Raw genomic sequence first — 115,343 nt, forward strand, 5'->3', positions numbered from 1 at the left:
TTCATATTGAGTTTTACAAGGCTGTTATAGCGTTTGACAAGACGCTGATCCAGACCAGAGATGTGAAATTGAAGAGCATGCTCTTCAATTTAACGCAAAGCTCGGAAATTGTGTAGATACCTATGCCCTTTGGGAGAGGGTCGGGGTGAGGGAAATTTGTTATAATCATCAAAAAAATAAAAACAAAATTTCTATGAATAAGAAACTTGACCCTCAACTTTTGCTCTTCGCCAAATCTATGCGCCACACAGCCACCGATGCTGAATACCTCATGTGGCAACTTTTACGTACCAAGCGTTTTATGAATCTCAAATTTCGTCGTCAGCATGTGATTGCGCCATACATTTTGGATTTTTACTGTCATGAAATTGGTTTGGTGATTGAGTTGGATGGCAGTCAGCATGGTACTGATGATGGAAGGGAATATGACGCTGAGCGAACTAAGTTTTTAGAGGCTTTGGATTTAACGATTGTACGTTATTGGAATTATGATGTGTTGGGAAGGACGGATGTGGTGTTGGAGGATTTGTGGTGGAAATGTACTGAACTAAAAAATACCTCTCCCTAACCCTCTCCTTAGAGGAGAGGGAACTTCAATACAAAATTCACGTAGGTATTAAATCAAATGACGCTCCCTCTCCCTGTGGAAGAGGGTTGGGGTGAGGGTAATTAAAAAATAGAGTGATAGACTTTTTTAAAAATGATATAAAACAGATAATTAATAATTTAACTAGGGGTATAGGTTGAATTCTAAAGTTGAAATCAAAACTAAAGAAGATCATGGGTCGTGGTATGACAATAATATTGATCCTTACAAAGGATTAGCGGAAATTATTGCGGTAACCCTAAAAAATGCATTAATTTCACAAAAAATTAGTTTTGTGGATGTGCCATATCGCTCTAAGACGAAAAAAAGCTTTCTCAAAAAAATTAAAGATAAACTTTCAGAGAAAGATTACAGCCCAACTTCAATGACTGATTTGGCTGGTATTCGAGTTATTACATTAATTGAAGCAGATGTTCAAAAGGTGTGTAATCTTATTTCATCAATGTTTAATGTACATACTGAAGACAGTATTAATAAATCTGAAAAATTAGGCGAAGAAAAAGTAGGATATCGTTCAGTACATTTCGTATGTGATGTAGGCAAAGAGCGAGAGAAATTACCCGAATTTTCAGCTTATAAAGGATTATGTTTTGAGATTCAGGTTAGAACAGCATTGGAACATGCATGGGCTGAAATAGAACATGATCGTGGGTATAAACTTATCGGTAAATTGCCTTCTTATTTAAATCGAAGATTTAAACTTTTATCTGGGTTACTAGAATCTGCTGATATGGAATTTAATAGATTAACAGTAGAAATTGAAGATTATAAAAATAATTTAAATAATGATATTGAAGAAAATAAATTAGATTATGAATTGACTACTGTCGGAATTAATCAACTTATTAATAATAAATATAAAGAATATTTGTCTTTATCATCATCTTTAAATATTGAGAGCGAGAAAAAGTTGATTCAAGAATTGGAGAGTTTCGGGATTGAGACTTTAAATGATTTAGATAAACTAATTAATCGTGTTATTCAAAATTATAAAATACTTAAAAATAATACCATCCTTGGTTTATGTCGTGATGTAATGATGTTGGATGATATCAATAAATATTTTCAATTATCTTTTTTAGGGGCGACTAATTCATGGGGGGTTACTAACCCAGAAACTTATACTATGTTAAAACAAAAATATGAAGAGCATGAAATTGATTCTATTTTCAGTACAAATGAAATTGATATTATTGAAGAAGGCGAAGAATAAAAAATCCCCTCATTTGAGGGGATTTTTTGAATCAAACTACAGCATTAAAGCGCCGCAATTTGCTCCATATTCGCTTTAATCTTCGCTAACTGGTCAGCAAACTCAGCAAGTTTCACTTTTTCGCCTTCAACCACAGCAGCAGGTGCTTTTGCCACAAAACCTTCGTTAGAAAGTTTATTGGCAATTTGGTCATGTTGCTTTTGAACCTTGTCTAAGTCTTTTTGTAGACGACCCAATTCCGCTTTAGGATCAATCAAGCCCTTCATTGGAACGTATACAGATACATGACCTACAACAGAAGATGATGACAAAGGTGGTTGTTCGCCATCAGCCAAGAAGGTGATGCTTTCAACTTTCGCCAGTGCTTTGAACAGCGCTTCAATACGAGTGATCTGTGCTTTTTCAGCTTCAGTGGTATTTTGCAGAAGAACAGGCAACAAACGTGCATTACCTAAGCCCATCTCACCACGGATGTTACGAACCGCACCAATCAAACCTTGTAGCCATTGCATATCTGCTTCAGCCTGGTCATTCATCAACGACTCATCCGCAGTCGGGTACTGCGCAAGCATAATCGTTTCGCCAGTGATGCCAAGTTTAGGTGCAAGCGTTTGCCAAATTTCTTCAGTCAGGTAAGGCATTAATGGATGTGCAAGACGTAAAGATGCTTCCATCACCGCAAGCAATACACGACGAACTTCCGCTTTACGCTCTTCAGATACATTTTCATCGTTCAGAACAGGTTTAGTCAGTTCTACATACCAGTCACAGTATTCATTCCAGATGAACTCGTAAATCGCTTGTGCAGCTAAGTCTAAACGATAGGTTGCAAATGCAGTTTGTACCGCAGCAGTCGCTTTTTGCAGACGGCTGATGATCCACTGTTCAGGCAATTCCCAAAGATCAGGACGAGCCGTTTGACCTACCGTTTGACCTTCCACGTTCATCATAACGAAACGCGTACCGTTCCAGATTTTGTTGGCAAAGTTACGGTAACCTTCAACACGTTTCATGTCGAACTTGATGTCACGACCGGTGTTGGCCAGTGCGCAGAAGGTGAAACGAACCGCATCCGTACCATACGCCTGAATACCTTCAGGGAACTCTTTACGGGTTGATTTTTCAATCTTCGAAGCCTGTTTCGGGTTCATCAAACCAGTGGTACGTTTTTGTACTAGAGTTTCTAGATCAACACCATCAATCAAATCTAATGGGTCAAGCACGTTCCCCTTAGATTTAGACATCTTCTGGCCTTCGCCATCACGTACCAGACCGTGTACATACACAGTTTTGAACGGCACTTGTGGCGTACCATCTTCATTCTTCATGAAGTGCATGGTCATCATGATCATGCGGGCTACCCAGAAGAAGATGATGTCAAAGCCAGTCACCAATACATCAGTCGGGTGGAACGTATTTAAGAAGTAGTTTTCTGCATCTTTCTTGGCATCGCCAGTCCAACCTAAGGTTGAGAATGTCCAAAGACCTGAAGAGAACCATGTATCCAATACATCTTCGTCTTGGTTCAATTCAACATCGGCAGGAATGTTGTTTTTCGAACGAACTTCAGCTTCGTCACGACCAACATATACATTACCTTCTGCATCGTACCAAGCCGGGATACGATGACCCCACCACAATTGACGAGAGATACACCAGTCTTGGATATTGTTCATCCATGCCATGTACATGTTGCTGTACTGTTCAGGTACGAACTTAATACGACCGTCTTGAACCGCTTCAATCGCAGGTTTCGCAAGCGGCGCAATCTTCACATACCATTGGTCTGTCAATAGAGGCTCAACGATCACGCCCGAACGGTCACCACGAGGTGGTTTAAGCGTATATGGTTGGATTTGGTCTAACCAGCCTTCCGCTTCAGCTTGTTCTACTAACTTTTTACGTGCTTCAAAACGTTCTAAACCAATGTAGTCCGCAGGGGCAGGAATGGTTTTAGAAATTTGCTTACCCGCTTTCGCGATGTATTCAAATTCAGCCAATACTTCAGCATTTTTGTTGAAGATGTTGATGATTGGCAATTCGCAGCGTTTACCCACTTCATAGTCATTGAAGTCATGTGCAGGGGTGATTTTCACACAGCCGGTTCCGAATTCTTTGTCTACATATTCATCTTTAACGATTGGAACTGCACGACCTGTAATTGGCAGGATGATGTTCTTGCCAACAAGCGCTGCATAACGCTCATCATCCAGCGCAACTGCAACTGCTGTATCACCCAGCAAGGTTTCAGGACGAGTCGTTGCTACTACGATGTAATCTTTACCATCATGCGTGCGCAGGGATTTGTCTTCAAAGAAATATTTGAAGTGCCACAATGAACCTGCTTCTTCTTTATCTGATTCTACTTCCAGATCAGACAGTGCAGTTTGCAGTTTTGGATCCCAGTTAACTAAGCGTTTACCACGGTAGATCAAACCTTCTTCATGCAGTTTGACAAACACTTCTTTCACTGCATTGGATAAACCTTCATCCATGGTGAAGCGTTCACGTGACCAGTCAACCGAAGAACCTAAACGACGGATTTGGCGGGTAATGTTACCGCCAGACTGTTCTTTCCATTCCCAGACTTTTTCGATGAACTTTTCACGGCCCAGGTCATGACGGCTGATGCCTTCTGCACCCAACTGACGCTCTACCACCATTTGCGTTGCAATACCGGCATGGTCCGTACCCGGTTGCCATAAGGTATTTTTGCCTGACATACGGTTAAAACGGGTCAGTGCATCCATGATGGCATTGTTAAAACCATGACCCATGTGCAAGCTACCGGTGACGTTTGGTGGCGGAATCATGATACAGAATGATTCGCCTTTTTCAGACGGCTTGAAGTAACCGCGCTCTTCCCAAGTTTGGTACCATTTTTTCTCGATCTCGGTAGGATCGTAGGTCGTAGCAATATTTTGCGCAGAATCAGTCATAGTGAAAACAGATCAAAAGTGAATAAAAAATTGCAGTTATTGTAGCAAAAAAAATGACAGATGAGACAGCTAAAGAAAATGCAAAAATTAAGCATTTGGCACATACATAATTCGGTTCTATGATGAGAGTATTATAAAAACAGCGCAGATGATCGCAGAACAATACTAAAAAGGAGATGATCACCATGAATTATATGATTTCTTTAAAATTAAAATCAGAAACACATCAACGGTTCCAGCAGATTCACCAGCAACTCAATCAGGGAAAAAGCGAAAGTCTGGCGAAACCGCTGGGTGAAGTCTTGGCGGATATCTCCTGTGAAATTGTTGATCAGGTGTTTGGTGAAATTGCCCGTTTATCTACCTCCAGTGACCGGGAATCTGAAAAAGTGGTGCAACAGATTTTAGATACGGTACGTAAATATATGCCGTGGTCGGTGTCATTTTTTGGTAATGACCGCCTCACTCCAATGGTCAATTATTTGATTGAAATGGCACATGAAAAAAATGATCAATACTACATTTCCTATCAGGTTGATCATGTGCTGGTGGTGGAACTGTTAGGTTGTGTGGAACAAGTCAAGAGTGGAAATAGCCAATATGTTTCACCTGCCTTGAAAGCTTTTACCGAAATGGTCGATCAAGGCGTGACCTATTTGTTACGTGAGCCTAAAAAAATGTTGAAATTCAATTTAGTGGTTGATAAAACCCTGAATGGTGTGATTCATTTGACCACGCAAATGGGCTATAAACGTTTGGAAAAAATTGGAACTTATTATGATGCTCAAGATACTCATCGTTATCTTGATCATTTTCTGATGTTTTTGAACCCAGAGCCCAAAAATGATAGATCAAACCATTCTGAAATGTAATTTAAAACAGGAAGCATAACATGGCGCAGCAGGACAGTTTAAACAACAAAGTGGTATGGATTACCGGTGCATCTTCAGGTTTAGGCAAGGCTCTTGCTCAGGAGTGTGCTTTGCAGGGTGCACAGGTGGTACTGACTGCACGCCGTATCGATGAACTGGAAAACGTCCGTTTAAGCTTACCTCATCCTGATCAGCATATTTGTGTCGCTGCCGATATTACTGATGAAAATCAGGTTCGTCATGCTTATGAGCAAGTGCTGAACCAGAAAGGGAGTATTGACTGGTTAATTAATAATGCCGGCCTAAGCCAGCGAGCCTTAATTGCCGACACCACCATGCAAACTGAACGTGCCATTATGGAAGTGGATTATTTTTCGCAAGTTTTTCTGACCAAAACTGTTTTGCCGACCTTCCTGCAACAAAATTCGGGACGGATTATCTTTGTTTCTAGCGTGGCGGGTTTATTGGGTACCCAGTACCGTGCTTCATATTCAGCGGCAAAAGCGGCCATCCACATGTGGGCCAATAGCTTGCGCGCAGAGGTGGCACAAGAGGGTGTTCATGTCAGTGTGGTGTTTCCGGGTTTTGTCAAAACCAATGTGTCTTTCAACGCCTTAAATGGAGAAGGCAAACCGCAGGGGCATCAGGATGAAGCGATTGAAAATGGTCTGGAGCCAGAAGCGTTTGCCAAAACCGTGCTGAGTGCTTTGCTGAACGGTGAAGAATACATTGTGGTGGGTGGAACCAAAGAAAAACTGGGGGTATGGATGTCACGCTTATCGCCAAGTACCCTGTATAAAATGATCCGCAAGGCTAAGGTAAAATAATTAAAGCTCTTTCTATTTTAAAAGAAGAAGCTTTAAAGTCCCCCTTTGCAAAAGGGGGACTTAGGGGGATTCTAAATAGTAAAATGTTAGTCACGATATAATCCCTCCCTTGAGCACTTGAAATATATTTCGAATCTGCAACCGGAGATTTATCAATAATCTCCCTAAATCCCTCTTTAATAAAGAGGGACTTTGCTTTTATCGGGGGAGGATTAGGCTTATAGTTGAATCGCCGTTCCATAGGCAAACACTTCCACCATTCCGCCTTGCATGCCCATCTCTGTGGTACTGAGGCGTAAGCCCATAATCTGGGTTGCACCGATTTTCTCGGCTTCCAGTTTCAAGCGGACAATCGCTTCACGTCGGGCACGTTCCACCACACTTTCATAACTGGTCAGACGACCACCGAAAAAGTTCTGGATATTGGCAATCACATATTTAAAGTAATCATGCGAAATTACTACATTGCTGCTCACCAGTTGCCCCGGATATGAAGATATTTTAAAACGGCTATTATCCAGGGTGATATAAGCCAAACGCTGTTCATTTTCCGCCAGTGAATCCAGGTGCTTGCGTTCATTGTATCTGCCGAAACCAAAACCGAGTGCAAATAAAATGGCAAAAACAACTATCTGGAGAATTAACCCATCCATCACTTAGACCTGCGCTTGAAATGGATCGGGAAGTTTAGGAATGTTTGGCTCCACCACAACTGCTGTGCCATACACAAAAAGTTCCGAAGCACCTTGGGCAATATTGGAGGTTGAAAAACGGATGCCAACCACGGCATTGGCGCCCATTAATCTGGCCTTTTCAATCATGCGGTTCATGGCTTCCTGCCGCGACTCTTCCAGCAGTTCAGTATAGGCCGTCAGTTCACCACCAACAATATTTTTTAAGCCTGCCAGCAGGTCACGTCCTACATGTTTACTACGCACAGTGCTGCCATAGACCACATCAATTTGTCGGCTAATGGTATGACCTGGAACGGTTTCTAAATTACTCAGCAGCATTTTTTTGATATTCAAATGAAATGGGATCTATTGAAGATAGGAAATCATGTTTAAAAAAGCAATAAAAAAGCCTGCATGGCGCAGGCTTTTTTATCATATTTGAACATTACTGAGCGCTGTTTGCCGCTTTGCGTTCAGCCGAAGAAGGTGCCTGTTGAACGGCATCACCGGTGTTGGCTTTCAGACCGCCACCCAGAGTCTTATACAATTCAACCTGGTTATTCATGTTGGCTTGTTCAAGCAACAATAGACCCTGTTCAGCAGCATAAGAGGCACGTTGTGCATCCAGTACAGTCAGGTAGCTGTCAATACCGGCACGGAAGCGGGCATTCGACAACCGGTAAGTGGTATTGGTTGCATCCACCAGACGGCGCTGCGCTGCCAGACGGTCACCAATATTTTGACGCATGGCCAAGGCATCATTCACTTCGCGGAAAGCGGACTGAATGGATTTTTCATAATCAGATAAGGCAATTTGCTGGTCTGTTTCTGAAATCTTGATGTTAGCTTTACGTGTGCCCCAATCGAAGATTGGCAGGTCGATACTTGGACCAATTGACCAGACAAATCCACCCGATTTAAACAGGTCGCTCAAGCTGGTTGAGGCATAGCCTGCGTTGCCGGTCAGACTGATGGTCGGGAACATGCGTGCTTTGGCTGCACCAATATTGGCACCTGCTGCAGAAAGTTTATATTCAGCAGCACGGACATCAGGACGGTTATTTAACAAGTCACTTGCTAAGCCTGCAGTTAAAGCATTGCTGCTGGTAATACGCGTGACACGTTGATTTGGCAAGAGGTTTGCAGGAACCGCCTGACCAACCAGCAAATTGAGCAGGTTTTGTGCCTGGGCAATCTGGGTCTTGTAATTGGCAACATCGTTACGGGCCGTTTCTACAGAAATTTGTGCCTGACGCACAGGAACTTCACTGTCGATACCGACATCGAAACGTTTTTTATTGAGGTTATAAGACTCAAGCTGGGCTTTCAGCGTTTGCTCGGCAAGTTTTAAATTGGCATTGGCAAACGAATAATTTAACCAGGCTTGTGCAACCTGACCTATCAATGCAATTTGAGTCGCATCACGCGCACTTGAAGTCGCTAAATACGTATCTAAAGCATTATCTTTCAAGCTGCGCACGCGGCCCCAGAAATCCAGCTCATAGGCAGTCACACCTAAGCCGACATTGTAGCTGGTCATCGCACCCTTGGTGTTCATTGTGTCCTGACGCAGCACACTGCCACTGGCACCAATGGTTGGCAGCTGGTTGTTCTGGGTAATCTGGTACTGCTGCTGTGCATGCTGAATATTCAACGTTGAAGTACGCAAATCACGGTTATTAGCCAATGCCAGATCAAGCACTTGAAGCAAGCGTGGATCGGCAAAAAAGTCTTTATAACCTTGTTCAGCAATTGAAGGTCCAGAACTTGCGGTTAAATAACCCTGTTCCGGAATATTTGCTTGAGCTACGGGCTCTGGGCCACGCATGCTTTGACAGGCTGTCAAAGCAAGCGCAAGTGCAGATACCGCAATGCTACGACCTGAAATAGACCATACCTTTTGCATCACGATGCTTGCTCCTGATTATTTTGGTTTTTAGGTTTGTATTTAAAGATACTTCGAATCCAGACGTAGAACACCGGAATAAAGAAGATACCCAATAAAGTCGAACTGATTACGCCACCCAGTACACCATATCCGACCGAGTGCTGGCTACCTGCACCTGCACCTGCAGCCAGGGCAAGCGGAAGTACACCAAAACCGAAGGCCAGGGTGGTCATAATAATTGGACGTAAACGCATTTTCGCTGCATGAAGCGTCGCTTCAAGTAGAGGCTCGCCTTTATCTTCCTGCAGCTCCTTGGCGAATTCTACAATCAGGATCGCATTCTTCGCAGCCAAACCAATGACGGCAATAATCGCGACCTGGAAGTAAATGTTATTCGACAAGTTTGGATCTTTCAGTACGATCATGCCGAGGAAGGTCAAGCCAATTGCACCGACAATACCTAAAGGAATCACCAACAGTACCGAGAATGGAATAGACCAGCTTTCATACAATGCAGCAAGACACAGGAACACGATTAGCATAGAAAGCCCGTATAGACCCGCAGTTTGCGAACCTGCTTCACGTTCTTCTAAAGATAAACCTGTCCATTCATAGTCAAAACCGCTCATGCCCATTTGTGGCAGTTTAGCAATGATTTCTTCCATGGCGAGCATTGCATCACCAGAGCTGACGCCCGGTGCAGGAGTACCCTGAATATTCACCGATGCAATACCGTTATAACGTTCAAGACGTGGCGAACCATAGGTCCATTCACCGGTTGCAAAGGCAGAGAACGGCACCATTTGTCCCAGGTTGTTACGTACGTACCACTTGTTTAAATCTTCTGGCATCATACGCGCATCGGGTACCGCCTGAACATAGACTTTTTTCACGCGACCGCGGTCAATAAAGTCATTAATGTATGAACCACCCCAGGCAATACTCATGGTACTGTTGATTTCAGAAATACTGACGCCCATAGCGCTGGCTTTTTCATTATCAACATAAATTTTGTATTGCGGCGTATCTTCCTGGCCGTTCGGACGCACACCGACAAGACGTTTATCTTGTGCTGCCATACCCAGAATCATGTTACGGGCAGTAATCAGTTTTTCGTGACCACTACCTGCAGCATCTTTCAACTGCAAGTTAAAGCCGGCAGAAACACCCAGTTCCGGCATTGCAGGAAGCTGCAACGGCATCACGTAAGAGGCATCTTTGGCAATCACGTTCAGGGCCATACCACGCTGGATGATGGCACCGATTTGAGATTCAGGTGTTGTACGCTCACTCCAGTCTTTTAACTTAATGAAGGCTAAACCGGCATTCTGACCGATACCCGTGAATGAGAAGCCCGCAACGCTGAAGATAGAATCGACATTGGCCTTTTCACCTTCCATAAAGAAACCATTCATTTGATCAATCACTTTTTCGGTACGATCAAGTGTGGCATTCGGTGGAAGCTGAACTAGCGTCATTACTACACCCTGGTCTTCATTTGGCAGGAATGAACTTGGCAGGTTCTTAAACATGAACAGCAAACCAGCGATGACCACAGCATAAATGGCACCCGCAATGATTTTATGAATTAGCAGTTTGCCTACCCATTTCTGGTAACCGACTGATAAGCGGTCAAAGCCATGGTTAAACCAGCGGAAAAAGCGAGCGAACACACCATTGCTTTCCGGCTTGTCTTTATCATGCTGTTTCAGCAAGGTTGCACAAAGTGCAGGAGTGAAGGTCAGGGCAATGGCCAGGGATAAAATCATCGCGGTCACAAGTGTGATCGAGAACTGGCGATAAATTACACCGGTCGTACCACTGAAGAATGCCATCGGTACGAATACTGCGGTTAATACTGTCGTAATACCGATCAGGGCACCCGAAATCTGTTGCATCGACTTTTCAGTCGCCGTAACCGGATCGAGATGTTCTTCCTGCATTACCCGTTCCACGTTTTCGACCACAACAATCGCATCATCCACCAGCAAACCAATTGCAAGGACCATGGCAAACATGGTGAGGGTGTTAATCGAGAAGCCAAACAGGTTGATGATGGCAAAAGTACCCAACACCACTACAGGCACGGCCATGGTTGGAATCAGCGTTGCTCGCCAGTTCTGCAAGAACAGGAACATCACCAGGAATACCAGCACAATCGCTTCAATTAAGGTGTGAACCACACTTTCAATCGAAAGTTTGATAAACGGCGTGGTATCAAATGCCAACTGGTCTTTCAAACCGCTTGGATAGTTTTTGCGCAGTTGTTGCAAGCGCTCTTCTACTGCAGTTGCCGTGTCGAGTGCATTTGCACCGGTAGCCAGTTTAATTGCTACACCGCCAGCAGGCTTGCCGTTGAATTTAGACCGGAACTGATAGGTGTCAGAGCCTAATTCAACTTTAGCTACATCACCCACAGTCACTTTTGCACCGGAACCGGCATTTTTCAAGAAAATGGCACGGAACTGTTCAGGTGTTTGCAACAGGCTTTGTGCATTTACAGTGGCATTTAGTACCTGGCCTTCAACAGCAGGTGCACCACCGAGTTGACCTACCGCAACCTGTGCGTTCTGGGTGCGCAGTGCAGTCACAACATCACTTGGAGTCAGCTGGTAACTGCTGAGTTTTGCTGGGTCGAGCCAGATACGCATGGCATAAGAACCACCAAAGACCTGAACTTCACCTACACCAGCTACACGGCTTAGCGGTTCAGAAATATTCGAGTTGACGTAGTCTTTGATGTCGGCATCAGAGAGTGAACCATCTGGCGAGTAGAATGCAACTACCTGCAGGAAGCTGGCACCCGATTTGGTCACCTTGAGGCCCTGACGCTGTACATCTTCAGGCAGAAGGGCAGTTGCGGACTGTAATTTGTTTTGCACCTGAACTTGTGCAATATCAGGATCAATGCCTTGTTCAAAGTTCAATGCAATAGATGCCTGACCATTACCAGCACTGTTGGACGAAATATAGCGTAAGCCATCCAGACCGTTCATTTGCTGTTCAATAATTTGGGTCACTGTATTTTCTACAGTTTCAGCAGATGCACCTGGATAGGTCGCAGCAATGGTTACCGTTGGCGGTGCAATGGTCGGATATTGTGCAATGGGCATTTTGCTGAGGGTTAAAATACCCGCCAGCATAATCACCAATGCAATCACCCAGGCAAAAATCGGGCGATGAATAAAAAAGTGAGCCATTCAGTCTACCCCTTATGCATTTGAAGTAGCTTTTTGTTCAGTTTTAGGTTGTGCTTGGCCAGCAGGTTGGCCTGCTTTATTTGCATCTGCCGCAGGCTGACCTGCACCCTGAGGTGCTGCAGCTTGAGGCTGGTAAGGTTTGGCAACCACGGTTGCGCCTTCTTTCACCTTGGCAATACCATCAACAATGACTTTTTCACCCGTTTGCAAGCCTTTGGTCACAATCCAGTCTTTGCCTTGCACACCGGCAGTTTCAACCGGACGTGTTTCAACCACACCTTTGGCATTCACGATCATGGCAATCGCCTGACCTGTTGGGGTACGGGTAATCGCTGCCTGAGGAATCAGCATGGCATTCGGAATAACCCCTTGCACGATTTGAGCAGTTGCATACATGCCTGGAAGCAGTAAATGGTTCGGGTTCTGGAACACAGCACGCAGCGTTACCGTACCGGTTTCCGGATTCACACTGGCATCGGAAAATGCAAGACGACCTTCAATTGGGTAATAACTGCCATCTTCAAGCTTAAGCTTCACTTTAGTATTGTTGCTGCTACCCAAATTGCCTTGGCTCAACTGTTGACGTAAACGCAGCAGCTCGGCACTCGACTGGTTAATGTCGACATAAATCGGATCCAAGCGTTGCACTGTCACTAAAGGTGCTTCCTGGCTTGCGGTAACCAGGGCACCTACAGTGACGCTTGAACGGTTGGTTTGACCTGAAATAGGTGAACGAACGGTAGAATAACCGAGGTTGATTTCTGCATTTTTAAGTTCGGCCTGGGTTGCCGCGACATCCGCTTCAGCCAGTTTTACTTGTGCAGCAATATCATCATATTCTTGTTTTGAAATGGCATTGGTGCCGACAAGTTGACGGTAACGTCCTTCTTTCACGCGTAATAGGTTTAAGTTGGCCTGCTGACGGTTGAGCGCAGCACGTGCACTGGCGACAGTTTCACGGTTGGTTCGCGAGTCAATTTCATACAGTGCCTGTCCTTGACGGACATAACTTCCTTCAGTAAACAGACGTTTAAGAATGACACCACTGGTTTGTGGACGGACTTCAGAAATTTCAAATGCCGTCATACGACCAGAAAGTTCTACCGATTGCTCTACGCTTTGGGGTTGAGCAACAATGACACCGACTTCAGCCGGTGGCATTTTTTGGGCTGCTGCAGCTTGCTGCGCATCCTTGGGATCTTTGCTACAACCAACAAGTGCAATACTTGTTGCTAATGCGCAAGCGGTAAGGGCGGGTGCCCATAGCTTTGCAGACATCATTGTTCCACCTCGATTAGATTCTTCTCTAAAACTAATTTCTTTTTTCTCTACTTAATTTGGCATACAGCAGATAAAGTAGTGTGATCCAAATAAAACTTATGCTCCAACCCGCCAAGACATCAGAGGGGAAATGCACGCCCAGATAAACCCTGGAAATTCCCATAACAAACAGCCAGATAAAAGCACATATACAAACCAGTATGTGCTGGGGATGTTTTTGACTGAGATAAATTGCAAGACAACCCAAAGTTGCGGCATAAAGGCTATGCGCACTGGGAAATGCAGCACCATAGCTTGCAACCAGATGATACATTTCGGGTGGGCGAGGTCTTGAAATTACATATTTAAGTAGCCAAACCGTGGCAGTACTTCCGATCAGCCCCATGCCAATAAAAACAACATTTGTAAATTTTTTATACCATGCCTGCTGTAAACACCAGACTGTGGTTAAAAATAACACAAATGGCATACCGCCTATAGTCGAAAGTGTGATGAATATTCTATTTAGTGGCACGCTACGATGCTGGCTCAACCATTCAATCATCACCCAGTCGAAGTGATTCAAGAATGGCGTAACCAACATTAATATGCTGAAAATAAATAAGAAAAATCCTACACCAAGCAACAGATAAGGCATGTAAGCAACCTTTGTTATCTTAGTCGATTGAAGCATGACTAATGAATGGTTAAAGTGTACTCATCAGTACACTTTATTTCAAGTATGTGTAAATTATGCTTTTCTTTTTACCGATTTTTTAACATGAAGTAAAACAAAAATAGCAAATTACTTGAGTGCCGATTTTTGCGGTGTTGAAAATTCATCTACTTCTAATGGAGTTTTTGGCGGCCAAAAAAAGTCACTGGGGCGAGTCAGGAAGTGGGTGAGTACCAGTTTGGCCAATGGCTTCCATTGTTCAAAGCGAACGCGGCGAGCACGTAACGCGACAATAATCGTTAAAGTAAAACTCACAAACAGGTTGGTCAAACCAATTAACAATACACCTAAAAATGACACAATAATCAAGCCAATTTCAGGGCTGCCATTAATACAAATCAAACCCTGAATAAAGTTGGCTGAAGCAAAGGCAATGTGGCGAATATCCAGAGGTAGCCCTAAAATAAAACCGATGGTGCCCATACTGCCAAGCATGATTCCGAACAGGAAGTTCCCCGCTAATGCGCCTAAATTGCGTTCGATATAGGCGGCAAATTTATTCAGGCGTTCTTGCCCCAATAACTGTTTTAAGTTTGCATGGGCCTGTAAACGTGGACCCACCTTACGGTACACCGCCATGTTGTCAAAATAGCCGGCAATCAGTCCTGAAAAGAATAGACACACCCCGGCAATCGCTGCATGAGGAATGGCCAGTGAGGTAAATGGATTGAGGGAATGTAAGGTTTTGGTGGCTTTGACATGAGTTAAAAGCGGTTCATCCATGCCGTACTGCCAGAGCAGGGTGATGACGGCCGCAGTAGGAATGGCAATGGAAATATTACCTAGAATGGCAATGAACTGGGTGCGGATGATGTTAATGATCAGTGCGGCAAGTTCAGCAATCTGTGTGGTTTTAGAGCCTTTGGTCTGTTGTACCGTTGCTGCAAGTGCTGCGGCAGTCATGGCGGGCTGTTTGGTGGCAACGGTAAAATGCAAGACATGAATCAGCATAAACCCGAACGAATAATTCATGCTAAAGACTAAGGCCTGCATGATGGGTGCCATGGCCATTCGCGCAGCCAATATTTTTAAGCTGGCCATCGTGGCAATAATGACACCGGCACCTGCAGCCGATTTATACATCGACCAGAAACCTTGCTTGTCGGTACTTACATAGTGTTCACCGGTTTTACTGGCATTCTCGGTGACCTGTAATGCAATCAGTTCGCTATTGGAGGCTAAAAGTGACCGGACACTGCGCTCGCTATAAATGGCATGGGTGATATCGACCAGCAACAAGCCTAAAGATTCATAGCGAAGCTGGTCTTCATCCATAATCAGATTAAGTAACAGTTCAATACGGTCCAGACATTGTTCCAGTAATGACAGTAGATAGGTCAGGCTTAAACTCACACCAATTCTTTTGGTGGCACGACGAATTTTTAATACCACATCCCGACATTGCTCAATCATGACCAAAGCTTGAGATGCGTCTGGAGGAACAATTAAGGCCATCGGATCGGTGTTTTGATGCAGTGCCTTGTAATGCTGGATAAATTCATTGATTTCCCGGTTTTGTACCAAGAACGGCGATTCATATTCGGTAAGTTCCGGATGGGCGTTAATAAATTCCGGATACAGCCCAATGCCACTAATCCGGTAAGATAAAATGGTAATGGCCTTGATCAGCTCACTTTTAATTTTAAGCTTGTCTTGCTGATTGCTGTGACCCTGATTGATCAAAGCAAAGAGTTTTTGCCAGTCTGCATCGACAATGCTATCCAGCCAGTATTTGTCACTACGCTGATAAAAAACACGCCGTACCAAATCTTGCAGTTGGCTTTGATCATTAATCAGGGGAAGAAAATGCGCCCCCAGGCGCTGAGCGAGCTGATTCCAGAAACCATCCAAAGACAAAATGCCAGTATCGGCATATAAACTGGTTTGCTTGTATTGGTTAATAAGTTTTAAGATAAAATTCTGAAAGGTAGTAACTGCATGGGGTGTAAGCAGCAGTGCCTGGATAAAAGCCTGGAATTTATGGTTAATTTCGTCAAGATTGGTCGAGTCATCTGGGCGAATCCGGTTCACCAGCTCAATCAGCAGTGAATCATCAAGAACAGCCTGACTGGATTCAAGCTGCTCCTGCATTTTTAAAAATAGATCATTAAAATTTATATGCATAGGCGAGGGTTAAAACTATATTTTTCAAATCCCGTTATTGAATCCGGTTGAGGGCAAGCTGCGCCAAATTAATCAGTGCCTGGCGATATTCACTCTCAGGAAGTGCATCTAATGCGTTCAGTGCAAATTGTGTTTCTTCAGTGGCACGTTGGCGGCAATAATCCAGAGCACCACAGCTTTGCACAATCTCGATTACCCGTTCCAACTGGTTAAGACCGCCGGTGGCAATACTACGACGAACAATTTCATGTTCTTCATCGGTGGTTTTTTGCAAGGCAGAGATTAATGGCAAAGTCGGTTTACCTTCCATTAAATCATCACCAATATTTTTACCTAATGTTTCCGCATCGGAAGTATAGTCTAAAATATCATCAATAATCTGAAAGGCATTGCCAAAGTGACCGGCAAAGACGCGCAGGGGTTCACGGTATTGTGGCGTGCCCGATAAAATGGCAGCACCTTCAGTGGCCAGTTCAAATAGGCGCGAAGTTTTACCATGAATAATGTCGAGATACGTCTTTTCGGTGGTTTCAGGCTGATGCTGTGCTTGCAGTTGCAACACCTCACCTTCGGCAATTTCACAGGTACCGGTAGAAAAGTCCTTTAGCAGGGTCATGTCATTCAGGTCGACCAGTAAATCGAAAGCACGGGAAATCAGAAAGTCACCGACCAGAACCGCAGTTTGGTTGTTCCATGTAGCATTGGCTGTAGGACGACCGCGGCGCAAGCCTGATTCATCCACTACATCATCATGGACCAGCGTTGCGGTATGCAGCATTTCAATAATCGCTGCCAGTTTACGCTGGCGTTCGATATCTTCTGCGCCGCAGGCTTTGGCTGCCAATAGGCACATGATTGGGCGCATACGTTTGCCGCCTGCTTCAACCACGTGTTTACTTACCGCCATCACCAAGGCAACTTTTGAAGTGATTCCTTCATTGATAAATGTGTCCATCGCAGCAAAGTCTGAAGCAACAGGAGCGAGAATGTCTTGCTTAAAATCGATGGCCATATGAAGAGAAACCTCTAAAAATTGAATTGCTTATTTATAGTTTAACAACTATAGCTGATATAAGGCGAAGATCTTAATATAGTTGTTTAAAACCTGACTAGGCAAATGGTTTTAAATTTAACCGCATTATTATTATCCAGCCAGATGTGTGATGGAACTGGCACTCGGGTTTTTATACTAGCGAATTGAGTTTAAAAATCTATTACATTGACAAAACGTCAGCTCTACATACATAGCTAAAGGGTCATTTTTAATACGCTTTGATCGTTTATAAAATAAACTGCGGACAAAGTGCAAAAAAACGCTTAAATGGCTTGTTGTTTGATTTATTATCACTTAATATGTTTGCCCTTATATATCCCCCCAGTGGCGTTCGTATTAAGATCGATATATTCCTTTATCGGCACGACGACACGGGCATGTTTGGAGTACATTATGTACGCAGTAATCCAAAGCGGTGGTAAACAACACCGTGTGGTTGAGGGTGAAACCCTTAAAGTAGAATTGTTGAAAGCTGAAACTGGTACAACTATTACGTTTGATGACGTATTAATGCTTGTAAACGGCGAAAGCATTCAAATTGGTGCTCCAGTTGTTGCTGGTGCGACAGTAACTGCTGAAGTAGTTAGCCACGGTCGTCACGACAAAATCCGTATTGTTAAAATGCGTCGTCGTAAACATTACCGTAAACAACAAGGTCACCGTCAATGGTTTACCGAGTTGAAAATTACTGCTATTTCAGGCTAATTACGAGGATTATGAAACATGGCTACTAAAAAGGCTGGTGGATCGACACGTAACGGTCGTGACTCGAACCCTAAAATGCTAGGTGTTAAAATGTACGGTGGTCAATCTGTGACTGCGGGTAACATTATCGTTCGTCAACGTGGTACAGAATTCCACGCTGGTGCAAACGTAGGTATGGGCCGTGACCATACTTTATTTGCTACCGCTGATGGCGTGATCAAATTCGAAGTGAAAGGTCAATTTGGCCGTCGCTATGTATCTGTTGAAACTGCATAAGTTTTAATGGTACGAAAAACCCACATTTGATGTGGGTTTTTTTATGTCTGTAAATCGGTGAAATAATGGTTGCCATCTTCATCATGATGTAGAAATGGCTACATTGGCTATTAATAACAATACAAAACTTCTTATTTTCTCAATTATTAGGATTAAAAATTGGTTTAAGATGGACGCATTGAACAAATTGCGATACTGCAAATAAAAAAAGGTGATGATATGAAAATGCTTCGTAAAACTCTGTGTGCGATGACCTTGGGTGCTGTAACGCTTGCACCGGTAATGAGTACAACTGTTTTTGCTGCCCCTGTAGCAGCATCGGAGCAGCAAGCAACCAACAATCTGGTCAAGCAGTTAAGTAATATTCGCACATTGTCTGCTAACTTTGAACAAACCACAAAAGCGACTTCTGCTGGTAAAGCCCCGCAGAAAAAAGGCTTGACCGGACAACACATGAATCAAACCTTTAAAGGGGTGATGAAAGTGGCTCGTCCTGGCAAGTTCTTCTGGGAAACTACCAGTCCAGCCAAACAGACCATTGTGACTTCCGGTAAAACCGTATGGATTTATGATCCCGATTTACAGCAAGCCGTCCGTCAAAGTCTGGATGAACAGGTGGCAAATACGCCTGCGTTATTATTGTCGGGGAATACCAGTCAGATTATGAAGTCTTATCGTGTCACTCAACCAGATAAAGGCAAGACCTATTACACCTTGTACCCTAAAGTGAAAGACAGTGCATTCCAAAGCCTGACCATTAGTTTTGGCGCGAACAAGGCCCCAAGTTTGATGATTTTGCAGGATTCATTGGGGCAAACCACCTATGTGCGCTTTAATAATGTGAAATTGAATCCATCGATTGCTTCTTCAACCTTCAATTTTACACCACCAAAAGGTACCGATATTATTGATCAATAATATATTGATTTATAATATTTAATTATGAGTTCGTCATAAATTGAAAAGCAGTCCTGTGTGGCTGCTTTTTTATTGGATATGCTGTTAAAAATGAGGGAAATTTTTATTCACCCAGCACCACCCTACAAGAATATGTTCAAGCTCGAACCTAAACATCATAATGCACAATATTTCAAAATCAGCGGATGTGCAGAGGGCTAGGGCTATCTGTTATCTTATCTCTATCATATCCATACAGAATCTTCCAAAGTAGTGATTCTCAAGGTGTAAGATTTAACACTTCAGTCTCAGGCAGGAATTATCCTGGGTGTGCATGTGCCCTTGAGTTTTCACGATAACTGGGTTGAGCTATCTTAAAATCAGGCAATTTTTTATACAAATGCCTCATTATTCAGCTAAACAGGGTTAAAGATACATATTTTAAATGTTATTCAGGGATCTGGCTTTGTATAGTGAAGCCGCATGATCAAAGGCACTAGGTTGTTAAGATAAGATGAAAATACGCACGAATCAACAATGGCTCTGGGCTGTTCCGGTTTCTTTGGCAGCACTCGTTATGGCAGGTTGTCAGGAGCGACCTGCACCGCAAAAGGAACAGGTTAAGGTAGAAAAACAGGAAGCTTCTTCTACAATTCCATTAATTCAAGCCAAGGTTGTTCCTGTGAAATTAAGCAAACCGGAAGTCTGTGATGCGGAAGGTTGTACCCAGTATGAGATTCAGACGGTAAAGAGCAACTTGAAATGGGTGGATGACTATTTTATCGATCGGGTGAAAAAAGCCGATCCGATTGCATTTTCTACCACGCCCAATGAAAAGATCAATGCTGCCGAAGGAGCGAGTCCCAATTTAAGTCAAAGCTCGACCTATATCCGTTTTGTCAGTCAGCAGTATGACCGGGCAACCTTTGCCATTCAAACTTATACCTATTCATCCGGTGCTGCGCATGGCATGTATCATCAGGAATTTGTCAATTTTGACTTGAAAAACAAAAAGCGTCTGGCACTGCAAGATATTATGGTCAAAGGTGCAGAACAGCAATTATTGAATACTTTATATGATTCAAACAGCATCTGGCTGGAACAGCACAGTATAGATAGAGAAAAACTGAAATTAAGTGATAATTTTTACTATGGTGCCAATGGTATTGTCTTTGTTTATCCCTTGTATGAGCTGGCTTCCTATGCAGAAGGCATGACTGAACTGACCTTGCCTTATTCTGCACTCACTAAACTGATTAAAGCTGAATATCTGCCAAGTTTGCCCAAGTATCCATCGTCTTAATTTTTCAACTTAAATCGGATAAATTTGCTCTAATAAGCCACAGCTGTCCGCTCGATCACTGTCTTTTTTAGTGTTTAGCGCTTACACTATAGCCAGTTTTTTTCTTTGCAAAAGATTGGCTATGATCGACCCGAAATTAATCCGAAATAATATTGAGGCTGTAAATTTAGCCTTGGCAAAACGTGGTGTACAGCTGAATGTAGAAGAGTGGGCTTCACTTGAAGCTCGCCGTAAAGAGCTTCAATCGAAAACTGAAGCTTTACAAGCAGAACGTAATTCGGGTGCTAAACAAGTTGGCCAAATTAAAAAATCTGGTGGCGATGCATCTGAAATCATGGCACGTATGGCTGCCATTGGTGATGAAATTAAAGCTGCTGAAGTTGCACTTGCTGAATTGCAAACTGAAATTGAAACCAAGTCTTTGAGTATTCCCAACATGCCGCATGAATCTGTACCTGAGGGTAAAGATGAAGACGACAACGTTGAAATTTTAAAATGGGGCACACCGCGTCAATTTGATTTTGAAATCAAAGATCATACTGACCTGGGTGAATGGATGGGCGGTTTGGAGTTTGAAACGGCAACCAAATTGACCGGTACACGTTTTAGTGTTCTGAAAGGCCCATTGGCGCGTTTACAACGTGCGCTAACCCAATTCATGCTGGATACCCATACCCTAAAAAATGGTTATACTGAAGCCTATGTGCCTTATCTGGTCAATGCAGATTCATTGCGCGGTACAGGTCAATTGCCTAAATTTGAAGAAGATTTATTCAAATTGCAGGGTGAAAAAGAATATTACCTGATCCCGACTGCGGAAGTACCGGTCACTAACTTTGTACGTGACGAAATTATTGATCCTGAACGTTTGCCATTGAAATATGCCGCACATACGCCATGTTTCCGCAGCGAAGCAGGCTCATATGGTCGCGATACCCGTGGCTTGATTCGTCAACACCAGTTCGACAAAGTTGAGATGGTGCAAATTGTAAAACCTGAAGATTCGATGCAGGCTTTGGAAGAACTGACCGGGCATGCTGAAGGTATTTTGCAGGCACTTGGTCTGCCATACCGTAAAATTATTCTGTGTGGTGGTGATATGGGATTTGGTTCAACCAAGACCTATGATCTTGAAGTTTGGGTGCCGAGCCAAAATACCTACCGTGAAATCTCTTCATGTTCAAATATGGGCGATTTCCAGGCCCGCCGTATGAAAGCACGTTACCGTGTCGACCAGAAGAAAACCGAATTTGTGCATACTCTGAACGGTTCTGGTTTGGCTGTTGGCCGTACCTTGCTTGCGGTGATGGAAAACTACCAGCGTGCAGACGGTTCAATTGAAATTCCTGAAGCACTTCGTCCATATATGGGTGGTGCGGAATTTATTGATTGATCTTCGGATTGATCAATAAATTTATGAACAGCACAATTTTGTGCATGAAAATTGCTTAAGACAGTCAGATTTAAAATATTGAGGTAGTGTGTGGATATCTTTCCAATCTCTTTAAAGTTGCAACAGCAACCTTGTCTGATTGTCGGTGGTGGGCGTATTGCCTATCGTAAGGCCGTACTTTTGGCAAAAGCAGGGGCAGTCATTGATGTGATTGCACCTGAAATCGAAACTGATTTACTAGAGATTGTTCGTGCCAGCCAAGGGCAATATGTCCAAGCATCTTTTAGTCCAGATATTCCATTACGTCCTTACCGGTTGGTGATTGCGGCTACCAATGACAAAGCGACCAACATACAGGTTTTTGAAGCTTGCGAAGCTGAAAAAATTCTGGTGAATAGTGTGGATGATCTACCGCATTGCCGTTTTATGGTGCCTGCTATTATCGACCGTTCTCCTTTGGTGGTTTCGATTGCCACCAATGGCAAATCACCAGTTTTATCCCGTCAAATTCGTACCCAACTGGAAGCCAGTATTCCGCATGGCATGGGCAAGCTGGCAGAGTTTTCTGGAAAATGGCGTGCCGCAGTAAAAGCCAAAATTGAAAATCCAGATGAACGCCGTATTTTTTGGGAAGACCTGTATGCCAGTCCACTCAAAGAACAGGTGTTTAATGACAATATCGCTGAAGCGGACCGTTTAATTGAACAAGCCTTAATGGAATGGAAAGCGCCAAAAGGTGAAGTCTACCTGGTGGGCGCAGGACCGGGTGATCCTGAACTGTTGACCTTAAAAGCATTGCGTTTGATGCAGCAGGCAGATGTGGTTATTTACGATCGTTTAGTGTCGCCTGCGATTATGGACTTGTGCCGCCGTGATGCGGAAAAGGTTTATGTGGGTAAAGCCCGCTCCAATCATAGTGTGCCGCAAGAAGGCATTAATGCACTCTTGGTGGAATATGCTGCAAAAGGTAAACGTGTCTGCCGTTTAAAAGGCGGTGATCCGTTTATTTTTGGTCGTGGTGGTGAAGAGATTCAGGAACTGTTTGCTGCAGGTGTAGCTTTTCAGGTAGTGCCTGGGATTACCGCGGCTTCAGGTTGTTCAGCCTATGCCGGTATTCCTTTAACCCATCGTGACTATGCACAAAGTGTGCGCTTCCTGACTGGACATTTAAAAGAAGGTTCACCAGAGTTACCTTGGAGTGAGCTGGTGTATGAAAATCAGACCTTGGTATTGTATATGGGGTTGGTAGGTCTGGAAAAAATCTGTGCCCAGCTGATTGCCCATGGCCAACGTCCAGACATGCCGGTTGCACTCATTTCCAAAGGGACTACCCCTGACCAGAAAGTGGTGGTTGGAACCTTGGCCGATATTGCTTCAAAAGTGTCAGAACATCAAATTCAAGCGCCAACCCTGACCATTATTGGGGAAGTGGTAAAATTGCGCGAACAATTACAGTGGCAAGGCTAATTCGAGTCTTGTTACATTGAAAGAGTAGAGAAATCCTGTGATCCACGTTGTTTTATACGAGCCTGAAATTCCTGCCAATACCGGGAATATCATCCGTTTATGTGCCAATACCGGTGCGCAGTTGCATCTGGTTAAACCGCTGGGTTTTGAGCTGGATGATAAAAAGCTGAGACGTGCAGGTCTGGACTATCATGAGTGGGCGCATATGAAAGTGTGGGAAAACTTTGCAGAATGTATAGCGCATTTAAAAGAACAGGGAATTGAGAATGATGCCATCTATCCCTTAACCACCAAAGGTTCTGAAACTCCGCATACCTCAAATTTAAACCGCCCGGTGGCGTTGTTGATGGGACCTGAAACACGCGGTCTGCCTGAAAATGTGCGTATGATGTTTCCGGAAAAACACTGGATTCGTTTACCCATGGCTGCTAATTCACGTAGTTTAAATTTGTCTAATGCTACAGCAGTTATTCTATACGAAGCATGGCGTCAGCAAGGTTTTAAAGAACTGGTTTAATTTTAGAGCATAAAAAAGACGCATTGAGCGTCTTTTTTTATGCATGAAATCAAAATATTAATGCGTATCATCAAACTCGTTGTGCTGCGGAGCGGGGTGTTTGAAGCCTTTGGTTTTATAACCCAGATACAAAATACCGAACATTGCCCACCATAAACCAAACTTTAATGCGGTATCTTCAATCTCTAGCCACATCGCAAAAATGCTCAGGAAGCCGAGTAAAGGAATGACCACAAAGCTGAGAATGTCTTTGATGTTTTTGGTACGTCCATCCCGTAAAGCATAACGTGAAATAACAGACAGATTTACAAAGGTAAAGGCAGTGAGGGCACCAAAACTGATCATTGAAATCACGATGTCCAAGTCCATGAAACCAGCAGTTAAGGCCACGCCACCAACAATCAGGATGTTGTAAACAGGTGTGTAGCTTTTTGGGCTAATATGACCAAAAATTTTCTTATTGATCACGCCATCACGACCCATCACATACATTAAGCGTGAAACACCTGCATGTGCAGAAATACCGGATGCCATTACCGTAACGATTGCAAAGTAAAGCACCACAGTTTTGAACGCTACTCCCCCAACGGCTTGAAGAATGTCCGGCTGAGTTGCAGCAACATCTTCAAAATATGTCTTTGGATCGTTCGGGAAGTAAATTTGCATGAAATAGGTACTGATAATGAAGATAATACCTGCGATGAGTGCCGTAAGGAAAATCGCTTTAGGTAGAGTCTTTTCAGTCTCTTTGGTTTCTTCTGCCAGTGAGCTGAGTGAGTCAAAACCAGTAAAAGAGAAACAAAGCAATGTTGCACCGGTAATTAACGGACCCAAAGCCGTCATTTCATTCCAGAACGGTTCCAGACTCCATAACTGGTATTTGGCATTCGCTAATGTACCATCGGCATTGATCCCACCTGCGAGTAGAGAGTAAACCATCCAGGTGAAGTATGCGATGACAGCCAGCTGAATCAATACAATCAAGCCGTTGAAGTTGGCAACAAATCTGGCACCACGCAAGTTTACGCCAGTCATAAATGCGGTCAGTACAACAACCCAAACCCAATGGTTAACCTCAGGGAATAGGGCTTCCAGATAAATGACTGCCAAAATGATGTTGACCATGGGTGACAGTAGATAATCCAGCCATGATGACCAGCCCACCATAAAACCGACATTAGGGTGAATCGATTTTTGTGCATAAGTATATGCCGACCCTGATGATGGATAACGACGGATCATGTGTCCATAACTAATAGATGTAAATAGTATTGCAATCAGGGCAATAATGTACGAAGTTGGCACGTGGTAATGGCTTTCTTCAGCAACCAGACCGAAGGTATCAAATAATGTCATTGGCTGAATATAAGCTAAACCAATAATAATGATGTGCCAGAGTCCAAGCGTTTTTTGCAGTTTAGCTGTCGATTGAGTCCCAGAGATAGTTGTCAACGGCGTTATCCTCTTATCGTTGATCAAGGATCAGTCATGTTTACAAGGATCGTTTGAGACGAACGATCCCCCCTAAATGAATAAAACAAAAGTGCGCCAATCTACTCTAGTTTGGTACGTTTTGCCAATATCTTTGTGAGTTTTTAATGCAGAAAATATGCCACTTGATATAAAAAACTAACTTTAATTTTCTATAAAGTAAAAGCTTGATGCTTAAAAAAACATCAGGCTAATTTTTAGCTATATTCGCTTAATTTTCAATGTTTACCAAGCTTTTTCTAAAATCGCTTTTAAATCATTCAAGGTGGCTTCTTTCGGATTGTAAATAATGGAACCATCATTTAATGCTTTGTCTGCGACTTCATCCAATTGTGCTTCTGAAATCTTGTCGGTTTCACGTAAAGTACGTGGCAATTTCGTCAGTGCATACAAGCGATCACGCATGGTCAGAATCGTAGCAATGGTTTTATCGGCACGTAAATGGGCAGGGGTTTGCGCATAAATGTCTGGACCTGCTAAAGGTAGCAATAATTCTGCAAGCTTGTCGCCATTCACCTCTTTATTGTACTCAAGCACATAAGGCAGGAACAGGTTCATGCACAGGCCATGTGGCAAATGTGCAACTGCACCTAAAGCATGTCCAAGGGAATGCACCAGGCCTACCATGGAGTTGGAGAACGCAATTCCGGCCATGGTGGACGCTTGTGCCAGTTCCAGACGGCCAAACTCATCAGCTGGATTATCTAACACATTGAACAGGCTGTTGCTCACTTTTTTGATGGCAGCTGTCGCATAAGCATCACTGATCGGATTGGCAGCCATGCAAGTATAGGCTTCAACTGCATGGGTTAGTGCATCCATGGCTGTCATGGCAGTTAAATGTGGTGGCAAAGTCTGGGTCATGCGCGGATCCAGAATTGCCGCATGCGGCATCAGATAATAGGATGCAAAGGGCATTTTGACATTTTTTTCAAGATCGGATACCACAGCCACCATGGTCACTTCTGAACCCGTACCCGATGTGGTAGGAATCACAAAAAATGGTTTTAACGGTTTTGGCAGGTTATGTGCACCTGAATATTTAAGCAGGTCATCGCCACCTTCGGTCACCAGAATATTGGTTGCCTTGGAAGTATCAATCACTGAACCGCCACCGACAGCAATAATCGCATCACAACCATTATCACGATAAGCTTTCGCTGCATTTCGGACGGTTTGTACGCTTGAATCAGGTGGAACATCATCAAAAATATAACCAATGACTGCATCGGTAGATTCAAAAGCTGCTTCAATTGGTGCAAGCAGATTGTTGCTGCGTACACCTTTGTCAGTAATGATCAGAGGACGTTTGGCACCTAAAGTAGCAAGTTCAAACGGAATATGTTCTAAGGCAGCATGACCTGCAATGACTTTGACCGGACAGAAAAATTCGTAATAAGGCTTAGCCATGTTATGCACTCCGTTTAAAATAGGATTGAGCTACTTTCAAATAAATATTTGCAGCTCCAGTCAGTTTTTCTTTTAGGCTTAATTCGGTCGGATATTGTTTTACAGCAAGCTCCGCAAGGAGTTTAGGTAAAATAAGCGCTTCCATTTTGTTTAAGCAGCGGACCAGACGAATGGCAAATGCAATATCTCCATCGGCTATCATACGGTCATGGGCAAAGGCCTGTGCGGTACTTTCCTGAAAGGAAAATACTAAAAAGGCATGGCTTAAGTGCTTAAAAGTAATGGTGAGGTCAGGTTTGCTGTCTACAGATTGCAGTAATTGTAATTGATGGTCTTGCGTGACTTTTGCAATAAAAGCCGGGCCATGGGGAAATACTTTCATTGATAGAACGAAACCCACCGGGAATTTTGCAACTTCCTGTTTGACTTCGGCGTCGACTTGACTCGCCATTACCAGACCTCTGCCAATCACATCCATCATGAGTTTGACATAGGTCAGTTGTAAAGCGGGCTTAACGGATTTGGTTGAAATCACTTGTGTATCCCTTATCTAAAGAATATTTTATTAGTTTAGAGTAAATACTCTAATTTATTTTTATGTCAAAAGCAAAATTATTGTTGCATGATTTGAACTTCACTAAAGTAACCGCTGTTGTTTAAAGTTTCAATGATATCGAAGCATAAGTTCTCGAATTTTGGATAATCTTGAACTAAATCCTGAATGCGTACCATCTCCAGGCCAGCATAACCACAGGGGTTAATGGTGTGGAAACCAGACAGGTCACAATCAATATTTAGAGCCAGTCCGTGATAGCTGCGTCCTTTGCGGATTTTAAAACCCAGCGAACCAATCTTGCGCTCATTGACATAAACGCCCGGCGCATCCGGTTTGGCATAGGCTTCAATGCCATATTTGTTCAGCAGTCCAATCATTAAATTTTCAGCATAAGATACCAGCGTGCGTACATTCCAGCCCAAGCGGTTTAGGTCAAACATAAAGTAGGCTACCAGTTGGCCTGGGCCATGCCAGGTGACTTGTCCACCGCGATCCGTTTGTACCACCGGAATATTGCTGGGTATCAGAATATGTTCCGGTTTGCCAGCTTGACCTTGGGTCAGCACATCATGATGCTGCAAAATCCACAGTTCATCTGGCGTATTCTCATTGCGGTTTTCAGTCAGCTGTTTCATATCCTGAAAACGGTCGAGATAAGGTGTGAGCTGGTTAAATTGACGAATAATCAGTTTGGGTTTTAGAACAGCATCAGTCATGTGAAGTGCGTCCTTAAAAATTTTCAACAGGATGCAAGGATTATAATGAAATCATGCCAAGATAGGGGATGATCACTGCACGATTTAGAGTTTTTCGTAGTATTGATAATATTTTTATTGGCTTATAAATAAAAAAACACGCATGACGCGTGTTTTTTGCTCTTAAAGTGCAGTTTTAATCAATGGGCAGGCTGCCAAGTCAGCATATAAAGCATGTACCTGTTCCAGTTCGACAAAAACGATTTGGGCAGTTAAAGAGTGATATTTTCCAGTACGTGAAGGTTGTACCTTGATGCTGTTACCATCAAATTCCGGAAAATGTTTTACCAAAATATCTACAACAGCAATATGTAATTCTTCACAGGCTTCACCAATCAGTTTGATCGGATAATCCATAGGGAAAACCCATAGATGTTCCTGAAGTTCGCGAGATGGTGTACGGTCTAACATGGTCATAGTAGGTCCCACTTATATATCAAACGCCTGCATAGAGGCAGGCGTTATGTGTTGCTGAATACTAGATGGGGGTGTTGGATAATTTTTCAATCCCCATCCGTATCACTATGTCTTAGTCATTTTCCAGGAATGAACGTAAGTGTTCAGAACGGGAAGGATGACGTAATTTGCGTAGTGCTTTGGCTTCAATCTGACGGATACGTTCACGGGTAACGTCAAACTGTTTACCGACTTCTTCCAGAGTGTGGTCAGTCGGCATGTCGATACCAAAACGCATTTTCAAGACTTTCGCTTCACGTTCAGTCAGGTTTTCCAGTACTTCACGGGTTGCTTCTTTCAGGCCTTCTGAAGTTGCCGCATCAATTGGAGAAGTGATGTTGCCATCTTCAATGAAGTCACCCAAATGTGAATCTTCATCATCACCAATTGGCGTTTCCATGGAAATCGGCTCTTTGGCAATTTTAAGTACTTTACGGACTTTAACTTCATCCATTTCCAGACGTTCGCCCAATTCTTCCGGGGTTGGTTCACGGCCCATTTCCTGAAGTAATTGACGAGATACACGGTTGATCTTGTTGATGGTTTCAATCATGTGTACCGGGATACGAATGGTACGTGCCTGATCGGCAATCGAACGGGTAATTGCCTGACGAATCCACCAGGTGGCATAAGTCGAGAATTTATAACCGCGACGGTATTCAAACTTGTCTACCGCTTTCATCAAGCCGATGTTCCCTTCTTGAATCAGGTCAAGGAATTGTAAACCACGGTTGGTATATTTTTTCGCAATTGAAATTACCAGACGCAAGTTGGCTTCGACCATTTCCTTTTTCGCACGACGGGCTTTTGCTTCACCTACTGCCATACGTTTAGAAATATCTTTGATTTCCTTAACATTCAAACCCAATTCTTTTTCGATGTCGGCAATTTTTTGCTGGAATGCCAGTACATCGGGACGTACTTTTTCTAAATAAGTTTTTTGTTCAGCTGGCGCTTTGGCAATTTGCTCATCTAACCAGGCTGGATTTGATTCCTGCCCCGGGAAAGACGTACGGAATTGAGTACGGTCCATACGGCCACGGCGGACTGCATAACGCATTACTTCACGTTCAGACGTGCGGATCTGTTCATGGGTGCCACGAATCATTTCAGAAATGATGTCAAATAGACGCGGAGTGAATTTGAACATCATAAACACGGTTGCCAGTGCTTGAAGCGCTTCATCTGCCTGTTTGCTGTTACGACCGTATTTTTCAATGGTCGCTTTGGTTACTTTCCAGGCTTCTTCCAGTTCAGCAAAACGCACACGTGCAATTTCTGGATCAGGACCGGATTCACCTTCAGAATCATCCTCAGTTTCAGCTTCTTCTTCTTCGTCATCGTCCAGTTTTACATCTTTGGTCGATTTAGATGTTGATTCTTCATCCTCATCGATATCCGCTTCATCTTCTAAAACTTCTGGGATTTCTTCATCAGATTCCGGGTCTAAATAGCCCGATAAAATATCAGCAAGACGACGTTCACCTTCAGTAACATCGTTATATTCTTTTAATACAACTTCAACGGCATTTGGCCAGTAGGCAATCGAGTGCAGAACGTCACGGATACCTTCTTCAATGCGTTTAGCAATGCTAATTTCGCCTTCACGTGTTAAGAGTTCAACCGTTCCCATTTCACGCATGTACATACGTACGGGATCTGTGGTGCGACCAGGTTCGTTTTCAACAGAAGCAAGTACGGCTGCCGCTTCTTCTTCGGCAACTTCATCGGTCGCTTCTGCACTAGTGCCATCGAACATGGTGTCATCAGATTCAGGCGCACGTTCATGAACAGGAATACCGACATCCTGAAGCATCTGAATGATGTCTTCAATCTGTTCGCTTTCCGTGATCGAGTCTGGGAGATGATCGTTAACCTCAGCGTAAGTTAAGTAACCTTGCTCTTTGCCTCGGCTAATCAGAGCCGCTACTTGCGAAGTAGGGGAAGTCATATCGCTCATCTTTGCTTACTCTTCGTTGAATCTGTGGCAGTGAAAAACCGTGCATGATAGCACAATTTGCTTAAAATTGTTTTGAATATTGATTGCTCAAGTTTCATTTAAAAATATAAATTTGATTTAACAGCTGTTTTCAATATTGGGCTGAAACTTTTTTTTTCAAGTCCATAGGGTGGATCACTCAAATTATGTTGAGTTTTTATTGGTCCATGCTGGAAATTCCAGGAACTAATAAATACACAATTTTTAGGGAGAAAAACAAGATTAAACCCGGTTTGCGGGAGAAAAAAATAAAAATACTTGACAAGAGTGCGTAAGCAGGATAAATAGCGCCTAGACCCATTCACTTTTTTCACCTTGAGGTAGTTTTAGTGTCTTCTACAGATTTTGAACTAGATGATAGCTACAGTGATGATGATGTTAGTTTTGATGAAGTATCAAGCAAAATTAGTGCTAAAGAGTCGTTAGAAAAACGTCGTCTGATTGATGACCTTCTTGCACAGCGTCGTTTAGAGCGTGAGCTGAAAGATTTTGATTATGATCTGGATGATGACGACGATTTTGATGATGAAGAAGACTAAAATAGGATTCTGCATAGCAGGCTAAAATGCTATGCTATGTCGCAGTTATTTTACAAACCTGGATTTTAAATGAGTGCTTTAGATTTAGACCTTTTGAGCGAATATCTAGATGGCGACCAGAATGAATATGGTCTAGATTTTCCGGCTACTCATGGCTTTTTATGTGCAATTGCGGTTGGTCCGAAATTCGATAAATGGCTGGACGAACTTTTTGATAACAATCATAAGAAAGTGCCTGCTGAAATCATTGCTCAAGTAAAAGCCTGGTTAGAATCAATTCGTCAAAGCCTGGCGAATGAAGAAGGAATCGAGTTTCCTTTTGAAATTGAAGAAGCAGAAGTGGATTCAAGTTTAGGTGACTGGAGTGTCGGCTTTGTCGATGCCATGTTCTTAAACGAAGATGCCTGGTTCACTCCTGAACATGAAGAACAATTAGTTGATTTAACTTTGCCAATGATGGTCTTTAGTGGTGTGGATGAAGAAGATCCGCAAATGGAATCTTTCCGTCGCAATGGCCAGTTGATGGATGAAATTGCTGAAGAAATTCCGGATAATTTAAATGAATTATATTTGATGTACCATACGCCAGCATGATGGTACGCCTTGCGCTGCTATAATCGCCGCGCATAGATCACACACCAGCGTGATGTGACATCTTGTGCTGTTCTAATCGCAGCTTATGTATATATTTAGCTCAGATTAATTTGTTAATAAAAAAGCACCATAAGGTGCTTTTTTAATTGTTCAATTGGCTATTTTCTGGATTTTAATTTCAAGAAGAGCGGACTCATCCACTGATAGGCAATAAAGAATAAAGCAAAATGTATTGCAACGATGAGCAACATAAATACGGCATAACCTGCTAAACCCATTTTTTCAGCAGATTGAATAATTTGTTCTGCATTCGGGTTCATCATGACCAAAAAGAATATAATAAAACACTCCAAAGTAATGGCAATCGCAGTATTTCCCCAGACCAAGATATTGCGTTCTTGTACAGTCGGCAAGCGTTGTTCTTTTTGCAGGAATTTAACCACATGACGAATCATGGTAACCAAAAAAATAGCGACGAAGAGCATCAAGCCAAGATTGGTAACAAACAATAAAAACAAAACGCTGAGAATTAAAACCACGCCATAATCGATAGCAAAACTTTTTAGATATTGTTGCATTTAAGCCCCTGATAAAATCAATTAGTTCTTCATTTTGCGTAGTTGTCTACGGTATAGGAGGATGGCGATAATCACCAGGATAATGAGGATAATACCATGGCTGACTTGGCTAAATATTTGCTGCATGAGCTGTTGGTTTTCACCAAAGTAAAAACCGACACAAGCCAGAAATGTAGTCCAGATGATAGTCCCTAAGCCACTGTAAAACATAAACTTCCAAAAAGGCATGTGGCTCATGCCAGCGGGAATACTAATCAGCGAGCGAACTGCCGGAATCATACGACCAAAGAATACGATGCGATGTCCATAATGCTCAAACCAGTCCAGAGACTTTTTAACATCACTAGATTTGATAAACATATATCTGCCATAACGGTCAACGAAACGGAAAATACTGTCATGGTTAAACTTATAGCCAATCCAATACAGTAAAGCAGCTGCAAGCAATGAACCGAAACAACCGGCAATGATGACGCCAAATAAAGTCAGCTGGCCTTGTGATGCAGAATAGCCAGCCGAGGGCATGATGATTTCAGAAGGAATAGGCGGGAATACGTTGTCAAGAAACATCAGTAGGGCAATACCGAGATAGCCCAATTGTTCCATGATGGAGATAATCCATTCTGTCAGATTCATAAAGTGATAAAAATAATCGTGATATTTACACCATCCTAAAGTTTATTAGATTTAGGGTAAAGTGTAGCCAGGTAATCAGTCTGGATTATTCCTGGCTATGAATCAGAGTATGGATATAAACTTTTCTCAAACTATAGGCAAGTGCAAATGGAATTACACCGAGCAAGGCATATTCTATAAAATTAGGTGTAAGGTGATATGCAATAAATATGGAAAAAATGCTGCCAATAATAGCACCCATCATCACAATAAAAAGATGGGATTCCTGCTCTAGAGTTTGTTTAATGTGTTTGACTTTTTGTAGATTTCTTTCGCGTGCAAGGTAAAAGCGTCGAGTATAATTGGCGGAACGACTAATTGCTCTTGACATAATTTAACTCCTTTTTCACGTTACTTTTTAATGTTATATATTAAATATTTCACGTTAAAAATTAATGGGTTATAGATTTATTATAATTTTTATCCCAGATTACCATATTATTTGTGACTTGATATACATTAATGGTGAAAATTGGTGATATTTTTTTATTTATTGTTAATTTTAGGTAAATAAAAAGCCCTCGAGTGAGGGCTTTTTTGAGGGAGATTAATTACAGGCGTTTACGCTTGGCAGCTGCAATTTGTGACTGACGCATACGGAAACCGGCTTTTTGCTTCTCGCTGGTTTTGTCGATGCAGTATTTACATGATACGCCATGTTCATAGCTTGGAAGTTCTACTTCTCCAGGAAGCAAAGGCCAGCCACAAGCATGACACTTGGTGTTCTGGCCTTCTTCTACACCATGAGTAACAGCTGTACGGCCATCAAACACGAAACATTCACCTTCCCACATACTTTCATCAGCAGGAGTTTCTTCCAGGTATTTTAAAATACCGCCTTTCAAATGATAGACCTCATTAAAGCCTTCTTGCAGCAATAATGATGTTGATTTTTCACAGCGAATACCACCCGTACAGAACATGGCAATTTTCTTGTCTTTATGCTGTTCCAGCTGTTTTTTTACATATTCCGGGAATTCACGGAAGGTTTCAGTTTTAGGATCAATTGCGCCTTTAAATGTACCGGCTTTATATTCATAGTCGTTACGGGTATCAATCAAGATCACGTCATCACGTGCAATCAGTTCATTCCATTCTTTTGGATCAAGATAGTGACCGACTAAATCGCGCGGTTTGACTTCAACGCCTAAAGTCACAATTTCTTTTTTTAGTTTAATTTTCATTTTACGGAATGGCTTGTCAGAGCTGTGTGACTCTTTATATTCCATTGCGTTAAAACCTTCATCCAGAAGAAACTGGTGGATGGTATCAATTGCTGCACGGTCACCTGCTACAGTACCGTTAATGCCTTCTCCTGCAACAATAAGAGTTCCACAAAGATTGATGGTTTTTACCAAATCAAGAAGACGTTGCTGCAGATCGGCAGGATTTTGAACTTCTTTAAATTGATATAGTGCCGCAACAACCCAGTCAGTGGTCGCTTGCTGTTCTACAGGTGCAAGCTGTTCTACAGTAGCGTTCATGGAAAACTCCAAATGTATTAAGGTAAGACAAAATTTAAGCCGCATATTCTAACGTGAATTGGCGCAATTAGCGATAAAACCTAGTATGAAATATGGTTTTTCATTTGCTGTTGGGGGATGTATGATGCCTGTGCTGATGGTTTATCAAATCAGAAAAGCGGTCTGAATTTTCCAGATGTGAACATTGTTGAATTTCGGAGTTTATTTTGAATACTGATCGTCGAATTGCTTCTTTGACCCCATGTGCAGGGCGTTGCTCTACGGTGTTTGGTGATTCGGTCTGTCGGGGGTGCCGTCGTTTTAATCATGAAGTGATTAAATGGAATACCTATACAGCAGAGCAGCATACAGCCATTTGGCGTCGATTAGATTCGCAACTTGATCAGATTTTGATTCCAATGTTGCCTATGGCGGATATCACCCATGTTGAAGGTTTTGTTTTATCCAAGCGTGTGCGGTTGCGTCCGGATGCGAGCAAAGGGCGCAAGCTATACCATGCATTAAAATTATGTGAGAAAAATCGTCATTTTACTGATGATAGTGGGTTAGGTATTCACTATAAAGATGTTCGTCCTTTGTGGGATGAATTTGAGCGACGAGTATTGGCACTTGCCACAGCCAGTTATGATTTGGCCTTTTTACGCGCTGATGGCATCAGTATGCATTTGTTGCAAAGTCTGGAAGAAGAGGATTAAATCCTCTTTTTTAACTTAAAATTTATAAAAAAATTTCTTATTCTCGTGTGCACTGAAATCATTTTGCATTAAAAAATCATCAGGCTTAATCAGGAAGCCTGATGATTTTAATTTTTTTGTGGCAAGTTTTGTTGTCTCGTTTAAAGATTATGCTGCAAACGGTACTGTACAATTTCTTCAATGGTAATCACGGTTAAATGATGAGTCTGTGCATAAGACAGAACCTGAATACCAGATGCCATCGTACCGTCAGGATTGGTCAGTTCACATAATACACCAGCGGGTTTCAAGCCAGCCAAACGTGCCAGATCAATGGTGCCTTCAGTATGGCCACGACGCGTCAGTACCCCACCTTCGCGCGCGCGTAAAGGGAAGACATGACCTGGTCGGTTGAGATCACTTGCCACAGCACCATCTTTAATTGCCGCTTTTACTGTGGTGGTACGGTCTTTTGCCGAAACGCCTGTAGTGACACCTTCTGCTGCTTCAATGGTCACGGTAAAAGCTGTTTTAAAATGGCTGGAGTTATCTGTCACCATTGGGGGAAGTTCCAGATGGTTAGCGAGTTCATCAGTCAAACAAAGACAGACAATGCCTGAGCCATCGCGAATCATACGGGCCATAGTGTCTACAGTTAAGGTTTCTGCAGCCACGATCAGGTCGGCTTCATTTTCACGGTCAAAGTCATCCATGACTAAAACGGGTTTGCCTTGGCGGATATCTTCTAAAGCTTTCTGGATGCGTTGTTTAGCAGGAGGAAGGGCAGAAAAGAAAATTTCGGGTTGAATCAAACTAGACATTGAAACGCTCTCGTAAAATAAACATACGGTTGAACATTTCAGGACTGATGCAGAAATGGGGTCGCAGCGATATATCACATATCAATATCGGTTACGTCGTCTTCTTTCATCCGGACTATACCGTCGGCTTTGGTTTTTCACCAAATCTGCGAGTAAACTTTAACCAGTTTACAGGCTCGTGGGCTGATTAAATCCTACAAGAATGTAGTTTTAATTTACCACCGGTGGGGAATTGCACCCCGCCCTGAAGCGATGTGTCATAAGTATAGTCCTGTTTTTAACAGTGGGTACAAATTTCTATAGATGAATCAGTCATATCCATAGTCAAACCAAGAATAACTTTAGAATAAGCTTATAATTATGAATATGTAGGGTATAAAAAAGCCCGCAGAAGCGAGCTTTTTGAATGTTTTGATCTGAACTGATCAGTTTAGGCAACCTGTACAGGAATACAGTTGGCGGTATGGTTCACTGTATTGTCCGGATTGGCATATACCAGACGAGGTTTATGGGCATTCGCTTCAGCTTCGGTGAAATCGCCAAATGTGGCGATAATCATTAAATCGCCCACATCAGCCTGCAGGGCAGCACCACCATTGACTGAAATAATGCCAGAATTTTCTTCACCACGGATGGCATAAGTGGTAAAACGCTTACCATTAGTCACGTTCCACATATGAATTTCTTCATATTCACGGATACCGGCTAAATCCATTAACACGCCGTCAATTGCACAAGAACCTTCATAATGTAATTCTGCTTGTGTCACGACACAACGGTGGATTTTAGCTTTTAATAAACGAGAAAGCATGGCTAGCGTCTCCTTAGTCGACCTAAGATTTTATCTTAGTTAAATCAAATCACTTCTTACTGGATCAGTAATCCGCAGAAAGCGCATTTTGCTCCGAAAAAAGCAACATGGCAAGAAGGAAAATTCAATTATTTGTAGAATGATCAGTTCGGTTTATACGCGTTAATTTGATTCATGGCTGTCTGAATGTCACCGTTTACCAGCAATTTAATGCGAGATAAAGCATGTGCAATGGCATCATCCATTAAACCTTGTTCGCTGCTTGGAGCTTTGCTCAGGACATGACCCGATACGCGTTCTTTGGAACCTGGGTGACCGATACCGATACGTAAGCGATGGAAATTGGGACCTGTATGCGGAACGATATCACGTAAACCGTTATGCCCACCATGACCACCACCTGTTTTCAGGCGAATGACACCGGGATTCATATCCAGTTCGTCATGTGCGATGAGCATGGCTTCAGGAGCAACTTGATAGAATTTGGCGAAGGGTACAACGCTTTTGCCAGAGGCATTCATAAAGGTTGTGGGTAACAGCAGACGAACGTCTTGACCTTCGATGTTACCTCGACCACTGATTCCGTGGAATTTAGGATCGGCTTTGAGAGAGATGCCATATTGTTCTGCAAGGCGTTCAACGAACCAGAAGCCTGCATTATGGCGGGTTTGGGCATATTCCTTACCAGGATTGCCCAAACCAACAATTAGCGAAAGTTTTGACACTAATTTACACCGTTAACACTTATGCGCGTTTAAAGTCAGCGTGCATTGGAGTGTTTTTAGCTGGGTGACGTTGTAAAGCTTGGATTTTAACGCTTTCAACTTTGTCACCAACTTTGATTTCAACAACTTCTTCAAAGAAAGCGTTGTCTTCAAGTGCTTTAACAAGTTCACGAAGTTCTAAAGTAACCGCTACAGGTTCAGCAGCACCACCGTAGATGATTGCTGGTACTTTGCTTTGAAGACGAAGGCGGCGGCTCGAACCTTTCCCTTGTACTGCTTCTTCACGTGCTGCTGCGTTTAATACGAAGTTTGCCATGATAGACATTCCTAATTTAAGTTTAATTAAGCTGAGTTTTCGACCAGCTCAGCGATAGAAAACCCTGCTAAAGGCAGGGTTTTGAAAATTTAGCGCTATATTATAGATAAGAATCAAACATTGCGCTAATAGATTCTTCGTTGTTAATACGACGAATTGTTTCAGCAACCATGCTGGCGACTGAAACTTGGCGAATCTTACCAAGTTCTTGAGCTTCTTGAGAAAGAGGAATGGTATCCGTAACAACGAGCTCGTCGATTACAGAGTTTTTCAAGTTCTCAATTGCTTTACCAGAAAGTACTGGGTGAGTTGCATAGGCAACTACACGGCGCGCACCAAACTGTTTCAGTGCATCAGCAGCTTTACATAAAGTACCTGCTGTATCCACCATGTCATCCACGATGACGCAGTCACGATCTTTTACATCACCAATCAAATGCATCACTTGTGATTCATTGGCTTTTTGACGACGTTTATCGATGATTGCAAGATCGATATCACCCATTTGTTTCGCTACAGCACGTGCACGAACTACACCACCAACGTCTGGAGAAACAACCATTAGGTTATGGTGTTGCTGTTGACGAAGATCAGCAAGTAATGCAGGAGTACCGTAGATGTTGTCTACAGGGATATCGAAGAAACCTTGAATCTGGTCAGCATGAAGGTCGATCATTACTACGCGGTCAATACCAACAGTTGTCAGCATGTCTGCGACAACTTTTGCGGTGATTGGCACACGGCTTGAACGAGGACGACGGTCTTGACGAGCATATCCGAAGTAAGGGATGACAGCAGTAATACGACCTGCACTTGCACGACGCAAAGCATCAGCCATAACAAGGACTTCCATCAGGTTGTCATTCGTTGGGGCGCAAGTAGGCTGTACTAGGAATACGTCTTTACCACGAACATTTTCAGTAATTTCGACAGCGATTTCACCGTCAGAAAATTGACCTACAGATGCTGCACCTAAAGGGATGTGCAGATGGCTTACGACTTTTTGGGCGAATTGTGGATGTGCAGTTCCACTAAAAACGACAAGATTGGGCATGAAGCACCCTTGGCGGTTGGAATGTTTGAAAATAGATGGCAGGGGCGGCTGGATTCGAACCAACGGATGCCGAGATCAAAACCCGGTGCCTTACCACTTGGCGACGCCCCTAATGCGGCAGAACTTTAATATTTTTGCGGTTCTGTGTCAAGGTGAATTAACAAATGAACATGCAAATTCTGTTCTGTCTTTTTTGAGAAAATGGCAGGGGCGGCTGGATTCGAACCAACGGATGCCGAGATCAAAACCCGGTGCCTTACCACTTGGCGACGCCCCTAAATTTGATTGCTGTATTGTGATTTAAACCATAAGTTTAAATGGCAGGGGCGGCTGGATTCGAACCAACGGATGCCGAGATCAAAACCCGGTGCCTTACCACTTGGCGACGCCCCTAATACAGTAATCTACAGATGAATATGATGGCAGGGGCGGCTGGATTCGAACCAACGGATGCCGAGATCAAAACCCGGTGCCTTACCACTTGGCGACGCCCCTATCATATAACCTTGAAATGACGTAATGGTGATTCATTTAAACTATTGACCAAGTAAGCTTTACAAGGCAAATGAGCTAAAATCTCATCAATATTCATGTCAGCGGTTACTTCAGTAAAAACACAAGCACCTGTACCTGTAAGTTTTGCAACACCGAACTGGTCTAAATACTGCATCGCTTCATTTACCTCAGGATATAGGCTTTTTGCCAAAGGCTCAAAGTTATTTCCAAAGTTAAATGGCTTTAACTGATAGGCGCAAAATTTAGTAGGCTTCGTGTCTCTTGTCAACGTTTTTTGTGAAAAAAGCAATTGAGTGCTGATAAAACAATCAGGTTTTAACACAATGTATTGTTTTTGATCTAAGTCTATGAATGTTAAGTGTTCACCAATACCTTCCGCCCAGGCATTCCGACCATGGACAAAAACTGGAACATCGGCACCTAATTTGAGTCCCAGTTCGGCTAACTGCTCAATACTTAAGCCACATTGCCATAACTGATTGACCACAATGAGGGTGGTGGCCGCATTGGATGACCCCCCGCCAAGTCCAGCACCCATAGGAATATTTTTTTCAATGCGGATATTTAAGCCTGAATATGCTGTTGCATACGGCTTTAAAATCTGTGTTGCCTTGAAAATCAGGTTCTGTTCCAAATCAACGCTGTTTAGTCCATCAATACTAATTTCAGGACTTGCTGTTTGGCTAAATTCCAGCCAGTCATACAGGTCAATGAGCTGAAAAATGCTTTGCAATTCATGGTAGCCGTCGTCACGACGGCCGGTGATATGCAAAAAAAGATTAAGCTTGGCAGGAGAGGGAACACGAATCATAGAATTTTAAACTTTTGAATAGGCTTAACGGTTTTGAATGAGCATTGTAATACGGTTTTCCTGACCGGATTCAAGCAGATGTTTTAAAACTAGCTTGTTCGGTAACTGGGCTTGCTCGTTATAACTGAGATCTACTATCCAGCCATCTTCCAAGAACTGGATGGGGCGGTTTTGCTCATCTTTACTGATTTTTGCCAGCATAGTTGCCGGTTTGGCCTGAACCCAATCGACTAAATGAGTAATCGGGGCTTGCCAGCCTGTGGCACGCTCCAGTAACTCTTCCGGAGTATCCGCTGTAATCAACCCGGTTTTTGCACTATTGAGGGTGACATTACCCGGTTGACCGGAAATCTGGGTTTTACCCACGCCCAAAATTCCGCTTAATTCGATGTCGAATGCATCCTGCTGTTGTACCCAGGTAAAAAAGGCACTGCCAGATTGTCCCGGAGTTCTTACCCCAATTTTACCTTGCAGATTAAAATTCTTCGCAGCTTCTGGAATTTGAGCCACATTCGGTGCTTGAGGCTGGGTGTATTGTTGGCAACCGCTCAGGATTAGCGTGCTTGCTGCAATCAGGCTTAAACTGAATTTTGAAAAAATGTGCATACAGATAGTTAACTCTTTTTCATTTGTTGCGGTAACAGTAACGATTTCAATTGCTCTAATTGCGGATCATTCGGATGATTTTTTTGTAATTGTTGTAACACTTTACTAAATTTTGTCAGCTCACCTTGCATGTATAAAGATTTTGCATAACGTACACCAATTTTCACATTTTGACTTAATTGGTAGGCTTGCTCTAATACTTGAGCTGAAGTTTTAAAGTCATTTTGTAAATAAGTGATATAGCCTAAAGTATCTAAAATAGAGGCCTGTTCCGGAGCAAATTCCAGAGCATGTTCAACATACTTGCGGGCTTCATCTAAACGCCGGTTTTGCAGGGCAAGCGTATAGGCATAGGCATTGAGGTAAGTCGGGCTATTGGGTTCTATTTCCAGTAATTTTTTCAATAATTTATCCAGTTTATCTTTGTCTTGAAAAGCATCAAGTAATAACACTTCGGAGTAAATTAGTTCCGGGTCATCCGGGACGTTTTTAATGGCTTCATCCAGCAGGCGCATGGCTGCTTTTTTATTGTCCATGCGTTTTAAAATATCAGCCTGAGCCTGGTACAGGAAACTGGCATATTGCGGATAATTGACCCGTTCCTGAGTCAGGAAGCGCAGGGCATCAGTGGGCTGGTTCTGGGCAGTAAAAATATTAACCATGTTGCGGCGCGAAACTGTGTACAGGCTGCCATCCACCAGACGGTAATAGGCTTTTGCGGTTTCAAAATGCTGCTTTCGTTCGGCATTGACTGCCAGATAATAATAGGCCTCATTTTGATATTGCGTGGAATATCGCAGCTCAACTAAATATTTTTCAGCTTTTTCATATTGTTCTAAGTCAATACTGGTTAAACCGGCAATAAACAGCGCTTCTTCTTCATGCGGCCATTTTTTTAACAGGGCTTCAAGTTTATTGAGAGCTTCTTCTGACTTATTTAATTTAATCAGATATTTAATTTCCGCTAAGCGAACTTCGATATTGTTTTTATGTTTGCGGCTGGCTTTGTCGTACCATTTTAGGGTTGCTTCATCATCGCCCAAGGCACTGAGCAAATTGGCCTTCATTAAAATAAAGCCGGTCACATTGGCACGCTTTTTTAAGGCACGACTAATGGTGGTCAGGGCATGCTCCAGTTGCCCGTTTTGTGCTTCCAAGCCTGCAATCAGTACCAGTACGGAAGGATTATCCCGTTCTTTACTTTTACGCAAGGCATCAATCAGAAAATCCCGATCTTCAGGGTCTTCAGGGGCAATTCCGGCCAGAATTTTTTCCAGGTCTGCATTGGGGTCAATATTTAAAATTTTGTCCAGCGTTTCTGCGGCGAGTTCATATTCATGGGCTTTTAAGGCAATATGTGAAAGATAAAATAAAGCCGGCACATCGGTCGGTTCTTGCACCACCCAATGGGTTGCAATATCCAGGGCTGCTTTTAGATCATTCTGTTCAATCGCAACATTTAAGGCGCGCTGTTTAACCGTGGTGGAATTGCTTTTAATTGCAAGCACGGTGTAGTTGTGTAATGCTGTGGGAATGTCCTGATAGGTCAGTGCAAATTCAGCAATCATGCTTTGTTTTATGGCATTATAATTTGAATTGGCATGATAAATTTCTCCAGATGCTCTAATATGAGCACTGTAAGCCATGCTACCCACAAGTAAGAATGTGGTAGAATATTGCTTAATTGTCGCGCCGTTTATCCGGCTATTTGTTTGACGCAATTTTTCTTGATCCAAGTAATGCTTTTTATGACACCAATACTGCACAATAGCATAAATTTAGCGAAATGATGATCTGATATGTCTTTCTTTGCATTGGGTGTCAACCATCAAACCGCCTCTGTAGAGCTGCGTGAGCAGATTGCATTTAATCCTGAAAAATTAATGCACCTGCTTGCCCTGCAAAGCCAAAACCATGACTTGAATGATATGGTGGTGGTCTCTACATGTAACCGCACCGAAGTTTATGCCATGTCTGAAAATGCGGACATGGTAATGAATTGGCTCGCCGAAGCAAATGACTTAGATGTTAAACAATTGTTTAATCATGTATATCGTTACGAAAATGCGCAGGCAGTGACCCATTTAATGCGGGTAGCCAGTGGTCTGGATTCGCTGATGCTAGGTGAACCGCAAATTTTGGGGCAGGTGAAATCTGCATTGTCTCTGGCTAAAGATGCACATACCGTTTCTCCGGATTTAAACCGAATTTTTGAATACGCCTTTTATGCAGCCAAACGTGTGCGCTCGGAAACAGCAGTGGGGAGTCATGCTGTTTCGATGGGCTATGCCGTTGCCCAACTTGCACTTCAGGTGTTTAGTAAACCTGAAAAACTGACTGTGATGGTGGTGGCTGCAGGGGAAATGAACAGCCTGGTGGCGAAGCATTTAGCGGAAATGGGAGTGGGGAAAGTCCTGATTTGCAACCGAACCCACGCGCGTGCAGAAAATCTGGCACAGGAAATTGCCCATCGCGTTGATGTGGAAATTATTGAATTCTCTGAGTTGGCTGCAAATTTACACCGCGCAGACGTCATTTCAAGCTGTACCGGAAGTCTGCATCAGGTCATTTCATATCAAGATGTTAAAACAGCGTTGAAAAAACGTCGTTATCAACAAATGCTGTTGGTCGATTTGGCCGTTCCGCGTGATATTGATCCCAAAGTAGAATCTCTGGATGGCGTTTATTTGTATGGAGTGGACGACCTGCAAAGTGTGATTGACGATAATCTTGCCCAACGTCGCCAGGCTGCGGTTGAAGCCGAGGTAATGGTCAATCAGTTAGCTACAGAAATGCTGACCCAAGAAAAAATCAAAAAAGCTGGCAGTACCATTCAAGCTTATCGTGAACAGGGTGAAGTACTCAGGCAAGAAGAACTGGCTTTGGCAATCTCACGTCTGGCTAGTGGTGAAAATCCTGAGCTGATTTTGCAGGAATTATCGTATCGCCTGACACAAAAACTACTGCATCCGACTTCAATCTTGTTGCGACAGGCAGCCAAGGCTGAAGATCCGGCTTGTTTTGAATCCATGCGTGATCAATTAGAAGATGTATTTGCTAAACGGCGTAATACCAAGCATGAATCATAAATACTAAATTATAGCCGCTCGCTTAGTCTTCCAGTAGGGTAAGCGAGCGCTTTTTATCAATCTCGTAAATTTTCTGTTTCAGGTTGCGCATTTCAGCAATGTTGGTGAACTTTTTAGATTTGAGTTTTTGTTGCAGGCACTGATATTGCAGTTTAATGGAAAAATCTTCTGCCAGTTTATCGGCCTGCTCAGGTGATGATGTGTAATCACTGACATTGGCATGTAGCAAAATATTTTGCAGATCATGGTGATAAGGCGCACAGGCACCTAAGACATAATACTGCGACAGCTCGGTATCATCAGGTAAATCATCAAAAATGATATTGAAGATATCAAGAATTTTAAACAGCAGTTGATCGTGTGAAATCAAGGCGCGTAGCGGTTCAAAATGAATATACAGATAGGGGTGATTCATTAAAATCGCAATGACATATTCTTCTGCATCAATCTTGGTGCTAAAGCTTAAGGAAGCATCATTGTTGACCTGAGGTTGCCATTTGCGGCTAAAGCCCAGTTTTTCTCTAAAGAACTGCTGTAATAAGTAACGGTACGACCCCTGTTTTGGTAACAGTTCGGTCAGTTGGCGTAATTCACCCATGACCTGACTTTTTCCTTCCGGCTTGGTCACATCATGATTCTGGGTGAGATGAGCAAAGACAAAATCGGAGAGTAACGGTGCTTGCTGTAACAGGCGGTGAAAGTTTTCAATACCTTCACGGCGAATCAGTGAATCCGGGTCGTGATCATTGGGTAACACAAAAAACTTGAGTTCACGGCCATCATTGAGTAGCGGCAGCGCAATTTCCAGAGTACGGCGGGCGGCTTTTTGTCCGGCAGCATCACCATCAAAAGCAATGGTAATACGGTTGTTTTGTTTGAATAAAATATTCAGGTGTTCAGTATTACTCGCTGTTCCCAAGGTCGCCACAGCACCAGAAATGCCATATTGCTGCAAAGCAATCACATCCATATAACCTTCAACCATCAGCCAGTCCTGGGCTTTCTGTTTGCGGCCTTCATATAAACCATAGAGCAACTGGTTTTTATGGAACACTTCCGAGTCCGGCGAGTTGATGTATTTGGGTTTGATTTCGTCATTCAAGGCACGACCACCAAAACCGACCACGCGACCTTTAGCATCCCGGATCGGGAAAATCACCCGGTCACGCAGCAGGTCAAAATCGCGTCCATTGTCACTGGTACGGATCAGCCCCAGTAGTTTTAAGCCTTCAATATCCTGTGGAAAAGCTTTTTCCAGATGTTGCCAGTCTTCTGGCGCATAGCCTAAACGCCAATAGTCAATGGTCTCTGCACTTAAGCCACGTTGCTTGAAATATTGCTGGGCACTGGTACTTTGCGGTAACTGGCGCTGGTAATACTGGGCAATATTTTCCAGTAGATCAAACAGGTTGCCGTCTTGTACTATTTCTTCCATTTGCATCTGTTCAAAAGATGCAAATGGATCATCATAGTATTCGGTTTCTTGCACCTGAAATTCTGCAAAAGGATCAAAATGTGCTACAGGCGCTGCGTTCGGTGTTTGATCGGTGGTGTTTTTCGGTTGTTCTTGCAGCTGTGTTACTGCAGCAGGTTTTATGGATTCACGTTTATATTTGATTTTATTGCTGTCGTTATTGTCTTTTGGTAGTTCAATACCGGTACGGCTCGATAGGTCCTTCATCACATCAATAAAGTTACGACCGTCAATATCCATTAAAAAGCGGATGGCATTGCCGTTGGCCTGACAGCCAAAACAATGGAAATATTGCTTGTCACGATAGACATGGAAAGATGGCGATTTTTCCTGATGAAAAGGGCAGCAACCTGAATAGGTGCGACCAGTTTTCTTGAGTTTCACGCGCTGACCAATCAGATCGACAATATCGGTGCGATCCAGGATTTGATCAATCGTGTGTTGAGGAATAGCCATAGGTATGCAATCGGGTGATAATTTATCTAAATGGCTGACAAATAAGCTGTCAGAATTTCCGCATATTAAAATTGCGGCATCGGTTAAAAGTTAATTTGTATACCTTTTGCGCAAAATGATCAATATGATGCATTGAAATGACAAAAGGGCAAGTATGATAACTTGCCCTTCATAAAAATGCGACCGATAAGCCAAGCTTATTCTGATGCTGGTGCCTCGGTTGGTGTTTCTTGTTGAGGCTGTTGCTCTGGTGCGGCAGGAATGCTGCTTTCAGTTTTAGGACGGTCTAGCAAGCCAAAACTGATGCGATTAGTGAAACTGCGTTTTTCACTCTGCGCTGCATTTTGTTGTTGCTCTGCTTCGGTCGAGCTTTGCGCTTCGCGGCCAAAAATACCTAAAGTGGTGCGGTTAAACCAGCTGCCTTCACCATGTGCAGCACGCATATTCACGCTACCATCAGCTTTGACCAGATGCGGATAATTCAGCTTTAACACTTCAATGTACTGCTGTGAAGTCTGCTGATCGCCCAATTTGTCATATCCATAGGCCATGGTTGCTAAAGCTTCAGGAATTTGTGGGGTTTGTGGATAGTGTTCAACCACCCATTGTGAACGTTCAACGGCAGCAAGCCATGCTTTACGCTTAATATTAAAGCGCGCTGCGTTCATTTCACTTTCAGCCAGCTCCGTGCCAATGAACTTCATACGCTGTGCCGCATCGACAGCATAAGTACTTGATGGGAAGCGACGGATGAAATCAACAAAGTTCTGATAAGCCACTTTTAAATAGCTGACATCACGGTGTGACTGTTTTAATGAGGTATAACGCAATAGGCCATCATAGTTTTGTTCCATGTTCGCGACACCACGAACATAGTAGGCATAGTCCACATTGGGATGTTGCGGGTTTAAACGGATAAAACGCTCAGCCAGGGCAACTGCGCCTTCATAATCTTTTTGTTGAAATTTAACGTATAACAATTCCAGCTGTGCCTGTTGGGCATAGTCACCTGTTGGATAATAGGTATCGATTGCTTCAAGATGTTTGGCCGCATCGGTATATTGACCACGTTCAAGGGCTTTTTCAGCTTTTTGAATATAAACTTGTTCGCTAGATTGTGGTCCTGTGTCTACCACTTCTTTCTTTGGATTACTGCTACAGCCCACTATTGCCGACGCAACGCCTAAAGATAAAGCAAGCATTGTCATTTTATAACGTGGTAACGACATAAAAATTCCTCTGTTAATACGGGCAATGAGCTACAATTGCACTATTAAACCACTTTTGTCTGAATGAGCAAATGAGTCAAGCACAATCTTCTAATTCTAATGTCCCTGAAACTGATTTCAATTTACTTGAAGATTCTGAGGATGCAGATAACCATACTTCAGACTCAACTGCAACACGTTTATCGTTGCAATTTCAATTGGATGAAAGTTATTTAGGGCAACGTATCGATCAGGTTGCAGCGCTAGTCTGGAGCGATTTTTCTCGTGAAAAATTGAAGCAGTGGCTGAAAGATGGCCATTTGTTGGTAAATGGTAACACTGTCAAACCTAAGTATAAATGTGAAGGCAATGAGCTGCTCACGCTGGATGTAGAGCTGGAAGTTCAAACCAAAAGCCTGCCGGAAAATATTCCCCTCAATGTGGTGTATGAAGATGACGATATTATTGTCATTAACAAACCGGTTGGTATGGTTGTTCATCCAGGTGCGGGAAATACCAGCGGTACACTGGTGAACGCCTTGCTTTATCATTATCCAAAATCTGCTGAACTGGCTCGTGCCGGTCTGGTACACCGTATTGATAAAGACACCAGCGGTTTGCTGGTGGTAGCGAAAAATCTTGAAGCCCAGTTTTCTTTAAGCAAGCAATTGGCGAAGAAATCGGTATATCGTCTCTATGATTTGGTGGTGTACGGTAACATTATTGCCGGTGGTACGATTGATGAGCCAATTAAGCGCCATCCGGTCGATCGAGTAAAAATGGCCGTGTTGCCGGGTGGTCGAGATGCAGTGACCCATTACAACGTGAAAGAACGCTTTCAGCATTTCACTCGTGTGCAGGCACGTCTGGAAACCGGCCGTACCCATCAGATTCGTGTGCATTTTAGTTATCTGGGCTTTGGTCTGGTCGGTGATTCGGTGTATATGAGCCGTGTCCGTGTACCGGCAGGTGCTTCAGAATTACTGGCCGATACTTTACGCGGCTTTAAACGTCAGGCCTTGCATGCAACCAAACTCGGACTGATTCATCCGCGTAGTGGTGAAGAAATGATGTTTGAGGCACCATGGGCAGATGACTTTGCGCAATTGATTGATGTATTGCGCAGTGAAAATAAAGCCTATTAAGTGGTTTTATGGCTGGGTATGAATCATAAGGAAAAGCACAAGGAAATAGACATGCAATTTGTTCAAGGGCTTCCGGAAGGTGTATGTGTTGGGCAGACGCGAGTGCATCATGAAAAAAATCAGCCTTCAGCTCAACCTGAACTTGCAGGATTTAACCTGGCCTTGCATGTGGGTGATGATGCAAAGCGTGTACAGCAGCACCGTATGGCTTTACTGGCGGAGTTTGCTGAATTCGGGGTCGATAAAGTGACCTGGATGACGCAAACCCATAGCACCATTTGTCATACCATCAATGAAGAAATCCCTTTTCAGGCCCTGGAAGGGGATGGAGTGGTGACCCAGCGTAAAGCACATGCCTTAATGATGATGACTGCGGATTGTTTACCTGTCGTGCTCGGCAATGCAGATGGAACGGAGATAGCGAATTTGCATGCCGGCTGGCGAGGCTTGGCCCATGGTATTGTGGAAAATACCATTGCTGCCATGCAAACCCAGCCAACTTGGGCATGGTTGGGCGCTGCGATTAGTCAGCCCTGTTTTGAAATTGGAGCAGAAGTCAAACAGGCTTTCTGCTCTAAATACCCTGAACTGGAAGCTGCTTTTAAAGCGGGTGAAAAAGCAGATAAGTTTTATGCTGACTTATATGCCATTGCGCGATTTATTTTAAAGCAACATGGGGTTGAAATTGTGCTGGGCGGTGACCAATGTTCCTACACACAGGCAGAAGAATATTTTTCCTATCGCCGTGCAGCTAAAACCGGTCGTATGGCAACATTCGTGTTTATGATTTGAAACTGTTAAACTTGTTGATTAAAACTTACTGCTTTTATTGATATGCTTTTATCCACGAAATCTCTTGCTATCGTTTATCACAGCCCCTATGGACATACTGCAAAGGTCGCTTCTTTCATTGCTCAAGGGGCCAAGCAAACCGGTATTCAGGTACATTGCATGAATATCGAGCATGTGGATTGGGATGTTTTGGATCAGGCTGATGCCATTATATTCGGTTGTCCGACCTATATGGGTAGTATTACTTCAGCCTTGAAGCTATTTATGGAGCAGTCATCCAAACGCTGGCTGGCACGGACCTGGCAAGGCAAAATTGCAGCGGGTTTTACCAATGGCGGCGGATTGAGTGGTGATAAACTGGCAGTATTGCAGCAAATCAATCTGTTTGCCATGCAGCACGGCATGCTATGGGCAGGTTTGCCGCTGATGCCGACTGGGCGTGGTTCGCAGGACCTGAACCGGATGTCGGGCTTTTTGGGATTGATGACCCAATCGGATAATGCCCCGGTAGAGGTGACACCACCGCAAGGTGACCTAGATACGGCTATCTGGTTTGGTGAATATCTGGCATTGTTAGCAAACAGATTCAAATAAGTTTAGATTTTTACCTGAATTAAAAAACCTCCAGCTGGAGGTTTTTTAATTCAGGTAAAAATTATTTGTGGAAAATCCGGGCCTTGTCACGCTGCCAGTCCCGGTCTTTTTCAGTCGCACGTTTATCGTGTAACTGTTTCCCTTTAACCAGGGCAATTTCCAGTTTGGCTAATGGACCTTTCCAGTAGCAGGCCAAAGGTACACAGGCATAACCTTTCTGATTCACTGCACCCAAAAGTTTTTCAATTTCGCGGCGTGAAAGCAGCAATTTGCGTGTGCGGGTGGCTTCAGGCACCACATGCGTTGAAGCAGATAACAGGGGCTGGATTTGTGCACCAAATAAAAACGCTTCATTGTTCTTGAACAGAATATAACTTTCGGTAATGGTCATCCGCCCGGCACGCAAGGACTTGACTTCCCAGCCTTGTAAAGACAACCCGGCTTCGAATTTATCTTCAATAAAATAATCATGGCGAGCACGCTTGTTCTGCGCAATAGTGCCACCAGTATTTTTTTTAACTACGATTGATTTCGACATAATACGCATATTCCAAGATTAGTTCTATTTTGCCTCAAACTCGCTCTGAGGTGAAGTTTTTTCAAAAGTAAGGAGATTGTTCACTAAAAAAAGAAGTTTTTGTTAAAATAGGGCTCTACTAAAAACTAGAGTAAAAATGGATGACTAAATCTCGCGTCATTTATCCAGGCACTTTCGATCCAATTACCAATGGACATATCGATTTGGTGTCACGTGCAGCGAAAATGTTTGATGAAGTTGTGGTTGCTATTGCCATTGGTCATCACAAAAATCCAGTCTTTAGTTTGGAAGAGCGAGTGGAACTAGCAAAAAAATCGCTCAGTCATTTGCCTAATGTAGAATTTGTCGGCTTTGATGGTCTGTTGGTCAATTTTTTCCGTGAACAGAAAGCAACAGCTGTGCTGCGTGGATTACGCGCCGTATCTGACTTTGAGTACGAATTTCAACTGGCCAACATGAACCGCCGCCTGGATGCAAGTTTTGAGGCGGTATTTCTAACCCCTTCAGAGCAATATTCTTTTATTTCATCTACTTTAGTACGTGAAATAGCACGCTTAAATGGTGATGTCGCGCAGTTTGTACCGCAAGCTGTGGTAGAAGCCTTTAAGTGGAAACAACAGCAAGGTTGGTAACGTGTCTTTATATATTACCGATGAATGCATCAATTGTGATGTCTGTGAGCCGGTGTGCCCGAATGAGGCGATATTCATGGGTGAGGTCATTTATGAAATTCACCCGGACTTATGTACTGAATGTGTCGGGCATTTTGATCAGCCACAATGTCAATTGTTCTGTCCGGTCGACTGTATTCCGCATGATCCCCAGCATGTGGAATCACAAGATGACCTGATGGAAAAATATAAAAAGCTGATTGAGCAAAAAAGCACCAGCAATTAGTGCTGAAATTTGTTAGCATACGCCCCGAAGTGAGCCAGACGATCGCTGCTGTGGAGATCTCCGTGATTGAAGCAGGGGAGGAAAGTCCGGGCTTCGTAGGGCAGGGTGCCAGGTAACGCCTGGGCGGTGAAAGCCGACGGCAAGTGCAGCAGAGAGTAGACCGCCATCTTTGCAATTTCCCTTCGGGGAGACCAAGAGAGATGGTAAGGGTGAAAGGGTGCGGTAAGAGCGCACCGCGTGTCTGGTAACAGTTCACGGCAAGGTAAACCCCACCAGAAGCAAGACCAAATAGGAATCCTTCAGGCACGGCCCGTGCTGGATTCGGGTAGGTCGCTTGAGCGTACGAGTGATTGTACGCCTAGAGGAATGATCGTTCACGACAGAACCCGGCTTATCGGCTCACTTCACCAATTTTTTTACAATTATTGCGTGATATTTCTTGACATGAAGTGCCCTGAAATAGATAATACGCGCACAGTTTTGGCTATGTAGCTCAGTTGGTTAGAGCACCGCACTCATAATGCGGGGGTCACAGGTTCAAGTCCCGTCATAGCCACCATTTTCATAGACCACGTTTATAAAAGCGTGGTCTTTTTTTTATGTCTAAAATTTATCTTAAAAAATCATTATTTACATTGAATTGCACTGGCATCGAGTTTTACTTTAGGAAATTTTTGCTTATATTTTCCAGAATTTTTGGTTTTTTATTTTTTCCAAACACGATCTGTTGCAATTGATCGATTTTATTTTTAGTAAGATGAAACTGTGCATAGTGCAAAGCAATCTGGTTTTGCGTAGCAATCGTTAATTTCTGATCTTCTGCAATATGCTCAATACGATAGAGTTTTTGCTGTGCTTGACTGCGTTGTGCCGGGGGCTGTGCTTTTGCTACATGGTCAAAAGCTGTTGATTGTTGATCCATCACCACATCCATACAGACTCCATTGTAATTGACGAATATGGGTGAAACTAACTGGCAGAGGAGCCACTAATTAGGGGAATTAAGCTGATGGCGATGAATTTGAGATGCATTTTATTTCAATATTTCAGTGCTTTAATTTTAAGGTTTAAGTAGGAAATAGCTGGAATAAATCGCTGTTTTGTTTAAATATTAACTGAAAAAAAATAAAACGCTCAAACTCTGAACACTTGTAAAATAAAGGGCTTGACGCTAGTTGTTGAAATCTAGATAATGCGCACACAGTTTATGGCTATGTAGCTCAGTTGGTTAGAGCACCGCACTCATAATGCGGGGGTCACAGGTTCAAGTCCCGTCATAGCCACCATTTTTATAGACCATGCTCTCAGCATGGTCTCTTTTTTTATGGTTCAAAAAAGTCAGGTCGATTCTCAGAAGCAGAAAAAGGTCTGTTAACCATCCATTAATAAAATGCCAACAGAGCCTGTATAAGAAATTAAAACTTTTCTTGAAGATATTGCTCAATAAATTGATGAGTAGTTTCGCTGGCATAAAAAGGTGAAATCAGCGCCTGAATAATCCCGTCTAGCAATCCTTGTTGCTCTAGGGCTTGAAGAGTGTAGGGCATAAAACGGTGGGCTTCCTGATGTAAGTCTTCTTCATCTAGTCCGACAGATTGCAACAGTTTCTGTAAGCTGTAGTTGGCGAAATAGTCATAAAAGCCAGCCACCACATCCAAAACCACCTGTTGCAGGTATTCTGTTTGTCTTAACTGTCGCCAGGTTTCATAGACCAGAATAAAGAACTCTTCAAAGTCTATGGGCTGGAATTGGGAAAAAGTTTCCCGCAAGGTTCTTTGTTTAATATCTTCCCATAAATGCAGGCTGATATCTGCCAGCTCTTCATTCGGCAGTAAAAACAGGTTGGCAAGTTGTTTAACCAGAGCGTGAGCAAGTTGCTGCTCCAGCTTGAGTTCAATAGCCTGTTGCTGGTCTTGAATAAAACTGAGTATCTTGGAACCTAAACCTTGTTGATGGGTATTGAGCTTGCGTAGATGATCCAGCCAAGGCGTATTACTTTCAAGAATCTGGTTGGCTAACTGTAAACTGACATGTTCGACTTGCGGATTGTGCTGCAAATTATCATGGATGTAGTGACGCAACTGATCCAGTTCGAGAATCTTGTACATCCAGAGTTCAAAAGTTTCATCAGACAGCAGGGTGTTGATTTGAGTCTGGCTGTTCATTGCCAGCTGATGAATTCTTTGAGAAACAACCCCGATGAACTCTAAAATTTCAGCACCTAGATTCAATTCAAAGGCATATTTTTGAACCACCTCTTGTAGCGATTCAAGTTGAATAATCTGTTTTAAAGCAATCTGATCTGAAGAAATATAAAGATGATGAACAAATTTTTCGATATAAGGATTATGTTGTTCTGCTAATAATTGTTTTTTTATAAAGCGGGTTTGCTCAAGCATAAGCGCTTGAGCAAACTGTTGGGCTAGGTGCTTCTTAGACACCTGGTGTCCATCCATTCATAATTGGATAACGGCGTTCACGGGTAAATGCTCGTGAGCTGATACGCGGACCAATCGCACCTTGACGACGTTTATATTCATTACGATCTACCAGGCGAATGACTTTTTCCACCACTGCTTTATCAAAGCCTTTGGCAATAATGTCATCCTGACTCATATCTTCTTCAATATAAGAATAAAGAATGGCATCCAGTACTTCATAGGCAGGTAAAGAGTCTTGGTCTTTCTGGTCTGGACGCAGTTCTGCAGAAGGTGGGCGAGTAATGACACGCTCTGGAATGACCGGAGTTTCTGAAATGCTGTTACGGTATTTCGCCAGTTCAAACACAATGGTTTTATACACGTCTTTCAGCACGGCATAACCGCCAACCATATCGCCATACAGGGTGCAGTAACCTACAGAAAGTTCAGACTTGTTGCCGGTAGATAAAACCAGATTACCGAACTTGTTCGACAAGCCCATCAGTAAGGTACCGCGAGCACGGGCTTGCAGGTTTTCTTCAGTGGCATCTGCAGGACTGTTGCCGAAGAATGGATACAGGGTTTGCATGAAGCTGTTCACGATTGGATTGATTTCAGCAATACCAAAAGTTACACCCATGGTTTTGGCTTGTGCGGCCGCATCTTCTACACTGATTTGCGCGGTGTAGGTATAAGGCATCATCACTGCCTGGACTTTATCTGCACCAATGGCATCAACTGCGATTGCCAGTGTTAACGCCGAGTCAATGCCACCCGATAAGCCCAGAATTACGCCAGGAAAACCAGAGCGTTGAACATAATCGCGAGTCGCTAAAACCAGACCTTGATAGATTTCAGCCAAGGTATCTAAAGCAGGAATCACTGTTCCGACTTTATAGGCTTTTTGTTCCGCTTCATATTCGGCGTAATAAAGATCTTCTTTAAAGCTTGCTGCCTGTACAGCAATGCCGCCATCTTTATTGATCACAAAGCTGGTGCCATCAAAAATCAGGTCATCTTGACCACCGATCTGGTTGGTATACACCAGATTAATATTCAACTGTTTCGCCAGTTCACTCATGGTGGTGACACGATGTTGCGGTTTGCCCACTTCATAAGGTGAAGCATTTAACACCAAAGCAGTTTCAACATTCAGTTGTGATAATTGATGAACGGTATTAAGTGACCAGATATCTTCACAAATCAGCACGCCAAATTTATGACCTAAATATTCAAAAACAAGGTGTTGATGGCCTTCGCTGAAATAACGCTTTTCATCAAATACACTATAATTTGGCAAGTTCTGTTTATTGTAAACGCCCAACACTTGTCCATCTTTCATTACGGCTGCAGCGTTATAACGCTGACCATCTTCGGTTTGATTGACAAAACCAAAGACCATCACAATATCTTTGACTTGGCTGAGCTGCTCAAATGCTTTCTGTGTGCGTTTTGCCAAGCTAGGACGGAGTAATAAATCTTCAGCAGGGTAGCCTACAGTGGAAAGCTCCGGGAAGAGAATTAAATCAGCTTTTTGTTTTTTGGCTTCATTTATCTGTTCAAGCATCTTTTGAGTGTTTGCTTCGATATTGCCAATATGCGGAGAGAATTGTGCAAGGGCAATTTTAAAACTTTTCATTCCAACTTAATCCTATTACCTATAGGGATGTATACACAGACTTAGATTTATTATGATTATGCGTTCAATGCTGTGTACGTGACGACAAATAAAATAGAAGTATTAATCAATAATTAGCAATTCGATACTATATACGAATTGCATCGTTTATAGAGAAAAAAACAAAAAAAAATCTGAATTTAGACAAAAAAATACAGCAGGGATGCGAAAATAGACATATTGCAAATGGATTGTGGTGATTGGATGAGATAACCTGCTAGATGCAATTTCTATTAAATTTTTTAAATCAAATGTTTGAGGTGGAATTCTACATTTTGTCTACGCGTGCACAAGCACTTGCCAGGTTACGGTTTGAGAGGCAGTTGTAGTTAAAAGTTATACACACTGTTGTCTAAACATTAGTTGCCAAAAAGTATGCCATTCACTTCAAGCCTACTTATGAATCGCTACCCGTTTCATAAACAGCTTTAAGTTTGCTCACCTGGAAAATTCACCAGATTCTGTTCAGCAGAATGATCTCGACAATACTGAAAAGAGGGACTTGAACGATGAAATCGAACTATTAAAAAATTAAAAAAGATGATCGGATGGAAAATTATGAGGCATTATTGAAATTTATTCATTCCAAGAATTAAGTTAAAATTGAGCCTGCAAGAATTACTGTATGAGGTGTTGATTATTTAAAATAATGTTGGGGATATTTTTAAAGAATATGTCCCGGGCAATCTCTCCTTGTTGTTCAATGTTGTATGTATGAAACGGTTTGCCCGCAATAAAGTGGTATTTATAAGGATTATATTTTTTAAAACTCAAAAAATATCTGGACTGCAGTATAGCGCCGTGTAGCAGAACATTGATATTAGACTGATATTGATAAATGTGGGTCATCTCATGTATGAACAGACCTTGCATTTGTTTAGATCGCCGAGAGAAATCTTCACAAAAATTTTCGTTATTCATGAAAATGTTGCCATTTGGAGCCATGTACATATTTATGGGTTGCCAGGGAAGATATTTGATATTCAATATTTGAACTTCATTGTAATTGATTAAATTACCGAAAACTTGCCGTGCAAGATTTATCTCACCCGTGGTCAACTGCCGAAAACGAAAGTTATGAATATCAAACATTAAATAAAGTTTGAACAATAACCAGAACCTAAATTTTTGGAACATAAAGTTTCATTTTACTGTTTGTAGGGTAAATTCTATTCACAAAGTAAGGCGAGAGTAAATGTCAAGGAAGGGAAATTTGTTCAATTCTTTGATTTGATATTGTAAAGATGCTGAAGAAAATTTGAATTCTTATTACCCGTGATGGATAAGAAGTTAGATACAAGTTTAACAATAGAATTTAAAGATCAATTCAAAATGAATTTACTTAGAAAGTTAAATCTGGAAAAAATCCATTTAGGGATTTTTCCCTTTGATATTTATATAAAAGTATAGCTAAGCCTGAAAATATATTGTTTAACTTAAGAAAATCTGAATCGCGCATAAGAAATAGACTTGAAAAAAAAGGCGGCTAAAAATCATGAGGGAGTTACCACATAACCTACGTCTTCAATGACCATGTTCGATGGCTTTTTTTAGAAATTTGAAGCAAGCTATTGGGAATTTTAAAAATATAGCAACAAGCGTTTGAGAATACTGTCTACTCAATTGCAACTTTCAGAAATCGTGTTCATTGCCATTTGGTATAAGTATTCTTATTTCAATAACTTCAAAGCCTTCTTCTTTTTATTAAGGCAAAATCAAGGTCAACTCTTTCGATATTTACCATGTTACCAGCGGATGGTTCATCTCATCAGAGCTCATTAATTGGCGCTGCATGTTTTACATTTTTTCTGGATGAAAGATTGTTAAAGTCATTATTTATAGATTGATTCAACTACGCTAACTGTATGCAAAAATCAGCGGATTCAACGCATAAATCTCGAGCAGAGATTGCAACCCGCGGCAAAAGCTCAATGGGATGGTTCTTTGATTGTAAGCTGTACTTAATCATGAATCAGTTATGAAATCCACTCGACTCTCTACATCAGGTGAATATCACTTAAAGCAGCCTAATAAAATAGAGAATTTATTTAGCTTGTTAAAAGGAAAAAATCATTTGGTGACGAGTAAAGCGAGAAGCATTGATGGGTATTTATCTGGAGTTTATGCATCGTTATGTGTCTATCAACTCTGTCATAAAAACAAGCCAGTGGTTCGTATTATGCAAACATTGGCTTAAACAGGATTCGGGTTGAGTAAAATTTTATAGCATGGAGTAGAGGCTTGATTGAAAGACGTAAAAAAACCGCCCGGAAGGGGCGGTTTTTTTAAATCATTAATTCTAAAAGAATTAACGACCTTGGATGTCACGTTGAACTTCACCAGTGTAAAGCTGACGTGGACGACCGATTTTGTAAGGGCCGCTGTGCATTTCTAACCAGTGGCTGATCCAGCCCACTGTACGTGCAAGAGCGAAGATTACAGTAAACATTTCAGTCGGAATACCAATCGCTTTAAGGATGATACCTGAATAGAAGTCTACGTTAGGGTATAAGTTACGTTTGATGAAGTATTCATCAGACAATGCAATGCGTTCAAGTTCCATTGCAAGAGCAAGTTGTGGATCGTTGATACCAAGCGCACCAAGAACTTCATCACAAGTTTCTTTCATTACTTTCGCGCGTGGATCGAAGTTTTTATAAACTCGGTGACCGAAGCCCATCAGTTTAACTTCTTTAGTCTTCACTTTTTCCATGAAGCCCGCAACGTTTTCTACAGTGCCGATTTCATCAAGCATCTTAAGAACGGCTTCGTTCGCACCACCGTGAGCAGGACCCCAAAGTGCAGAGATACCCGCAGCGATACATGCGTAAGGGTTAGCACCAGTAGAACCGGCTAAGCGTACTGTAGAAGTAGATGCGTTTTGTTCGTGGTCAGCATGAAGCGTGAAGATACGATCCATTGCTTTAGCAAGAATTGGGTTAACTTTGTAGTCTTTGTCTGCAGGAGTAGCAAACATCATGTACAAGAAGTTTTCAGCGTAGCTCAAGTCATTACGTGGGTAAACGAATGGTTGACCAACTGTATATTTGTAGCTCCAAGCTGCTAGCGTAGGAACTTTAGCAATCAAGCGGATTGCAGTAATTTCACGGTGGTTAACGTCTTCGATGTCCAAGTTGTTGTGATAGAACGCAGAAAGCGCACCAACTACACCAACCATAATTGCCATCGGGTGAGCATCACGACGGAAACCATTGAAGAAACGGCTAACTTGGTCATGAACCATAGTGTGGTTACGAACTTTAGCATCAAATTCTACTTTTTGTTCAGCTGTTGGAAGTTCGCCGTTTAACAATAAGTAGCAAGTTTCTAAATAGTCTGCTTTAGTTGCAAGCTGGTCGATTGGGTAACCGCGGTGTAGAAGAACACCTTTGTTACCATCGATGAATGTGATTTTAGATTCACATGCAGCTGTTGCCATAAAACCAGGATCAAAAGTAAAGTGACCTGCGGCCAACACATCTTTAACGTCGATTACATCTGGGCCCAATGTGCCGCTGTAAATTGGTAATTCAATTTCTTTGCCATCAAGCTGTAAAACGGCTTTTTTGCCAGTTGCTGCAGACATTCAATAGATCTCCTGTCCTGGTGAATGTTTTATCTGACTCGTAGTACTAATCTTTTAATGCGCGAATCAGACGGGTCAAAAATTTGCTATAAGATTAGTGAGTACTGAAATTTTGTCAATTATACTTATGGATAAAGCGACGCCCTCACCGGGGTTGGGTCAAAAAAATCCAGTAGCCATGAGGAAAATATCAGTATCGACGCTGTATAATAAGTCAAATGAAAATAAGTTGCAGAAAAAAATATGCATGTTGTGGGAATTGTAGGCAATTTTTAATTCCTAAAAACTCTGATAGGTTTCGAATTTACGTCAAGCCTAATATTTTAAATTATTCTAATTTTCGTAACTTACATCTTTTTATTGTATTTTTTGCTGATTTTTTAGTCATAATTAAAAGCGATAAATGAAAAGTGAAATTAAGTTTGTTTGGTTAAAAAATAGCTGCCAAATATGTGCTGAAATGCCGGTTATTTGTCCAAATTGGATAAAATAAACCATAATTTTGCAGAAAAAATCAGCATGATTTTGCCATATAAGGAAGTTATGCACAGACTAAGTGGTTATTTCATTTCATGAAGTTGGATTGATATAATTATTATAAATACCATATATTTTTTATGGAAATGAAAGTTGTTATAAATGATATAAATACAGCTAGGATTGTTGTAAAATATAATGATTCTTTGTTCATCTTTAGTCTAAATAAATAAATTTAATTCTCAAACCTAAAAACGATAAATAAAATTTAATTTTATTTAATAAAAACCAAACATATAGCTCTGTTTTCTTAGATGTATTTTGTCTGCTTGCATTGGGGATTTTATGTTAATGATTCTTATTTGATGCTTTTTTATGGAAAAGCTAAATGTGACTGTTTGTATTTTGATAGTTCACGTTTTATAATTCAGTGTCGTTTTAAGTTTAGGTGTTACTGGATAGAGTAATTGCCTAAAAATGCTAGCTTTCCTTCGAATTAATTCCAACAAACTCCGGATGGAGTTTTTACTTACAGGATGCCCGCTGTGAAAAGCAACAGACCTGTCAATTTGTCCATGGGTCAAGTTTTAGAAGTAAACTTAAAATCCCCTGTGGCTATTGCATCAATTCTACACCGTCTCTCTGGTGTCATCGTATTTTTACTTGTACCGGTACTTTTGTGGCTTTTAGACAAATCGTTGTCTTCTGCTGAAGGTTTTGCTGAAGTTCAGGCAATCTTTAGTGGCTTCATTGTGCGCTTTATCGTATGGGTGTTTGTAGCCGGCTTACTTTTCCATTTTATTATGGGTATTAAGCATTTACTTGCTGACCTTGGTTTTGCTGAAGAACTGCAAAGTGGTCGTGTGGCAGCTACTATTTCATTGATCTTGGCTGCGATTTCTATTGTCGCATCATTTGTATGGATTGTTCTCTAATGAAAAGTGCTACAGGTTTAACGGGTTCAGGTTCTCGCGATTGGTATATCCAACGCGTAAGTGCTGTTGTATTAGCTGTTTATACTGTTGTGGTATTGGGTTGGATCCTTCTGAATGGTGGATTTAACTATGAACAATGGTTTGGCTTTATGATGACATTACCAATGAAGATTATGTCTTTATTGGCAGTCTTATCTCTTGTCGCACACGCTTGGATCGGTATGTGGCAGGTATTCACGGATTATGTGACTACTCGTCAAATGGGTCCTTCAGCTTCGGGCTTGCGTTTGGTGCTGACTTCAGCAGTGATTATTGCTGTATTTGCATATGCAATCTGGGCGATCCAGATTTTTTGGGCGAATTGATAGGAAAATATCATGGGCGCGATTAACCCTAAAGAAGATTACACAAATATTCCACACGAAACTTTCGATGCTGTCATCGTTGGTGGTGGTGGTTCAGGTATGCGCGCATCTTACCAGCTTGCTCAAGCGGGTTTGAAAGTTGCGGTACTGACTAAAGTGTTCCCAACACGTTCTCATACTGTAGCGGCACAGGGCGGTATTGGTGCATCTCTTGGTAATATGCAAGAAGATAACTGGCACTACCACTTCTATGACACGGTTAAAGGTTCAGACTGGTTGGGCGACCAAGACGCGATCGAATTTATGACGCGTGAGGCTCCACAAGTTGTTTATGAATTAGAACATCTGGGTATGCCATTCGACCGTAACGCAGACGGTACAATTTACCAACGTCCATTCGGCGGTCACTCTGCAAACTACGGTGAAAAAGCAGTTCCTCGTGCATGTGCTGCTGCCGACCGTACAGGTCACGCACTGCTTCACACGCTTTATCAAAGCAACGTGAAAATGGGTACGCAATTCTTCGTAGAATGGATCGCACTTGACTTGATCCGTAACGAAGCTGGTGACGTACTTGGTGTAACTGCTATTGACCAGGAAACTGGTAAAATTGCAGTATTCCAAGCCAAAGCGACATTATTCGCTACAGGTGGTGCAGGTCGTGTTTACCGTGCATCTACTAACGCATATATCAATACTGGTGACGGTCTTGGTATGGCGGCTCGTGCAGGTATTCCATTACAAGATATGGAATTCTGGCAATTCCACCCAACGGGTGTTGCGGGTGCAGGTGTATTGTTGACTGAAGGTTGTCGTGGTGAAGGTGCAATCCTTCGTAACAAAGACGGCGAACCGTTCATGGAACGTTATGCTCCAACTTTGAAAGACTTGGCGCCACGTGACTTCGTATCACGTTCTATGGACCAGGAAATCAAAGAAGGTCGTGGTTGTGGTCCTAAAGGTGACTACATTCTTCTTGATATGACGCACTTAGGTGCAGATACGATCATGAAACGTCTTCCATCTGTATTCGAGATTGGTAAGAAATTCGCGAACGTTGATATCACTAAAGAGCCGATTCCAGTAGTACCAACAATCCATTATCAAATGGGTGGTATTCCAACGAATATTCATGGTCAGGTTGTGGTTCCTGAATCTCGCGAAACAACTCCGCTTGAAGCACACTACAACAAAGATACTGATGTTTATTCTACAAATGCGGAAGGCCGCGACTTCACTAAGCCAGTGAAAGGTTTCTATGCAATTGGTGAATGTTCATGTGTATCTGTACATGGTGCGAACCGTTTAGGTACAAACTCATTGCTTGACTTGGTTGTATTCGGTAAAGCTGCTGGTCAACATATCATTGATTATGTGACTAAACATCATGGTGATGACTACCAACCGCTTCCTACGACTGTGCTTGAGCAAACTGTTGAACGTATTCGTAAATTGGATGAGTCGACTTCAGGTGAAAATGCTCAAGAAGTTGCTGATGCAATCCGTGACATCGTTCAAGACCACGCTGGTGTATTCCGTACATCTGCACTTCTTGAAGAAGGTGTGAAGCAAATTCTTGCGATTGAGCCACGTGTTCGTAACATTCACTTGAAAGACAAATCTAAAGTATTCAACACTGCACGTATTGAAGCTCTAGAAGTTGAAAACTTGTATGAAGTGGCGAAAGCAACACTGATTTCTGCTGCGGCTCGTAAAGAATGTCGTGGTGCGCATACAGTGGTAGATTTTGAATTGCCGCCAGAACATGCGGACTATCCATACGGTCGTCGTGATGATGAGTGGATGAAGCACACATTATGGTTCTCTGTTGATAACCATCTTGAGTACAAGCCAGTGCGTTACAAACCTTTATCGGTTGATGCAATTCCACCTAAACCACGTACATTCTAATAGGGAGAAGTAAGATGAGTAGAGGTACTCGTACATTTAATATCTACCGCTACGATCCTGATAAGGATAAAGCACCGTACATGCAAACTTTTAAACTTGAATTGACAGACAAGCACCGTATGTTGCTTGATGCTCTTCTTGCTTTGAAAGTGCAGGACGAATCTTTAACGTTCCGTCGTTCATGTCGTGAAGGTATTTGTGGTTCTGATGGTGTAAACATCAATGGTAAAAATGGTTTGGCGTGTCTGTGGAACCTGAATGATTTACCGGAAGTGATTACTGTTCGTCCACTTCCAGGTCTGCCAGTGGTTAAAGACTTGGTTGTAGATATGAATCAGTTCTATGATCAGTACAATAAAATTCATCCGTTCTTGATCAACAACCAGCCTGCGCCACCGAAAGAGCGTTTACAGTCTCCTGAAGAACGTGAACACCTTGATGGTTTATATGAATGTATTCTTTGCGCATGTTGTTCGACTTCATGTCCGTCATTCTGGTGGAACCCTGACAAGTTCTTGGGTCCTTCAGCATTGTTGAATGCTTACCGCTTCATCATTGACTCGCGTGATACTGGAACACAAGAGCGTTTGGCTCGTCTTGACGATCCATTCTCGCTATTCCGTTGTAAAGGTATTATGAACTGTGTATCAGTTTGCCCTAAAGGTCTTAATCCAACTAAAGCTATCGGTCATATCCGTAGTATGTTGTTAGATCAAGCAGGTTAATCTGCTCCAGTTAAAAAAGCACACCTTAGGGTGTGCTTTTTTATGCTTTTAATAGTTGTAAGATAGGTAAGGAATACTAAATGGCTATATGAATAGACAGGAGTAGGGGTGTGAAGTGTTATTAAAAAATATATAATTGATTAAAGTAGAGACGGAATCTTGCTTAAAAGCGATCTAAGTGTGGTGGGATTGTTTGAGTGAGTGATTAAAGCACTAATTGTAGGCTTGAATCTGCAAAGTTGAGATTAAAATGTTATCATATAACGCATATAAAGAGAGCCAGTTTAAATATTGAGCTCTCTTTTGTTATATGTGTGGGCGTGGGGTAGGACTTTGGTCTAGATTGAATCTAATTATGAGATAAAGCACCATATGTTAGATGAAAATGGAGGATATGTATTTCGCTGAGTTATGAGAGGTATGTGTCAAAAAAATCAATTGCAACTGGAGAACATGTTACGATTTGGCACAAAGCTATATTTAAAAAAAGCACTGTATTTGCGTACATTTTTTCAACATCTGAAATTATGTATAAGGTTTATAAATAGATATAAATCGCTTTAGAAAAATTAAGTCGCGTAGTTATTTTTTCTAAGTCGATTTGCAAAAAAATTGCTCGGTCTTGGTCGAGTATATATCAATGAGTGATGATGCCAATGGGGGCGTTATGATTCATTATTCACATTGGGTTATTCCTAATGTAGTGATCACGCCTCATGGCTTATGCCTTATGGGGACTAATGTCATATTACCAATTTGACATTATTAATCATGGGTTCGCTTAAAAAGCATCCTGAAAATGTTTTTGCAATAGGAAATGGGTCCACAAATGCAAGAAGTTGCTGACGCACTGCGTCTTGACACTGAACTTAGCGCTGACAGTGCAGCGTATATTGAAGAACTTTATGAGCAGTATTTGACGGCTCCAGATTCAGTAGGTGCTGACTGGCAGGAATACTTCGGTAAATTCCCTAAAGGTGATCAACCACATAGCAATGTACGTGAGCAATTCCTTTTATTAGGTCGCAACTCAAGTCGCGTTCAACCTGTAATTCAAAGTGCTGTAAGTTCTGAGCATGAGCGTCGTCAAATTGGCGTATTGCAACTAATTGCGGCTTATCGTAACCGTGGTCATCAAAAAGCAAAATTAGATCCACTAGGTTTGGCTAAGCGTGAAATCGTACCTGATCTTGATCTTGCTGCGCATGGTTTGACTCAATCTGATTTAGATACAGTATTTAACACAGGTAACCTTGCAATCGGTAAGAGTGAAGCAACTCTAGCTGAAATGGTTCAGGCGATGGAAGCAACTTATTGTGCTTCTATTGGTGCTGAATACATGCATATTGTTGATACCAAAGAAAAACGCTGGATTCAACAACGCCTTGAAAGTGCAAAAGGTCAATTCGGTTTCACTGCTGAGCAGAAAAAACACGTCTTAGAACGTCTGACAGCAGCTGAAGGTCTGGAAAAATACCTCGGTAATAAATACGTTGGTGCAAAACGCTTTGGTGTAGAAGGTGGTGAATCCTTCATCCCGATGGTGAATGAACTGATTCAACGTGCAGGCTCTGTAGGCTGTAAAGAAGTTGTAATCGGTATGCCGCACCGTGGCCGTTTGAACTTGCTGGTCAACATTATGGGTAAAAACCCGGCTGACCTGTTTGGTGAGTTTGAAGGTAAATCACTGCACAAAAAAGGTTCTGGTGACGTTAAATATCACCAAGGTTTCTCATCTAACGTGATGACACCGGGTGGCGAAGTTCACTTGGCATTGGCATTTAACCCATCTCACTTGGAAATCGTTGGACCTGTAGTTGAAGGTTCTGTACGTGCACGTCAAGTCCGTCGCAAAGACATTGGTGGTGATGATGTATTGCCAATCATTGTTCATGGTGATGCAGCATTTGCAGGTCAAGGTGTAAACCAAGAAACCTTCCAGATGTCACAAACACGTGGTTATACCGTAGGTGGTACAGTTCACATCGTTGTTAACAACCAGGTGGGCTTCACAACTTCTGACCCACGTGATGCACGTTCTACAGAATACTGTACTGATATCGCGAAAATGATTCAGGCACCGATCTTCCATGTCAATGGTGATGATCCTGAAGCTGTATTGTTTGTTTCTCAATTGGCACATGACTTCCGTCATACTTTCCGTAAAGACGTTGTAATTGACATGTTCTGTTACCGTCGTCGTGGTCACAACGAAGCGGATGAGCCAGCTGCAACTCAACCAATGATGTATCAAGTGATTAACAAAAAAGCGACCACTCGTACGCTTTATGCTGACCAACTTGTACAACAAAATGTTCTGGATCGTGCTGCTGCTGATGCAATGGTTGAACAATACCGTTCAGACCTTGAAGCAGGCAAGCATGTTGCCAATGCATTGGTACTTGAACCAAATACCAAAATGTTTGTCGACTGGTCTCCATACTTGGGTCACGAGTACACAGACGTATGGGATACATCATTCCCAATCGAACGCTTGAAAGAACTCGGTACCAAAATGCGTGAGCTTCCAGAAGGCTTCGTTATGCAGCGTCAGGTTGCAAAAGTGATTGACGACCGTCTGAAAATGCAAACTGGCGAAATGCCGCTGAACTGGGGGGCTGCAGAAACTTTAGCGTATGCAACTATTCTAGATGAAGGCTTCCTGGTTCGTTTAACTGGTGAAGACGTGGGTCGTGGTACTTTCTCACACCGTCATGCGAAATTGCATAACCAGGTAGACGGTTCAACTTACATTCCATTATGTAACCTGAAAGAAAACCAGCCACGTACAGCAATTTATGACTCTTTATTGTCAGAAATGGCGGTACTTGCATTTGAATACGGTTATGCAACGACTCTTCCTAAGAGCTTGATTATCTGGGAAGCTCAGTTCGGTGATTTCGCTAACTGTGCGCAAGTTGTAATTGACCAGTTCATCGCATCTGGTGAAACTAAATGGGAACGCGTATGTGGTTTAACTATGCTTCTTCCACATGGTTTTGAAGGTCAAGGTCCAGAGCATTCATCTGCACGTTTAGAACGTTTCTTACAGCTTTGTGCTGAAGACAACATGCAAGTGATGACACCGACTACACCAGCGCAAATTTTCCATGCGATGCGTCGTCAAGCACTTCGTCCAATCCGCAAACCAATGATCATCATGTCACCGAAGTCATTGCTTCGTCACAAACTTGCAACCTCTACGCTTGAAGAGCTTGCAAATGGTTCATTCCAGACTGTGATTGACGAAATCGATAACATCAACAAATCTGATGTAACTCGTTTGGTGCTTTGTGGTGGTAAGGTTTATTACGATTTACTTGAAAAACGTCGTGAACAGGAATTAAACAACACTGCAATCGTTCGTATCGAACAATTGTACCCATATCCAGAACAACGTATTGCTGAAGTACTTGCTTCTTATCCAAATCTAAAAGAAGTGGTTTGGACTCAAGAAGAGCCGAAAAACCAAGGTGCTTGGTTATTCATTGCTCCTCGTTTATATGACGATGTAATGAAAACAGGTAAACAGGTACGTGTTAGCTACGCAGGTCGTCCAGCTTCTGCTGCGCCAGCTTGCGGTTCACCATATTTGCATGCAAAACAACAAGCTCAGCTGGTAAATGACGCATTAGCGATTGCAGCTGAACAATCAGGAGATTCTAAGTAATGGCAACCGAAATTAAAGCACCGGTATTCCCAGAGTCAGTTGCAGACGGTACGATTGCAACTTGGCACAAACAACCAGGTGAAGCTGTATCACGTGATGAAGTGATCTGCGATATTGAAACTGATAAAGTTGTTTTAGAAGTTGTTGCTCCTGCTGACGGTACAATTGCATCAATCATTAAAAATGAAGGTGATACAGTTCTTTCAGCTGAAGTGATTGCACAGTTTGAAGAGGGCGCTGTTTCTGGCGCTGCTCAAACTCAAGCAGTTCAATCTGAAGAAAAAGTTGAACAAGCGGCTGCACAAACTCAAGCGGGTAATGCACCTGTTGTTGAGCGTGCTCAACCTGTTGCTGATCAAGCTCCAGCAGTGCGTAAAGCATTGACTGAAACTGGTATTGCAGCGAGCGATGTAGCTGGTACTGGTCGCGGTGGTCGCATCACTAAAGAAGATGTTGCAGCTCATCAAGCTAAACCGGCTGCTCCTGCTGCTGCGCCGTTAAGTGTGGCTGTTGGTGAACGTATCGAAAAACGTGTTCCTATGACTCGTCTTCGTAAACGTGTTGCTGAACGTTTACTTGCTGCAACTCAATCAACAGCAATGTTGACTACGTTCAACGAAGTGAACATGAAACCAATCATGGAAATGCGTGCTCAATATAAAGATGCATTTGAAAAGCGTCATGGTGCACGTCTAGGCTTCATGTCATTCTTCGTTAAAGCAGCGACTGAAGCACTTAAACGCTATCCAGCTGTAAACGCGTCTATCGATGGTGATGACATTGTTTATCACGGTTACTATGACATCGGTGTAGCTGTATCAAGCGATCGTGGTCTAGTAGTTCCTGTATTACGTGATACTGACCGTATGAACTATGCTGAAGTAGAAAACGGTATTCGCGCTTATGCTGTTAAGGCACGTGATGGCAAGTTAGGTATTGAAGACATGACTGGCGGTACGTTCACTATTACTAACGGTGGTACTTTCGGTTCATTGCTTTCTACCCCAATTTTGAACACACCACAAACTGCAATCTTGGGTATGCACAAAATCCAAGACCGTCCTATGGCAGTGAATGGTCAAGTAGAAATCTTGCCAATGATGTATCTAGCACTTTCTTATGACCACCGTTTAATTGATGGTAAAGAAGCGGTAGGTTTCCTTGTAGCAATCAAAGAATTGTTAGAAGAACCTGCTCGTCTTATCCTTGATCTTTAATTTTATAGAATAAATCCATGGGCTTAGAGCGATCCTCTAGGCCCATTTTTGGAGAGCATAATGTCTCAACAATTTGATTTAGTAGTAATTGGCGGTGGACCAGGTGGTTATGAAGCTGCAATTCGTGCAGCTCAACTTGGTTTTAAAGTTGCGTGTATCGAAAAACGTATTCATAAAGGCAAACCTTCTTTAGGTGGTACTTGCTTAAACGTGGGTTGTATCCCGTCTAAGGCATTACTTGATTCTTCACACCGTTATGAAGACACCGTAAAACATTTAGATGATCACGGTATTACCACTGGTGAAGTAAGTTTCGACTTGTCTAAGCTTCTTGCACGTAAAGATAAAATCGTTGACCAGTTGACTGGCGGTATTGACCAGTTATTAAAAGGTAACGGTGTCGAGTGGTTAAAAGGTACTGGTAAATTACTGGCAGGTAAAAAAGTTGAGTTCGTTTCTCACGAAGGTGAAACTCAAGTTTTAGAGCCTAAGTATGTCATTCTTGCCACTGGTTCTGTGCCAGTAAATATTCCTGTAGCTCCTGTTGATCAAGATATCATTGTTGATTCAACTGGCGCGCTTGAATTCCCAGAAGTGCCTAAACGTTTAGGTGTTATTGGTGCAGGCGTGATTGGTCTTGAGCTTGGTTCAGTATGGCGTCGTTTAGGTGCAGAAGTTGTTGTATTTGAAGCAATGGATGCATTCTTGCCAATGGCGGATAAAGCATTGGCAAAAGACTTCCAGAAACTGTTAACTAAGCAAGGTCTTGATATCCGTGTAGGCGCGAAAGTGTCTGGTACTGAAATTAACGGTCGTGAAGTAACTGTTAAGTACACTCAAGGCGGTGAAGACAAAGAGCAAACTTTCGATAAGTTGATCGTTTGTGTAGGCCGTCGTGCTTATGCTGAAGGTTTATTGGCAGATGATTGTGGCATTAAACTGACTGAACGCGGTCTGGTTGAAGTGAACGATTGGTGTGCGACTTCTGTGGAAGGCGTATATGCAATTGGTGACTTGGTACGTGGTCCAATGCTTGCACACAAAGCAATGGAAGAAGGCGTAATGGCTGTAGAGCGTATTCATGGTCATGCTGCACAAGTGAACTACGACACGATTATTTCTGTTATCTATACTCACCCGGAAGCAGCGTGGGTCGGTTTAACAGAAGAGCAAGCCAAAGAAAAAGGCCACGAAGTTAAAACTGGTCAATTCGGTTTTGCTGTAAATGGCCGTGCTTTAGCTGCGGGCGAAGGTGCTGGTTTCGTGAAGTTTGTTGCTGATGCAAAAACTGACCGTTTACTTGGTATGCATGTGATTGGACCAGCTGCGTCTGATATCGTACACCAAGGTATGATTGCACTTGAGTTTGTATCTTCAGTTGAAGATTTACAGTTGATGACTTTTGGTCATCCAACCTTCTCTGAAGTGGTTCATGAAGCTGCACTTGCAGTAGATGGACGAGCGATTCACGCGATTCAACGTAAGCGTAAGTAAGACAAAAAAGAGCGGCTTAGGTCGCTCTTTTTACATTTGATAGTTGTTTTTATTAGAACAATCATCTAAAAATAAAGATAAGAATCATTTTAAGTTCTCAAAATACCAATATTGATTGATGTGAACCAAAAGATATTGGTGAACGTAATAACAAAGTCAAATAAGTACTAAAAGGTTGTTCAATGAATTTACATGAGTATCAAGCAAAAACGTTATTAAAAAAATATGGGATGCCGGTTCAAGAGGGTATCTTGGCAACAAATGCAGAAGAAACCGTAAAAGCTTTTGAGCAGCTTGGTGGTAAATTTGCAGTACTCAAAGCCCAAGTACATGCCGGGGGACGCGGTAAGGCTGGTGGGGTAAAAGTGGTGAAGTCTGCACAAGAAGCTGAAGACTATGCCAATCAGATCATTGGTACTCGTTTAGTGACTTATCAGACGGATGCCAATGGACAACCAGTCAACAGCATTTTAGTCTCTGAAGATGTTTATCCGGTTGAACGCGAGCTGTATCTTGGTGCAGTGGTCGACCGTTCCAGCCGTCGTGTAACTTTTATGGCATCGACTGAAGGTGGGGTCGAAATTGAAAAAGTGGCTGAAGAAACCCCAGAAAAAATTATAAAAGTCGAAGTCGATCCATTGGTTGGACTGATGCCATTTCAAGCTCGTGAAGTGGCTTTTGCTCTTCATTTGAAAGATGGTCAGATCAATCAGTTTGTCAAAATTATGACTGCAGCTTATCAGGCATTTATTGAAAATGATTTTGCCCTATTTGAGATTAACCCCCTTTCAGTTCGTGAAAATGGTGACATCTTATGTGTGGATGCCAAAGTCGGGATTGACTCTAACGCCTTATACCGTTTACCCGAAATTGTAGCGATGCGTGACAAGTCTCAGGAAAATGAACGCGAATTAAAAGCTTCAGAACATGACCTGAATTATGTAGCCTTAAAAGGTAACATTGGATGTATGGTCAATGGAGCGGGGCTTGCTATGGCAACTATGGACATCATCAAACTGTATGGTGGTCAGCCTGCGAACTTCCTTGATGTTGGCGGTGGTGCAACCAAAGAGCGCGTCATTGAAGCGTTTAAAATTATTTTGGCAGACAGCTCGGTACAAGGGGTTTTAATTAATATTTTTGGTGGAATTGTACGTTGTGACATGATTGCTGAAGCCATTATTGCAGCGGTCCAGGAAGTTCATGTAACCGTGCCGGTCGTTGTGCGTTTGGAAGGAAATAACGCAGAACTGGGTGCCAGGTTATTGGATGAATCTGGACTCACGTTAATCTCTGCATCAGGTTTAGCTGATGCAGCAGAAAAAATTGTTGCTGCGGTAAAAGCTTAAGGAGTATCAATCATGAGCGTATTAATTAATAAAGACACCAAAGTATTGGTACAAGGTTTTACCGGTAAAAATGGTACGTTTCACTCAGAGCAAGCATTGGCTTATGGTACCAAAGTCGTCGGTGGTGTAACGCCCGGTAAGGGGGGGAAAAGCCATTTAAACCTACCTGTATTCAACACCATGAAAGATGCAGTCAAAGAAACAGGCGCAGATGCCTCGGTCATTTATGTACCTGCACCATTTGTATTGGATTCAATTGTAGAGGCAGTAGATTCTGGGATTGAACTTATTGTTGTAATTACTGAAGGTGTGCCAACTTTAGATATGTTAAAGGCCAAGCGTTATCTTGAAACCAATGGCAATGGTGCACGTTTAATCGGTCCAAACTGTCCGGGTATTATTACCCCGGGAGAATGTAAAATCGGCATTATGCCAGGACATATTCATCAGCCAGGTAAAATCGGAATTATCTCACGTTCGGGTACACTAACCTATGAAGCTGTAGCTCAGACTACAAAGCTCGGTTTAGGTCAGTCAACCTGTATTGGCATTGGGGGAGACCCAATTCCAGGCATGAACCAGATTGATTGCTTGAAGTTGTTCCAAGAAGACCCGCAGACCGAAGCCATTATCATGATTGGTGAAATTGGCGGTAGCGCAGAAGAGGAAGCAGCTGAATATATTCAGTCTCATGTCACCAAGCCGGTTGTGGGCTATATTGCAGGTGTGACTGCACCAAAAGGTAAGCGTATGGGGCATGCAGGTGCAATTATTTCTGGTGGTAAGGGCACAGCAGAAGAAAAATTTGCAGCCTTTGAAAAAGCGGGTATGGCTTATACGCGTAGTCCTGCAGAGCTCGGATCAACCATGCTAGAAGTTTTAAAACGCCAAAACCTGGCCTGAGTCAATCAATAAACTTGAAAGCTCTCAATTGAGGGCTTTTTATTTTATGGTCTTTGATAAGCTGGGTATCTGACATTGAAAAAACTTCATATAAAAAATGAGAAACCAGACTTTTTGCAAAATCACTTTTTAAATTATTTCAATGTTGTAAATTACAGTAATCAAATTCATGCCTAAACCTATACCTTTACATCGACTATAGTAAAGTGTAGCAAGAATTTTGAAGAATCTTTAATTTACCATTTACCTGCTCAATTCGAAAACGATGTTTGCCCATTTCTCGATTACTCTGCTTATGTAAGAAAGTTAATGGGTTGTTTTACTTGCTGAAAATGTGGTCGGCGTCTGATCCCTAATCGGCTTAAAGCTGGTTACTCTTTATCAATAAGTATAAGGGCTTGATATCTCTGCTTCTTGTGCTGATCTTTAGACAATGAAAATCATGTGTACTTCCTTATGCAAGACCTATTGGAATCATCTGCATCGTTTCATCATGAATTGTCAGTTGAGCTTTAATCGTATGGTATTTTTTCTTAGCACTTATAGAATTTTTTTCCGCTTTTTGGGGAATGCTTCATTGCCATCTCAGTGGCATCAACAATAACAACCTCCCCATCTAAGCCTTCACTATGAGATAATTTCCTAGGCAAATGAAACTTATCATATTTTATTAAAATATTTTCGATCTTTTGGATGATTCCACATGCATTAGATGCATGTATTTCATGGCTCATAGCGACAGGAAAAAGTGTTTGATATTTATGCCAATAACGTAGAGTCATTAATGGTTAATCTTTCGGTAAAAGGCTAAAAGGTCTGCCTCGTCCGGTATTTGCTTGGCTTATTTTTAATACTTCGAGCACTTCTAAAAAAATTCTAGGTTGTATTCCAATAAGTCATTTGAATTGACTGCTTAATAATATTTTAACTTTTGAATATTTTATGTTCCTATAATAATAGAACATATCTTTTCTGTATGAATGAAAATACTCAACTTATTGAGTATTTTTGATTTATACAAGATATTCATTTTGAGTAATAATGTTTTTATAAAGTGGTTAAGATGAAGGATTATATAAAAAATTAATTATTAAATAAATAAAATATTGCTGTTAAAATAATTTGCTAAGATAAAAAAATAATATATTTCACAATTAAAATAATGTGATATTTATCGCATAAAATAATAAAAACACAAAATTATACACAATATTTTTGTTAATACGGTCTTTTATTTATATATTGTGGATTACAATATGACCATTAATAACAATGAATAAAGAATATTTTAATTATGAACTTTAATCTCACTATACTATCGATCTCCTGTGGGACTTTACTGTTTTCTACATTGTCATTCGCAGAATTGATCTATAAAGACGTTGTTGATCAACAACGTGAAAAAATTGTACCTTTAATTAAACAAGGCCAGGTGGATACTGGATTACAAAAACTCAGGCAATTATTGGGGCGCTATCCCAATAATCAAAAATTGATTGCTGATTTTGTACTAATGGCTTATGAAAATAAAAAATTTGCAGAATCAGATATTCGCTACCTGAAGGGTATTCAAAGTCAGCAATTTCCAGACTATGGAAAAATATATGTTATTAAGGCACTACGCGACTTAAAAAAATTTGAGCTTGCAGAAAACTGGGCCAAAAACTTTGCCAAAACCGATTCTAATCAACAATGGATCGTGTGGGCAGGAATATTACAAGCAGAAGCCGGTAAAAAGGCTCAGGCGAAAAAAACCCTTTCTCAAGTTGATATTAATCAAGTCGAAGCAGATTATTTAGCACAGCTTTCCTATACTTACCGGATACTAGATATGCCTGTTGAGGCATTGAATACGGCTAATCTGGCTCTTGAAAAGAGCAAGGACATGGGTACCGAGGAACAGTATGCATTAGCATTGCTGAATAATGCAGATTACGCTAATGCGGAAAACTTTATACAAAACAGTAACTCATTAAAAGAGAATACTGATCTCAGAGCCAATGCCAAAATTAGTGAATTTTCTCAGCGGATTCAAAATGCTGTGGAATATTATAAACTTTCAATTTATCGAGGACGAAAACAGCCGTACCAGCAACTCGATGAAGTGCTCGCAGATATGGAGCAATACGAATCACAATTGCCGAATGATTCCAATTGGAAACGCCGTTTTTATTATGAATACATCTATGCCTTAAACGAGCGAAATCGCTCTAAAAAAGTTTTTGAACAAATTTCAAAAACAGGAGTGCCTCTAGAACAGATGCCTCCTTATGTGCGTCAAGCTATTGCAGATGCTTACTTTAAGAATCAACAACCTCAAATAGCTGAAAAAATTTATAAAAGCTTATTGAATGAAAAGAGCTATGCTCATTTTGAGCTATATGCAGGCTTGTATTACTCATTAATTGAACAAGAGAAATATAAGGAAGCTGATCAATTACTCAAAACGATGGACAAGGCATTACCTACTTTCCAATACAGTAATGCTAAAGGTGTGGATAAGGTTACTCATGATGACCGGAGTGAATATTTAGCTTTAGTCGGGCTTAATTACGCCTATCGTCAAGAATATGCTAAAGCAGAACAATACTATGAACAATTAATTGCAAAAGCACCGAATAACGTTCTTTTTCAAAATAATCGTGCATTCATTCAACTTTTGCGTGAAAACCCACAGCGTGCAGAATGGATTGTATCTCAATGGGATGGAGTCATACCTGTAGATGAAGGCATCCGGATCCGTCATTTAGAAAATCTGCGAGCTTTGGAAAATATCCAGCAATGGCATCTGCAAAGTACTGAACTCATGCAAACCATGCCTGAAGATACGACCGTAATAAAAAATAAAAAACAGCTTGATGACCGTAATCATGCCTCTATTCAACATCAGAGTAACTTTTCAGAAAGTGATTCTGATAACTCGGCTTTACTTAATCGTTTGAAGGGGAACCGTGAGCAGGATCATTTTACCCGCATTCACAGCCCATGGTTTTTTGATAATTATCGTACTTATGTAGATCACAGTTTTCGTTCTGGTGAATATGATACGGGCACAATTGAAGATCAACGCGTAGGTTTAGGACTGGAATGGGCATCACGTCGTAAAGCAGTGAATATCATGTTGTCTCAGAGTATCGATAATCCACAAGATCAAGACCGTTTTGGGATCAAGGCCAATTGGTCACAATGGCTGAATGATCATTGGCAGTATGCATTCGGATTTAATAGTCAGGCGGATATTCCATTACAGGCCATCCGAAAGGGCAATGAAGGTAAATCTTATACTTTTGATTTGAATTGGCAACAGCATGAATCTCGTAAGGCGGGTCTGGTCTATCTGTTAACTGATATTGATGATAATAATACACGCCAAGAGGTTTCGGCATACCTTAAACAGCAGATTTTCCAGGCTCCGCATCATATTACCAGTTTGACTTTAGCGGGTTATTACAGCCAGAACAAAGATGTCATTGTGGACTATTTCAATCCTGAAGAAAGTTATAGTGCAGAGTTGCATTTACAGCATGAGTGGATTACGTGGCGGAGATATGACCGCAATTTTACTCAAAATTTTGAAGCTACCGTTGGGACTTTTGGACAAGATAATTATTCCGCGAAGCCAATTTATAACGTTTTTTATGGACATGATTGGCAGGTTTCCCGGACTTGGAGTCTGAACTATGGCATAGGATGGGGAACTCATCCTTATGATGGTGAAGATGAAGAAAAAACTTATGCAACAGTGGGCTTTAAAGGAATTTTTTAATGAAACAAGTGATGAAAACCTTACTTTCTGCTGTCATGGTAACGGTCTTCGCCGTTCCTGCGACGGGTTTTACGCAAAATATAACCAAAAATACCACTGAAATACCTGATAACTTATTTGTTACCATTACTTTTCATGATGTTCGAGATGATGTTGCCCGTGAAGGAGATCGGGATCTTTATGCAATCAGTACTAAAAATTTAGGACGCTATTTTGCCTGGCTAAAACAGGAAGGCTGGCAAACCATCAGTTTGCAAGATGTATGGGATGCTCGGCAAAAGAAAAAGAAATTACCAAAAAAATCAGTGTTATTGACCTTTGATGATGGCGCACTCAGTAGTTATACCCGGGTTTTTCCATTATTAAAACAGTATAAATATTTCGCTGCTTTTGCTATTCCGACGAGCTGGATTAACGGGAATACCAAAGATGCTTATGAAGCCTATGGTCAAAATAGCTTAATGTCCTGGGATCAAATGCGTGAAATGCAGCGCTCAGGTCTGGTAGAGTTTGTTTCACATTCGGACAATATGCATAAGGGCATACTTGCCAATCCACAACAAAGTATGCAGCCTGCAGCAATTACACGTCAATTTTTACCAAAATATCAACGTTATGAATCTGATCAAGCTTATCAAAACAGGGTTGTAGAAGATTTACAACAATCCAAGAAAATTTTAGACACTGAATTGGGAATAGATACACGCGCGATATTCTGGCCTTATGGGGCGGTGACCAAGGAAAGTGAAGAACTTGCAGAAAAAGCTGGTTTGCCTATGTCATTTAGCTTGGGCAGTATGTCAACCCTTGCTGATTCGGGGCAAACCTATCAACGTGCCCTAGTAATGAATAATCCAACCCCCGAAATGCTGCATGCAGAAATGCTGGATTTTTTAACTTTTGCAAGCGATATCCACAAACAGCGGAGAAGTTATATCCGTTTTGATTTGGCTGAAATGGTCAGTCCTAATGACAAAATTTTTGATCAAAAACTGGGGCAATTCTTAGATCAGATTAGTGCATTACAAACCAATACTATTTTATTAAAAACCGTAGCGGATGAAAATGGGGACGGAAAAATAGATGTTGCCTATTTTCCTAATCGTCAACTGGGTATGCGTAAGGATTTATTAAATCGTACAGTTTGGCAAGCACGCACCCGTGTGGGTAATCGGGTGTATGCTGAATTACCGATCAGTTTACAAACGAAACAGGGACTCAATTTTGCAGATCTTACTGCGGAATTAGTTAAGTATAATTCTTCAGTTGAAGGTGTAATGATCGATATTGGAGATGAGCTCGACTGCGCGATACAGAAAAAGACTTGGGATGGGGAATGCGCTGAAAAAATAAAACAGGTTTTTGATATAAAAGATCAAGCTAAAAAACATGCAAAATATTACACCAATATCAGTAATAATTATCAAACTGTTTTGAAAATTACCTTAAAGGATAAGCATGTAGATGGATTAATGCCTTTGATGGAATATAGTTTAAATAATAATGATTTTCTTTATATTGAATTTGATCCGGTGAAAGATTCTGGAATATTTAAAACTTTAGAAAAACAACTGGAAAAATTAAACAGTATACAAAAACAGTATTTAATCGTGAGTTTTACAGTAAATCCGAATGGGAAAAGAAGTGATTGGAAAGAATATTCACAATATTATCAGGAATTAAAAAAATTATCCGTACAAAAAATTGGGATTAATAATTATCAATTGAAGGCTGGACAGCAAGTTCAAGGACATCTTTACCAAGATCTAAGTATTAATACCAGTCCACTCACTTATCGTAATCCATATGAAAATAATACTGCGAAGGGGAGGAAATAATGACTGATTCAAGTTTATTTCAAATGAGTGACGTATATTTTGGCTTTGCTTTTTTCTACCCATTATTTATGGCGTGGCTTTGGATTGCGGGGGGAATCTGGTTCTATTTAAAACATGAACGCAAGCAACCATCGTTACCTCATCCTAGCGAACATGGATGCAGTATTATTATTCCTTGTTTTAATGAGGCAGCACAGGTTAGGGATACCATAAAGTTTGCCATGCAAACACAGTATCCGGATTTTGAAGTCATTGCAGTCAATGATGGTAGTCGAGATAAGACTGCTGAAATTCTAGATGAGCTTTTGCAAAAATATCCAAAACTCAGGGTTGTCCATTTGGCTGAAAATCAGGGCAAGGCCTATGCTTTACGTGCCGGTGCAATGGTGAGTCAAAATGAATATCTAGTTTGTATAGATGGTGATGCATTAATCCATCCTCATGCAGTGTTATGGATGATGCATCATTTAACAAGATATCCACGGGTTGGGGCAGTCACTGGGAATCCTCGTATTTTGAACCGCTCCAGTATTCTGGGCAAAATTCAGGTGGGTGAATTCTCTTCTATTATTGGATTAATTAAACGTGCACAACGTACCTATGGACGCATCTTTACTGTTTCAGGCGCAATCGTTGGTTTTCGTAAAACGGCACTAGACCGGATTGGATATTGGCGCGATGACATGATCACGGAGGATATCGATGTATCATGGCGCTTACAGTTCGATCATTGGGACTTGCAATATGTCCCAAGAGCATTGTGCTATATCTATATGCCTGAAACCTTCAACGGCTTGTGGAAACAGCGTTTGCGTTGGGCACAAGGAGGAGTGGAGGTTTTATTTGCTTATTTACCAAACTTATTTAGGTGGAATCGACGCCGTATGTGGCCTATTGCACTAGAGTCTATTATCAGTGTGGTTTGGGCATATGTGATGTTCGGTATTATTATCTTATATCTATATGGCCTATTTTTTTCTTTACCCGGAGAGTGGGCAATTCAATCTCTCTTTCCACAATGGTACGGGATTATTCTGGGTTTAACTTGCCTGATTCAATTCTTTGTTAGCTTATATATTGATAAACCCTATGATAAAGCCCGAATCTTCAGAAACTATTTTTGGGTCATTTGGTATCCACTGTTCTTCTGGATTCTGACTATGCTGACGACTGTGGTTGCATTACCTAAAACGATTTTCAAGACTCAAAAACGTGCACGTTGGGTAAGCCCAGATCGTGGATTTAGAGGAGAGCCAGAAAATGACTAAAGTCTATAAATATTATTTAATTGAAGATGAATCAAAATTAGAACTACCAGCGTACATTGATCAACCTGAATATGTACGTAATAAAAGCTTGGGTTACAGTTTGCAAATCGTGGGTTGGTTTATGTTTATGTGGTTATTTATGCCAGTGTTGACCCTATTTTTATGGTGGTTTGAAAGTCAAACCATTTATCAGCAACTGGTTATACAAGCCCAACCCAATAGCCCATTAAGTTTAATCAATATTGTTGTGATGATTTTAAGCTTTATTGGCGTGCTGTTGCTTTGGGCAACTTATAACTGGGCCCGCTTTTCAGGTAAGGATCGTAGAAAAGCTCCATTAGCGGTCGCGGTACCCCAACTTGCCAGCAGTTTTAAGGTGAATACGGCAGATATTATCAATATGCAACAGGCCAGAAATTTAACCCTTTATTATAATAATAAAGGGTTACTGGAATTCTTTGAGACTAATCACCAGTTAAAAAAGCGGATTTCAGCTTAGATGGTTGAGGATGTTCCTCTACAAAATCATCGGGGTAATAACCAATATGTTTTACCCCGTGTTTTTCTAAAAACTTGATGGTATCCACAATTTCTTCGGTGGAAAGTTTTTGATTATTTCGCCAATTCAACGCCTGAAGTTCAAAAATCGTATGACTCAAATCTGGGTCATATTTTTTTGACCGTTTTACGAGATCCAAATAGAATTGTTGATGGTCATCCGCTTCTTCCATATAGGGCATCGCCATAATGGCATTGTAGTCATAATATTGATAAGTACTGGGCATGGATTGGCTAAACCAGTTTTCACTATGAGGCTCTAAGACCACAGGTGCATACATATTGCGTGCAGTCAGTAGATGAGGTTGTTGCTGTTTAATGATTTTGGTAATACCTGCAGCAAATTGATCCAGATAGGCTGTTTTAAATTTTGCAAACTCTAATTGTTTGGATTGCCGAGGCTGTTTTAATAATTGATCTGCACCAAATCCCCAAGCCCGATACATATTTTGTGCCGGAGCAGAGCTGTCTTCATAATCATTCAGCGTGACATCATCATGGTAGAGCACACCATCTACTGCATTTGATTTGATAAAATCTAAATAAATCTCGGAAACATATTGCAGGTTTTTCGGATCAAATGGGGATACCCGAATATAGCCCTGTTTTCCGCCGTTGTTATGTGAGACATAAGTCAGTTTGTAATTTTTTGGAAACTCCCACGCCATTAAGGGCAACCAGGCATAAATATGCTTGACCTGGGTCTTGCTACGAATCTGGCTGACAAGAAGAGGAAAAAGATTGTCTCTGGTCGGGATGTGGCGGTTTTTAAAGTACACCTGATTGGCTGAACCATTTGCATCGGGATCGGCAAAGGCTTGCAAGAAAATGGTATTGGGTTGAATCTTGTTAATACGTTGTAATAAAGCCTGAAGATTTTCTTGCTGCTGTTCTTTATTTTTATCATATACATAGTCAATATCGATATGCATGATACGCATCTGATCGATTTTGCTGGTTTTTTTTAATGGCGGCACAACTGATTTTTGTGTCATATTTTGCTGCACAATTGCATCAATAGGATGTGGCTTGATCTGTACGAAATCTGCAGCCTGTGTAGCCAATGGCAGACAGGTTAAGCTCCAACAAAGACAATGGCTAAGCCTGCTCTGGTATAAATTTTTTAAATTATTCATTATTATACTCACATTTCTTGGTTATAGAGTTTTAAAAAATATCAATGGGTTGTTTTATTATTAGCTCATCCTGTTAAAGGGTGATCAGGCATGAATCAAATCATCAATCAGCAGCTTTTTCATTTTAAATAACGTTGCTTGTGCATGAGAATTCTGCTTAACAATCTCGCCTAAATTTTCAGGGTGAATTTTCCAGCTCACCCTAAACTGGTCTTTACACCAGCTAGATTGGCTCTCGATTCCTTTTAGCGTGATGCTATTCCAGTCATAATCAATCTCGGTCTGATTTTCGCATTCAATGATTTTTGCTTTTGCCGTATATTCGTTTGTGGCAATCATGTGACTATACGGAAGACTAGAGTAATACCATTCACAGGCTGCTTTGGCATTTTTTCCAAACCACAGGCAAGGATAAATAGAGGTCGTCATTATTATGCTCTATATAGGTCATATAAACAGATAATGTAGCGCTCTACCAGCATGACTCAAGTGAGTTTGTGCAGGCTAATTGTTTAAAATTGATTCAATTTAAATGAAAAATGCAGCCGATGAGACTGCATTTTTTAGCTGGTAAAAATTTATCTAGATTCAATCATTTGTGATATTAAGACTTGATGAATCGGTTAATAGACTAGCTTTAATATTTTATCTTAAATGGACCAAGCTGCATGGCAGCTATCTTAAATAAGCACGATTAAAGTAAACAGGTTTGAATACGCACTTTCATGTTCAATGCCTGTTGCAGAATAAAGGCTTTCATCCAGTTGACCTGTTGTCCCATCGGATTGGTTTTGATGGCTGTCTTCAAGAAATCCAAGTTGGCCTGATTGAACAGTTGTGTTTCAATGGCCTGTTCAAGCTGAGCACTACTGGCTGTCATGGGCAGGCTCACCAGATAAAATGCCTTGGGATAGTTATAAAAGGCATACAACAAGTTAAAGGCTTTTTGATCGGCCTTAAGATTGCCTGCACCAATTTCATAGCTGCGATCCTGATTGCTATGGGTGACACCAATTAAAAAATCAAAATGATTATCCGAAAGTCTTAGTCCAAATTGCAGCCCAATCTGGTCAGCGGTGAGCTCATGTTGCACAAAATTATTCAGGATGGAGCCATCTTCTCCCCAAGGTTCTTGCAGCACCAGTAAATGTGGATTGTGCTGATAGATGTGGCCTGCAAGCTGTGCCTGTTCCAGGCTGGATTTCACGGATTCAATAGTATGGTCTGGCATAGGTATAATTCAAAAGAATACAGGAGATGGGAGAAAGTTTAGTTACTCTATGCAATTTTCAGCATGAATTACATAGATGTTTTAGAGGAATTAACAATCAGATTAGATTTTGTACATTTTAATGTTGGCTTGCGGTAAGGATTATCTCTGAATACAATAATAGATCATCATTTAAGTAAATCATTAATAAAAACTTATACTCTTTATTAGTTAAGCTTTATATGAGAAATATGCATATTAATATAATAAAACAAGCAATAGATGTGATAACTAAATCTCTATAATGAATATATATATTTTTAAAAGTGTAATAAGTACACGTTGATCTGAGCTGGTGTTGTCAATGTCCATAACTGAGGAAAGACTTACTCATCTTAAACAGCTTGAAGCTGAGAGTATTCACATTATTCGTGAAGTGGCTGCCGAATTTGAAAATCCGGTCATGTTGTATTCTATTGGTAAAGATTCTGCAGTAATGCTGCATCTTGCTTTAAAAGCATTCTATCCTGCAAAACTTCCATTCCCGCTACTGCATGTAGACACGGGCTGGAAGTTCAAAGATATGATCAAATTCCGCGACAACATGGCGAAAACCCATGGTTTCGATTTGATCGTGCATCAAAACAAAGAAGGTAAAGACGCTGGAATCAACCCGTTTGATCACGGCAGCTCTAAATATACCGACATCATGAAAACCCAGGGCTTAAAACAGGCTTTGGATAAATACGGTTTTGATGCTGCTTTTGGTGGCGCGCGCCGTGATGAAGAAAAATCACGTGCCAAAGAACGTGTTTATTCGTTCCGTGATACAAAGCACCGTTGGGACCCTAAAAACCAGCGTCCTGAGCTTTGGAACCTTTACAACGGTAAAGTGAACAAAGGCGAAAGTATTCGTGTATTCCCGTTATCAAACTGGACTGAGCTTGATATCTGGCAATATATCTATTTGGAAAGCATTCCATTAGTACCACTTTATTTGGCTGCAGAACGTCCTGTAGTTGAACGTAGTGGCACACTGATTATGGTTGATGATGAACGTATGCCTTTACATGAAGGCGAAGTTCCACAAATGAAATCGGTACGTTTCCGTACTTTAGGTTGTTACCCATTAACGGGTGCAGTTGAATCAACTGCCAACACCTTGCCGGAAATTATCCAGGAAATGCTTTTAGCCACCAGTTCTGAACGTCAGGGTCGTATGATTGACCATGATGAAGCAGGTTCGATGGAGAAGAAAAAGCAGGAAGGTTACTTCTAATTTCCTGATGAAAGTCCCCCTTTGTAAAAGGGGGAAACAGGGGGATTAAAAACTGATTTCAACGAATTTGTGGAGCTTTGAGCAATGTCTCATCAATCAGAATTGATTAGCCAGGATATCCTGGCGTATTTAAAACAGCACGAAAATAAAGACCTGCTACGTTTCCTGACTTGCGGTAACGTGGATGACGGTAAATCGACTTTAATCGGTCGTTTGCTTTACGATTCAAAATTGATTTATGAAGATCAATTGCAAGCCGTAACCCGTGACTCGAAAAAAGTGGGTACAACGGGTGATGCACCTGACTTGGCGTTACTTGTAGATGGTCTGCAAGCTGAACGTGAGCAGGGGATTACCATTGATGTGGCTTACCGTTATTTCTCTACCGAAAAGCGCAAGTTCATCATTGCCGATACTCCAGGGCATGAGCAATACACCCGTAACATGGCGACAGGTGCATCTACCTGTGACCTTGCAATCATCCTGATTGATGCGCGTTACGGTGTACAAACCCAGACCCGCCGTCATACCTATATTGCAAGCTTGCTCGGTATTAAGAACATTATTGTTGCGATCAACAAAATGGACCTGGTGGAATTCTCTGAAGCGCGCTTCAATGAAATTCAGGCCGACTATGCCAACTTCGTAAACCAGTTAGGCGACCGCAAGCCAAGTAACATCATCTTTACGCCTATTTCTGCATTGAATGGCGATAACGTGGTGAACAAGTCTGCCAATACGCCGTGGTACACTGGTGAAACCTTGATGGGTACGCTTGAGTCTGTAGAAATTAACCGTGATACCGCGAAACGTGATTTCCGTTTCCCTGTTCAATATGTTAACCGTCCGAACCTCGACTTCCGTGGTTTTGCCGGGACGATTGCGCTGGGTGAAATCAATGTCGGCGATACAGTTGTGGCTTTACCATCGGGTAAGACTTCAACAGTGAAAGAAATCGTGACTTATGATGGCAACCTTGAACATGCTTTTGCTGGTCAAGCGGTGACATTAACGCTGAATGATGAAATTGACGTATCACGCGGTAATATGCTGGTTCGTGCAGATCAGGGCATTCCTGCCATTTCACGTTCGGTTAAAGCGACTGTGGTATGGATGGCGGATCAACCGCTGGTCATTGGCAAGTTGTATAACATCAAAATCGGTACACAAACGGTTCCTGCCAAAGTGACTGGCATTAACTTCCGTACCAATGTAAATACACTTGAACAAATGCAAGTGGATCACCTTGATCTGAATGCGATTGCCAATGTGACTGTTGAATTTGATGCGCCAGTGGTCTTTGACCGTTATCAGGACAGCCGTTACACCGGTTCGTTTATCTTCATTGATCGTTTGAATAATGTCACGATTGGTGCGGGTATGGTGGAAGAGTCTGTTGAATGGACTGCACATAGCAACCCTGTAACAGCGGAAGACCGTGCGGCACGTTTGGGTCAAAAACCTGCGTCAATTACGGTATCGGCCAAAGCACTGGAAAATGCGCAAGCGCTTGAAAACTTGTTATTGCAACAAGGTATCGTGGCGATTGCAAAAGCTGATCTTGATGCCGCGCAAGTTGCACTGCTTCGTGAAACAGGTATTGCAGTCATTACTACTGTTGCAGAAGGTACAGATGTAAGCTTCGCACAAGAGTCGGTTGAAGAACTGGCTGAGAAGATTGTGGAATTGGTTCGTCTGTAATAGATTGATCTAATTTAAAAAACCCGCTGAAAGGCGGGTTTCTTTTTAATTATATTTTCATGAGTTGTTATGAAAAAACCTGATCAAAACTTAGATGAAGATTTTACTTCCAATCATATTTTAAAATTAGAAATAAAAGAGCTTAAAGCTGTATATGAGCGAAGTATTGCAACTAGAGACTTTGAAATACAGCAACTTCAAAATAGAAATAATTATTTTATTATTTTCCAAGGCGTAATGCTTTCAGGAGTTCTGATGGCATCAGCTAGTAAGCCATTAGCTGAGTTTTTCATTTGCTTATTTTGCGTTTTCTTTTCTATATATCAGACTAATATTGCTGCAGGTGCAAAGTATTGGCAAGAATATTGGGAATTAAAGACTTCGAAATCTGAAAAAGTATTAAGGGAAAAATTTGATAAATATATGGAAATTTATAAAGAAAATTTAATTAGAAGAATTAGTAATGAAATTGAATATTTAACGATACTAGGTATGTATGACGAAAAAATAGAGAAGTTAAAAGAAGAAATAGGGAAGATAAAGGATGGTAAGTATATATTTTATCACCTATTCGAGTTTTTAGAAAAAGATGATCCTAGGTTCAAAGATCTGGAGGAGTTTAAAGAGGATTTAAAGAAAAAAATAGAAGAAAACGAGAAAAGTTTTGATCCTATGTTTAAAGATTCAGTGAACGTCTTTGATCTTATTAGTAACTTTTTAGTGTTGAGAAAGTATTCTGTAAGTCGTATTCCTATTATTGTTGGAATCTGTTTCACTGTGCTCTGGATTAGTTTATTTGTAAGCACTATGAAATTTGGTGGTGAGAACTTGATGATAGTTAAAGGTTTTACGATAGAGCCTAATACCCATTCACTCGTTGATGCTGGTGAGTTACCTAAATCTGAGTTAGATAAAGAAAAGACAAATATTATTAAAGTCAAACAGATTGTAGAATAACATTTGCATTTAGCTTAAAATAAACTAAGATATATCTTATATTAATTTAAGATTAATCTTAAGATGTCAATCCAAGATCTCATTGCTGACGCTGAAAGCAAACCAACGACGCGTAAACGCCTGTTTGAAGCCGGACAGATGAAGCTCTTGGTGCTGCATTTCATTGCCCAATCCCCAAAGTTTAGTTACGACATTATCAAAGAGGTGGCTGGTTTGGTAGGCGGGAACTACAAGCCGAGCACAGGCACCATCTGTCCGACGATTCACTATCTTGAAGAACATCACTACACAGAAGTGAAGCTGAGTGAGGATGAGCGCAAGCAATATCACATTACAGCCAAAGGCCTAAAACATTTAGCTGCGCATCAAGACGAAATCAATAAAGTTCTCGACCGCTTTAATACGCGTAAGCAAATCCAGAACAACGAACACTATGTCGATATCAAACGTGCGATGGAAAACCTGAAAACTTCATTGCGCCTTAAGATTCAACATACCGAACTGAACCCAGAGCAAATCCGTGAAATCTCCGGAAAGATTGATCAGGCAGCAGTAGAAATTGCACGTATGTAATTCGATTCACGATTTAAAAAGATTAGGTTAAATGATGAAAAATAATTTCCCAAAATTCCACCCAAAACATCTGACTTGGCTGATGCCACTTATCCTTTCAGGCATTATGAGCGGAGCAATTTCCTGCTTTAACATGTTGCTGAATAAAGGCTTGGTTGATGGCTTCTTTTCTCTGTGGCTACATGCATGGAGCTTGTCATGGCTGATGGCATTTCCACTGATTCTGGTGATGCTGCCATTGGTGCGTAAATTTCTAATGCAATTTGTAGAAATGCCCAAGTAAAAAATGATTCGGTTTGATTTAAAAACTGTCAAAACCATACATATAAGAGACGGGATGAATATATAAGATTTAGTCCCATTTTTTTCTCAGCCAGATCACTAAACGGGTCAAAATTAGCAGTACGGCAAAATAGATCTGAAAGACGGCTGCAAAAATCATGATCCAGCCGCTATTCCCCGGGGTCTTTCTTGCATCAAGCTCAATGATAAATACCAAAATTGCAACCACAATTTCAAAAACAATCACAGTTTTAAATAGCCAGACCCACGGAAAACGCAACAACCAGGTCAGGAAAATAACGCCTAAACCAGGGAACAGGCAAAATAGGAAAATGACTTTTAAATCCATAATAATTGAGTATTTTTTATTGTGGGTGTGGGGCTAACAATATATTGAATAAAAATAGAAATAAAGCAATGCACTTGAAAAGACTATGCAATATTCAATAGGGTATTTTTATCATGTAACCATAATAATTTTAGATTAGTTCATTGAATCAACAATGCATTTCATTTCATTCAAACTTTTTACCCCTGCAATCCGTTGAATGATTTGTCCGTTTTTAAAAATCAGTGTAGAAGGCAAACCGTAAACGTTATAGCGCAAGGTCAGAATCGGGGATTGATCGACATTGATCTTACCGAATTTGATCTCGGGCTTTAGTACAGCATAATGTGCTGCCAACTGTTCAAATACAGGAAAATTTTGTACACACGGGGCACACCAGTTGGCATAAAAACGAATCACGGCAAATCCTTCAAACCATTCAAAGTCACTATAATTATCTTCATTGTATTCAATGACGGCTGACATAAACTTCCTGATATTTTCCCAATTAATGCTTAGACCAAGTCATGCTTAATTCTGCATGACCCGTGTTTTTATCCATAGCTTGGCTGATGACTTTAAAGCCCTGCTGCTGATAAAAATTGACCGCTGCGGTATTTTCCAGTATAGACATTTAAATGCAATTCATCACATTGCTGTTTAAAAAAATCAATCAAGGCCGTACCGTATCCCAAACCTTGCTGATGAGGCGCAATAAAAAGTGCAGCCAGCGCTGATTCTGATCTTAATAAGGATGCAAAACCTGCGACAGTTTGATTTTCCTTGATCACATAATTTTCGGCTAAAGGCAGGTAAAGATCACGCATCGGAAGCAACTGCTGTTCCCAGTAAGAAGCAGGAATAAAATCATGTGCCTGTAGGGAAGCATTGAGCCAGATGTCTAAGATAGATTCCATATCCTGCATTTCAGCTTTTTGAATAGTTGCCATGCGCTCATATCATTTTGCTGAATAGTAGGCAGATTATACATAAGTCCACAGTTATTCATTCCCGGCTATTTCTATGTTCAAATAGAATAGTAAATTTTAAAAAGTAATGAATAGATCAGGAATAAATTATGTCACAAACGACTATGCAACAAGTCATCATCACAGAACCGGGCGGCGTGGATAAACTCGCTTACGAAACTGTTGCAGTACCTGAAGCTAAAGCAGATGAAGTCTTGGTGAAAGTGCATGCATTTGGCATTAACCGTCCTGACATCTTGCAGCGTCAAGGTCTATATCCAATGCCTAAAGGAGTAACGCCTGTACCGGGTTTGGAAGTGGCTGGTGAAGTGGTGGCTGTAGGAACTGAGGTTTCTAAGTTTAAAGTTGGCGATCAGGTGTGTGGCCTGACCAATGGGGGTGGTTATGCAGAATATTGTGTGGTGCCTGAAAGCCAGACCTTGAATATTCCTGAAGGTGTGAGCTTTACTCAGGCAGCCGCGATTCCTGAAACCTTCTTTACCGTATGGGTGAATGTGTTCCAGATGGGTAAAGCCAAGGCAGGGGAAACGGTACTGGTACATGGTGGAACAAGCGGGATTGGAACGACTGCTTTAATGCTGTGTAAATCACTCGGCATCAAAACGTTTGCAACCGTAGGTTCAGATGAAAAAGTGGCAGCAATTTCGGATTTAACCACGGCAATCAACTATAAGACTCAGGATTTCGAGCAAGTCATTAATGAGGCTACTGACAATGGTGGTGTTGATGTGATTCTGGATATGGTGGGTGCGCCATATTTAGAACGTAATTTGAATTTGCTGCGCCGTGATGGTCGTCTGGTTTATATCGCATTCTTGGGTGGTGCAAAAGCCAAAGAGGTCAAACTCGGTCAAATCATGATGAAACGCCTGACTATTACCGGTTCAACCATGCGTGCACGTAACACTGCGGAAAAAGCTGAAATTGCTCAAGGTCTGCAAGAGCATGTTGCACCGCTGTGGGCAAAAGGAGAATGTTTGCCGATGATCTATAAAACTTTTAAGTTTGACCAGATTCAGGATGCTCATGCGGTGATGGATACCGGTGAACATGTTGGTAAAGTTGTGGTAGAAATCCTCTAATCATTCCTGTGATTGAAATACTAAAAGCCAACATATGTTGGCTTTTATTTTGCTTACAATAAAAATGATAAGTAACTTAAATTAATAGATAAAAATAAGGTTATAAAATTTTAAAAAATGGTAAAAAATATCGATTGTTCGACACAACCTGTCAAAACCAGGGAGTAGATTAAGATTTAGAATAATCCGACTAAATTGTTTGGAATTAATTGAAACGTCATGTAATAAAAGGAAGTATATTATGAAAATAGTCTCAGCTCCTTATACATCTGAACATGGCTTACGCGCCTTGAAGCGATTGCATAAAGCCATTATTTGCAATCAGGTATTACCTTCTAATCTGCATCAGTTTTATAAAGCGATGCTGCATCTTGAGCGTTATGTTGAACGGCTTAATCCCAAACCGCCGACAAAAGGTGTCACCAGCCGTTTCAAATCCTGATTCAAGTTTATCCTATTAGGCTTAAGTTGAAATAAATATTTAAAATTAAGTTTTTGATTGGTAGTATAATTTTTAGATAATTTAAAAAATTTTAGCATTTTAGGTATTGTGCTTTTATTGCACAAAGAGGGTGTTTATGAAGGGCAATGCATCAACGCATGAGCGCCTCGCAGAGCGTTTGGCCAATATTTTAACCAAACTGAATATAGGGCATCAGTTAAGTGTACAAGAACTGGCGGGTGAGTTTCAGGTCAGTACCCGAACCATTGAACGGGACTTTGATCGGCTTAATTCATACTTGCCTTTGATTCAGGATGGAAACACTAAACGCTATTATCTGGAACCTTCCTATTTAGGCCGTTTTAAACTGCAGGATATCCAGAATTTTGCGCAACTGTCGGGAATTAGTGAGCTTTACCCGACGCTGGATATTTCTTTTTTACGCGAATTGCTGGACGAGCGGGCGAATCAGGTCTTCTCGGCAAAAGGCTATTATTTTGAAGATAGCAAACGGTTTGCTGAACATTTTAAGCTGCTTAGCGCTGCGATTTATAAACGTCAATGGATTGAGCTGCAATATCGTGATCAATGCAGAATCATCCAGCCTTATCGTTTAATCCATCATCATGGCATCTGGTATTTGGCGGGTGTCTTTCAGAAAAAACTGCAGACTTATCGCTTAAGTCAGATTCAGCAGGTGAAACTGCTATTTGAGGCAGAAAATTTCCAACATGATGCCGAGATATTAAAAATACTGGCTGATGAGGAAAGCATCTGGTTTGGACAGCAAAAACAGCAGGTTTTTATCCAGGTAAAGGCTGAGGTTGCGGTATTTTTTAAAGAGCGGCGTTTGTTTCCAGAGCAGCAGATTGAGCAGGAATCCACATCGGGAGAATTATTAATCAGCTGTCGGGTTCGCCACGAAATGCAGTTGTTGCCTTTAGTGCGGTATTGGCTACCACATGTCAGGATTATTCAGCCAGTTCATTTGCAGCAAAAACTGGAGCAGGACTTGGAGAACTATTTGCGCTCTGCGGGATGATAGCCAAAGAGCATAATAGTGGAATGTAATTCAGAATAAAAATCTGAGTTGCTAAATTTTAGGCATAAAAAAACCAGCTTAATGCTGGGTTCTTTATTTACACCATCTTAGTAGGCTAAGAATGGTGCCCGAGGCCAGACTCGAACTGGCACGCTTTGTGGGCGGGGGATTTTAAATCCCCTGTGTCTACCGATTTCACCACTCGGGCTTAACAAGATTGGAGGCGGAGGTCGGAATCGAACCGGCGTACACGGAGTTGCAGTCCGCTGCATGACCACTCTGCCACCCCGCCATGTCTTGTTGCTGCGTATATTATCAAGCCCTGAAAAAAAAACAATAGTAGATTTATGCAGATGTGCAGAAAAGCAGCATATAACGGAAAATATTTAAAATATTCATGTAGAATGTGCGAAATTGATTCATATCAACATTTGGGAGAAGTGCCGTGGCATTAGTATTAGATGGTCGTGCATTGGCAAAGAAAATTGAGGCTGATTTGTTAACTCGCGTAGAAGCGTTAAAAGCAAAATCAGGTCGTACTCCAATCCTTGCGACTATTTTGGTGGGTGACGATGGCGCATCTGCAACTTATGTGCGTATGAAAGGAAATGCTTGCCGCCGTGTCGGTATGGATTCATTGAAAGTTGAACTTCCGAAAGAAACCACGACTGAAGAATTACTGGCTGAAATTGAAAAACTCAATGCCAATCCTGATGTTCACGGTATTCTTTTACAGCACCCAGTGCCTGCACAAATTGATGAGCGTGCTTGTTTCGATGCCATTTCACTGGCGAAAGACGTTGATGGTGTAACTTGCCTGGGTTATGGTCGTATGGCAATGGGTGAGGCAGCTTATGGTTCTGCAACGCCTGCAGGTATCATGACTATCCTGCAAGCCAATGATATTGAGATTGCAGGTAAACATGCAGTCGTTGTTGGTCGTTCTGCAATTTTGGGTAAACCGATGGCTGCAATGTTGCTTGAAGCTAATGCAACAGTAACGATTTGCCATTCACGTACACAAAACCTGGCTGACTTCGTTAAACAGGCTGACATTATTGTCGGTGCAGTAGGTAAAGCTGAACTGATTCAAAAAGACTGGATTAAACCAGGCGCAGTTGTGGTTGATGCCGGCTTCCACCCACGTGATGGCGGTGGTGTAGGTGACATCCAGTTGGTTGGTATTGAAGAAGTGGCTTCTGCTTATACACCAGTTCCAGGTGGTGTAGGTCCTATGACCATTACCACTTTGATTCGTCAAACTGTTGAAGCTGCTGAAAAGGCTTTAGGTTAATCTTTTAATTAAAAGATGGTGAAGTCACGACGGAGTCTTACCGTTGTGACGATCGATGTAAGAAGCTCGTATGTTACTTTTGTTTCGGCAAAAGTAACCAAAACCATTTGTCACCCACAGAACTCGGCATTTTGTGTCATTTAATCTGAAATGTCGCAGAAACAATTTTAAATAAATTTAGGTTTGCCTCGAACAGCTGCGGATGACTTGGTCGCGTATCAAATCCCTTTATAAGTTTCAATAAGATCATCGCCAAGGCTTAAGCATGAGCTGTACTTTCCAATTTCCAAAAGCCCCCGAACATTTAATTCAAGCTTTGCATGAAGTGATTCCAAACTGTGAGCTACTTGCCCAGCAATTGCCTGAAATCCCCATTTCACTGTGGCTGATTCCACCGGTCTTTCCGACAGACAAACTCGATGACGAAGTGATTCGTCGGATCTGGAATGATACGCCATACTGGATATTCTGCTGGGCTTCAGGACTTGCTATGGCACAGTGGCTCTTAGCTGAACCACATCATGTGAAAGACAAGGTGGTACTCGACTTTGGTGCGGGGTCGGGTGTGGTTGCAATTGCAGCGAAAATGGCAGGAGCGAAGCGGGTGATCTGTTGTGATATTGATCAGGTCAGTCTGGATGCGTGTCGTGCCAATGCCGAGTTGAATAATGTCGAGCTGGAATATCTGGATGATTTATATAAAGCAGAACAGGTTGATGTACTACTGGCCGCAGATGTACTGTATGACCAATGCAATCGCTTCTTTTTAGATGAGTTTCTAAAGTTTGCCCCGGAAGTATGGGTGGCAGACAGTCGGGTGAAAAATTTTAGTCATCCAAACTACGAAAAACTGGATGAACGTAGTGCCACGACTTGGCCAGATCTGGATGAAGCAAAGGAATTTCGTAATGTCAGTTTTTATAAGACGCTATAAATAGCGTCTTATTTCTGTCTAAATTATTAAGTTTTAAGAGCAGGTATAGCGAACCACACTTAAGGTGCTTGGACGCGCTTCTAACGACTGACGAGTAGCCATATTTTCACTATTATATAAGTCTGGGGTGTTGCTTAGACTTATGCTGGTACGGCTCTGGCCCAGTTGACGACCATAGTGTGGAGTTTGTATTTCCGGATTGGCAATTTCACTAATGCTCAGGATCGTTAATTTATATTGTTTATTTAAGCCTAATACTTTTTGGCAGGCACGCTGTAATTTCTGTTCATCTATTTTCTGGTTTTGACGAATAGCCAAAGTATAAGTCAATGTTGCGCTATTGGCAGACTGGCTTTCAATCTGATAGCCGACATTACCATTGTATTGGCGCGGAGTACTTTGACAGGCAGTCAGTGCAAGCGCAAGCAAACTTAAACCCAACAATTTATAGCTCTTGTTCATCTTCAAAAAATCCCGGTGTTATTATTCTACTCAGTATGCCATAAGCCCGATTTTTTAACGATCTTGAGGCAGTGTATATTCCATAAAAAAGCTTTCCAAATGTGACCATCTGGAAAGCTGATGCCATCAGAATAAAAAAAATAAACACTTGATTCATTTTGTCTGCATTGAAGTGAATGACAATTATTCGGTGTCCTTTCACTTTAAATAGTGTTAGGTTTCTTGAGATAACAAGAAATTTAAGTTTACTGTCTGAACAGGATTAGAGGAGGTGGACATGCAAGTGAGTCATCCGGTCTATGATGTAGCGGTGATTGGTGGTGGTATTAATGGCGTGGGTATTGCCGTTGATGCTGCAGGACGGGGTTTGTCGGTTTTTTTATGTGAAAAGGATGACCTCGCCAGCCATACTTCCTCTGCCAGCAGTAAGTTGATTCATGGCGGTTTGCGTTATCTTGAATATAAAGAATTCCGTTTGGTACATGAAGCTTTGCTGGAGCGGGAAATCCTGCTAGCCAAAGCACCGCATATCATTCGTCCCTTACGTTTTATCATGCCACATCAGCCGCATTTACGTCCCGCTTGGCTGATACGGACCGGTTTATTTATTTATGATCATTTGGGAAAACGGAAAAAATTAGCTGCTTCCCGGCATATTCATTTTGATCCGGCCAGCAGTCCTTTAAAAGATGAAATGACGCAAGGTTTTGAGTATTCGGATTGTACTGTGGATGATGCGCGGTTAGTGGTTTTAAATGCCATGCAGGCGCATGAGCTGGGCGCCAAAATTGCCACACAAACCCGTTGTACCGCTGCTTACCGTGAAAATGGCGTGTGGAATATCCATCTGGAACATGCGCAGGGTAGTTATCAGGTGCAGGCAAAAGCGCTGGTTAACGCTACAGGACCTTGGGTGTTCCAGTTTATTGAGCACAATTTAAAACAGCAATCACCGCATGGTCTACGTCTTGTTCAGGGCAGTCATATTATCGTGCCTAGAATTTATGAGGGCGATAAAGCTTTCATTCTGCAAAATGATGATCAGCGTATTATTTTCGCGATTCCTTATCTGGAGCAATATACCTTGATTGGGACTACTGATCATGAGTATCAGGGCAATCTTGATCAGGTCGAAATCACCGCACAGGAAGTGGATTATTTACTGGATGTTTATAATGATCATTTTAAGCATCAGCTGACGGTTGAGGATATTTTATATACCTATTCAGGTGTGCGCTCTTTGTGTGATGACGAGTCGGATAATCCATCGGCTGTTACCCGAGATTACACTTTGGCAATATCGCATGCGCAGGAAAATGATGCACCTTTACTATCGGTATTTGGTGGCAAGCTCACCACTTATCGAAAACTGGCAGAGTCAGCAATGGCGCATTTGGCGCCGAGTTTCCCTGACATGCATAAGCCCTGGACTGAAACGGCTTTTTTGCCGGGTGCGGAAAATCTGGTTTCGATTGAGTTGTTAATGCAGCAGCTGATGCAGGCTATTGAGGATGTTTCTTTACCATTGGCTTCGCGCTGGGCACATGCTTATGGTTCAAGGGTATGGGGATTTTTAAAGGATATTTCAGGCATCAATGAACTGGGTGAGGATTTTGGTCATGGTTTGTTTGCTAGAGAAGTAGACTATCTGGTGGATCAGGAGTGGGCGAGAACCAGTGAGGATATTTTATGGCGCAGAAGCAAACTCGGTTTTCAATTTAGTAGCGATGAAATACAGCAACTGGATCAATATCTTTTAAAATTGCTGCTGACAAGATCAAGCGATACTGCAGCTTAAGCGATTCAACAAGAAAAAAGACCGCCTGAGCGATCTTTTGGGTGCAGCAAGTTTTAGTTCTTATCTTCATTCAAGTTTCAGCGGTGGGCTGTACTTAAATTTCAACGCCGCCGAGTTCTTTACAATTTACCGGCGTATTCCATTTCACGGCTGTACCCCAAACCACGGGGCGTACAAAACGCCAAGGCCAGAAACCGAATCTCTGGCTGGCATTGTAGTTAATGACCACGTTGCCACCGACTTGATGAGCACGTTCTGCAAAACGTGAATACAGTTCTTCTACGCTGCCATAAGTCCCTTTAGCCACTTTAATGCGCTTTTTGATCTGAAACTGGCTAGAGTCTGGCGTACCTTTGATTGCACAAATGTGAAGAGCAGGCTGTTCAGGTGTCTCGGGTTTGGCTATTGCCAAAGTAGACATGCTAAGCAGACAGGCAGTCAGTGTGAGTGTTTTTAACATGAAGTTTCCCCTTTTATGGCTGTTGTTAAATTATACAATCTTATTATTAAACAAATAGTTAAAAAAAAGGCCGCTTGTGCGGCCTTTTTTTATTTAGCGATTAAGCAGATTGAACTGCAGCTAAAAGTTCAGCTTGACGCTTTTTCAACGCTTCTGGTAGACGGTCACCCAGTTTGTTGAACAATTCAGAGTGGCTTTCAAATTCTTTGATCCACAAATCTTTATCTTGAGAAGTCACCATCTCGAACTGTTCTTTAGTGAAGTCAGAACCAGTCCAGTTCAGCTGTTCGTAAGTTGGAACGCGACCGATTGGTGTTTCAACAGCATCTGCACGACCTTCACAACGGTCAATGATCCACTCAAGAACACGCATGTTTTGACCGAAACCAGGCCATACGAAGTTGCCTTCAGCATCACGACGGAACCAGTTTACATTGTAGATGCCAGGAAGCTTGTTGCCAGCAGCTGCAGCTTTCGCACCAACTTTCTCACCCATTTCTAACCAGTGAGAGAAATAGTCAGCCATGTTGTAACCGGTGAATGGAAGCATTGCAAATGGGTCACGACGAACAACACCTTGTTGACCAACAGCAGCTGCAGTGGTTTCAGAACCCATGGTTGCAGCTTTATACACGCCGTCAACCCAGTCGATTGCTTCTGAAACTAGCGGAACTGTGTCTGCACGGCGACCACCGAAGATGAATGCAGAAATTGGAACACCTGCTGGATTTTCCCAGTCAGCATCAATTGAAGGGCATTGACCTGCAGCAACGGTAAAACGTGCATTTGGATGTGCAGCTTTTTCACCAGCAACGTGTGGTTGACCTTTCCAGTTAGTCAGGTTAGCAGGTACTTCTTTAGTCAGACCTTCCCACCATACTTCACCGTTGTCAGTCACGGCAACGTTAGTGTAAATCACGTCGTGGCTTAAAGTCGCCATACAGTTCGGGTTGGTTTTGGTATTGGTACCAGGTGCTACACCGAAGAAACCAGCTTCTGGGTTGATTGCATATAAGCGACCGTCTTCACCTGGTTTGATCCAGGCAATATCGTCACCTACAGTTTCAATTTTCCAGCCTTCGTAACCTGCTGGTGGAATCAACATTGCAAAGTTGGTTTTACCACAAGCTGATGGGAATGCAGCAGCGATGTAGTGTTTTTCACCTTGTGGATTGGTTACGCCAAGGATCAGCATGTGTTCAGCTAACCAGCCTTGTTGACGGCCCATAGAAGAGGCAATACGTAATGCCAGGCATTTTTTACCAAGCAATGCGTTACCGCCGTAACCTGAACCATAAGACCAGATTTCACGCGTTTCTGGATAATGCACGATATATTTTTCTGGGTTGCAAGGCCAAGCTACGTCTTTTTGACCTTCTTCAAGCGGAGCGCCTACAGTGTGGACACATGGTACGAATTCGCCATCAGTACCAAGTACCTCGTAAACAGCTTTACCCATACGAGCCATTTTAGCCATGCTTACTGCTACGTAAGGAGAGTCGGTTATCTCAATACCGATGTGTGCAATATGAGAACCTAAAGGACCCATAGAGAAAGGAACCACGTACATGGTACGTCCTTTCATGCAACCATCAAACAAACCGTTCAGGCGAGCGCGCATTTCAGCAGGCGCTTCCCAGTTGTTTGTCGCACCTGCGTCTTCTTGTTTTTCTGAACAGATAAATGTGCGACCTTCAACACGAGCAACGTCAGAAGGATCTGAATTTGCCAAGTAAGAACCAGGGTGTTTTTCTGGGTTAAGTGCTTGCATAGTGCCGTTAGCGATCATCAAGTCAATAAGACGTTGATATTCTTCTGCGCTACCGTCACACCATTCAATTTTTGCCGGTTTGGTTAATTTAGCAATCTCTTCCACCCATGCAATAAGCTTAGGGTTACGAACGAATTCTGGTGCGTTCACTTGGGTCATGGTGAGGCCTATCTCAAATATGTACGATTCAAATGTACAAAGTACAATCCAGGCAATGGGATACATCGCCAGGATGAAAATATAAAAAAAAAGTGGCTGTATTAAAGCATAAAATCATAAAAAAAATAAGACTAAAGAAGTAGCTGAAATAGATTGGAATATTATATATTTATTTTTTTAAATCATTAAAAACAATAAGTTAAAACATTGTTCGTTTATTAATTGATCCATTTACCAGTTTTATGAGTGTTATTTATTTAAATTATTTATTTATAAAACAATAGTTTAGTGTTGTTATTTTCGTGGTAATCGCTATTGATTTAATAAATGGTGGTAATTCGAATTTTACATAAAGATGCTTTCAATTGTCGATAATTTGGACGAAATTAGAGCAATTGCTTCAAAAAAGTAGTAAAAATGTCAGTTTCTGCCAAGCCTTTGTCCCTTATCTATAATGAAAAATCAGGATTTCATGCAGCCAATAAAGATGAAATCTATGAGCTGCTTATGACAAATTTAACGGCCTATGGTTATGAGATTCAGGCATTTGAAATTAGTGCTGAAACAGATTTTAGCAGTTTTATGGACAGAATCATCGCACGCCATCTACAGGCAGAAGAAATTGGTATTGTGGTTGCTGCGGGTGGGGATGGTACACTCAATACGGTGGCTACCAAATTGATAGGCACTGAGATTCCTATGGGTATTTTTCCCTTGGGAACCTTCAATTATGTTGCCCGCTTGTTGCATATTCCACTTGATCTTCTCAAAGCGGCCGATGTTATTGCGACAGGACAAATCCGTGCAGTTCATGTGGCGCAAATTAATGATCATATCTATTTAAACAATGCTAGCTTGGGGCTTTATCCTTTATTCATACAAAGGCGTGAGCTCTATAACCGGTGTTTTGGCCGTTTTGCTTTACATGCCTATACTTCGGCTCTTGAGGTGCTGATTCGTGATCGCAAAGAACTGAAACTGGAAGTGGAAATTGACGGTAAAAAATATCCCGTCAAAACTCCGCTGATTTTTTTTGGCAATAATCAGTTGCAACTGGCAGAGATGAATTTACGCATTGCCAAATGTGCTGAATTGGGAAAGGTTGTGGGTGTGGTGGTGGCGAAAAGCGATAAACCCACCTTATTTAAAATTTTATGGCAGTTGATTCGAGGCAATCTTGATCATGCACCAGATGTGTATAGCTTTTCTGCCGACAAGGTGCAAATACATTCCAAAGCCAAAAAACTGACTCTTGCACTGGATGGTGAGATTGTGGAAATGCAGCCCCCGCTGCATATTTCCGTACGCAAGCATGCATTGAAAATAATGGTTCCTTATGATTCTACATCTATCTGATTTGCATTTTGGTACGGAAAGACCGGCCTGTATGGCTGCAATTCGTCTCTTTTGTCAGCAACATCCTTTGGAAGCTGTAGTGGTCAGTGGGGACTTAACCCAGCGCGCCCATTATAAGCAGTTTTATGATTGCAAACAGTTTGTGGAAAGTTTAAATCTACCTTATCTGGTGGTACCCGGTAATCATGATATTCCCTTGTACCATGTCTGGAACCGGATATTCAGTCCCTTTACCCGTTATAAAATTTTCTTTGGTCATATGGAAACTGTGCTGGAAACCAAGAATTTTTATCTGATTGGCGTCAACAGTATTCGGCGGCGTTATCATACTCGGGGCCATATTTCCCTGGAGCAAATTCAGCAAATTGATCAAAGGCTGATGATGGCTCCCAAGCGTAAAATCAAACTTATTGTGGCGCACCAGCCATTTTATACACCGCCAGATAATCCGCATGGGATCAAGGATTGTCCAATGCTGGGGCGTATGGCTTTGGAATCTTGGAGTCAAAGTGGTTTAAATGGTCTGTTGCATGGTCATCTGCATCAATCAGCGGTGTATGATCTGAACCAGATTTACCATTTAGGGGCAGACCATCCGGTGCTGGATATTCATGCGGGAACTGCAACGTCTTACCGTTTGCATCGTGGCTTACCCAACAGTCTGAATCTGATTTATCCAAATGCTGATGTAGAGCATTATTATTTTAACAATCAGCAAAAAGAATTTGTGTTAAAAGAAGAAAGTGCTGATTAAATGCAGAAATATCGGATTTGAATAAAAAAAACACAAAAAACAGCAATTTTTTTTTGTTTGCCCCTTGAAGCGTTTTTTTCCATCCCCACAAAAGTGTCATCGAAATTATTTGATGATGACCGATGGAATAACAAAGTCATCATTACTTCACTAATAAAAGACTTAGTCTGATGGAGTTTCCAATGAGCAACATTCGTCCATTACATGATCGCGTAGTTATTCGTCGTGTTGAAGAAGAAACTAAAACTGCTGGCGGTATTTTGCTTCCAGGTTCTGCTGCTGAAAAACCGGCTCAAGGTGAAATTATTGCAGTAGGCAATGGCCAGATTACTGATAACGGTGTACGTGCTTTAGATGTAAAAGTTGGCGACAAAGTATTGTTTGGCACTTATGCGGGTACAACGGTAAAAGTACAAGGCGAAGAACTTCTTATTATGAAAGAGTCTGACATTTTAGCTGTGCTTGAAGGTTAATCCTGAGCCGGAAAATTCAGACCTGATTATTGATTCAGCTTATTGAAAATTAAAATATTTGGAGTAAAGCATGTCAGCTAAAGACGTAAAATTTGGTGATTCAGCTCGCGCTAAAATGATTGCAGGTGTAAACGTTCTTGCAGATGCGGTAAAAGTGACTTTAGGCCCTAAAGGTCGTAACGTTGTGATCGACCGTTCTTTTGGCGCACCACATATCACTAAAGATGGTGTAACTGTAGCGAAAGAAATTTCACTTGCAGACAAATTTGAGAACATGGGTGCTCAACTGGTTCGTGAGGTTTCTTCAAAAACCAATGACATCGCAGGTGACGGTACAACAACTGCAACCGTATTGGCTCAAGCAATCTTGAACGAAGGAATCAAGTCGGTGACTGCGGGTATGAACCCAATGGACTTGAAACGTGGTATCGACCTTGCAGTAAAAGCTGTAGTGGAAAACATCAAAGCCACTGCTAAACCAGCGTCTGATACTAAAGCGATTGAACAAGTGGGTTCGATCTCTGCAAACTCTGACGAAACTGTGGGTAAACTGATTGCTCAAGCAATGGAACGCGTTGGTAAAGAAGGCGTGATCACTGTTGAAGAAGGTTCAGGTTTTGAAGATGCGTTAGACGTAGTTGAAGGTATGCAGTTTGACCGCGGTTATATCAGCCCGTACTTTGCAAACAAGCAAGACACTTTAACTGCAGAACTGGAAAATCCGTTCATCCTGCTTGTTGATAAAAAAATCAGCAATATCCGTGAATTGATTACAGTGCTTGAAGCGGTTGCTAAAACGGGTAAACCGCTTCTTATTATTGCTGAAGATGTTGAAGGCGAAGCATTGGCTACGCTTGTCGTAAACAACATGCGCGGCATCATTAAAGTATGTGCGGTAAAAGCACCTGGTTTCGGTGACCGTCGTAAAGCAATGCTGCAAGATATCGCAATCTTGACTGGTGCGACTGTGATCTCTGAAGAAGTGGGTATGTCTTTAGAGCAAGCTACACTTCAAGATTTGGGTACTGCACATAAAGTAACAGTATCTAAAGAAAACACCGTGATTGTAGATGGTGCTGGCGATGCAAACCAGATTGCTGAACGTGTTCAACAAATCCGTGCGCAAATTGAAGAATCTACGTCTGAATACGACAAAGAAAAACTTCAGGAACGCGTTGCTAAATTGGCTGGTGGTGTTGCAGTAATTAAAATTGGTGCAGCAACTGAAGTTGAAATGAAAGAGAAAAAAGACCGTGTTGACGATGCGCTTCATGCAACACGTGCTGCAGTTGAAGAAGGTGTAGTTGCGGGTGGTGGTGTTGCGCTGGTGCGTGCAGCTTCTGCGCTTAACGGTGTAACTGGTGCCAATGATGACCAAAATGTAGGTATCAACATTTTACGTCGCGCTATTGAAGCTCCACTTCGTCAAATCGTAGCGAATGCGGGTGATGAGCCATCTGTAGTCATCAATGCTGTGAAAAATGGCGAAGGTAACTTCGGTTATAACGCTGCTACTGGTGAATATGGCGATATGCTTGAAATGGGTATTCTTGACCCTGCAAAAGTAACGCGTTCTGCACTTGAGCATGCTGCTTCTGTTGCTGCTTTAATGTTAACGACTGAATGCATGATCACAGATATCCCTGAAGATAAACCTGCTATGCCTGATATGGGCGGCATGGGTGGAATGGGCGGTATGATGTAATTCATCTGGCTGATTCATTACTCAGCTTTCCAATACATGTTAAAAACATCCTTCAGGTTTAGGCTTGAAGGATGTTTTTTTATTGGTATATTTATTTATAAGTGTTATAAATTTTAACAATTTCAGTAAAAAATCTTCGACTTTTGTATCCTGTCTGTTAATTTATTTTGTGATAGTATAAATGAAGATAAGATAAATTTCACATCAGGTACGTATGATTTTTCTGTTGATATTTTAAACAGAATTAAGTGTATAGAATGGGATCTGAACATAATAAGTATTCTGAATATCTGTGATCTTTATCATAATATGATGTATAAATGTTGTTAAATAGTGATATTATTGTGACCGTGTAATCAGTTTATAATAGTTAATAATTTCTCCAAAATATAGTTGACATTTAGCATGAATGATTTGAATACAAGAGCTAAAGAGCATAAGAGGGTGGTTCTGAAATCGGAGCTGATAGTGATTAGCGCTGAAGAGTTGAAGGGCTTATATCGAAAGTTGAGGGACTATGAAGATCAGATACAAAGTTACCAACAAGAAAAGCGATTTTTTCTGAAAATGCTGTCCAATCAATCCTAATTAGTTTGGCTAAACTCATCAATTAAGTTTTGAATAATTTCTTTGTGTGCACTCTTTAGGGCTTTGAATTTTAAAAAATAGTTTAATTCAACACTTTGTGATTCTGTTAGTGTAGATGTTTCATCTGCTAGTTTTTGATCACCAAATCTTAACCATTGTTTAGAAACATTTAACCATAATGCTAATAGCGACAATTTGTCCTGACCAGGAATAGCCTTGCCAAGCAGCCAGTTATTCGCTGATTGTACGGAAATTGGTTGACCATCATAACGACAGTTAAATTCTTTCGATAAGTAAGTTGGACTAATCGGATGTTTGGCTTCTGATAAAGCCTGAGTTAGGCGTTCAGCAAAAAGTTTTTTTTCCTGTTGATTACTCATGATCTAAAATAAACCTCAAAGATGCAATTATTATACACTTTTTATATTGCGAATAGGTTGTGCTATTGTAATAATTTTACTCCATAAAGGTAAATTAATTTCAATATCTAAAAAAGTCTTTGATAGTTTAATTTGTATCCAAAAGTTTCCATTTGATATTTTAAGGTCAGCTTGATTTTAAAAAAATAGCTGTAATCAGCTAAATAAACCCCTCATCTCTTTTAACAGTATTTGAAACGGTTTTTTTGCATTCTGATGAGTAAATGTAAATTGACATTTTTATGTGTAGTATTAAAAAAATTTTGATTAGCACAATTATAATTTTCAGTGCTCTTTTTAGGGTGGTGCTACAGTTTTCCATCTAATTTATGTGATTTTGATCCTTGGTGAAATGATTTGAATGCTGGATTCAATGATGGCGAAAGTTTGCATCTTCTAGAGTCTAATAGTACTAATTAATCTGTACATGCAATAGATCTCTAATCACTTCATGGTTTTTTATTTGTGGGCCTGTTAATCATTCATAATGGTAGCCAAATAAATATACGAGCTAAGGTAACAGAACTTGAATGGTTTCCCTTTAGCTTGTCATAATGTGTCGCGATAGCTTTAAATTACTTCAGTCTTGCAAGTATATTCTCAATTAAGTCTCTAATTTTATATAAGTACCAATCCCTGTAATCATTATGCAATTGGGTTTTGAATTTTGTAGGATATTTGCTTTAGTCATTGTTTTTTTATATTTTTTATATAAATAAGTTCGTATCATATCCTTTATTTGTACAAAGCACATCAGTATCTTTTAGATCTATGGGATTAACCAAGGCTGTTGCTACTTTCATATTATGACTTGTACCGTCATGAATTAGAAATTGAATAGGGTTCTCATTTGAATCTACTGTTAAATGAGTTTTAGAGCTATTACCACCCATGCTTTTTGAAATAGCTTGGGTTCTGATGCTTGTGGCATGCTGATGAGCACGCACATGGGTTGCATCAATAAATACCCACTCCAGATCAGCATCAAAAGAAATTAAGTTAAATGTTTTTAATAACTTATTGTTTTTTGACCGCTGTGTAAACTTTCTAAATATTGAGTTGGGTTTGCTAAATGCTGTTAGCAAATCTCTTCATGCGTAATCTGTGTGAATTCTATATGGGATAGCTTCAATAAAATTTCGAAGATTATGGTTGAGATAAATATCAAAATTAGGGATGGGTGTATTGCTCCGCAAGGCTTTCAGCTTAGACCAGTGTTGATCTATCAGTATTGTGCGAGTCATAGCGAGAAGTGAATTTGGTTTGGTAATTAAATTTTACTTTCTCGCTATTTTTTTGCACAGCAAATGTCACAGACTCTAATTTCAATCGAGTTGTTTTCATAAAAATTGACTGTAAATGGTGCTAACTGATGCCACCGCTAAAAATTTATAAATTGATTTTATTGGTTTGATTTATCGCCTAAAAATACCTCATAGTTACAAAATATATCAAGTATTGATTTAAAATATTTTGATGTGATTTTTGATATTTTATTTTAAATAGATGATTTTAATATATTTTATTGTTATTATGGTGTTTCTCTTGCTAAGAAATATGTAATTATTATAAATATAAATCAAATATTGATTGATAAAGATGTTTTTTTTTGTATATTATGGCCTTGTACGAAATTGATGCTTTGAACGGAATTTTTCAGTATCCAAATTTTCGTCCCAGTTTTGCTGGTTTGCAAACATCCTAGGGTAAACCAGTCTTTTTATAAGAATTGAAAGAGGACAAATCTATGACATTTAAGAAATCAGCATTAGCTGCAGCTGTATTAACGGTTGTTGCAGGGAATGCCTTGGCTGCAACAGTAACAACTCCAGAAACACGCTTTAAGCCTACAGGTCCATTCAGTGGTTATTTGCAATCTGAAGGCTATTCTACTTCAGTAATTGACACAAACTTTACAAGTAATAAAACCTTTCTTGAAGTACAAGATTCGAATGTTGTTATATCGGCTGGCACTCCTGAACCAGTAGCTGGTCAACCGGGGGTTGAGCGTTATAGTGAGACACGTGAAGGTACAGTTGAAACCACTTCTAATTCATCTGATTGGAACCTGACCGATAATACAAAAGAAGACTCACGAACTGTAGATACGTCTTCATATTATAGTGCGAATGGCTTGGTAACTCGTACAGCGCAAACTCGTACTCTATCTATACCTTTTGTTGGGACTGTTACTATTCGAGAAGCAGATGTTGGGACTTTGACTGAGGATAACTTTGAAGCATACGATCTAACCAAAAAAGCGGGTGCTTTTGAAGAAACACGTTCGAGTAGCAGAACAGCAGTTGACTATAATGATAACCAAGTACTTGATCATACTATAGAAAGTAAGCGTACTCGAAATTATAAGGATAATGCGGTTGCCTATGACCAAAATGGTCAACCAGTACAGGTTGACGGTCAAACTAGTTATGTGGTGTTAGAAGATACCAGTGAGCGTAATTTTAATTTAACGGCATATAATTCAGATGTTGAAAATGGCGTAGAGACTAGCCGTGGTCCTGATGGCAAGTTACTGGTTGTAGATCGTAGCCGTTCTTCTACCGAGCAAGATGCTAACTACCAATATGATGATATTTCTGGTGATTTCGTTACCTTTAAAGTTGAGGGTAATGATGTATTAGTGTCTAATATTAGCGAACAAACCAAGGCTCGAGCTTCAACATATATCAATTATGATGACGTGAGTGTCAAAGATTTTGAACGCAGCCGTTCTGGTACAAATAATAGCAAAGATACTGCTGTTCTTGATGGTTTTGAGCAATATGACAATCGCTCATGGGAAAATAGTGTAACTCAATATAATGATGGTAAATCTAATATTGACCAAGAATCTTCATTTAAGTTTACACAAGCATCGAAAGACCGTGATTTCTTGACTGATGAAGATGGGGTGGTTCTTGTTAATGGAAAACCTGTTGTAGATAAAGTAACTGAAGTAACTTCAAGTGTGTCAGGTGCTTATTCTAACTACCAAGCAACAGAAGATGCTAATGGTGATGATTTTGTTATCACTAAAAATGGAAATGATACACGTTGGACTGATACTGATCTGAAACATCGTTCATTTGCGTATGACTATCAGCAAACAGTTACAGATCAGCAGGATGGCTTTGTTGCACATGACATCCGACAATTTGACGGATCAGCTGACTACTATGCGAGCATGCAGGAAAATATTGAGGTAGATCGTGATCTCGAATTGAACTCCCTCAGTGATCAAAAATATAAAACAGGTCCTCTTCCTGTTGTAAATACTTATACTCCTGATCAGGTAACCTCTGGTTTCAGACGTAAACTTGATGGTTCACCTGTTACAGCTGCAGATGTGAATACTTGGACCGATCAAAATGGTACAGATCATTACTATGTTGTATTGGGTCATGATAGAAATGGTCAGGAAATTCGTTCTGAGGTTCAATATACGGACGGATCAGCATCGAGTTTAACTTTGAATGCTGTACAGGAAGATTTCCAACAGCGCAACTCAACAGAATCTGTGCGTTATAATGAAGATGAATTTTATAAGTCTACCGATTCATTTGTAAATAAAGAAAAAACCACTTATGAAGATGGTTCGGTTGAGTATGATAATTCGACTCTTGATCAAACAATCACTGTTTACAATGAGAATGTAGTTGATAAAGAGTGGGAAGGTACTCGTGCTGGTACTCAAGCAACTCAGGATGTGACATTTGTTGACGTGGGTGGTGTTGCAACAGCCGCTCAGATTGATACTTCTGCATCAAGTTTTGCTGAAAAAACTACTAAATATAAACCAGGTCAGGAACTGGAAGAAGAGACTGCGCGTACTGAAACTCAGCAAGGTAGTCATGAGGATCTGTTAGCTGAAACGACAGAAGCTTACCAAAACAATTGGGAGTTTAATGACAAACTGTATGCTGCAGGCGCAAGTGATTTACTTCACGTTTCAACTGTAAGTGGAAATGGTACATCTTCTTATACTTCTGATACACAGACTCAAGAATCAGAATGGGCATTGAATAATGACGAAACAATTTATCAAGCTGGTGATATAAATAGTACTGAAACTGGTTCAACATCACAGAGCACAACAACTACTGATCTTGTAACAGGTAATTCAGAGACTTATGCAACTAATGGTCAATTTGCATCAACTGAGTTCAACACGGTTACTGGTTTGCTAGCATCACAAGCTGTTCTGTCTACAGAGGCTGCTCAGCGTCAAGAAAGTTTAAGTCAGACCGAGGCTGGTGTAACCACATCTACAACGGTTGTTCGTGGTTATGAAGATGAACAACGTAGTGATGAAAGCGCAACCTTGACAGTTTATGGTTCTGAAACCAATGTTGCGGGTGACGGCTCTCAAACTGTATTGGCTAAGAGTGAAACAACAGTTGTAGATAAGTTTGGTATTGAGGAATCTAATGAGCTGACTCAAACAGATACAAATATCACTGCTGCTGGTGCTACAACCACAACTACACAACAACGCACAGATGATGTTGCTGGTATTCAGCTTGAAAAAACAGTGGCAGGTACTACGACTCAGACCAGTTCAACCACAATCAGTGCGGGTGAAATTTCTGTAGATGGCGTGTCTATCACTGCAAATGGTTTGAATGCCAATAATACCGTTGTGTCTAATGTTGCAAATGGTGTTGCGGATTCTGACGCGGCAAACCTTGGTCAAGTACGATCATACTACAATGATGTCAGTGGTCGTGTTAACCAATTAAATACACGTGTTGATGATGTTGAGAAAACTTCTTACCGTGGTATCGCTATTGCTTTAGCTGCGCAACAACAAATCCCTAACATCGGTGCTGGTCAATTTGCAGTATTTGGTGGTGTAGGTCACTATGAAGGTGAATCTGCTGGTGCTCTAGGTGTTGCTAGCGTATTTGCTGACGGTCGTACTTCTGTAAGTGCTGCGGTAGGTTTTTCCGGCGGTAACGAAGTTGGTGGTCGTGTAGGTGTATCATACGTTTTTGGCGGTAAATAATTACCTGTTAAAAAGTATAGATTAAAAAAATCCTCGCCTTGTGCGGGGATTTTTTTAATCAATTTCTATTCATATGATGAGTCATTTTTTTGTTTGACTTATCACTTTAATTTTTTGTGTTAAACGTCTATAAAACAGCTGTTTTTATCCATTTTAGAATGGATAAAAATAATGCAAAAAGCTGGAAAATAAAATTATTGGACAAATTGATGATATTGCGTTGAATGTAAGTTTATAGGCTAAAATAATCCAGAAAATTGTTCACTATACTCAAACTCAGGCGGACAAGGTGTCTGCTTTGGATCTGGGAAAGAGATAGGATTCAGTTTCTTTGAGCTGATCGATTTTATACATAAATTATGTATAAATCCTGCAAGTTGACGGTACAAATCATGATCAAAAAATGGATATTTGCATCATTGATGTAAGAGGCTTACTGTTGAGGAATAGAATTAAAATTCCGGAAAAAAGAGGGGATAAAGTTACCTACTTAAAAAATATAGTCACTTGATAATAGAGCAAAAAATTAATGAAAGTTTCATGTGTTTAGTCTGTATTTTAATGAGTTGTTGCTTTAAAATCCGAAAATGCTCTAATTAATGTGATATTTTTCACATTAATTTGGATGGTTAATACCGAGTTTTTGATTAGAACACAGTAGAAATCTTAAAGCTAATTATTGAAAGTCATCATTATTTTTTATGTAATAATCACTTAAAGTTGAATATGAAAAAAAGTCATAGATCTGTTGTGAGATATCCTCAAAATCAGGTGATGGTGCTGTTCACCACATTAATGTTGACTTCCCCGGTTTATGCAGCGGATCTCAAAATATTGCTACAGAATGCATTAACACAAGATCCATTGATGATTGAAGCGCAAGCCAATGAGCAGGCGGCGATCAGTAAAGTTAAAGAGTCACAGGCCTTGCATTATCCAGTTTTGGCAGTGACCGCAAATCAAGTCCTGGGTCAATCCCATAAAGATCGCACCGATTATGCCAGTGAAGACTTCACGCCGGGTTTACGTGGCACCCTGAATTTATATTCTTTTGGAGCCATTAGTGCGCAGGTCGAGCGCGATAAAAGCAAATCAGCGTATTTTCATGAAAAAATTGGTGAAACTTCAGAAGAATTAGGCTACACCATTGGCAGTGAATATATTAAAGCCTTGCGTGCCCAAGAGTCCTTAGTTGTACAAAACCGGAGTCTGGAACGCCACAATAAATTCACCCAGGATATTGGGATTATTGTGAAATATGATCAGGGACGTCGTTCTGAACTGATTCAGGCTAAAGCCCGGCAGATGCAGGTTGAACATATGATCAGCGGTTTACAGCGTGAGCTGGGCTTTGCTTTAAGTAATCTGAAAAAATATACAGCTGATGTTTCTCCAGATGGATTGCGTGATCCATTTGCCGATCTTTCCGTCACGGATGTTGTGAATCGTTATAGTTTGACCCATCCCAGCCAGCATCCCTCTTTTCAGGCACAACAAGCTGAATTGGACAGTATCCGATCCGAACATAAATATCGTCAAACCAAACGCTATCCAAGTATTAATTTAGAAGGAAATGTCACCACTGAAGATCGTCAAGTTTATTTAAGCATGTCGTGGGATATGTTTAATCAAGCGACAAAATATTCAGTAGAGCAGGGTGGACAATCGATTGTGGCAGCAAATGCACGATTAGGGCAAATTCAGCGAGATATAGAAGAACGTGCCCGAACTGCAGAAATTGATATGTTTCAAAGCAAACAAACAATGGAGATTACCCGACAACAAATCGCAGCTTCACGTGATGTAGTGATTGCCAATGAAAAGCAATTTAAGATTGCACGAAAGACTTTGGTTGATGTACTGAATGCCTATAATGAGCTGTCTGCAGTGGAAATGGCTTATGTAACGGCACAAAATGATTTTCGTATGGCAGCCTTGGCATATTTGCGGGCACAGGGAAAAATCTCAACATGGGCGAAGGGTTCGAGCGACACGACCTGGTCGATACAGCCTTAACTTTTAATCCAGCATTGCGACAGAATAAAAAAGGTTATCAAAAAGTTCATGAAATCAATTATCGAACATATCGCTTTAGTGACCCAGCTTCTGGGAACACCTATTTCTGTTGCTACGCTTATGGCACAGGTCACCCAGGATCAGAACCTGCAGGTCAATTATCATTCATTGGGGGAAGTCTTAAAAACTCATGGTTTTGACAATACCCTGGCACAGCGAAATTTGCAGGATATTCCGTCCTTAGCCATGCCTGTGGTGGTTGTGCTTAAAGATGAACACGCAGCAGTGATTACCCATATTGATGGTGTGGGGGATGAGCGAGTTTATGAAATTCAGCAGACCGATGGTTTAAAGCAGAAACTCACTCAACAACAACTTGATGAGCTCTATTTGGGATATTGCTGGTTTATCAAGCCAAAACTGGCCAGTGATTTACGTTCAGAATTACCCGAATATCATATGCCTAAAGCCTGGTTCTGGAAGGTGATCTGGCGTTTCCGTTCCTATTATTATCAAGTCATTTTGGCGACGTTCATTATCAACTTCTTGGCATTGGTCAGTTCACTCTATGTCATGAACGTCTATGACCGTGTGATTCCAAACAAGTCTTATGAAACCCTGTGGGTGCTGAGCATTGGGGTTATCTTGGCAATTTTCTTTGAATTCGTAGCCAAGATGATTCGTGGGCATTTAACCGATATTGCAGGAAAAAAAGCAGATTTAATTATCAGTTCGGCGATTTTTAGACGGGTGATGAGTCTGGATTTGTCGGAAAAACCTGCCTCTTCAGGGGCTTATGCCAACAACTTGCGTGAGTTTGAGTCGGTACGCGACTTTATGACCAGTGCCAGCTTGCTGGTTTTGGTGGATTTACCATTTTTACTGTTATTTATCACCGTGATTTGGCTGATTGCTGGGAAATTAGCTTTGGTGCCTTTAATTCTGATCCCCATTGTGATGTTGGTGGGTTTTTTGGCACAAGGTCCTCTTGCACGTTATATCAATGAGTCCATGCGTGAAGGCTCGCAACGACAAGGCTTGGCGGTTGAGGCCATTGAAGGGATTGAAACCTTAAAAACCAACAATGCTGCCAGCTGGGCGCAAGAAAAGTGGGATTTTTATACAGCCCGCAGTGCAGCTTCAAGTACTAAAACCCGTGATTTAAGCAATTTTGTGGTGAATTTTTCGGTTGGTATTCAGCAACTCAATACGGTGATTTTGGTGATTGTGGGGACTTATCTGATTCATAGTCCTGATACCAATTCTAAAATTACCATGGGGGCGTTGATTGCAGCCGTGATTTTATCGGGTCGTGCGCTGGCTCCTTTGGCGCAAATTGCCAACCTGGCGATTCGCTTTCAACAAGCCAAAGTGGGGATGCAAGGTTTACAAAGCATTATTGACCGAAAAATTGAGCGTGATCCAGAGCGGGAATATATCAGTCTGAATCGGGTTGAAGGTGAGCTGAATGTGCAGCAGGTCAGTTTCAAATACCAGGCTGATATGCCAGAGGTATTGAAAAATGTCAGTCTGCAGTTGAAGCCGGGTGAGAAAGTCGGGATTTTGGGTAAAATTGGCAGTGGTAAAACCACCATGCTGAAACTGGCCAGTGGCTTATTTACTCCGAGTCAGGGCAATGTCACGTTAGATGGCGTTGATTTAAGACAGCTTGATCCGAATTATCTGCGCAACCAGATCGCGATGCTGGGACAGTCGCCGCGCTTATTTTTAGGCAGCTTGCGCGAAAATCTGGATCTGGCCCGTCAGGATGGTTTTAGCGGTAACCAGGATTTGATTAATGCACTGAAACGTTTTGGTTTGGAGCAGATGATTCAAAACCATCCTAAAGGTCTGGATATGCCTTTGGGTGAGGACGGACAGGGATTATCTGGCGGGCAGAAACAGATTATTGCTTTGGCGCGTCTGACCTTGCGTCATCCAAAAGTGGTGCTTCTGGATGAACCCACTACAGGGCTGGATCAAGGCACAGAACAGAAGGCGCTACAAGCTCTGGGACAATGGTGTAAAGACAAAACTCTGTTGGTTGTGACTCACCGGATGCAGGTGTTAAGCATTGTCGATCGAATTGTGGTGATGGATCAAGGCAAAATTGTCATGGATGGACCGCGTGATGCCGTGCTTAAAAAGTTGACACAAAATGAGCAAAAAGCACGTACAGCGACACAACGGGTGATTCGACCTGCGGCTATGGCGGGTTCAGTGGCAACCAACAGTCCGACGCAGACTGATACGAATGCCGCCCAGATAGCTGAAACAGAGCATCCGATGGCCTAAATCTGACTTGAATTAATAAAGCCCGAGCCAGAGACACACATAATATTGAGTAAAATGTATGAAGGATAATCCAACCAAGTCATCTGAAAAGATACATTCCAAAGATCTGAAATTGGTGAATGATCTGAATGCTGCGTTGCAAAAAGAAAAGCATAGCGGGTTATTTTGGATGATCGGTTTGCTGTTTGTGTTTTTGGTGGTGTTCGTGATCTGGGCCTATAACAGTACGGTTGAAGAGGTGACTCGGGGACAAGGCAGTGTTATTCCAACCAGTCGTGAACAAATTGTACAAAGCCTGGATCCGGGAACCATCAAGGAAATGCGGGTCAAAGAAGGAGATGTGGTCGAAAAAGGGCAAATTCTCCTCACTTTGGATGATACCCGGAGTGCCGCAGTATTACGTGAAAGCGAAGCCAAGGTGGCTAACCTGGAAGCCATGGCAGCCCGCTTGCGAGCAGAATCTTACGGCACCGCCATTCAATTTCCTGCAGGGATTAGTCCGGACTTGCAGCGTCGTGAACGTGCCGCTTATGAAGCCCGTCGTCGTGCAGTCGATGATGCCGTATCCGGTTTGCAGCAAAGTAAAGCTATGCTGGACCGGGAAATTGGGATTACCGCACCGATGGTTGCAGAAGGGGTAATGTCAGAAGTGGAATTGCTGCGTATGCGTCGGCAGTCTTCAGATCTGGCTTTGCAAATCAATGAAAAACGCAACCAGTATGCCGCCGATGCCAACAACGAGCTGGTCCGCATAGAATCGGAACTGGCACAGGCCAAAGAGAATATGGCGATGCGTGCCGACCCTGTAGACCGCAGCTTAATTCGGGCACCATTACGAGGGATTGTGAAAAATATAAAAATCAATACCTTGGGTGGGGTGGTTCAGGCGGGACAAGACATTATGGAAATTGTTCCTCTCGATGACAAATTACTGGTTGAAGCGTATATCCGTCCGCAAGATGTGGCATTTGTCCGTCCGGGGCTAGATGCAATTGTAAAAATTACTGCTTATGATTATTCGCTGTATGGTGGACTAGAAGGTAAAGTAACCCTGATCAGTCCTGATACCTTACGTGACAAGGCGCGACCAAGTGAACTGAATCTAAATCCAGACGAAGCTTACTATCGGATTTTAGTGGAAACCCATAAAAATTCACTGACGGATAAAAATGGACAATCCATGCCGATTATTCCCGGTATGATTGCCAGTGTGGATGTCAAGACTGGAGAAAAAACCATCTTTCAATACCTGATCAAGCCGATTACCCGTATGAAGCAGGCATTGCAGGAACGCTAAATAAAAATATGTTTTAATTTAAAAATTTAAGCCAAATTTTTATGAAATTTGGCTTTTTTATTGACTTGAGATTGGATAAGACATGCATGAGCTGAAAACTTCCTGTCAGTATCTGCTGGGCTTTACTAGGTTTAATTGAGGAGATGCATCTTAAAAATACACAGCACGATGATGGGGAAATCAACTTAGAAGTGATTTTGGTTTATAAAATATCGAATCTTTGAAGGAGACTACAGCCGCAGTTTTTAAACAGGAATGCCTGCTGTGTTTAGGATCACAACATTTAAGTTTTTATCTTCAAGGGAATGGTTTGGAAAGCTGAAAAATATCAACCTGCAGTAGTCAGGCTTGAATATATAGGTCTCGTCTAGAGGTCAGTATCATTTCAGCAACACTTTGATCAAAACAAATCGAACAAGCTTTAGTGTTTACTTCAATGCTGTATGCAGAGAAGAATCTCGTTTTCTAGCTTGAAACCGGGTGCGTGATTTTGAGTGACTTACTTTGATTACTTCATTATTCAGCACAAAGTTGCAATGAAATGTATATTTTTAACTTTATTTCTTTGGTAGAAGCTTTTGTTATTTGGTATATTTTTTATGTAATTAATGTATTAAAAGTGTAATTTATGTACCATGAATATTCATTTAATTAACTAGAATCATATTTTACATAAATTATTTATCACGTATAAATATAAGCAAGTTATTGTAAATTATTAATATAAAACTCTCAAGAAAACTTAATATTAATAAAAATTATTCTTATTTAAGTTCGAATTTAAATGGAAATAACCCCTTTTTTCTATTAATAAAAAGAGATATAAATAAATTAAAAAAGATGATTTTTATACTATTTTTTTGAGTATATTTTTTATATGATTATTAAGTTTAAATGTGAATTAAGTCACATAAATCCATACTTTTTTTAATAATTTTACATTGGATTTGCTTTTTTAAGGGCTGAAGGGTGGTGGGATATGAGTATTAAAAAATTAGTTTTAATAACGGGGCTTTCTATTTTTGGGTCGGGATGTGCTTCTATTAATAATCAGTCTCCTTTAGAGCATTGGAAAACATTTAATCCTGCATCTATGACTTTGCCTGATCATATTAGACCGGATCAAACAATGGCAGTTTTTCTCCGAGAGGAAAATGCATTCAATGGTCCAGCCGTTAATATTTTTCTGGAAGGAGAGTATTTAACTTCGCTTCAACCGGGCGGTTATAAAATGCTGCCTGTATGTGCAAATCCGACTCAAATGAGTGCTGCTTTTACCCAAAGTGAGCTGGATTATTCAAAGGTACGGCAGAAAACTCAGGTCTATGACTTGCCTGCAGGGAAAATTCAGTATTTTAAACTTGTTGAGGATGCTAATCAGTCTATTAAAATTCAGCCATTAACAGAAGCACAGGCCCAGCAGATCCTTCCTACCGTTCGTGAACAAACTCATACGCTCCCACGTGTTGAAAAAAATAAGGTGTGTGCAAAACCAGTCTATGTCAATGTCCCTGTCCAAACTGTCTTGAAGAAATATACCTTACAGGCAAATACCTTATTTGCTTATGCAAAATCAGGCCCAAATGACATATTAAAAAAAGGTCGCGAAGAAGTTAAAACAATCGCAGATCAAATTATCAATGAACAAAGTCAGATTAGCCATATTAGCATTCTTGGCTATACCGATCCTGTAGGAACCGAAGCTTTTAATCAGCAGTTATCTTTGCGACGTGCTGAAACAGTGCGTAATTTACTGACAATGTATGGTGTGGCTAGACAGAATATTTCAGTCGAAGGACGCGGTGAACAAGACCTGGTGGTCAGTGATTGTCAGAGTCGTTATGCAAAAGACAAGCTGGCTCATGAGCAATGTGATCTGCCTAACCGACGTGTAGAAATTATTACTTACGGCATTAAAGCTGAATAAAACTTTTTAAATCTAATTGAACTTTCTAATAAATTTTTAAAATCTGGCTAGCAGATCAGGATTAATCTTATGAATAATCAAACCATTACTGTAAAACTACATAGTGCTAAGAAAATAATTTCAACTCTGAAAGTTACCAAAACACCCGATCAGCCTGTGATTATTCAGGCCAAAAAAAATGTCAATTACGAGTTGATTGATGATGCAACTCAATTTGCCCCTGAAAATATTAAAATTAAGCGTGTGGGCAATGACTTGCATATTGGTTTTGAAGACGGTTCATCAGATCCACTTGATGCTGACCTGATTATTCAGGATTACTATGGTCACGATGGGGTGACCAGTAATTTACTGATCGGTCTGCATGAAAATGGCAGTTATTATGCCTATGTGCCGGAAAGTGGTTTGCAAGAACATGCTGTAAGTATGCTGG

Annotated in this window: 100 protein-coding genes, 8 tRNA genes, 1 other RNA gene, 2 pseudogenes and 1 riboswitch (1 of these 112 running past the window's edge); of the genes and pseudogenes, 58 read left to right on the top strand and 53 right to left on the bottom strand. The window is 41.4% G+C overall.

Annotated features, from left to right (window positions below; genetic code table 11):
* Window positions 1-193: 193 nt before the first annotated feature.
* Together FTT83_RS02990 and FTT83_RS02995 are read left to right on the top strand one after the other, a co-directional pair.
* A complete protein-coding gene (locus FTT83_RS02990) occupies window positions 194-568 on the top strand; it encodes an endonuclease domain-containing protein (RefSeq protein WP_180043207.1) in 375 nt (124 codons plus the stop codon).
* Between the two features lie 175 nt (window positions 569-743).
* Window positions 744-1,820, top strand: coding sequence for a GTP pyrophosphokinase family protein (locus FTT83_RS02995; RefSeq protein WP_180043206.1), 1,077 nt, complete (start codon window positions 744-746; stop codon window positions 1,818-1,820).
* A gap of 44 nt (window positions 1,821-1,864) precedes the next feature.
* Here FTT83_RS02995 and FTT83_RS03000 read toward each other — a convergent pair whose 3' ends face one another.
* Entirely contained in the window at window positions 1,865-4,759 is a 2,895-nt protein-coding gene (locus tag FTT83_RS03000; RefSeq protein ID WP_180043205.1) for a valine--tRNA ligase, read from the bottom strand.
* A gap of 185 nt (window positions 4,760-4,944) precedes the next feature.
* Between FTT83_RS03000 and FTT83_RS03005 the strand changes: the two genes are divergently transcribed.
* Window positions 4,945-5,631: a hypothetical protein gene (locus FTT83_RS03005; RefSeq protein ID WP_180043204.1), complete on the top strand. Its 687-nt coding sequence runs from the start codon at window positions 4,945-4,947 to the stop codon at window positions 5,629-5,631.
* Window positions 5,632-5,651: 20 nt separating this feature from the next.
* A complete protein-coding gene (locus tag FTT83_RS03010; RefSeq protein WP_180043203.1) occupies window positions 5,652-6,458 on the top strand; it encodes an SDR family oxidoreductase in 807 nt (268 codons plus the stop codon).
* Window positions 6,459-6,676: 218 nt separating this feature from the next.
* Here FTT83_RS03010 and FTT83_RS03015 read toward each other — a convergent pair whose 3' ends face one another.
* The 8 genes from FTT83_RS03015 to sdsA form a co-directional block, all read right to left on the bottom strand.
* The gene (locus FTT83_RS03015; protein WP_180043202.1) at window positions 6,677-7,111 is read right to left on the bottom strand and encodes a YbjQ family protein; all 435 of its coding nucleotides are present in this window, start codon (window positions 7,109-7,111) and stop codon (window positions 6,677-6,679) included.
* A 3-nt stretch (window positions 7,112-7,114) separates the two neighbouring features.
* Window positions 7,115-7,471 carry a YbjQ family protein gene (locus tag FTT83_RS03020; RefSeq protein WP_180043229.1) on the bottom strand — a complete coding sequence of 119 codons (357 nt, stop codon included), beginning with the start codon at window positions 7,469-7,471 and terminating at the stop codon, window positions 7,115-7,117.
* A gap of 106 nt (window positions 7,472-7,577) precedes the next feature.
* Entirely contained in the window at window positions 7,578-9,038 is a 1,461-nt protein-coding gene (gene adeK / locus FTT83_RS03025; RefSeq protein ID WP_180176224.1) for a multidrug efflux RND transporter AdeIJK outer membrane channel subunit AdeK, read from the bottom strand.
* Entirely contained in the window at window positions 9,038-12,220 is a 3,183-nt protein-coding gene (locus tag FTT83_RS03030) for an efflux RND transporter permease subunit (RefSeq protein ID WP_086196868.1), read from the bottom strand. Before FTT83_RS03030 ends, adeK begins: the two co-directional genes overlap by 1 nt.
* A gap of 12 nt (window positions 12,221-12,232) precedes the next feature.
* Window positions 12,233-13,501 carry an efflux RND transporter periplasmic adaptor subunit gene (locus FTT83_RS03035; RefSeq protein WP_180043201.1) on the bottom strand — a complete coding sequence of 423 codons (1,269 nt, stop codon included), beginning with the start codon at window positions 13,499-13,501 and terminating at the stop codon, window positions 12,233-12,235.
* 31 nt (window positions 13,502-13,532) lie between these two features.
* On the bottom strand, window positions 13,533-14,138 hold the full coding sequence (locus tag FTT83_RS03040) for a phosphatase PAP2 family protein (RefSeq protein WP_180080653.1): 606 nt from the start codon (window positions 14,136-14,138) through the stop codon (window positions 13,533-13,535).
* A 147-nt stretch (window positions 14,139-14,285) separates the two neighbouring features.
* Complete coding sequence (locus FTT83_RS03045; RefSeq protein WP_180176212.1) at window positions 14,286-16,340, bottom strand: site-specific recombinase; 2,055 nt, start codon at window positions 16,338-16,340, stop codon at window positions 14,286-14,288.
* A gap of 34 nt (window positions 16,341-16,374) precedes the next feature.
* Complete coding sequence (gene sdsA, locus FTT83_RS03050; protein ID WP_086196865.1) at window positions 16,375-17,352, bottom strand: All-trans-nonaprenyl-diphosphate synthase; 978 nt, start codon at window positions 17,350-17,352, stop codon at window positions 16,375-16,377.
* 435 nt (window positions 17,353-17,787) lie between these two features.
* Here sdsA and rplU point away from each other — a divergent pair, with 435 nt between their 5' ends.
* From rplU to FTT83_RS03085, 7 genes are all read left to right on the top strand, one after another.
* A complete protein-coding gene (gene rplU, locus FTT83_RS03055; RefSeq protein ID WP_086196864.1) occupies window positions 17,788-18,099 on the top strand; it encodes a 50S ribosomal protein L21 in 312 nt (103 codons plus the stop codon).
* A gap of 18 nt (window positions 18,100-18,117) precedes the next feature.
* Window positions 18,118-18,375, top strand: coding sequence for a 50S ribosomal protein L27 (gene rpmA / locus FTT83_RS03060; protein WP_086196863.1), 258 nt, complete (start codon window positions 18,118-18,120; stop codon window positions 18,373-18,375).
* Between the two features lie 219 nt (window positions 18,376-18,594).
* On the top strand, window positions 18,595-19,293 hold the full coding sequence (gene lolA / locus FTT83_RS03065) for an outer membrane lipoprotein chaperone LolA (protein ID WP_180176213.1): 699 nt from the start codon (window positions 18,595-18,597) through the stop codon (window positions 19,291-19,293).
* A gap of 493 nt (window positions 19,294-19,786) precedes the next feature.
* A complete protein-coding gene (locus tag FTT83_RS03070) occupies window positions 19,787-20,575 on the top strand; it encodes an RsiV family protein (protein WP_180176214.1) in 789 nt (262 codons plus the stop codon).
* Between the two features lie 121 nt (window positions 20,576-20,696).
* A complete protein-coding gene (gene serS, locus FTT83_RS03075) occupies window positions 20,697-21,968 on the top strand; it encodes a serine--tRNA ligase (RefSeq protein ID WP_166170423.1) in 1,272 nt (423 codons plus the stop codon).
* A 90-nt stretch (window positions 21,969-22,058) separates the two neighbouring features.
* Window positions 22,059-23,435 carry a siroheme synthase CysG gene (gene cysG, locus FTT83_RS03080; protein WP_180042411.1) on the top strand — a complete coding sequence of 459 codons (1,377 nt, stop codon included), beginning with the start codon at window positions 22,059-22,061 and terminating at the stop codon, window positions 23,433-23,435.
* A gap of 37 nt (window positions 23,436-23,472) precedes the next feature.
* Window positions 23,473-23,952, top strand: a complete 480-nt coding sequence (locus FTT83_RS03085) for a tRNA (cytidine(34)-2'-O)-methyltransferase (protein WP_086196856.1) — start codon at window positions 23,473-23,475, stop codon at window positions 23,950-23,952.
* Window positions 23,953-24,009: 57 nt separating this feature from the next.
* Here FTT83_RS03085 and FTT83_RS03090 read toward each other — a convergent pair whose 3' ends face one another.
* From FTT83_RS03090 to rpoD, 6 genes are all read right to left on the bottom strand, one after another.
* Window positions 24,010-25,404: an APC family permease gene (locus FTT83_RS03090; protein WP_180176215.1), complete on the bottom strand. Its 1,395-nt coding sequence runs from the start codon at window positions 25,402-25,404 to the stop codon at window positions 24,010-24,012.
* A gap of 264 nt (window positions 25,405-25,668) precedes the next feature.
* Window positions 25,669-26,853: an iron-containing alcohol dehydrogenase gene (locus tag FTT83_RS03095; protein WP_180042407.1), complete on the bottom strand. Its 1,185-nt coding sequence runs from the start codon at window positions 26,851-26,853 to the stop codon at window positions 25,669-25,671.
* A gap of 1 nt (window position 26,854) precedes the next feature.
* Window positions 26,855-27,388, bottom strand: coding sequence for a hypothetical protein (locus FTT83_RS03100; protein ID WP_166170413.1), 534 nt, complete (start codon window positions 27,386-27,388; stop codon window positions 26,855-26,857).
* A 77-nt stretch (window positions 27,389-27,465) separates the two neighbouring features.
* Entirely contained in the window at window positions 27,466-28,125 is a 660-nt protein-coding gene (gene lipB / locus FTT83_RS03105; protein WP_180042405.1) for a lipoyl(octanoyl) transferase LipB, read from the bottom strand.
* 162 nt (window positions 28,126-28,287) lie between these two features.
* Entirely contained in the window at window positions 28,288-28,575 is a 288-nt protein-coding gene (locus FTT83_RS03110; RefSeq protein WP_086196931.1) for a YbeD family protein, read from the bottom strand.
* 118 nt (window positions 28,576-28,693) lie between these two features.
* Window positions 28,694-30,580, bottom strand: a complete 1,887-nt coding sequence (rpoD, locus tag FTT83_RS03115) for an RNA polymerase sigma factor RpoD (RefSeq protein ID WP_180042403.1) — start codon at window positions 30,578-30,580, stop codon at window positions 28,694-28,696.
* Window positions 30,581-30,948: 368 nt separating this feature from the next.
* On the opposite strand from rpoD, the gene FTT83_RS03120 reads away from it, so the two are divergent.
* Window positions 30,949-31,158, top strand: a complete 210-nt coding sequence (locus tag FTT83_RS03120) for a PA3496 family putative envelope integrity protein (protein ID WP_086176283.1) — start codon at window positions 30,949-30,951, stop codon at window positions 31,156-31,158.
* A gap of 69 nt (window positions 31,159-31,227) precedes the next feature.
* Window positions 31,228-31,752, top strand: a complete 525-nt coding sequence (locus tag FTT83_RS03125; RefSeq protein ID WP_166170407.1) for a YecA family protein — start codon at window positions 31,228-31,230, stop codon at window positions 31,750-31,752.
* 158 nt (window positions 31,753-31,910) lie between these two features.
* On the opposite strand, the gene FTT83_RS03130 is transcribed toward FTT83_RS03125, so the two are convergent.
* The 4 genes from FTT83_RS03130 to FTT83_RS03145 form a co-directional block, all read right to left on the bottom strand.
* Complete coding sequence (locus FTT83_RS03130) at window positions 31,911-32,330, bottom strand: ABZJ_00895 family protein (protein ID WP_180042401.1); 420 nt, start codon at window positions 32,328-32,330, stop codon at window positions 31,911-31,913.
* A gap of 21 nt (window positions 32,331-32,351) precedes the next feature.
* On the bottom strand, window positions 32,352-32,966 hold the full coding sequence (locus FTT83_RS03135; protein WP_180042399.1) for a DedA family protein: 615 nt from the start codon (window positions 32,964-32,966) through the stop codon (window positions 32,352-32,354).
* A gap of 85 nt (window positions 32,967-33,051) precedes the next feature.
* The gene (locus FTT83_RS03140) at window positions 33,052-33,336 is read right to left on the bottom strand and encodes an FUSC family protein (RefSeq protein ID WP_180042397.1); all 285 of its coding nucleotides are present in this window, start codon (window positions 33,334-33,336) and stop codon (window positions 33,052-33,054) included.
* Between the two features lie 220 nt (window positions 33,337-33,556).
* A complete protein-coding gene (locus FTT83_RS03145; RefSeq protein WP_180042395.1) occupies window positions 33,557-34,489 on the bottom strand; it encodes a rhodanese-related sulfurtransferase in 933 nt (310 codons plus the stop codon).
* A 206-nt stretch (window positions 34,490-34,695) separates the two neighbouring features.
* Here FTT83_RS03145 and FTT83_RS03150 point away from each other — a divergent pair, with 206 nt between their 5' ends.
* A complete protein-coding gene (locus FTT83_RS03150) occupies window positions 34,696-35,184 on the top strand; it encodes a DUF1289 domain-containing protein (protein ID WP_180042393.1) in 489 nt (162 codons plus the stop codon).
* 140 nt (window positions 35,185-35,324) lie between these two features.
* On the opposite strand, the gene ribB is transcribed toward FTT83_RS03150, so the two are convergent.
* The 12 genes from ribB to FTT83_RS03210 all read right to left on the bottom strand — a co-directional run bounded on the left by ribB (window position 35,325) and on the right by FTT83_RS03210 (window position 42,544).
* Window positions 35,325-35,984, bottom strand: a complete 660-nt coding sequence (gene ribB, locus FTT83_RS03155; protein WP_086196844.1) for a 3,4-dihydroxy-2-butanone-4-phosphate synthase — start codon at window positions 35,982-35,984, stop codon at window positions 35,325-35,327.
* A 94-nt stretch (window positions 35,985-36,078) separates the two neighbouring features.
* Window positions 36,079-36,239: riboswitch (FMN riboswitch) on the bottom strand.
* Window positions 36,240-36,414: 175 nt separating this feature from the next.
* Window positions 36,415-36,795 (bottom strand): aspartate 1-decarboxylase, encoded by a 381-nt coding sequence (panD, locus tag FTT83_RS03160; RefSeq protein ID WP_086196843.1) that lies wholly within the window; start codon window positions 36,793-36,795, stop codon window positions 36,415-36,417.
* Window positions 36,796-36,938: 143 nt separating this feature from the next.
* Window positions 36,939-37,520, bottom strand: a complete 582-nt coding sequence (pth, locus tag FTT83_RS03165) for an aminoacyl-tRNA hydrolase (RefSeq protein WP_180042391.1) — start codon at window positions 37,518-37,520, stop codon at window positions 36,939-36,941.
* Window positions 37,521-37,539: 19 nt separating this feature from the next.
* Window positions 37,540-37,836, bottom strand: coding sequence for a 50S ribosomal protein L25 (gene rplY, locus FTT83_RS03170; RefSeq protein WP_086196841.1), 297 nt, complete (start codon window positions 37,834-37,836; stop codon window positions 37,540-37,542).
* A gap of 100 nt (window positions 37,837-37,936) precedes the next feature.
* On the bottom strand, window positions 37,937-38,890 hold the full coding sequence (locus FTT83_RS03175) for a ribose-phosphate pyrophosphokinase (protein ID WP_086196840.1): 954 nt from the start codon (window positions 38,888-38,890) through the stop codon (window positions 37,937-37,939).
* Window positions 38,891-38,926: 36 nt separating this feature from the next.
* A tRNA-Gln gene (locus FTT83_RS03180) sits at window positions 38,927-39,001 on the bottom strand.
* A 91-nt stretch (window positions 39,002-39,092) separates the two neighbouring features.
* Window positions 39,093-39,167: transfer RNA gene (locus FTT83_RS03185), tRNA-Gln, on the bottom strand.
* 41 nt (window positions 39,168-39,208) lie between these two features.
* Window positions 39,209-39,283 (bottom strand) — tRNA-Gln (locus tag FTT83_RS03190).
* Between the two features lie 27 nt (window positions 39,284-39,310).
* A tRNA-Gln gene (locus FTT83_RS03195) sits at window positions 39,311-39,385 on the bottom strand.
* A gap of 1 nt (window position 39,386) precedes the next feature.
* Complete coding sequence (gene ispE, locus FTT83_RS03200; protein WP_180042389.1) at window positions 39,387-40,217, bottom strand: 4-(cytidine 5'-diphospho)-2-C-methyl-D-erythritol kinase; 831 nt, start codon at window positions 40,215-40,217, stop codon at window positions 39,387-39,389.
* Between the two features lie 24 nt (window positions 40,218-40,241).
* Entirely contained in the window at window positions 40,242-40,823 is a 582-nt protein-coding gene (gene lolB, locus FTT83_RS03205) for a lipoprotein insertase outer membrane protein LolB (RefSeq protein WP_180042387.1), read from the bottom strand.
* An 8-nt stretch (window positions 40,824-40,831) separates the two neighbouring features.
* The gene (locus FTT83_RS03210) at window positions 40,832-42,544 is read right to left on the bottom strand and encodes a tetratricopeptide repeat protein (RefSeq protein WP_180042384.1); all 1,713 of its coding nucleotides are present in this window, start codon (window positions 42,542-42,544) and stop codon (window positions 40,832-40,834) included.
* Window positions 42,545-42,622: 78 nt separating this feature from the next.
* Here FTT83_RS03210 and hemA point away from each other — a divergent pair, with 78 nt between their 5' ends.
* Window positions 42,623-43,912, top strand: a complete 1,290-nt coding sequence (hemA, locus tag FTT83_RS03215) for a glutamyl-tRNA reductase (RefSeq protein ID WP_180176216.1) — start codon at window positions 42,623-42,625, stop codon at window positions 43,910-43,912.
* A gap of 22 nt (window positions 43,913-43,934) precedes the next feature.
* Here the strand turns inward: hemA and FTT83_RS03220 are convergent, their stop codons facing one another.
* Entirely contained in the window at window positions 43,935-45,842 is a 1,908-nt protein-coding gene (locus FTT83_RS03220) for a DNA primase (protein WP_180176217.1), read from the bottom strand.
* A 197-nt stretch (window positions 45,843-46,039) separates the two neighbouring features.
* Window positions 46,040-47,071: an outer membrane protein assembly factor BamD gene (locus FTT83_RS03225; protein WP_180042378.1), complete on the bottom strand. Its 1,032-nt coding sequence runs from the start codon at window positions 47,069-47,071 to the stop codon at window positions 46,040-46,042.
* Between the two features lie 71 nt (window positions 47,072-47,142).
* Between FTT83_RS03225 and rluD the strand changes: the two genes are divergently transcribed.
* Genes rluD through FTT83_RS03240 form a run of 3 tightly spaced genes read left to right on the top strand, consistent with a single transcriptional unit; the run spans window position 47,143 to window position 49,581 of the window.
* Window positions 47,143-48,195: a 23S rRNA pseudouridine(1911/1915/1917) synthase RluD gene (gene rluD, locus FTT83_RS03230; protein WP_180042376.1), complete on the top strand. Its 1,053-nt coding sequence runs from the start codon at window positions 47,143-47,145 to the stop codon at window positions 48,193-48,195.
* Between the two features lie 51 nt (window positions 48,196-48,246).
* Complete coding sequence (gene pgeF / locus FTT83_RS03235; RefSeq protein ID WP_180042374.1) at window positions 48,247-48,987, top strand: peptidoglycan editing factor PgeF; 741 nt, start codon at window positions 48,247-48,249, stop codon at window positions 48,985-48,987.
* Between the two features lie 42 nt (window positions 48,988-49,029).
* Window positions 49,030-49,581, top strand: coding sequence for a flavodoxin family protein (locus FTT83_RS03240; protein WP_166170375.1), 552 nt, complete (start codon window positions 49,030-49,032; stop codon window positions 49,579-49,581).
* A 61-nt stretch (window positions 49,582-49,642) separates the two neighbouring features.
* Here FTT83_RS03240 and smpB read toward each other — a convergent pair whose 3' ends face one another.
* Entirely contained in the window at window positions 49,643-50,119 is a 477-nt protein-coding gene (smpB, locus tag FTT83_RS03245) for an SsrA-binding protein SmpB (RefSeq protein ID WP_086196831.1), read from the bottom strand.
* A 140-nt stretch (window positions 50,120-50,259) separates the two neighbouring features.
* On the opposite strand from smpB, the gene coaD reads away from it, so the two are divergent.
* From coaD to FTT83_RS03265, 4 genes are all read left to right on the top strand, one after another.
* Window positions 50,260-50,751 carry a pantetheine-phosphate adenylyltransferase gene (gene coaD, locus FTT83_RS03250; protein ID WP_180176218.1) on the top strand — a complete coding sequence of 164 codons (492 nt, stop codon included), beginning with the start codon at window positions 50,260-50,262 and terminating at the stop codon, window positions 50,749-50,751.
* A gap of 1 nt (window position 50,752) precedes the next feature.
* Window positions 50,753-51,016 (top strand): YfhL family 4Fe-4S dicluster ferredoxin, encoded by a 264-nt coding sequence (locus FTT83_RS03255; protein ID WP_180042373.1) that lies wholly within the window; start codon window positions 50,753-50,755, stop codon window positions 51,014-51,016.
* Between the two features lie 26 nt (window positions 51,017-51,042).
* Window positions 51,043-51,426, top strand: an RNA gene (gene rnpB / locus FTT83_RS03260) — RNase P RNA component class A.
* A gap of 72 nt (window positions 51,427-51,498) precedes the next feature.
* Window positions 51,499-51,575, top strand: a tRNA-Met gene (locus tag FTT83_RS03265).
* A gap of 99 nt (window positions 51,576-51,674) precedes the next feature.
* Here FTT83_RS03265 and FTT83_RS03270 read toward each other — a convergent pair.
* Window positions 51,675-51,938: a hypothetical protein gene (locus FTT83_RS03270; RefSeq protein ID WP_257234880.1), complete on the bottom strand. Its 264-nt coding sequence runs from the start codon at window positions 51,936-51,938 to the stop codon at window positions 51,675-51,677.
* Between the two features lie 287 nt (window positions 51,939-52,225).
* Here FTT83_RS03270 and FTT83_RS03275 point away from each other — a divergent pair.
* Window positions 52,226-52,302 (top strand) — tRNA-Met (locus tag FTT83_RS03275).
* A 129-nt stretch (window positions 52,303-52,431) separates the two neighbouring features.
* Here the strand turns inward: FTT83_RS03275 and FTT83_RS03280 are convergent.
* From FTT83_RS03280 to FTT83_RS16005, 3 genes are all read right to left on the bottom strand, one after another.
* On the bottom strand, window positions 52,432-53,457 hold the full coding sequence (locus FTT83_RS03280; protein ID WP_368737326.1) for a hypothetical protein: 1,026 nt from the start codon (window positions 53,455-53,457) through the stop codon (window positions 52,432-52,434).
* A complete protein-coding gene (locus tag FTT83_RS03285; protein ID WP_180042369.1) occupies window positions 53,450-55,075 on the bottom strand; it encodes an NAD+ synthase in 1,626 nt (541 codons plus the stop codon). The genes FTT83_RS03280 and FTT83_RS03285 overlap by 8 nt, the downstream gene beginning before the upstream one ends.
* Window positions 55,076-55,732: 657 nt before the next feature.
* Window positions 55,733-56,251, bottom strand: coding sequence for a hypothetical protein (locus FTT83_RS16005; RefSeq protein ID WP_373423508.1), 519 nt, complete (start codon window positions 56,249-56,251; stop codon window positions 55,733-55,735).
* Window positions 56,252-56,668: 417 nt separating this feature from the next.
* On the opposite strand from FTT83_RS16005, the pseudogene FTT83_RS03290 reads away from it, so the two are divergent.
* Window positions 56,669-57,311, top strand: a pseudogene (locus FTT83_RS03290) (transposase); the annotation flags it as partial.
* A gap of 111 nt (window positions 57,312-57,422) precedes the next feature.
* Here FTT83_RS03290 and gltA read toward each other — a convergent pair.
* The gene (gene gltA, locus FTT83_RS03295; RefSeq protein WP_086196825.1) at window positions 57,423-58,700 is read right to left on the bottom strand and encodes a citrate synthase; all 1,278 of its coding nucleotides are present in this window, start codon (window positions 58,698-58,700) and stop codon (window positions 57,423-57,425) included.
* A gap of 1,013 nt (window positions 58,701-59,713) precedes the next feature.
* Here gltA and sdhC point away from each other — a divergent pair.
* The 9 genes from sdhC (at window position 59,714) to sucD (ending at window position 71,746) form a co-directional block, all read left to right on the top strand.
* Window positions 59,714-60,112, top strand: coding sequence for a succinate dehydrogenase, cytochrome b556 subunit (gene sdhC, locus FTT83_RS03300; protein ID WP_131273317.1), 399 nt, complete (start codon window positions 59,714-59,716; stop codon window positions 60,110-60,112).
* Window positions 60,112-60,477 carry a succinate dehydrogenase, hydrophobic membrane anchor protein gene (gene sdhD / locus FTT83_RS03305; RefSeq protein WP_180042367.1) on the top strand — a complete coding sequence of 122 codons (366 nt, stop codon included), beginning with the start codon at window positions 60,112-60,114 and terminating at the stop codon, window positions 60,475-60,477. The genes sdhC and sdhD overlap by 1 nt, the downstream gene beginning before the upstream one ends.
* Window positions 60,478-60,489: 12 nt before the next feature.
* Window positions 60,490-62,388 (top strand): FAD-binding protein, encoded by a 1,899-nt coding sequence (locus FTT83_RS03310; protein WP_086196823.1) that lies wholly within the window; start codon window positions 60,490-60,492, stop codon window positions 62,386-62,388.
* Between the two features lie 14 nt (window positions 62,389-62,402).
* Window positions 62,403-63,113 (top strand): succinate dehydrogenase iron-sulfur subunit, encoded by a 711-nt coding sequence (locus FTT83_RS03315; RefSeq protein ID WP_086196822.1) that lies wholly within the window; start codon window positions 62,403-62,405, stop codon window positions 63,111-63,113.
* Between the two features lie 829 nt (window positions 63,114-63,942).
* The gene (locus FTT83_RS03320; protein WP_086196928.1) at window positions 63,943-66,783 is read left to right on the top strand and encodes a 2-oxoglutarate dehydrogenase E1 component; all 2,841 of its coding nucleotides are present in this window, start codon (window positions 63,943-63,945) and stop codon (window positions 66,781-66,783) included.
* The gene (gene odhB, locus FTT83_RS03325; RefSeq protein ID WP_180042365.1) at window positions 66,783-68,000 is read left to right on the top strand and encodes a 2-oxoglutarate dehydrogenase complex dihydrolipoyllysine-residue succinyltransferase; all 1,218 of its coding nucleotides are present in this window, start codon (window positions 66,783-66,785) and stop codon (window positions 67,998-68,000) included. Before FTT83_RS03320 ends, odhB begins: the two co-directional genes overlap by 1 nt.
* A gap of 60 nt (window positions 68,001-68,060) precedes the next feature.
* The gene (gene lpdA / locus FTT83_RS03330; protein ID WP_180042363.1) at window positions 68,061-69,494 is read left to right on the top strand and encodes a dihydrolipoyl dehydrogenase; all 1,434 of its coding nucleotides are present in this window, start codon (window positions 68,061-68,063) and stop codon (window positions 69,492-69,494) included.
* 182 nt (window positions 69,495-69,676) lie between these two features.
* Complete coding sequence (gene sucC / locus FTT83_RS03335) at window positions 69,677-70,843, top strand: ADP-forming succinate--CoA ligase subunit beta (protein WP_180042361.1); 1,167 nt, start codon at window positions 69,677-69,679, stop codon at window positions 70,841-70,843.
* Window positions 70,844-70,855: 12 nt separating this feature from the next.
* The gene (gene sucD / locus FTT83_RS03340) at window positions 70,856-71,746 is read left to right on the top strand and encodes a succinate--CoA ligase subunit alpha (RefSeq protein ID WP_180042359.1); all 891 of its coding nucleotides are present in this window, start codon (window positions 70,856-70,858) and stop codon (window positions 71,744-71,746) included.
* 533 nt (window positions 71,747-72,279) lie between these two features.
* Here sucD and FTT83_RS03345 read toward each other — a convergent pair.
* Window positions 72,280-72,528, bottom strand: a complete 249-nt coding sequence (locus FTT83_RS03345; protein ID WP_180042357.1) for a hypothetical protein — start codon at window positions 72,526-72,528, stop codon at window positions 72,280-72,282.
* Window positions 72,529-73,040: 512 nt separating this feature from the next.
* Here FTT83_RS03345 and pgaA point away from each other — a divergent pair.
* From pgaA to pgaD, 4 genes are read left to right on the top strand one after another with little or no spacing between them, the layout of a single operon-like run.
* Complete coding sequence (pgaA, locus tag FTT83_RS03350) at window positions 73,041-75,512, top strand: poly-beta-1,6 N-acetyl-D-glucosamine export porin PgaA (protein ID WP_180042355.1); 2,472 nt, start codon at window positions 73,041-73,043, stop codon at window positions 75,510-75,512.
* Window positions 75,512-77,350, top strand: a complete 1,839-nt coding sequence (pgaB, locus tag FTT83_RS03355) for a poly-beta-1,6-N-acetyl-D-glucosamine N-deacetylase PgaB (protein WP_180042353.1) — start codon at window positions 75,512-75,514, stop codon at window positions 77,348-77,350. The genes pgaA and pgaB (FTT83_RS03355) overlap by 1 nt, the downstream gene beginning before the upstream one ends.
* The gene (pgaC, locus tag FTT83_RS03360; protein WP_086196815.1) at window positions 77,350-78,618 is read left to right on the top strand and encodes a poly-beta-1,6-N-acetyl-D-glucosamine synthase; all 1,269 of its coding nucleotides are present in this window, start codon (window positions 77,350-77,352) and stop codon (window positions 78,616-78,618) included. Before pgaB (FTT83_RS03355) ends, pgaC begins: the two co-directional genes overlap by 1 nt.
* On the top strand, window positions 78,611-79,117 hold the full coding sequence (gene pgaD / locus FTT83_RS03365; RefSeq protein ID WP_180042351.1) for a poly-beta-1,6-N-acetyl-D-glucosamine biosynthesis protein PgaD: 507 nt from the start codon (window positions 78,611-78,613) through the stop codon (window positions 79,115-79,117). Before pgaC ends, pgaD begins: the two co-directional genes overlap by 8 nt.
* Here pgaD and pgaB (FTT83_RS03370) read toward each other — a convergent pair.
* The 3 genes from pgaB (FTT83_RS03370) to FTT83_RS03380 all read right to left on the bottom strand — a co-directional run bounded on the left by pgaB (FTT83_RS03370) (window position 79,083) and on the right by FTT83_RS03380 (window position 81,543).
* The gene (gene pgaB / locus FTT83_RS03370; protein WP_180042349.1) at window positions 79,083-80,312 is read right to left on the bottom strand and encodes a poly-beta-1,6-N-acetyl-D-glucosamine N-deacetylase PgaB; all 1,230 of its coding nucleotides are present in this window, start codon (window positions 80,310-80,312) and stop codon (window positions 79,083-79,085) included. The two genes, pgaD and pgaB (FTT83_RS03370), sit on opposite strands and share 35 nt — an antisense overlap.
* An 84-nt stretch (window positions 80,313-80,396) precedes the next feature.
* Entirely contained in the window at window positions 80,397-80,741 is a 345-nt protein-coding gene (locus FTT83_RS03375; RefSeq protein ID WP_180042347.1) for a VOC family protein, read from the bottom strand.
* Window positions 80,742-81,006: 265 nt separating this feature from the next.
* Window positions 81,007-81,543: a hypothetical protein gene (locus FTT83_RS03380; protein ID WP_180042345.1), complete on the bottom strand. Its 537-nt coding sequence runs from the start codon at window positions 81,541-81,543 to the stop codon at window positions 81,007-81,009.
* A 349-nt stretch (window positions 81,544-81,892) separates the two neighbouring features.
* On the opposite strand from FTT83_RS03380, the gene cysD reads away from it, so the two are divergent.
* From cysD to FTT83_RS03405, 5 genes are all read left to right on the top strand, one after another.
* Window positions 81,893-82,801 carry a sulfate adenylyltransferase subunit CysD gene (cysD, locus tag FTT83_RS03385; protein WP_171259703.1) on the top strand — a complete coding sequence of 303 codons (909 nt, stop codon included), beginning with the start codon at window positions 81,893-81,895 and terminating at the stop codon, window positions 82,799-82,801.
* Between the two features lie 84 nt (window positions 82,802-82,885).
* Complete coding sequence (cysN, locus tag FTT83_RS03390; protein ID WP_180176219.1) at window positions 82,886-84,502, top strand: sulfate adenylyltransferase subunit CysN; 1,617 nt, start codon at window positions 82,886-82,888, stop codon at window positions 84,500-84,502.
* A 69-nt stretch (window positions 84,503-84,571) separates the two neighbouring features.
* Window positions 84,572-85,459, top strand: coding sequence for a hypothetical protein (locus tag FTT83_RS03395; protein WP_180042341.1), 888 nt, complete (start codon window positions 84,572-84,574; stop codon window positions 85,457-85,459).
* A gap of 63 nt (window positions 85,460-85,522) precedes the next feature.
* Window positions 85,523-86,032, top strand: a complete 510-nt coding sequence (locus FTT83_RS03400; RefSeq protein ID WP_180042339.1) for a PadR family transcriptional regulator — start codon at window positions 85,523-85,525, stop codon at window positions 86,030-86,032.
* Window positions 86,033-86,066: 34 nt separating this feature from the next.
* Window positions 86,067-86,315 carry a DUF2798 domain-containing protein gene (locus tag FTT83_RS03405; protein ID WP_180042415.1) on the top strand — a complete coding sequence of 83 codons (249 nt, stop codon included), beginning with the start codon at window positions 86,067-86,069 and terminating at the stop codon, window positions 86,313-86,315.
* Window positions 86,316-86,384: 69 nt separating this feature from the next.
* Here FTT83_RS03405 and FTT83_RS03410 read toward each other — a convergent pair whose 3' ends face one another.
* The 3 genes from FTT83_RS03410 to FTT83_RS03420 all read right to left on the bottom strand — a co-directional run bounded on the left by FTT83_RS03410 (window position 86,385) and on the right by FTT83_RS03420 (window position 87,592).
* Window positions 86,385-86,663 (bottom strand): hypothetical protein, encoded by a 279-nt coding sequence (locus tag FTT83_RS03410; protein WP_180042337.1) that lies wholly within the window; start codon window positions 86,661-86,663, stop codon window positions 86,385-86,387.
* Window positions 86,664-86,798: 135 nt separating this feature from the next.
* On the bottom strand, window positions 86,799-87,128 hold the full coding sequence (locus FTT83_RS03415) for a co-chaperone YbbN (protein WP_180042335.1): 330 nt from the start codon (window positions 87,126-87,128) through the stop codon (window positions 86,799-86,801).
* Window positions 87,129-87,220: 92 nt separating this feature from the next.
* Window positions 87,221-87,592, bottom strand: a complete 372-nt coding sequence (locus FTT83_RS03420; protein ID WP_257224411.1) for a GNAT family N-acetyltransferase — start codon at window positions 87,590-87,592, stop codon at window positions 87,221-87,223.
* Between the two features lie 128 nt (window positions 87,593-87,720).
* Here FTT83_RS03420 and FTT83_RS03425 point away from each other — a divergent pair, with 128 nt between their 5' ends.
* The 3 genes from FTT83_RS03425 (at window position 87,721) to FTT83_RS03435 (ending at window position 90,197) form a co-directional block, all read left to right on the top strand.
* A complete protein-coding gene (locus FTT83_RS03425; protein ID WP_180042333.1) occupies window positions 87,721-88,713 on the top strand; it encodes an NAD(P)H-quinone oxidoreductase in 993 nt (330 codons plus the stop codon).
* Window positions 88,714-88,954: 241 nt separating this feature from the next.
* The gene (locus FTT83_RS03430; protein WP_086176233.1) at window positions 88,955-89,155 is read left to right on the top strand and encodes a hypothetical protein; all 201 of its coding nucleotides are present in this window, start codon (window positions 88,955-88,957) and stop codon (window positions 89,153-89,155) included.
* Between the two features lie 136 nt (window positions 89,156-89,291).
* Window positions 89,292-90,197, top strand: a complete 906-nt coding sequence (locus tag FTT83_RS03435; RefSeq protein ID WP_180042331.1) for a YafY family protein — start codon at window positions 89,292-89,294, stop codon at window positions 90,195-90,197.
* A gap of 122 nt (window positions 90,198-90,319) precedes the next feature.
* On the opposite strand, the gene FTT83_RS03440 is transcribed toward FTT83_RS03435, so the two are convergent.
* Both FTT83_RS03440 and FTT83_RS03445 read right to left on the bottom strand, forming a co-directional pair.
* Window positions 90,320-90,405: transfer RNA gene (locus FTT83_RS03440), tRNA-Leu, on the bottom strand.
* 10 nt (window positions 90,406-90,415) lie between these two features.
* Window positions 90,416-90,489 (bottom strand) — tRNA-Cys (locus FTT83_RS03445).
* Between the two features lie 153 nt (window positions 90,490-90,642).
* Here FTT83_RS03445 and folD point away from each other — a divergent pair.
* Window positions 90,643-91,491: a bifunctional methylenetetrahydrofolate dehydrogenase/methenyltetrahydrofolate cyclohydrolase FolD gene (gene folD / locus FTT83_RS03450; RefSeq protein ID WP_180042329.1), complete on the top strand. Its 849-nt coding sequence runs from the start codon at window positions 90,643-90,645 to the stop codon at window positions 91,489-91,491.
* Between the two features lie 265 nt (window positions 91,492-91,756).
* Window positions 91,757-92,425: a methyltransferase gene (locus FTT83_RS03455; RefSeq protein ID WP_180042327.1), complete on the top strand. Its 669-nt coding sequence runs from the start codon at window positions 91,757-91,759 to the stop codon at window positions 92,423-92,425.
* 33 nt (window positions 92,426-92,458) lie between these two features.
* Here the strand turns inward: FTT83_RS03455 and FTT83_RS03460 are convergent, their stop codons facing one another.
* Window positions 92,459-92,887 carry a hypothetical protein gene (locus FTT83_RS03460; RefSeq protein ID WP_180042325.1) on the bottom strand — a complete coding sequence of 143 codons (429 nt, stop codon included), beginning with the start codon at window positions 92,885-92,887 and terminating at the stop codon, window positions 92,459-92,461.
* A gap of 277 nt (window positions 92,888-93,164) precedes the next feature.
* On the opposite strand from FTT83_RS03460, the gene glpD reads away from it, so the two are divergent.
* A complete protein-coding gene (gene glpD, locus FTT83_RS03465) occupies window positions 93,165-94,685 on the top strand; it encodes a glycerol-3-phosphate dehydrogenase (RefSeq protein WP_180081306.1) in 1,521 nt (506 codons plus the stop codon).
* A gap of 94 nt (window positions 94,686-94,779) precedes the next feature.
* Here glpD and FTT83_RS03470 read toward each other — a convergent pair whose 3' ends face one another.
* On the bottom strand, window positions 94,780-95,145 hold the full coding sequence (locus FTT83_RS03470) for a hypothetical protein (protein WP_086196795.1): 366 nt from the start codon (window positions 95,143-95,145) through the stop codon (window positions 94,780-94,782).
* 100 nt (window positions 95,146-95,245) lie between these two features.
* Complete coding sequence (locus FTT83_RS03475) at window positions 95,246-97,075, bottom strand: phosphoenolpyruvate carboxykinase (GTP) (RefSeq protein WP_180042321.1); 1,830 nt, start codon at window positions 97,073-97,075, stop codon at window positions 95,246-95,248.
* Between the two features lie 417 nt (window positions 97,076-97,492).
* Between FTT83_RS03475 and FTT83_RS03480 the strand changes: the two genes are divergently transcribed.
* The 4 genes from FTT83_RS03480 to groL all read left to right on the top strand — a co-directional run bounded on the left by FTT83_RS03480 (window position 97,493) and on the right by groL (window position 101,363).
* Entirely contained in the window at window positions 97,493-98,431 is a 939-nt protein-coding gene (locus FTT83_RS03480; RefSeq protein WP_180176220.1) for a diacylglycerol kinase family protein, read from the top strand.
* Window positions 98,412-99,185 carry a metallophosphoesterase gene (locus FTT83_RS03485; RefSeq protein ID WP_180176221.1) on the top strand — a complete coding sequence of 258 codons (774 nt, stop codon included), beginning with the start codon at window positions 98,412-98,414 and terminating at the stop codon, window positions 99,183-99,185. Before FTT83_RS03480 ends, FTT83_RS03485 begins: the two co-directional genes overlap by 20 nt.
* A gap of 182 nt (window positions 99,186-99,367) precedes the next feature.
* On the top strand, window positions 99,368-99,658 hold the full coding sequence (gene groES, locus FTT83_RS03490; RefSeq protein WP_016167026.1) for a co-chaperone GroES: 291 nt from the start codon (window positions 99,368-99,370) through the stop codon (window positions 99,656-99,658).
* 70 nt (window positions 99,659-99,728) lie between these two features.
* The gene (gene groL / locus FTT83_RS03495) at window positions 99,729-101,363 is read left to right on the top strand and encodes a chaperonin GroEL (protein WP_166170312.1); all 1,635 of its coding nucleotides are present in this window, start codon (window positions 99,729-99,731) and stop codon (window positions 101,361-101,363) included.
* Between the two features lie 584 nt (window positions 101,364-101,947).
* Here groL and FTT83_RS03500 read toward each other — a convergent pair.
* Window positions 101,948-102,331, bottom strand: coding sequence for a hypothetical protein (locus tag FTT83_RS03500; protein ID WP_180042314.1), 384 nt, complete (start codon window positions 102,329-102,331; stop codon window positions 101,948-101,950).
* 521 nt (window positions 102,332-102,852) lie between these two features.
* Window positions 102,853-103,614 (bottom strand): annotated as a pseudogene (locus tag FTT83_RS03505) (IS5 family transposase).
* A gap of 503 nt (window positions 103,615-104,117) precedes the next feature.
* On the opposite strand from FTT83_RS03505, the gene FTT83_RS03510 reads away from it, so the two are divergent.
* From FTT83_RS03510 to FTT83_RS03535, 6 genes are all read left to right on the top strand, one after another.
* Complete coding sequence (locus FTT83_RS03510; RefSeq protein WP_180176222.1) at window positions 104,118-107,375, top strand: YadA-like family protein; 3,258 nt, start codon at window positions 104,118-104,120, stop codon at window positions 107,373-107,375.
* Window positions 107,376-108,125: 750 nt separating this feature from the next.
* The gene (locus tag FTT83_RS03515) at window positions 108,126-109,391 is read left to right on the top strand and encodes a TolC family protein (protein WP_180081314.1); all 1,266 of its coding nucleotides are present in this window, start codon (window positions 108,126-108,128) and stop codon (window positions 109,389-109,391) included.
* 48 nt (window positions 109,392-109,439) lie between these two features.
* On the top strand, window positions 109,440-111,686 hold the full coding sequence (locus FTT83_RS03520; protein ID WP_180081316.1) for a type I secretion system permease/ATPase: 2,247 nt from the start codon (window positions 109,440-109,442) through the stop codon (window positions 111,684-111,686).
* 58 nt (window positions 111,687-111,744) lie between these two features.
* Window positions 111,745-112,983 (top strand): HlyD family type I secretion periplasmic adaptor subunit, encoded by a 1,239-nt coding sequence (locus FTT83_RS03525; RefSeq protein ID WP_180081318.1) that lies wholly within the window; start codon window positions 111,745-111,747, stop codon window positions 112,981-112,983.
* A 1,129-nt stretch (window positions 112,984-114,112) separates the two neighbouring features.
* Window positions 114,113-114,910 (top strand): OmpA family protein, encoded by a 798-nt coding sequence (locus tag FTT83_RS03530; protein ID WP_180042303.1) that lies wholly within the window; start codon window positions 114,113-114,115, stop codon window positions 114,908-114,910.
* 69 nt (window positions 114,911-114,979) lie between these two features.
* The coding region annotated (locus FTT83_RS03535) for a cadherin-like domain-containing protein (RefSeq protein ID WP_180189937.1) crosses the window boundary (this coding region is incomplete at its 3' end): on the top strand, window positions 114,980-115,343 show 364 of its 922 nt. Its footprint extends 558 nt past the window's final position.

Origin of the sequence: Acinetobacter sp. YH01018 (assembly GCF_013420295.1) — a bacterium.
In the GTDB taxonomy this organism is placed as follows: domain Bacteria; phylum Pseudomonadota; class Gammaproteobacteria; order Pseudomonadales; family Moraxellaceae; genus Acinetobacter.

Excerpts from the sequence above, each read along its gene's own strand:
- FTT83_RS02990 (WP_180043207.1), top strand. The coding sequence starts at position 194 with ATGAATAAGAAACTTGACCCTCAACTTTTGCTCTTCGCCAAATCTATG.
- FTT83_RS03000 (WP_180043205.1), bottom strand. The coding sequence starts at position 4,759 with ATGACTGATTCTGCGCAAAATATTGCTACGACCTACGATCCTACCGAG.
- FTT83_RS03005 (WP_180043204.1), top strand. The coding sequence starts at position 4,945 with ATGAATTATATGATTTCTTTAAAATTAAAATCAGAAACACATCAACGG.
- FTT83_RS03010 (WP_180043203.1), top strand. The coding sequence starts at position 5,652 with ATGGCGCAGCAGGACAGTTTAAACAACAAAGTGGTATGGATTACCGGT.
- FTT83_RS03015 (WP_180043202.1), bottom strand. The coding sequence starts at position 7,111 with ATGGATGGGTTAATTCTCCAGATAGTTGTTTTTGCCATTTTATTTGCA.
- FTT83_RS03020 (WP_180043229.1), bottom strand. The coding sequence starts at position 7,471 with ATGCTGCTGAGTAATTTAGAAACCGTTCCAGGTCATACCATTAGCCGA.
- adeK (WP_180176224.1), bottom strand. The coding sequence starts at position 9,038 with ATGCAAAAGGTATGGTCTATTTCAGGTCGTAGCATTGCGGTATCTGCA.
- FTT83_RS03030 (WP_086196868.1), bottom strand. The coding sequence starts at position 12,220 with ATGGCTCACTTTTTTATTCATCGCCCGATTTTTGCCTGGGTGATTGCA.
- FTT83_RS03035 (WP_180043201.1), bottom strand. The coding sequence starts at position 13,501 with ATGATGTCTGCAAAGCTATGGGCACCCGCCCTTACCGCTTGCGCATTA.
- FTT83_RS03040 (WP_180080653.1), bottom strand. The coding sequence starts at position 14,138 with ATGCCTTATCTGTTGCTTGGTGTAGGATTTTTCTTATTTATTTTCAGC.
- FTT83_RS03045 (WP_180176212.1), bottom strand. The coding sequence starts at position 16,340 with ATGCATATAAATTTTAATGATCTATTTTTAAAAATGCAGGAGCAGCTT.
- sdsA (WP_086196865.1), bottom strand. The coding sequence starts at position 17,352 with ATGGCCATCGATTTTAAGCAAGACATTCTCGCTCCTGTTGCTTCAGAC.
- rplU (WP_086196864.1), top strand. The coding sequence starts at position 17,788 with ATGTACGCAGTAATCCAAAGCGGTGGTAAACAACACCGTGTGGTTGAG.
- rpmA (WP_086196863.1), top strand. The coding sequence starts at position 18,118 with ATGGCTACTAAAAAGGCTGGTGGATCGACACGTAACGGTCGTGACTCG.
- lolA (WP_180176213.1), top strand. The coding sequence starts at position 18,595 with ATGAAAATGCTTCGTAAAACTCTGTGTGCGATGACCTTGGGTGCTGTA.
- FTT83_RS03070 (WP_180176214.1), top strand. The coding sequence starts at position 19,787 with ATGAAAATACGCACGAATCAACAATGGCTCTGGGCTGTTCCGGTTTCT.
- serS (WP_166170423.1), top strand. The coding sequence starts at position 20,697 with ATGATCGACCCGAAATTAATCCGAAATAATATTGAGGCTGTAAATTTA.
- FTT83_RS03095 (WP_180042407.1), bottom strand. The coding sequence starts at position 26,853 with ATGGCTAAGCCTTATTACGAATTTTTCTGTCCGGTCAAAGTCATTGCA.
- lipB (WP_180042405.1), bottom strand. The coding sequence starts at position 28,125 with ATGACTGATGCTGTTCTAAAACCCAAACTGATTATTCGTCAATTTAAC.
- FTT83_RS03110 (WP_086196931.1), bottom strand. The coding sequence starts at position 28,575 with ATGTTAGACCGTACACCATCTCGCGAACTTCAGGAACATCTATGGGTT.
- rpoD (WP_180042403.1), bottom strand. The coding sequence starts at position 30,580 with ATGAGCGATATGACTTCCCCTACTTCGCAAGTAGCGGCTCTGATTAGC.
- FTT83_RS03125 (WP_166170407.1), top strand. The coding sequence starts at position 31,228 with ATGAGTGCTTTAGATTTAGACCTTTTGAGCGAATATCTAGATGGCGAC.
- FTT83_RS03130 (WP_180042401.1), bottom strand. The coding sequence starts at position 32,330 with ATGCAACAATATCTAAAAAGTTTTGCTATCGATTATGGCGTGGTTTTA.
- FTT83_RS03135 (WP_180042399.1), bottom strand. The coding sequence starts at position 32,966 with ATGAATCTGACAGAATGGATTATCTCCATCATGGAACAATTGGGCTAT.
- FTT83_RS03140 (WP_180042397.1), bottom strand. The coding sequence starts at position 33,336 with ATGTCAAGAGCAATTAGTCGTTCCGCCAATTATACTCGACGCTTTTAC.
- FTT83_RS03145 (WP_180042395.1), bottom strand. The coding sequence starts at position 34,489 with ATGAACGCTACTGTAGAACAGCTTGCACCTGTAGAACAGCAAGCGACC.
- ribB (WP_086196844.1), bottom strand. The coding sequence starts at position 35,984 with ATGTCTAGTTTGATTCAACCCGAAATTTTCTTTTCTGCCCTTCCTCCT.
- panD (WP_086196843.1), bottom strand. The coding sequence starts at position 36,795 with ATGCTTTCTCGTTTATTAAAAGCTAAAATCCACCGTTGTGTCGTGACA.
- rplY (WP_086196841.1), bottom strand. The coding sequence starts at position 37,836 with ATGGCAAACTTCGTATTAAACGCAGCAGCACGTGAAGAAGCAGTACAA.
- FTT83_RS03175 (WP_086196840.1), bottom strand. The coding sequence starts at position 38,890 with ATGCCCAATCTTGTCGTTTTTAGTGGAACTGCACATCCACAATTCGCC.
- ispE (WP_180042389.1), bottom strand. The coding sequence starts at position 40,217 with ATGATTCGTGTTCCCTCTCCTGCCAAGCTTAATCTTTTTTTGCATATC.
- lolB (WP_180042387.1), bottom strand. The coding sequence starts at position 40,823 with ATGCACATTTTTTCAAAATTCAGTTTAAGCCTGATTGCAGCAAGCACG.
- hemA (WP_180176216.1), top strand. The coding sequence starts at position 42,623 with ATGTCTTTCTTTGCATTGGGTGTCAACCATCAAACCGCCTCTGTAGAG.
- FTT83_RS03220 (WP_180176217.1), bottom strand. The coding sequence starts at position 45,842 with ATGGCTATTCCTCAACACACGATTGATCAAATCCTGGATCGCACCGAT.
- FTT83_RS03225 (WP_180042378.1), bottom strand. The coding sequence starts at position 47,071 with ATGTCGTTACCACGTTATAAAATGACAATGCTTGCTTTATCTTTAGGC.
- rluD (WP_180042376.1), top strand. The coding sequence starts at position 47,143 with ATGAGTCAAGCACAATCTTCTAATTCTAATGTCCCTGAAACTGATTTC.
- pgeF (WP_180042374.1), top strand. The coding sequence starts at position 48,247 with ATGCAATTTGTTCAAGGGCTTCCGGAAGGTGTATGTGTTGGGCAGACG.
- FTT83_RS03240 (WP_166170375.1), top strand. The coding sequence starts at position 49,030 with ATGCTTTTATCCACGAAATCTCTTGCTATCGTTTATCACAGCCCCTAT.
- smpB (WP_086196831.1), bottom strand. The coding sequence starts at position 50,119 with ATGTCGAAATCAATCGTAGTTAAAAAAAATACTGGTGGCACTATTGCG.
- coaD (WP_180176218.1), top strand. The coding sequence starts at position 50,260 with ATGACTAAATCTCGCGTCATTTATCCAGGCACTTTCGATCCAATTACC.
- FTT83_RS03270 (WP_257234880.1), bottom strand. The coding sequence starts at position 51,938 with ATGGATCAACAATCAACAGCTTTTGACCATGTAGCAAAAGCACAGCCC.
- FTT83_RS03285 (WP_180042369.1), bottom strand. The coding sequence starts at position 55,075 with ATGAAAAGTTTTAAAATTGCCCTTGCACAATTCTCTCCGCATATTGGC.
- FTT83_RS16005 (WP_373423508.1), bottom strand. The coding sequence starts at position 56,251 with ATGTTCCAAAAATTTAGGTTCTGGTTATTGTTCAAACTTTATTTAATG.
- gltA (WP_086196825.1), bottom strand. The coding sequence starts at position 58,700 with ATGTCTGCAGCAACTGGCAAAAAAGCCGTTTTACAGCTTGATGGCAAA.
- sdhC (WP_131273317.1), top strand. The coding sequence starts at position 59,714 with ATGCCCGCTGTGAAAAGCAACAGACCTGTCAATTTGTCCATGGGTCAA.
- sdhD (WP_180042367.1), top strand. The coding sequence starts at position 60,112 with ATGAAAAGTGCTACAGGTTTAACGGGTTCAGGTTCTCGCGATTGGTAT.
- FTT83_RS03310 (WP_086196823.1), top strand. The coding sequence starts at position 60,490 with ATGGGCGCGATTAACCCTAAAGAAGATTACACAAATATTCCACACGAA.
- FTT83_RS03315 (WP_086196822.1), top strand. The coding sequence starts at position 62,403 with ATGAGTAGAGGTACTCGTACATTTAATATCTACCGCTACGATCCTGAT.
- FTT83_RS03320 (WP_086196928.1), top strand. The coding sequence starts at position 63,943 with ATGCAAGAAGTTGCTGACGCACTGCGTCTTGACACTGAACTTAGCGCT.
- odhB (WP_180042365.1), top strand. The coding sequence starts at position 66,783 with ATGGCAACCGAAATTAAAGCACCGGTATTCCCAGAGTCAGTTGCAGAC.
- lpdA (WP_180042363.1), top strand. The coding sequence starts at position 68,061 with ATGTCTCAACAATTTGATTTAGTAGTAATTGGCGGTGGACCAGGTGGT.
- sucC (WP_180042361.1), top strand. The coding sequence starts at position 69,677 with ATGAATTTACATGAGTATCAAGCAAAAACGTTATTAAAAAAATATGGG.
- sucD (WP_180042359.1), top strand. The coding sequence starts at position 70,856 with ATGAGCGTATTAATTAATAAAGACACCAAAGTATTGGTACAAGGTTTT.
- FTT83_RS03345 (WP_180042357.1), bottom strand. The coding sequence starts at position 72,528 with ATGACTCTACGTTATTGGCATAAATATCAAACACTTTTTCCTGTCGCT.
- pgaA (WP_180042355.1), top strand. The coding sequence starts at position 73,041 with ATGAACTTTAATCTCACTATACTATCGATCTCCTGTGGGACTTTACTG.
- pgaB (WP_180042353.1), top strand. The coding sequence starts at position 75,512 with ATGAAACAAGTGATGAAAACCTTACTTTCTGCTGTCATGGTAACGGTC.
- pgaC (WP_086196815.1), top strand. The coding sequence starts at position 77,350 with ATGACTGATTCAAGTTTATTTCAAATGAGTGACGTATATTTTGGCTTT.
- pgaD (WP_180042351.1), top strand. The coding sequence starts at position 78,611 with ATGACTAAAGTCTATAAATATTATTTAATTGAAGATGAATCAAAATTA.
- pgaB (WP_180042349.1), bottom strand. The coding sequence starts at position 80,312 with ATGAATAATTTAAAAAATTTATACCAGAGCAGGCTTAGCCATTGTCTT.
- FTT83_RS03375 (WP_180042347.1), bottom strand. The coding sequence starts at position 80,741 with ATGACGACCTCTATTTATCCTTGCCTGTGGTTTGGAAAAAATGCCAAA.
- FTT83_RS03380 (WP_180042345.1), bottom strand. The coding sequence starts at position 81,543 with ATGCCAGACCATACTATTGAATCCGTGAAATCCAGCCTGGAACAGGCA.
- cysN (WP_180176219.1), top strand. The coding sequence starts at position 82,886 with ATGTCTCATCAATCAGAATTGATTAGCCAGGATATCCTGGCGTATTTA.
- FTT83_RS03395 (WP_180042341.1), top strand. The coding sequence starts at position 84,572 with ATGAAAAAACCTGATCAAAACTTAGATGAAGATTTTACTTCCAATCAT.
- FTT83_RS03400 (WP_180042339.1), top strand. The coding sequence starts at position 85,523 with ATGTCAATCCAAGATCTCATTGCTGACGCTGAAAGCAAACCAACGACG.
- FTT83_RS03405 (WP_180042415.1), top strand. The coding sequence starts at position 86,067 with ATGAAAAATAATTTCCCAAAATTCCACCCAAAACATCTGACTTGGCTG.
- FTT83_RS03410 (WP_180042337.1), bottom strand. The coding sequence starts at position 86,663 with ATGGATTTAAAAGTCATTTTCCTATTTTGCCTGTTCCCTGGTTTAGGC.
- FTT83_RS03415 (WP_180042335.1), bottom strand. The coding sequence starts at position 87,128 with ATGTCAGCCGTCATTGAATACAATGAAGATAATTATAGTGACTTTGAA.
- FTT83_RS03420 (WP_257224411.1), bottom strand. The coding sequence starts at position 87,592 with ATGGCAACTATTCAAAAAGCTGAAATGCAGGATATGGAATCTATCTTA.
- FTT83_RS03425 (WP_180042333.1), top strand. The coding sequence starts at position 87,721 with ATGTCACAAACGACTATGCAACAAGTCATCATCACAGAACCGGGCGGC.
- FTT83_RS03430 (WP_086176233.1), top strand. The coding sequence starts at position 88,955 with ATGAAAATAGTCTCAGCTCCTTATACATCTGAACATGGCTTACGCGCC.
- FTT83_RS03435 (WP_180042331.1), top strand. The coding sequence starts at position 89,292 with ATGAAGGGCAATGCATCAACGCATGAGCGCCTCGCAGAGCGTTTGGCC.
- FTT83_RS03455 (WP_180042327.1), top strand. The coding sequence starts at position 91,757 with ATGAGCTGTACTTTCCAATTTCCAAAAGCCCCCGAACATTTAATTCAA.
- FTT83_RS03460 (WP_180042325.1), bottom strand. The coding sequence starts at position 92,887 with ATGAACAAGAGCTATAAATTGTTGGGTTTAAGTTTGCTTGCGCTTGCA.
- glpD (WP_180081306.1), top strand. The coding sequence starts at position 93,165 with ATGCAAGTGAGTCATCCGGTCTATGATGTAGCGGTGATTGGTGGTGGT.
- FTT83_RS03470 (WP_086196795.1), bottom strand. The coding sequence starts at position 95,145 with ATGTTAAAAACACTCACACTGACTGCCTGTCTGCTTAGCATGTCTACT.
- FTT83_RS03475 (WP_180042321.1), bottom strand. The coding sequence starts at position 97,075 with ATGACCCAAGTGAACGCACCAGAATTCGTTCGTAACCCTAAGCTTATT.
- FTT83_RS03480 (WP_180176220.1), top strand. The coding sequence starts at position 97,493 with ATGTCAGTTTCTGCCAAGCCTTTGTCCCTTATCTATAATGAAAAATCA.
- FTT83_RS03485 (WP_180176221.1), top strand. The coding sequence starts at position 98,412 with ATGATTCTACATCTATCTGATTTGCATTTTGGTACGGAAAGACCGGCC.
- groES (WP_016167026.1), top strand. The coding sequence starts at position 99,368 with ATGAGCAACATTCGTCCATTACATGATCGCGTAGTTATTCGTCGTGTT.
- groL (WP_166170312.1), top strand. The coding sequence starts at position 99,729 with ATGTCAGCTAAAGACGTAAAATTTGGTGATTCAGCTCGCGCTAAAATG.
- FTT83_RS03500 (WP_180042314.1), bottom strand. The coding sequence starts at position 102,331 with ATGAGTAATCAACAGGAAAAAAAACTTTTTGCTGAACGCCTAACTCAG.
- FTT83_RS03510 (WP_180176222.1), top strand. The coding sequence starts at position 104,118 with ATGACATTTAAGAAATCAGCATTAGCTGCAGCTGTATTAACGGTTGTT.
- FTT83_RS03520 (WP_180081316.1), top strand. The coding sequence starts at position 109,440 with ATGAAATCAATTATCGAACATATCGCTTTAGTGACCCAGCTTCTGGGA.
- FTT83_RS03525 (WP_180081318.1), top strand. The coding sequence starts at position 111,745 with ATGAAGGATAATCCAACCAAGTCATCTGAAAAGATACATTCCAAAGAT.
- FTT83_RS03530 (WP_180042303.1), top strand. The coding sequence starts at position 114,113 with ATGGCAGTTTTTCTCCGAGAGGAAAATGCATTCAATGGTCCAGCCGTT.